This window comes from Variovorax paradoxus (assembly GCF_009498455.1).
GTDB classification, from domain to species: domain Bacteria; phylum Pseudomonadota; class Gammaproteobacteria; order Burkholderiales; family Burkholderiaceae_C; genus Variovorax; species Variovorax paradoxus_H.
Genome location: NZ_CP045644.1, coordinates 172,435 through 285,920 on the forward strand (window position 1 = coordinate 172,435; position 113,486 = coordinate 285,920).

At 65.3% G+C, this 113,486-nt stretch carries 107 protein-coding genes (2 of these 107 only partly in view); 18 read left to right on the top strand and 89 right to left on the bottom strand.

Translation table 11 applies throughout. The features are described 5' to 3' along the window. Window positions 1-371 carry the end of a polysaccharide biosynthesis tyrosine autokinase gene (locus GFK26_RS00740; RefSeq protein ID WP_153280421.1) on the top strand. The gene continues 1,891 nt to the left of window position 1, outside the view, so only the last 371 of its 2,262 coding nucleotides appear in the window; its start codon lies beyond the left edge, outside the window; the stop codon is at window positions 369-371. A 69-nt stretch (window positions 372-440) separates the two neighbouring features. On the opposite strand, the gene GFK26_RS00745 is transcribed toward GFK26_RS00740, so the two are convergent. From GFK26_RS00745 to GFK26_RS00815, 15 genes are all read right to left on the bottom strand, one after another. Further along, window positions 441-707, bottom strand: coding sequence for a VanZ family protein (locus GFK26_RS00745; protein ID WP_153285806.1), 267 nt, complete (start codon window positions 705-707; stop codon window positions 441-443). A 134-nt stretch (window positions 708-841) separates the two neighbouring features. Further along, window positions 842-1,420 (bottom strand): acetyltransferase, encoded by a 579-nt coding sequence (locus GFK26_RS00750; RefSeq protein ID WP_228121861.1) that lies wholly within the window; start codon window positions 1,418-1,420, stop codon window positions 842-844. Window positions 1,421-1,434: 14 nt separating this feature from the next. After that, window positions 1,435-1,995 (bottom strand): sugar transferase, encoded by a 561-nt coding sequence (locus tag GFK26_RS00755; RefSeq protein WP_153280423.1) that lies wholly within the window; start codon window positions 1,993-1,995, stop codon window positions 1,435-1,437. Further along, window positions 1,979-2,938: a UDP-glucose 4-epimerase family protein gene (locus GFK26_RS00760; protein ID WP_153285807.1), complete on the bottom strand. Its 960-nt coding sequence runs from the start codon at window positions 2,936-2,938 to the stop codon at window positions 1,979-1,981. The genes GFK26_RS00755 and GFK26_RS00760 overlap by 17 nt, the downstream gene beginning before the upstream one ends. Further along, complete coding sequence (locus GFK26_RS00765) at window positions 2,935-4,188, bottom strand: glycosyltransferase family 4 protein (RefSeq protein WP_153280424.1); 1,254 nt, start codon at window positions 4,186-4,188, stop codon at window positions 2,935-2,937. The genes GFK26_RS00760 and GFK26_RS00765 overlap by 4 nt, the downstream gene beginning before the upstream one ends. 7 nt (window positions 4,189-4,195) lie before the next feature. Then, window positions 4,196-5,332 (bottom strand): non-hydrolyzing UDP-N-acetylglucosamine 2-epimerase, encoded by a 1,137-nt coding sequence (wecB, locus tag GFK26_RS00770; RefSeq protein WP_153280425.1) that lies wholly within the window; start codon window positions 5,330-5,332, stop codon window positions 4,196-4,198. Window positions 5,333-5,357: 25 nt separating this feature from the next. Then, window positions 5,358-6,485, bottom strand: a complete 1,128-nt coding sequence (wbjC, locus tag GFK26_RS00775; protein ID WP_153280426.1) for a UDP-2-acetamido-2,6-beta-L-arabino-hexul-4-ose reductase — start codon at window positions 6,483-6,485, stop codon at window positions 5,358-5,360. 4 nt (window positions 6,486-6,489) lie between these two features. Next, window positions 6,490-7,533, bottom strand: coding sequence for a polysaccharide biosynthesis protein (locus GFK26_RS00780; protein ID WP_153280427.1), 1,044 nt, complete (start codon window positions 7,531-7,533; stop codon window positions 6,490-6,492). Window positions 7,534-7,589: 56 nt separating this feature from the next. Then, window positions 7,590-8,726: a glycosyltransferase family 4 protein gene (locus GFK26_RS00785; RefSeq protein WP_228121862.1), complete on the bottom strand. Its 1,137-nt coding sequence runs from the start codon at window positions 8,724-8,726 to the stop codon at window positions 7,590-7,592. Between the two features lie 19 nt (window positions 8,727-8,745). Beyond that, a complete protein-coding gene (locus tag GFK26_RS00790) occupies window positions 8,746-9,948 on the bottom strand; it encodes a glycosyltransferase (RefSeq protein WP_153280429.1) in 1,203 nt (400 codons plus the stop codon). A 7-nt stretch (window positions 9,949-9,955) separates the two neighbouring features. Then, window positions 9,956-11,221 (bottom strand): hypothetical protein, encoded by a 1,266-nt coding sequence (locus tag GFK26_RS00795; protein WP_153280430.1) that lies wholly within the window; start codon window positions 11,219-11,221, stop codon window positions 9,956-9,958. A 35-nt stretch (window positions 11,222-11,256) separates the two neighbouring features. Next, entirely contained in the window at window positions 11,257-12,447 is a 1,191-nt protein-coding gene (locus tag GFK26_RS00800; protein ID WP_153280431.1) for a lipopolysaccharide biosynthesis protein, read from the bottom strand. A gap of 50 nt (window positions 12,448-12,497) precedes the next feature. After that, the gene (locus GFK26_RS00805; RefSeq protein WP_153285808.1) at window positions 12,498-13,637 is read right to left on the bottom strand and encodes an NAD-dependent epimerase/dehydratase family protein; all 1,140 of its coding nucleotides are present in this window, start codon (window positions 13,635-13,637) and stop codon (window positions 12,498-12,500) included. A 14-nt stretch (window positions 13,638-13,651) separates the two neighbouring features. After that, a complete protein-coding gene (gene tviB, locus GFK26_RS00810) occupies window positions 13,652-14,935 on the bottom strand; it encodes a Vi polysaccharide biosynthesis UDP-N-acetylglucosamine C-6 dehydrogenase TviB (RefSeq protein ID WP_153280432.1) in 1,284 nt (427 codons plus the stop codon). Window positions 14,936-15,075: 140 nt separating this feature from the next. Continuing rightward, on the bottom strand, window positions 15,076-16,182 hold the full coding sequence (locus tag GFK26_RS00815; RefSeq protein ID WP_416222582.1) for a polysaccharide biosynthesis/export family protein: 1,107 nt from the start codon (window positions 16,180-16,182) through the stop codon (window positions 15,076-15,078). A gap of 718 nt (window positions 16,183-16,900) precedes the next feature. On the opposite strand from GFK26_RS00815, the gene mscL reads away from it, so the two are divergent. After that, window positions 16,901-17,335 carry a large conductance mechanosensitive channel protein MscL gene (gene mscL / locus GFK26_RS00820; protein ID WP_099795322.1) on the top strand — a complete coding sequence of 145 codons (435 nt, stop codon included), beginning with the start codon at window positions 16,901-16,903 and terminating at the stop codon, window positions 17,333-17,335. 18 nt (window positions 17,336-17,353) lie between these two features. On the opposite strand, the gene pdxA is transcribed toward mscL, so the two are convergent. The 3 genes from pdxA to GFK26_RS00835 are packed head-to-tail and all read right to left on the bottom strand — an operon-like array spanning window position 17,354 to window position 20,522. After that, window positions 17,354-18,394, bottom strand: coding sequence for a 4-hydroxythreonine-4-phosphate dehydrogenase PdxA (gene pdxA / locus GFK26_RS00825; RefSeq protein WP_153280433.1), 1,041 nt, complete (start codon window positions 18,392-18,394; stop codon window positions 17,354-17,356). Continuing rightward, on the bottom strand, window positions 18,391-19,164 hold the full coding sequence (locus GFK26_RS00830; RefSeq protein ID WP_153280434.1) for a Nif3-like dinuclear metal center hexameric protein: 774 nt from the start codon (window positions 19,162-19,164) through the stop codon (window positions 18,391-18,393). Before GFK26_RS00830 ends, pdxA begins: the two co-directional genes overlap by 4 nt. Next, window positions 19,161-20,522, bottom strand: coding sequence for an MFS transporter (locus GFK26_RS00835; RefSeq protein ID WP_153280435.1), 1,362 nt, complete (start codon window positions 20,520-20,522; stop codon window positions 19,161-19,163). Before GFK26_RS00835 ends, GFK26_RS00830 begins: the two co-directional genes overlap by 4 nt. Before the next feature lie 291 nt (window positions 20,523-20,813). Between GFK26_RS00835 and GFK26_RS00840 the strand changes: the two genes are divergently transcribed. Continuing rightward, on the top strand, window positions 20,814-21,974 hold the full coding sequence (locus GFK26_RS00840; RefSeq protein WP_153280436.1) for a S1C family serine protease: 1,161 nt from the start codon (window positions 20,814-20,816) through the stop codon (window positions 21,972-21,974). A 125-nt stretch (window positions 21,975-22,099) separates the two neighbouring features. Here the strand turns inward: GFK26_RS00840 and tatC are convergent, their stop codons facing one another. From tatC to GFK26_RS00885, 9 genes are all read right to left on the bottom strand, one after another. Next, window positions 22,100-22,918 carry a twin-arginine translocase subunit TatC gene (tatC, locus tag GFK26_RS00845; protein WP_153280437.1) on the bottom strand — a complete coding sequence of 273 codons (819 nt, stop codon included), beginning with the start codon at window positions 22,916-22,918 and terminating at the stop codon, window positions 22,100-22,102. 73 nt (window positions 22,919-22,991) lie between these two features. Beyond that, window positions 22,992-23,453: a Sec-independent protein translocase protein TatB gene (gene tatB / locus GFK26_RS00850; protein ID WP_101490989.1), complete on the bottom strand. Its 462-nt coding sequence runs from the start codon at window positions 23,451-23,453 to the stop codon at window positions 22,992-22,994. A gap of 19 nt (window positions 23,454-23,472) precedes the next feature. Then, window positions 23,473-23,721, bottom strand: coding sequence for a Sec-independent protein translocase subunit TatA (gene tatA, locus GFK26_RS00855; protein WP_101490990.1), 249 nt, complete (start codon window positions 23,719-23,721; stop codon window positions 23,473-23,475). 65 nt (window positions 23,722-23,786) lie between these two features. Next, on the bottom strand, window positions 23,787-24,146 hold the full coding sequence (locus GFK26_RS00860; protein ID WP_153280438.1) for a histidine triad nucleotide-binding protein: 360 nt from the start codon (window positions 24,144-24,146) through the stop codon (window positions 23,787-23,789). Continuing rightward, window positions 24,136-24,525, bottom strand: coding sequence for a DUF4870 family protein (locus tag GFK26_RS00865; RefSeq protein WP_099795316.1), 390 nt, complete (start codon window positions 24,523-24,525; stop codon window positions 24,136-24,138). Before GFK26_RS00865 ends, GFK26_RS00860 begins: the two co-directional genes overlap by 11 nt. Window positions 24,526-24,550: 25 nt before the next feature. Continuing rightward, window positions 24,551-24,940 carry a phosphoribosyl-ATP diphosphatase gene (locus GFK26_RS00870; protein WP_095743772.1) on the bottom strand — a complete coding sequence of 130 codons (390 nt, stop codon included), beginning with the start codon at window positions 24,938-24,940 and terminating at the stop codon, window positions 24,551-24,553. Beyond that, complete coding sequence (gene hisI, locus GFK26_RS00875) at window positions 24,937-25,326, bottom strand: phosphoribosyl-AMP cyclohydrolase (RefSeq protein ID WP_153280439.1); 390 nt, start codon at window positions 25,324-25,326, stop codon at window positions 24,937-24,939. The genes GFK26_RS00870 and hisI overlap by 4 nt, the downstream gene beginning before the upstream one ends. A gap of 42 nt (window positions 25,327-25,368) precedes the next feature. Next, the gene (gene hisF, locus GFK26_RS00880) at window positions 25,369-26,154 is read right to left on the bottom strand and encodes an imidazole glycerol phosphate synthase subunit HisF (protein ID WP_095743770.1); all 786 of its coding nucleotides are present in this window, start codon (window positions 26,152-26,154) and stop codon (window positions 25,369-25,371) included. 22 nt (window positions 26,155-26,176) lie between these two features. Continuing rightward, window positions 26,177-27,010 (bottom strand): D-hexose-6-phosphate mutarotase, encoded by an 834-nt coding sequence (locus GFK26_RS00885; protein ID WP_153280440.1) that lies wholly within the window; start codon window positions 27,008-27,010, stop codon window positions 26,177-26,179. 133 nt (window positions 27,011-27,143) lie between these two features. Here GFK26_RS00885 and GFK26_RS00890 point away from each other — a divergent pair, with 133 nt between their 5' ends. Then, window positions 27,144-28,451, top strand: coding sequence for a dicarboxylate/amino acid:cation symporter (locus tag GFK26_RS00890; protein WP_153280441.1), 1,308 nt, complete (start codon window positions 27,144-27,146; stop codon window positions 28,449-28,451). A gap of 11 nt (window positions 28,452-28,462) precedes the next feature. Beyond that, complete coding sequence (locus GFK26_RS00895; RefSeq protein ID WP_153280442.1) at window positions 28,463-29,365, top strand: amino acid ABC transporter substrate-binding protein; 903 nt, start codon at window positions 28,463-28,465, stop codon at window positions 29,363-29,365. Between the two features lie 38 nt (window positions 29,366-29,403). Here GFK26_RS00895 and GFK26_RS00900 read toward each other — a convergent pair whose 3' ends face one another. Then, window positions 29,404-30,342, bottom strand: coding sequence for a LysR family transcriptional regulator (locus GFK26_RS00900; RefSeq protein ID WP_153280443.1), 939 nt, complete (start codon window positions 30,340-30,342; stop codon window positions 29,404-29,406). A 112-nt stretch (window positions 30,343-30,454) separates the two neighbouring features. Here GFK26_RS00900 and GFK26_RS00905 point away from each other — a divergent pair, with 112 nt between their 5' ends. Next, a complete protein-coding gene (locus GFK26_RS00905) occupies window positions 30,455-31,672 on the top strand; it encodes an MFS transporter (protein ID WP_153280444.1) in 1,218 nt (405 codons plus the stop codon). A 71-nt stretch (window positions 31,673-31,743) separates the two neighbouring features. On the opposite strand, the gene hisA is transcribed toward GFK26_RS00905, so the two are convergent. The 32 genes from hisA to GFK26_RS01065 all read right to left on the bottom strand — a co-directional run bounded on the left by hisA (window position 31,744) and on the right by GFK26_RS01065 (window position 63,519). After that, a complete protein-coding gene (hisA, locus tag GFK26_RS00910) occupies window positions 31,744-32,487 on the bottom strand; it encodes a 1-(5-phosphoribosyl)-5-[(5-phosphoribosylamino)methylideneamino]imidazole-4-carboxamide isomerase (protein WP_153280445.1) in 744 nt (247 codons plus the stop codon). A 63-nt stretch (window positions 32,488-32,550) separates the two neighbouring features. After that, window positions 32,551-33,210 carry an imidazole glycerol phosphate synthase subunit HisH gene (gene hisH, locus GFK26_RS00915; RefSeq protein WP_101490999.1) on the bottom strand — a complete coding sequence of 220 codons (660 nt, stop codon included), beginning with the start codon at window positions 33,208-33,210 and terminating at the stop codon, window positions 32,551-32,553. Between the two features lie 19 nt (window positions 33,211-33,229). Then, the gene (gene hisB, locus GFK26_RS00920; protein ID WP_153280446.1) at window positions 33,230-33,847 is read right to left on the bottom strand and encodes an imidazoleglycerol-phosphate dehydratase HisB; all 618 of its coding nucleotides are present in this window, start codon (window positions 33,845-33,847) and stop codon (window positions 33,230-33,232) included. After that, window positions 33,844-34,947: a histidinol-phosphate transaminase gene (gene hisC / locus GFK26_RS00925; protein ID WP_153280447.1), complete on the bottom strand. Its 1,104-nt coding sequence runs from the start codon at window positions 34,945-34,947 to the stop codon at window positions 33,844-33,846. The genes hisB and hisC overlap by 4 nt, the downstream gene beginning before the upstream one ends. Beyond that, a complete protein-coding gene (locus tag GFK26_RS00930) occupies window positions 34,944-35,324 on the bottom strand; it encodes a hypothetical protein (RefSeq protein WP_153280448.1) in 381 nt (126 codons plus the stop codon). Before GFK26_RS00930 ends, hisC begins: the two co-directional genes overlap by 4 nt. 11 nt (window positions 35,325-35,335) lie before the next feature. Continuing rightward, window positions 35,336-36,154 carry a hypothetical protein gene (locus GFK26_RS00935; protein WP_153280449.1) on the bottom strand — a complete coding sequence of 273 codons (819 nt, stop codon included), beginning with the start codon at window positions 36,152-36,154 and terminating at the stop codon, window positions 35,336-35,338. Window positions 36,155-36,191: 37 nt separating this feature from the next. Beyond that, window positions 36,192-37,514 (bottom strand): histidinol dehydrogenase, encoded by a 1,323-nt coding sequence (hisD, locus tag GFK26_RS00940; protein WP_153280450.1) that lies wholly within the window; start codon window positions 37,512-37,514, stop codon window positions 36,192-36,194. Between the two features lie 11 nt (window positions 37,515-37,525). After that, the gene (gene hisG, locus GFK26_RS00945; protein WP_116912190.1) at window positions 37,526-38,167 is read right to left on the bottom strand and encodes an ATP phosphoribosyltransferase; all 642 of its coding nucleotides are present in this window, start codon (window positions 38,165-38,167) and stop codon (window positions 37,526-37,528) included. Continuing rightward, window positions 38,164-39,453, bottom strand: a complete 1,290-nt coding sequence (gene murA, locus GFK26_RS00950; RefSeq protein ID WP_153280451.1) for a UDP-N-acetylglucosamine 1-carboxyvinyltransferase — start codon at window positions 39,451-39,453, stop codon at window positions 38,164-38,166. Before murA ends, hisG begins: the two co-directional genes overlap by 4 nt. Window positions 39,454-39,495: 42 nt before the next feature. After that, window positions 39,496-39,738 (bottom strand): BolA family protein, encoded by a 243-nt coding sequence (locus tag GFK26_RS00955; RefSeq protein WP_153280452.1) that lies wholly within the window; start codon window positions 39,736-39,738, stop codon window positions 39,496-39,498. A 19-nt stretch (window positions 39,739-39,757) separates the two neighbouring features. Continuing rightward, entirely contained in the window at window positions 39,758-40,522 is a 765-nt protein-coding gene (locus GFK26_RS00960) for an ABC transporter permease (protein WP_153280453.1), read from the bottom strand. Between the two features lie 82 nt (window positions 40,523-40,604). Next, window positions 40,605-41,552, bottom strand: a complete 948-nt coding sequence (locus tag GFK26_RS00965) for an ABC transporter ATP-binding protein (protein ID WP_056572761.1) — start codon at window positions 41,550-41,552, stop codon at window positions 40,605-40,607. A 33-nt stretch (window positions 41,553-41,585) separates the two neighbouring features. After that, window positions 41,586-41,861, bottom strand: coding sequence for an STAS domain-containing protein (locus tag GFK26_RS00970; protein WP_099795298.1), 276 nt, complete (start codon window positions 41,859-41,861; stop codon window positions 41,586-41,588). Window positions 41,862-41,873: 12 nt separating this feature from the next. Continuing rightward, entirely contained in the window at window positions 41,874-42,536 is a 663-nt protein-coding gene (locus GFK26_RS00975; RefSeq protein WP_153280454.1) for an MlaC/ttg2D family ABC transporter substrate-binding protein, read from the bottom strand. Window positions 42,537-42,697: 161 nt separating this feature from the next. Further along, window positions 42,698-43,447 carry a VacJ family lipoprotein gene (locus GFK26_RS00980; protein ID WP_153280455.1) on the bottom strand — a complete coding sequence of 250 codons (750 nt, stop codon included), beginning with the start codon at window positions 43,445-43,447 and terminating at the stop codon, window positions 42,698-42,700. Next, window positions 43,444-43,932 (bottom strand): outer membrane lipid asymmetry maintenance protein MlaD, encoded by a 489-nt coding sequence (gene mlaD / locus GFK26_RS00985; protein WP_153280456.1) that lies wholly within the window; start codon window positions 43,930-43,932, stop codon window positions 43,444-43,446. Before mlaD ends, GFK26_RS00980 begins: the two co-directional genes overlap by 4 nt. A gap of 41 nt (window positions 43,933-43,973) precedes the next feature. Continuing rightward, window positions 43,974-44,756, bottom strand: a complete 783-nt coding sequence (gene mlaE, locus GFK26_RS00990) for a lipid asymmetry maintenance ABC transporter permease subunit MlaE (RefSeq protein WP_153280457.1) — start codon at window positions 44,754-44,756, stop codon at window positions 43,974-43,976. Then, window positions 44,753-45,616: an ABC transporter ATP-binding protein gene (locus tag GFK26_RS00995; RefSeq protein WP_153280458.1), complete on the bottom strand. Its 864-nt coding sequence runs from the start codon at window positions 45,614-45,616 to the stop codon at window positions 44,753-44,755. The genes mlaE and GFK26_RS00995 overlap by 4 nt, the downstream gene beginning before the upstream one ends. Window positions 45,617-45,681: 65 nt before the next feature. Continuing rightward, window positions 45,682-47,160 (bottom strand): glutamate synthase subunit beta, encoded by a 1,479-nt coding sequence (locus GFK26_RS01000; protein WP_153280459.1) that lies wholly within the window; start codon window positions 47,158-47,160, stop codon window positions 45,682-45,684. A gap of 35 nt (window positions 47,161-47,195) precedes the next feature. Beyond that, a complete protein-coding gene (locus GFK26_RS01005; RefSeq protein ID WP_153280460.1) occupies window positions 47,196-51,941 on the bottom strand; it encodes a glutamate synthase-related protein in 4,746 nt (1,581 codons plus the stop codon). Window positions 51,942-52,119: 178 nt separating this feature from the next. Then, a complete protein-coding gene (locus tag GFK26_RS01010) occupies window positions 52,120-52,821 on the bottom strand; it encodes a transposase (RefSeq protein ID WP_153280461.1) in 702 nt (233 codons plus the stop codon). 29 nt (window positions 52,822-52,850) lie between these two features. Then, entirely contained in the window at window positions 52,851-53,750 is a 900-nt protein-coding gene (locus GFK26_RS01015; RefSeq protein WP_194274001.1) for a class I SAM-dependent methyltransferase, read from the bottom strand. Beyond that, on the bottom strand, window positions 53,747-54,322 hold the full coding sequence (locus tag GFK26_RS01020; protein ID WP_153280462.1) for a DUF1415 domain-containing protein: 576 nt from the start codon (window positions 54,320-54,322) through the stop codon (window positions 53,747-53,749). Before GFK26_RS01020 ends, GFK26_RS01015 begins: the two co-directional genes overlap by 4 nt. Next, complete coding sequence (locus tag GFK26_RS01025; protein ID WP_153280463.1) at window positions 54,319-55,599, bottom strand: CynX/NimT family MFS transporter; 1,281 nt, start codon at window positions 55,597-55,599, stop codon at window positions 54,319-54,321. The genes GFK26_RS01020 and GFK26_RS01025 overlap by 4 nt, the downstream gene beginning before the upstream one ends. Further along, complete coding sequence (locus GFK26_RS01030) at window positions 55,596-56,732, bottom strand: deoxyguanosinetriphosphate triphosphohydrolase (protein ID WP_153280464.1); 1,137 nt, start codon at window positions 56,730-56,732, stop codon at window positions 55,596-55,598. The genes GFK26_RS01025 and GFK26_RS01030 overlap by 4 nt, the downstream gene beginning before the upstream one ends. After that, window positions 56,729-57,853: a 3-dehydroquinate synthase gene (gene aroB, locus GFK26_RS01035; RefSeq protein ID WP_153280465.1), complete on the bottom strand. Its 1,125-nt coding sequence runs from the start codon at window positions 57,851-57,853 to the stop codon at window positions 56,729-56,731. The genes GFK26_RS01030 and aroB overlap by 4 nt, the downstream gene beginning before the upstream one ends. 33 nt (window positions 57,854-57,886) lie before the next feature. Beyond that, a complete protein-coding gene (locus GFK26_RS01040; protein ID WP_153280466.1) occupies window positions 57,887-58,435 on the bottom strand; it encodes a shikimate kinase in 549 nt (182 codons plus the stop codon). Between the two features lie 23 nt (window positions 58,436-58,458). Continuing rightward, a complete protein-coding gene (pilQ, locus tag GFK26_RS01045) occupies window positions 58,459-60,600 on the bottom strand; it encodes a type IV pilus secretin PilQ (protein WP_153280467.1) in 2,142 nt (713 codons plus the stop codon). Further along, a complete protein-coding gene (locus GFK26_RS01050) occupies window positions 60,597-61,139 on the bottom strand; it encodes a pilus assembly protein PilP (protein ID WP_153280468.1) in 543 nt (180 codons plus the stop codon). The genes pilQ and GFK26_RS01050 overlap by 4 nt, the downstream gene beginning before the upstream one ends. After that, complete coding sequence (locus GFK26_RS01055; protein WP_153280469.1) at window positions 61,136-61,816, bottom strand: type 4a pilus biogenesis protein PilO; 681 nt, start codon at window positions 61,814-61,816, stop codon at window positions 61,136-61,138. Before GFK26_RS01055 ends, GFK26_RS01050 begins: the two co-directional genes overlap by 4 nt. Before the next feature lie 6 nt (window positions 61,817-61,822). Then, complete coding sequence (locus tag GFK26_RS01060) at window positions 61,823-62,443, bottom strand: PilN domain-containing protein (RefSeq protein WP_153280470.1); 621 nt, start codon at window positions 62,441-62,443, stop codon at window positions 61,823-61,825. Further along, window positions 62,440-63,519, bottom strand: a complete 1,080-nt coding sequence (locus tag GFK26_RS01065) for a pilus assembly protein PilM (protein WP_153280471.1) — start codon at window positions 63,517-63,519, stop codon at window positions 62,440-62,442. Before GFK26_RS01065 ends, GFK26_RS01060 begins: the two co-directional genes overlap by 4 nt. A gap of 251 nt (window positions 63,520-63,770) precedes the next feature. Here GFK26_RS01065 and GFK26_RS01070 point away from each other — a divergent pair, with 251 nt between their 5' ends. After that, window positions 63,771-66,182, top strand: coding sequence for a penicillin-binding protein 1A (locus GFK26_RS01070; protein ID WP_194274002.1), 2,412 nt, complete (start codon window positions 63,771-63,773; stop codon window positions 66,180-66,182). 24 nt (window positions 66,183-66,206) lie between these two features. Here the strand turns inward: GFK26_RS01070 and cyaY are convergent, their stop codons facing one another. Further along, window positions 66,207-66,539, bottom strand: coding sequence for an iron donor protein CyaY (gene cyaY, locus GFK26_RS01075; RefSeq protein WP_153280472.1), 333 nt, complete (start codon window positions 66,537-66,539; stop codon window positions 66,207-66,209). Between the two features lie 36 nt (window positions 66,540-66,575). On the opposite strand from cyaY, the gene lysA reads away from it, so the two are divergent. Then, entirely contained in the window at window positions 66,576-68,078 is a 1,503-nt protein-coding gene (gene lysA, locus GFK26_RS01080; protein ID WP_228121863.1) for a diaminopimelate decarboxylase, read from the top strand. Between the two features lie 7 nt (window positions 68,079-68,085). Here the strand turns inward: lysA and GFK26_RS01085 are convergent, their stop codons facing one another. The 5 genes from GFK26_RS01085 to GFK26_RS01105 form a co-directional block, all read right to left on the bottom strand. After that, window positions 68,086-68,739, bottom strand: coding sequence for a sulfite oxidase heme-binding subunit YedZ (locus GFK26_RS01085; protein ID WP_153285813.1), 654 nt, complete (start codon window positions 68,737-68,739; stop codon window positions 68,086-68,088). A 31-nt stretch (window positions 68,740-68,770) separates the two neighbouring features. Continuing rightward, window positions 68,771-69,784: a protein-methionine-sulfoxide reductase catalytic subunit MsrP gene (gene msrP / locus GFK26_RS01090; protein ID WP_153280473.1), complete on the bottom strand. Its 1,014-nt coding sequence runs from the start codon at window positions 69,782-69,784 to the stop codon at window positions 68,771-68,773. A gap of 116 nt (window positions 69,785-69,900) precedes the next feature. Beyond that, window positions 69,901-71,217, bottom strand: a complete 1,317-nt coding sequence (gene ccsB / locus GFK26_RS01095; RefSeq protein ID WP_153280474.1) for a c-type cytochrome biogenesis protein CcsB — start codon at window positions 71,215-71,217, stop codon at window positions 69,901-69,903. Continuing rightward, window positions 71,214-73,403, bottom strand: coding sequence for a cytochrome c biogenesis protein ResB (locus GFK26_RS01100; protein WP_153280475.1), 2,190 nt, complete (start codon window positions 73,401-73,403; stop codon window positions 71,214-71,216). The genes ccsB and GFK26_RS01100 overlap by 4 nt, the downstream gene beginning before the upstream one ends. A 120-nt stretch (window positions 73,404-73,523) precedes the next feature. Beyond that, on the bottom strand, window positions 73,524-74,195 hold the full coding sequence (locus GFK26_RS01105; protein WP_153280476.1) for a c-type cytochrome: 672 nt from the start codon (window positions 74,193-74,195) through the stop codon (window positions 73,524-73,526). Between the two features lie 70 nt (window positions 74,196-74,265). Between GFK26_RS01105 and yihA the strand changes: the two genes are divergently transcribed. Continuing rightward, window positions 74,266-75,024: a ribosome biogenesis GTP-binding protein YihA/YsxC gene (gene yihA / locus GFK26_RS01110; protein WP_153280477.1), complete on the top strand. Its 759-nt coding sequence runs from the start codon at window positions 74,266-74,268 to the stop codon at window positions 75,022-75,024. Window positions 75,025-75,114: 90 nt separating this feature from the next. Beyond that, window positions 75,115-76,029, top strand: coding sequence for an alpha/beta fold hydrolase (locus GFK26_RS01115; RefSeq protein WP_153280478.1), 915 nt, complete (start codon window positions 75,115-75,117; stop codon window positions 76,027-76,029). Here GFK26_RS01115 and GFK26_RS01120 read toward each other — a convergent pair. Both GFK26_RS01120 and GFK26_RS01125 read right to left on the bottom strand, forming a co-directional pair. Further along, window positions 76,023-76,907, bottom strand: a complete 885-nt coding sequence (locus GFK26_RS01120; RefSeq protein ID WP_153280479.1) for a lipid A biosynthesis acyltransferase — start codon at window positions 76,905-76,907, stop codon at window positions 76,023-76,025. The two genes, GFK26_RS01115 and GFK26_RS01120, sit on opposite strands and share 7 nt — an antisense overlap. After that, window positions 76,904-77,803, bottom strand: coding sequence for a lysophospholipid acyltransferase family protein (locus GFK26_RS01125; protein ID WP_153280480.1), 900 nt, complete (start codon window positions 77,801-77,803; stop codon window positions 76,904-76,906). Before GFK26_RS01125 ends, GFK26_RS01120 begins: the two co-directional genes overlap by 4 nt. Before the next feature lie 233 nt (window positions 77,804-78,036). On the opposite strand from GFK26_RS01125, the gene metK reads away from it, so the two are divergent. Next, on the top strand, window positions 78,037-79,221 hold the full coding sequence (metK, locus tag GFK26_RS01130; protein WP_153280481.1) for a methionine adenosyltransferase: 1,185 nt from the start codon (window positions 78,037-78,039) through the stop codon (window positions 79,219-79,221). Window positions 79,222-79,292: 71 nt separating this feature from the next. On the opposite strand, the gene GFK26_RS01135 is transcribed toward metK, so the two are convergent. Genes GFK26_RS01135 through GFK26_RS01150 form a run of 4 tightly spaced genes read right to left on the bottom strand, consistent with a single transcriptional unit; the run spans window position 79,293 to window position 85,003 of the window. Continuing rightward, window positions 79,293-81,419: a TonB-dependent receptor gene (locus tag GFK26_RS01135; RefSeq protein WP_153280482.1), complete on the bottom strand. Its 2,127-nt coding sequence runs from the start codon at window positions 81,417-81,419 to the stop codon at window positions 79,293-79,295. Window positions 81,420-81,456: 37 nt separating this feature from the next. Then, window positions 81,457-81,669 (bottom strand): hypothetical protein, encoded by a 213-nt coding sequence (locus GFK26_RS01140; RefSeq protein ID WP_153280483.1) that lies wholly within the window; start codon window positions 81,667-81,669, stop codon window positions 81,457-81,459. Then, the gene (locus GFK26_RS01145) at window positions 81,666-82,868 is read right to left on the bottom strand and encodes a PepSY-associated TM helix domain-containing protein (RefSeq protein ID WP_153280484.1); all 1,203 of its coding nucleotides are present in this window, start codon (window positions 82,866-82,868) and stop codon (window positions 81,666-81,668) included. Before GFK26_RS01145 ends, GFK26_RS01140 begins: the two co-directional genes overlap by 4 nt. 32 nt (window positions 82,869-82,900) lie before the next feature. Then, window positions 82,901-85,003 (bottom strand): TonB-dependent siderophore receptor, encoded by a 2,103-nt coding sequence (locus tag GFK26_RS01150; RefSeq protein ID WP_153280485.1) that lies wholly within the window; start codon window positions 85,001-85,003, stop codon window positions 82,901-82,903. 172 nt (window positions 85,004-85,175) lie between these two features. Here GFK26_RS01150 and GFK26_RS01155 point away from each other — a divergent pair, with 172 nt between their 5' ends. The 4 genes from GFK26_RS01155 (at window position 85,176) to groL (ending at window position 91,476) form a co-directional block, all read left to right on the top strand. After that, the gene (locus tag GFK26_RS01155; protein WP_153280486.1) at window positions 85,176-86,777 is read left to right on the top strand and encodes a phospholipase D family protein; all 1,602 of its coding nucleotides are present in this window, start codon (window positions 85,176-85,178) and stop codon (window positions 86,775-86,777) included. A 249-nt stretch (window positions 86,778-87,026) separates the two neighbouring features. After that, window positions 87,027-89,195: a TonB-dependent receptor gene (locus GFK26_RS01160; RefSeq protein WP_228121864.1), complete on the top strand. Its 2,169-nt coding sequence runs from the start codon at window positions 87,027-87,029 to the stop codon at window positions 89,193-89,195. A 305-nt stretch (window positions 89,196-89,500) separates the two neighbouring features. After that, a complete protein-coding gene (locus GFK26_RS01165; RefSeq protein ID WP_056572926.1) occupies window positions 89,501-89,791 on the top strand; it encodes a co-chaperone GroES in 291 nt (96 codons plus the stop codon). Between the two features lie 29 nt (window positions 89,792-89,820). After that, window positions 89,821-91,476, top strand: coding sequence for a chaperonin GroEL (groL, locus tag GFK26_RS01170; RefSeq protein WP_153280487.1), 1,656 nt, complete (start codon window positions 89,821-89,823; stop codon window positions 91,474-91,476). Between the two features lie 185 nt (window positions 91,477-91,661). Here the strand turns inward: groL and xylB are convergent, their stop codons facing one another. The 11 genes from xylB to GFK26_RS01225 form a co-directional block, all read right to left on the bottom strand. Beyond that, complete coding sequence (gene xylB, locus GFK26_RS01175; RefSeq protein ID WP_153280488.1) at window positions 91,662-93,128, bottom strand: xylulokinase; 1,467 nt, start codon at window positions 93,126-93,128, stop codon at window positions 91,662-91,664. 52 nt (window positions 93,129-93,180) lie between these two features. Next, window positions 93,181-94,122, bottom strand: coding sequence for an AraC family transcriptional regulator (locus tag GFK26_RS01180; RefSeq protein ID WP_153280489.1), 942 nt, complete (start codon window positions 94,120-94,122; stop codon window positions 93,181-93,183). Window positions 94,123-94,137: 15 nt separating this feature from the next. Further along, window positions 94,138-95,106 carry a carbohydrate kinase family protein gene (locus GFK26_RS01185; protein ID WP_153280490.1) on the bottom strand — a complete coding sequence of 323 codons (969 nt, stop codon included), beginning with the start codon at window positions 95,104-95,106 and terminating at the stop codon, window positions 94,138-94,140. Between the two features lie 23 nt (window positions 95,107-95,129). Beyond that, entirely contained in the window at window positions 95,130-95,801 is a 672-nt protein-coding gene (locus tag GFK26_RS01190) for a transaldolase family protein (RefSeq protein WP_153285815.1), read from the bottom strand. Window positions 95,802-95,914: 113 nt separating this feature from the next. Then, entirely contained in the window at window positions 95,915-96,703 is a 789-nt protein-coding gene (locus GFK26_RS01195) for an L-iditol 2-dehydrogenase (RefSeq protein ID WP_153280491.1), read from the bottom strand. Next, complete coding sequence (gene dalD, locus GFK26_RS01200) at window positions 96,700-98,079, bottom strand: D-arabinitol 4-dehydrogenase (RefSeq protein ID WP_153285816.1); 1,380 nt, start codon at window positions 98,077-98,079, stop codon at window positions 96,700-96,702. The genes GFK26_RS01195 and dalD overlap by 4 nt, the downstream gene beginning before the upstream one ends. Window positions 98,080-98,171: 92 nt before the next feature. Next, on the bottom strand, window positions 98,172-99,209 hold the full coding sequence (locus GFK26_RS01205) for an ABC transporter ATP-binding protein (protein ID WP_153280492.1): 1,038 nt from the start codon (window positions 99,207-99,209) through the stop codon (window positions 98,172-98,174). 18 nt (window positions 99,210-99,227) lie between these two features. Next, on the bottom strand, window positions 99,228-100,052 hold the full coding sequence (locus tag GFK26_RS01210) for a carbohydrate ABC transporter permease (protein WP_013539656.1): 825 nt from the start codon (window positions 100,050-100,052) through the stop codon (window positions 99,228-99,230). A 13-nt stretch (window positions 100,053-100,065) separates the two neighbouring features. Next, window positions 100,066-100,923, bottom strand: a complete 858-nt coding sequence (locus tag GFK26_RS01215; protein WP_099795241.1) for a carbohydrate ABC transporter permease — start codon at window positions 100,921-100,923, stop codon at window positions 100,066-100,068. Window positions 100,924-101,068: 145 nt separating this feature from the next. After that, the gene (locus GFK26_RS01220; protein ID WP_153280493.1) at window positions 101,069-102,379 is read right to left on the bottom strand and encodes an ABC transporter substrate-binding protein; all 1,311 of its coding nucleotides are present in this window, start codon (window positions 102,377-102,379) and stop codon (window positions 101,069-101,071) included. Window positions 102,380-102,561: 182 nt separating this feature from the next. After that, on the bottom strand, window positions 102,562-103,503 hold the full coding sequence (locus GFK26_RS01225; RefSeq protein ID WP_194274003.1) for a LysR family transcriptional regulator: 942 nt from the start codon (window positions 103,501-103,503) through the stop codon (window positions 102,562-102,564). 93 nt (window positions 103,504-103,596) lie between these two features. Here GFK26_RS01225 and GFK26_RS01230 point away from each other — a divergent pair, with 93 nt between their 5' ends. Both GFK26_RS01230 and GFK26_RS01235 read left to right on the top strand, forming a co-directional pair. After that, a complete protein-coding gene (locus GFK26_RS01230; protein ID WP_153280494.1) occupies window positions 103,597-104,577 on the top strand; it encodes a Bug family tripartite tricarboxylate transporter substrate binding protein in 981 nt (326 codons plus the stop codon). 40 nt (window positions 104,578-104,617) lie between these two features. Beyond that, entirely contained in the window at window positions 104,618-105,679 is a 1,062-nt protein-coding gene (locus tag GFK26_RS01235) for a 4-hydroxythreonine-4-phosphate dehydrogenase PdxA (protein ID WP_153280495.1), read from the top strand. Between the two features lie 53 nt (window positions 105,680-105,732). Here GFK26_RS01235 and GFK26_RS01240 read toward each other — a convergent pair whose 3' ends face one another. The 3 genes from GFK26_RS01240 to tal all read right to left on the bottom strand — a co-directional run bounded on the left by GFK26_RS01240 (window position 105,733) and on the right by tal (window position 108,751). Continuing rightward, window positions 105,733-106,065 carry a DUF805 domain-containing protein gene (locus GFK26_RS01240; protein ID WP_062472662.1) on the bottom strand — a complete coding sequence of 111 codons (333 nt, stop codon included), beginning with the start codon at window positions 106,063-106,065 and terminating at the stop codon, window positions 105,733-105,735. Window positions 106,066-106,238: 173 nt separating this feature from the next. Next, window positions 106,239-107,792, bottom strand: a complete 1,554-nt coding sequence (pgi, locus tag GFK26_RS01245; RefSeq protein ID WP_153280496.1) for a glucose-6-phosphate isomerase — start codon at window positions 107,790-107,792, stop codon at window positions 106,239-106,241. Between the two features lie 2 nt (window positions 107,793-107,794). Next, window positions 107,795-108,751, bottom strand: a complete 957-nt coding sequence (tal, locus tag GFK26_RS01250) for a transaldolase (protein ID WP_153280497.1) — start codon at window positions 108,749-108,751, stop codon at window positions 107,795-107,797. 243 nt (window positions 108,752-108,994) lie between these two features. Here tal and GFK26_RS01255 point away from each other — a divergent pair, with 243 nt between their 5' ends. Continuing rightward, window positions 108,995-109,663 (top strand): lipocalin family protein, encoded by a 669-nt coding sequence (locus tag GFK26_RS01255; protein WP_153280498.1) that lies wholly within the window; start codon window positions 108,995-108,997, stop codon window positions 109,661-109,663. Here the strand turns inward: GFK26_RS01255 and GFK26_RS01260 are convergent. The 3 genes in view from GFK26_RS01260 to GFK26_RS01270 are tightly spaced (at most 12 nt apart) and all read right to left on the bottom strand, a layout consistent with a single transcriptional unit that may run on beyond the window. Next, window positions 109,609-110,271, bottom strand: coding sequence for an HAD family hydrolase (locus tag GFK26_RS01260; protein ID WP_153280499.1), 663 nt, complete (start codon window positions 110,269-110,271; stop codon window positions 109,609-109,611). The genes GFK26_RS01255 and GFK26_RS01260 overlap by 55 nt on opposite strands. A 12-nt stretch (window positions 110,272-110,283) precedes the next feature. Continuing rightward, window positions 110,284-111,324, bottom strand: coding sequence for an ABC transporter ATP-binding protein (locus GFK26_RS01265; protein ID WP_153280500.1), 1,041 nt, complete (start codon window positions 111,322-111,324; stop codon window positions 110,284-110,286). Next, window positions 111,321-113,486, bottom strand: partial view of an ABC transporter permease gene (locus GFK26_RS01270; RefSeq protein WP_153280501.1) — the 3' portion only. The gene runs 108 nt beyond the window's last position; only the last 2,166 of its 2,274 coding nucleotides appear in the window; its start codon lies off the right edge, out of view; it ends in the stop codon at window positions 111,321-111,323. Before GFK26_RS01270 ends, GFK26_RS01265 begins: the two co-directional genes overlap by 4 nt.

Sequence of the window (113,486 nt, forward strand, 5' to 3'; positions counted from 1 at the left end):
CAACGGGCGCCTACCCGTTCAACCCAGCCAACATGATGCTGTCGTCAACACTGCGAGAGTTGCTGGATGCATTTTCGGAACGCTACGACTTGGTCGTGATCGACAGCCCGCCGGTGCTGGTGGCCGCCGATGCTGCAGCGGTCGCTGCACATGCAGGTGTCGTGCTGCTGGTTGCCCGCGACAATCTGACTCAATTGGGTGAGCTGAAGGAGAGCGTCAAGCGCCTTGCGCATGCTGGCCAGCAAGTCAACGGCGTGGTCTTCAATGGCATGGACCTCTCGCGCAGGCACTATGGCAGCTATGGCTACAAGTACGGTGGCTATCGCTACACCGAATACAAGTACAAAGAAGCTGGAGTAGCCTCGGAATAATTAGCGGGACGCGGCAAGGGAGCCGCTCTCCATCGGGGCTCTTCAGCGAGCTTCCGCAAGGCAGGAGAATCAGCGACCGATTTGTCGCTGAGCCAGCCACCACGTCAGCCGCGCGAAAATTTCCCCAACAAGCAGCCCTAGGCCATCTGCCCAAAGGTCGCTCCATTCAGCGTATCGATCAGGCGTGAAAGACTGCAATATCTCGATGAGTGCACCGTAGGCCAGCAAGCTAGGCAGCAACAGCCATAAGCGCCCCGGCCACGCCTTGTGTGCCAGGAAGGCCAATGTTGCAAAGGCCAGGACATGATTGCTCTTGTCCCAGCCGGTGCTGGGCATGGGGGTCGAAGGAGGCGCGAGCGATAGCACAAGAATCGCATAAATACAGGCCCAGAAAGCCCAAGCGGATAGCAACGCGAGCTTCGACTTCACCTGCCTACGCTCTTTCGGACTCGGGTCGCACGGAGACCACCTCAGGCATCGACCACTTCGCCCGCTCGCAGCACGCGCCCTGCAGGAACCCTCACCCCATAAGCGAGCGCTGAGCCCACGGGCATCCACGCTGAGCGTCCGAGCACGCTGCCCCCCGCCATGCCCGCATGGACACCGAGATGGCCAAATGACTCCACCACGCAGTCATGATCGACAACGGCGCCACAGTTGACGATCACGCCCTCTCCCAGCTGAGCCCCGGTTCCGACGATAGCGCCGGCCATGATTGCACTGCCCTCCCCGATGGTGGCTGTGGGCGACACCATGGCTGCCGGATGAACCACCATCGCCAGCGTCAATCCCTGCGCCTTTACTTGCTGATGCAGGGCTTCGCGCAATGCGTTATTGCCGATCGCCACAATCACCGTATCGATTCGGCCACGGCAGTCGGCCAGCATTGCCGTTGTGCCCCAGACCGGGCAGCCCCACAAATGATGCTGCTCTGGCTTGGTCGCATCATCCAGAAATGCCGTCAATGCATAGTCCTGCCCGAGCAATGCGGCCTCAGCAACGGAACGTCCATGACCGCCCGCCCCAATGATCAGCAAGCGCTTTTTCAACTGCTCTCCCATATTCAGTGCGTTACACCTTCGCGCCTCAGCACCTTGACGAAGGTAAGCCATAGGATGCGGATATCAAACCAGAACGAGCGACGCTGAAGATATTCGATATCGAGCTGGACCTTGGCAGGGATAGGTAATTCATCGCGTCCATTCACCTGCGCCCAGCCCGTCAGGCCCGGCACCAATACATCCACACCATGCTGCGTCCGCAGATCGATCAGATCCTGCTGATTGAAGAGCGCTGGTCGGGGCCCCACAAAACTCATGTCCCCGAGCAAGATGCTCCAGAGTTGCGGCAGTTCGTCGAGACTGCTTTTGCGCAGAAAAGAGCCGATAGGCGTCAGATACACCCTGGGGTCGGACAATAAATGCGTAGCTACTGCCGGCGTACCGACACGCATGCTACGGAACTTGGGCATCTTGAAAATGCGGTTATCGCGGCCGATCCGATCAGACCAGTAGAGAGCAGGCCCGCGAGAGGTAAGGCGTACTGCTATCGCCACGATCATGACGGGCAACAGCAACACTGCCCCCGCGCACAATGTCAAAAACAAATCAAACAGACGCTTCACGCCAATATCCTTCTGCAGTCCTTTTCAAGCCCTCGTCAATGGTCATGGGAGGCGTCCACCCCAACAATTCGGTCGTCTTGGAAATGTCGACTTGCAACGAGCCACAGAGTCGTTGTGCGACATGGGCTCGACCCAACATCGAAGCGCCTCGCTCCAGCCAGTTCGCCGGAACAGGGAGCAGTCGCGCAGGCTTTCCCATGGCTTGCCCCAAACGTTCCAACAACTGTGCGGTTGAAAGATCTTCACCGTCCGAAACCAGAAAAGTCTGATTGCCCGCTGCGGGGTGGTGCACGCAAGCGGTCAACAGATCCGCCAAGTTGTCGAGCGACACCATGCTTCTGCGATTGCCGGTAACGCCTCCGAGCGGCAATGGAATTCGACGCGCGACGATGTTCATCATCGTGCGGAAGTTCGCCTTGACGCCTGGGCCGTACACGAGTGGCGGACGAACGATCACCACTTCCATTCCGGTTTGCGTTGCGAGCTCTCGCAAGGCCTGCTCCGCTTCCAGTTTGGAAATGCCGTATGGATCCACCGGAGCTGTCGGCCCATCCGCCGAAAAAGCACTGCCAATCCGCGTTGCTTCTCCGTTGGCTTTGATGGAGCTTACGAAGACAAAGCGTCGCACCCCTGCCTCTGCGGCTTGCCGCGCCAGTCGCAACGTTCCGTGAAGATTCGTGCGCCGATATTCCATCAGTGGATCGCTCGCACCATCCGACATCACATGGACACGGGCGGCGGTATGGATCACTGCGTCGACATTGGCGATGGCTTCTCGCCAGTCGGTTTCCGCACTGAGGTCGCCAACCATCGCGGTTTCGACCTTGAACTTCTCGAGCGCGGGTTCACGGCGAATCGCCGCGCGTACAGGTAGGCCATCAGAGAGCAGCCGCGCAACCAGCGCAGTGCCTACAAAACCCGTCGCTCCTGTTACCAAGATCATCTTGCCTCGCTTTGTTTTTTTGTGGCCGAGGCGGGGAAGGACAGCGACTGAAGCCATCCTTCCAATCGGTTGATCAGCGAGCCGCGCTCGAATTCGCTGGCGCTCAACGCAAGGCCATTCGCGCCCATTGCCTTGCGTTCTTCAGCCGATTTTCTCGAGAGATCCAGAACCGACTTGGCAAGCTCCTTGTGATCCCCCGCGTTGCAAGTCAAACCGGCCGCAGCTTTTTTTACCACGTCGGCACCTTCGCCATTCAGCATCGCCAATACGGGCACGCCCGCGGCCAGATACGACTGGAGCTTGCCAGGAATGGTCATCGAGAAGATCGGCTCGTTCTTCAGGCTGACGAGCAATGCGTCAGCATGTTTGAAGAACGAGGACATTCGCTCCACCGGATGTCGTCCCAGCATATGGACGCACTTTTGCAAGCCGCGCCGCTGGATCTCATCGGTCACCCATTGCGCCATTCGGCCGTCACCGACGATCAACCAACGGATGGTCCGGTGTTCCTTGAGAATTTCCGCCGCTGCGAGGATCGCCGGAAAATCTTGGGCATCGCCGATGTTTCCAGCGAACATCACATCGAAGCTCTCCGCTTGGACCTGCACCTCAGGCGCCGCAACCGCTTGCTCTACATCGAACAGCATCTCGGCCCAACTGGGGAAGTATTCGACTCGGGCGCTTTCGCCCGCGTACTTCCTGATTTGGGGCACAAAGCTCTTCGACTGCGCCAGGATCAGGTCACAGCGCTTGTAGATAAACGACACGAGCCGGCCCACTGAACGCAGGATGAAAGGCGAACGAACCACGCCAATGGCTTCCAGCGTCTCGGGCCAGAGGTCAAGAACCCAGAAAGCCAGCGGTGCCCGCTTTACCGCTCGCAATGCAACTGCAGGTACGCCGACCGTGATGGGCGATGGCTCATAGGCGAGGACCGCGTCAAAGTCGCGCCCTCGCAGCTTCCACAACCCAAGCACGGAGGCACTGATTGCGAAGGTCGCAAAGTTCAGCATCAAACGGATGCCTCCCTTTCCACGCGCAGACATGGGCACCCGGACGACCTCCGCTCCTTCATAGCGCGCGAACATCTCGGGGGCATTGCGGTACGCGGGGAACACTTTGCCGTCGGGGTAGTTGGGCACACCAGTCAGCACAGTGACTTGATGACCACGCCGCACGAATTCGGCGACAAGATCATTGATCCTGAAGTTTTCCGGCCAGAAGTACTGGGAGACGACGAGCAACCGCATAGTGACTTCAGTACTTCTTCCAGACCACGCGGTTCACATAGTCGGTGTAGCTGTGAACGATGCGCAGCACCTTGTCTGACACGTTGGGCATGCTGTAGTCAGCCACCTGGCGCAGGCCGCGCGCCTCGCCTCTCGGCTGGCTCTCCAGAATGGCCAGCCCCTGGCGCACACGGTCTACCTCAAGGCCCACCATCATCACGGCCGCTTCTTCCATGCCTTCGGGCCGCTCGTGGGCCTCGCGCAGGTTGAGCGCCGGGAAATTCAGGATCGACGACTCTTCGTTGATCGTGCCGCTGTCGGACAAAGTGGCGCGTGCCGAAAGCTGCAGCTTCACATAGTCGTGAAAGCCCAGCGGCTTCAACAGGCGCACCTGCGGATGAAAGCGTGCGCCGGTCGCGTCGATGCGTTTCTGCGTGCGCGGGTGTGTTGACACAATGACCGGCAGACCATGGTCTTCGGCCACGGCATTCAGTACCGCCACGAGCTTGCCAAAGGACTGCGGCGACTCGATGTTCTCCTCGCGATGCGCACTGACCACGAAGTACTGCGCGGCCTGCAAGCCCAGGCGCTCCAGTACGTCGGACGCCTCAATGCGCGCGCGATAGTGCGTCAACACCTCGAACATCGGGCTGCCTGTCTTGATGACCAGATCAGGCGGCAGCCCCTCGCGCAACAGGTAGTCGCGCGCGATGGTGCTGTAGGTCAGGTTGACGTCCGCTGTGTGGTCCACGATGCGGCGGTTAGTTTCTTCGGGTACGCGCTGGTCGAAGCAACGGTTGCCAGCTTCCATGTGAAAGATCGGAATCTTGCGGCGCTTGGCGGGAATGACCGAGAGGCAGCTGTTGGTGTCGCCCAGGACCAGCATGGCCTCGGGCTGCACCTCGCCCAACACCTGATCCACTGCGATGATGAGGTTGCCGATGGTGTGCGCCGCGCTCGTGGCGTTGGCTGCGCTGTTCAGGAAGTGATCGGGCCTGCGCACGCCCAGGTCGTCGAAGAAGACCTGGTTGAGTTCGTAGTCGTAGTTCTGGCCGGTATGCACCAGCACGTGGTCGCAGTGCTCGTCGAGCCGGGCCAGCACACGCGACAGGCGGATGATTTCGGGTCGGGTGCCGACCACGGTCATGACTTTGAGTTTTTTCATGGGAGATGGATCCAAAGCCGAGCAACTACAGCGGGCAAGCGAAGGTGTCTGGCCGCGCACGATCGAACACCTCGTTGGCCCAGAGCATCACAACCATTTCTTCGGTGCCGATGTTGGTGATGTCGTGCGTCCAGCCGGGGACGGTTTCGACGATTTCAGACTTGTCGCCCGAGGTCAGCAGCTCATGGGTTTCACCAGTGTGCATGTGCCGGAACTTGAAGCGCGCCTGCCCCTTGATGACGAGGAACTTCTCGGTCTTGCTATGGTGGTAGTGGCCACCCCGCGTGATGCCCGCATGCGCGGTAAAAAACGAGAACTGGCCGGCGTCCGGTGTCTTGAGCATTTCGACGAACACGCCGCGCGCGTCCCCGTGCTGCGGCACGGTGTAGGCAAACGACTCGGGCGGCAGGTAGCTGACGTAGGTCGAATAGAGCGCGCGCACCAAGCCCGTTCCTACGCGATCGGTCATGAGCGTGTTGCGGCTGTCCTTGAACGACTGGATCTGCCGGGCCAGCTCGCCCACCGTGGTGGTGTATTGCGGCGTGACCGTCGCGAAACCGTCTGCGTCCACGGTGGCGTCGGCGCCATCCATGAGCTGGACGAAACGCTCGATGACATCGTCGACATACACCAGCGTGACTGGCGCTGCCGGGTCATTGACCTGGATCGGGAGGTCGCGCGCAATGTTGTGGCAGAAGGTGGCCACGGCCGAGTTGTAGTTGGGCCGGCACCACTTGCCGAACACGTTGGGCAAACGGAAGACGTGGACCGGAATGCCGTGGCTGGCGGCTGCGGCCTGCAGCGCTTCTTCCGCGCCGCGCTTGCTGTTGCCGTACGGGTTGTCGCGGCCCGCTTGCGTGGACGACGTGTAGACGATCGGCACCTTCTTGCCAGTTGCCTTCGCGATGTCGCCGACGGCGTGGCAGAGGCTCTGCGTGAGCTCCGCGTTGCCGGTGGCGAATTCCTGCGGGTCTTGCGGGCGGTTGACGCCTGCGAGGTGGAACACGAAGTCCATGCCCTCCAACAGCGCCGGCAGTTGCTCCACGCTGTGGTCGCGGGTGAAGCAGACCACCTGCACGTCCTTGCGCTCGGCCAGATGCAGCTGCAGATTCTTGCCCACGAAACCGCCGGCGCCGGTAATCAACACCTTCACCGCTTTATCCCTCTGCCACGGCGGATTCACCCCGTGCGATGCGCTTCATGAAGTCGAGCTTGAGCAGTAGCTTCTTCATGCCTTCGACATCGAGGCGGGTGGTGTTGTGCGAGTTGTAGTCTTCGCCGTGCGAACTTTGAGTAATGCGCTTCTCGCCCTGCTCCACATACTTCGCGTAGTTCAGGTCGCGGCCGTCAGGCGGCACGCGGTAGTAATCGCCCTGGTCTTCGGCGCAGGCCATTTCTTCGCGGCTCAGCAGAGCTTCATAGAGCTTCTCGCCATGGCGTGTGCCGATTTCGCGCACTTCGTGATCGAGCTTGCCCATCAATTCCAAGATGGCTTGCGTGAGAACCTGCACCGTGGCGGCGGGCGCCTTCTGCACAAAGATGTCGCCGTTGTTGCCGTGCTCGAAGGCATGCAGCACCAGCTCAACAGCATCTTCCAGCGTCATCATGAAACGGGTCATGGACGGGTCAGTCACGGTGATGGGCTTACCTGCCAAGACTTGCTCAACAAACAGCGGAATGACCGAGCCACGCGACGCCATGACGTTGCCGTAGCGGGTGCCGGAAATAATCGTGTTCGTGCTTTCGAGATTCCGGCTGGCAGCAACCATCACCTTTTCCATCATGGCCTTGCTAATGCCCATGGCGTTGATGGGGTACACAGCCTTATCGGTGCTAAGACATACGACGCGTTTTACGCCTGCCGCAATCGCGGCTTCTAGAACATTCTCGGTGCCGAGTACGTTGGTGCGTACTGCTTGCATTGGGTGAAATTCGCAAGAAGGCACTTGTTTGAGAGCTGCCGCATGAAAGACATAGTCCACCCCACGCATGGCTGCATCGACACTTCGTGAATCCCGAACATCACCAATATAAAACTTGAGTTCGCGATGATTGTGACGCTTGCGCATATCATCTTGTTTTTTTTCATCGCGACTAAAAATCCGAATTTCTCGCAAGCCTGAATTCAAAAACCGGCGTAAAACCGCATTCCCAAAAGAACCAGTTCCACCGGTGATCAGGAGAATTTTATCCTTAAACATAAAATACAACCTTTACTATCTTAAAACCAAAATCTACGCGCGCAGGAATTATTTTCTTATGGAACGGTTTTTTTCACAGCACGCCCAACTTCAAAAATAAACCCCCACGTTTCAGCCGCACATCTAGTCCACGAATATTGCTTCGAGAGGTATTCAGCCTTTTTCGCCAGTGAGTTTCTCAGAGAATCACTAGAGATCATTTTTTCAATCGCAACTCGAATACTCTCTTCATTTTCAGGATCAAAATACAGCCCAGCGTCTTGCAATATTTCCGGCATAGGCCCGCGGTCGGAACAGGCGATAGGTAAGCCTGCCGCCATTGCCTCAACGAGCGTATTAGGCATATTTTCGCAACTGGAGGCGAATATAAATATATTTGCCTTTTTCAAATAATACGGAATCTTCGCGTGTGGCGCCGAATCAAACAATTTGACAAACTCCCCCTCCGGGTCTTCTGCGGAAATTGCTTTATCGAGCAGTACCCTCCCCCTGCCCAAACCGCCTCCGACCAAATCCAAAAAGATCGGATAACCCGCTTTCCGTAACCGCGAAACCGCGCCGACTACGTGCCACTGGTGTTTGTACAAATCGGTATTCGAAACATAGAGACACCGAATACCTTCCTGTGATTCACCAATCAAAAGGCTAGGGCGCGCTCTAAATTCTTCACCAATTCCATGCGGTATGACAACAAATTTCTTTAAATTTCCCGTGAACTTTTGAATTGTAGTCGATGCATATTTCGTTAAAAAAATCACCGCTGCCGCGCGCCGCATCGAGCTTATCTGCAAGTGCTTTAACAATTGAAGTCGCCAGCGGGCAAACGAAAACAAAGAATACCGTTGCATCTCTTTGCCTTCAAATGAAAGCATGTCTCGACTCATAACTATCGAAGGAGAGAATTGGCAAAACGTTCCCGCGCCTGTGCTCAATAGAATGTCACAGCCAGCATCTCGGATTTCGCGCGAAAACTTCTTGTACTGCCACCAAATTTGTCGAAAAAGGGATTTATCCAATTCCGGAGGTGAGTGTTTTATCAGCCAAGGGGCATCAGGGATAGCATCCAGCAACTGCTTATATGACCAAACATGTATAGCAGCAATGCCGCGAATCCGGGGATCGCCCGCTTTGAGAATACCTAGCAAATGCGCTCTCGCGCCGCCCGAGCGGTTCCGCGAGGCATCGATGGCCACGACCACTCCCTTTTCATCTTTATTGCCTGTCATTTTTATCAAAATGAAAAACTTTATTTAAAAATTCATCAAACCTTGGCTGGTGTGCGCTTATAGAAAATTTTTCTTCCGCCAACAACCTGCTATTTATTGACATCTGCTCATAGGCAGCATCATCAGCAATCAATTCAATCTTCCTTAGCAACAAGGGAAAAATACTTCCTTCGGCCACAAAAATTGCATCTTTCATGTCGGTCGCGATATCCGCCACATCACCAACAGGATTCATAACAATGGGACATCCGAAGCTCCAACTCTCAACAGCTTTTGTGGGAAATCCAGCTACGGCGTAGCGCTCGTTTTCTCGAAAAAGTATTGAAAAATTACTCGCCCCATACAGCCTTTCAACCTCCACGGCGCTCAGACGACCATAGCACTCCACAAAAGGCTTATAGATTTCTGGATCAACTCCATTTGATTTAATATCGGCAGCCAGGGCATCCCACGTTAAACCGGCCACATGCAAAACGACAGGCTTATTTAGTCCTTGCGCCAACTTTGGCAGCGCCAGAATAAACGAGTGCAGCTTATCTTTTTTCCCCGCATTTCCGGCATACACGAAGCCAATACAACTCTTTATTGTTGGCCTGCTAACGATTTTTCTTCGATCGAGCAAAAGAGGAGGAATATTTACAATATTTCTTTTTTTATAGTGCTGCGCCAAAAATTCGCTTATACAAATAGCATGATCAAAAAACTTGTACACAACATGCATTCTCAACCAATTTTCAAAGGCTGCGGGCCCGTATCGACCGCCGGGAAGGTGATTTGCCGCAAACCACTCAGTGCTGTCCAAGACGGCTTTGATCCCAAAAAACCGGCATAGCAACAACACTCCCAAGGAAAAAAATGCGGGCGGATTATATAGCACAATTACGCTATATTTCCGATGATGCCAAAGCCATTTTATGGTTTTGATCCCACGAAAAAAAAATCCAAATAATCGCGAAGCCCCATTCAATTCTCTTGTTCTGAATTCAGACTGAGAATAACAATCGTGCCCGTTATACGTGTAATAACCATTTTTTGTGCTTGATTGCTCCCAGCCTGCGAAATCAACTTTGAAGCCGGCATTCTTAAATAGCAGCCCAACGCCATAAACCCGAGAAGCAGCCGCATCGCCGTTCGGAAATCTAAATGCGCCTGTATAAAGCACTCTATCTTCCTTTTTGGGAGAATTCATTTGAAACTCACTTGAACTTCAATGAAGCCCCATAGAAAAATCGAAATAAATACCAAGGGAAAATCACAGTTATCACGAAAGAAAATATAACGTACGAAAACTCAGAGTAAGAATATCTCGCCGCCAAAAGAATAAAATAAACATAGGGAATTAAAAACATAAACGTTTTCTCATTCACTCCCTTAAGAATAAACTTTCGATACGCGAGTATGCCTAAAATGTAAAAGGCAAAAATCCCAACCAACCCAAATATCAGCCCAAATCCAAAGCCAAAATTGATAATTCCCTCGGTGACTGCACCCGTCGCCAAATTCGAGTCCCCGCCCCAAGCGTTGTCGGCATAAACCCGTGTGAAAAAAACTCCTCCCGACTCCAACTTATCCGAATTAATTGCTCTTGGCACAAAATTCGTCAAAAGAGATAAATAGGTTTTTCCCCACTGCAACTCTGACAGATTTGACGAAGTAATAATATCCAAAGGGATCAGTCCATATTTAAAGTGCGAACCCTCTAAGTCGCCAGAAGACCCATAATTTTCAAAAGAAACGACGTCATCCGCAACACTAACCGTATTTCTCAATTCACCCAAAACTGCAATTAACGACGCAAAAACAAAGAAAACCAAAAGCAAATTTGATTTGCTAACCCTTTTAAAAATATAGCTATAAATTACCACCGCGACAAGCAACGTCATTATGATAAAAGAGCGAGATCCTGAGAGCAATCCAATAAGGATAAGAATCGAGAAGTGAAATGCATATAAAACTAAGGCCCGCCTGCTCCTAGATATTAGAGCTGCGCAAAAATGCATCAAATTCAAAACAATGAAAGAAGAGTTAATTATTAATATATAACCTCGCCCTTCGAAGTATTTGACTCGAAGTGCAATATTCGAAATCGCGGAAGCAACCCCTCCCAGCTCCCCTATCACCATCAATTGAGTTGCTATTGGAAAAACACTCAGCGCCCACACTATGAGCAACATTTTTTTTGTGTTTACCGTCTTCTTTCCAAGCCCCCTCCACGCAAACTCTCTTCCTTGAGGCTCGAAAAATCCGCAAATAAAAATGATCAAGCATTGCGCGAGATATATCGTTCGAACAAGAAAATTGTGCTCGCCAAAAAAAATGTCCGCGTAAAAAAAAGTATTAAATACGATATAGATTTTTATCGGAGAAAAAGGATCTTGATTCTTTCGCATTGAATGCCACATCCCTACTCCCAAAATTAGGGCGCTAAGAATGCTCAACATTAATTCAGCGGCTTCAATCATGTCTTTCCGAAATCACGGTGTAGAAATTTTACTAATCAGAGCGCGTTAGGCGTTGAATTTCGCCACCCCATTCGCCAAACGATCAGGCAGAGAGATGCATTTTGAATTAATGCCAGCCCGACCAAGGAAATCATTAAATTCAAAGGACTGAACGAAGAAAAATTAAACAAGAGGAAAATAGAGATCAACATAAAAAAATCGACCGCGAGCTGATACTTCTGCAAATGAAGCGCACGGCAAGCAACACGAAAAGGGGTCGCGGATAGAAAGAAACAACACCAAGTCAATTGCAATGGAATTAATTTACTAGCCAATTCCCATTGAGCACCCAGCATGAATAAAAAGATACTTGGCAAATAAAAAGCACCGCAACAGCATAATGCCAAAAAAAAATAAATCCAATTACTCGGAAGTGCCGTCAAAAAATCAGCTCGACTGGCTAACGGATTTTTTCCAAACTGATGGTACAAGACTTGAGCAAGACTCCTGGAGAGCAAAGCAGTTGGAGCCCATATCAGTCGATTTGCCATTGCATACTGCCCCCCAATATTTTCCCCGTATTTTTGCGAAAAAAATATCAACGGCGCATAGAACGCCGCCACTGAAATCAGCTCTTGCAGGGTTCCGTATATTGAAAATGATCTATTTTCAAGAGCCATTCTCCAAGCCCCAGCCAAATCAAAATTCCATCGTCCTAGCCGTTTAAAGAAAAAAATCTTTAAGCATAGGGCAACTACCCCTTCGGAAATCACAGCGCCTAGTACAAGGCCATCTTGGACTCCGATTATCGAGAAGCCAATCTGCAAACCGACGATCAGAATAGCGCGGGCGATGTAGAAAATCGATAACCCCCCAAAATTTCCGCTGAAGATAAAAAAAGAACTATAAGTGTTAGTCAATCCGAGAAAGAATGCAAGAAAGGCCGAAAATACAGCCAACTTCCCAATATAAATTGCAGGAATTATGCAAAGCCCAAAAATTGCACAGCCTATCAACTGAACTTGCTCAACCCGGTGGCGCGCTTCCGACTCGTTTTTATTTAAGGGGATAGTTAGATGTAGCTGCAATGTAATTACAATAGCGCTTACAGTTGCGACAGCTTGCACCTGCGCCAGAAATCCAAAATCGCTAGGACTATATATTCTCGACAGGAGAATAATTGAAATGAACTGCAACGCCTGCGCCGCGCCGTTTCCGATGATCAGTTTTTTTAACTGCGCGAACATTCAAATCCAATCAAACGAAACTGGTCGAGGCATGAAATGAAGAACACACTTCACTCTTGAGTTGCTATTGTTTTTCTATTTCTCTCAAATTCAGACACATACCATAACACTGCAACTTCCAAACCATTACTTAGTTTATAATTTGGAGCATATGAGAGAAGGCGCTTAGCTTTTTCTATGTCAGCCTGACTATGCCGTACATCTCCCGCCCGAAACTCTCGATAAGTCAACTGACTTTTTGACTGAATTCCAAGTCTTCCTAGGTTTTCTTTCAGCTGAAAAAACAGTTCCTTCAATGTTGCCCTGTCTCCTACTGCCACGTTATAGACTTCATTGCGGCTCTCCTGTCCCTCTGAGGTAGCAGCCAACAAATTGGCTTGGACGGCATTCAATACAAAACAGAAGTCGCGACTAGTTTCTCCGTCCCCATTTATAAATATTTCGTCTCCATTCAGGAGCGCCGCGGTCCATTTGGGGATTACTGCAGCGTATGCGCCATTTGGGTCTTGGCGAGGGCCGAAAACATTGAAGTAGCGCAAGCCGATCGCATTAAATCCAAAATTTCGAGCGAAGACATCCGCATACAACTCATTCACATACTTGGTGACCGCGTAAGGGCTCAGCGGCTTGCCAATCGTATGCTCGACTTTAGGGAGCGCCGGATGATCCCCATACGTGCTACTGCTGGCGGCATAAGTAAAGCTCTTGACATTGGCTTCGCGTGCAGCCACCAGCATGTTTAAGAAACCAGAGATGTTGACTTCGTTTGTCGTGATGGGGTCAGCCAAACTTCGGGGAACGCTGCCGAGCGCGGCCTGATGAAGAACGTATTCAACAGGGAGGCCGATTCCAGCACGGCCATTCGTCCTCGGAGCAATTTGAGAAATTTCGGTCGGTAAGAAAACCATCGCACGACGACAATCGTCGAGATTCCGAATATCGCCCTCGATGAAGTAAAAATTGGCCCATTGCTCCGCTGTCACCAAGGCTTGAACCTCCGTCAGATTACGTCGGTGACCTGTAGCGAAGTTGTCGATCCCCACTACGCACTGGTTTAGCCTGAGCAAGTTCTCAAGTAAGTTACTACCGATAAAACCAGCCACGCCAGTGACGAGCCATACATGTCGCTCCCTAGCTAAGCGAGTGCGAAGCTGGTCATAGACCGATTGATTGGTATTAGGTTGGCCCATAGGATCTACCCCGCTCACAGCCGACCGTCTGCAGCACCCAAAGGCAGCAGACTCTTCACATCGAACAGCACGGCGTTAGGTAGGCCCAACGCTTTAATACCGGCTTCTCCCAAGCTTACGAACTGATGATGACCCACGGCCAGAACGATTGCCGCGTACTGTCCAGCCGCAGGCAGCTCGGCTAAGCATCGCAAACCGTACTCATGCTCGGCCTCGGCAACATCGATCCACGGGTCGAACACGTCGACATGCGTGTTGTAGCTCTTCAAAGTGCGGACGATATCCACGACCTTGGTGTTGCGCACGTCGGGACAGTTTTCCTTGAAGGTCAGGCCGAGCACCAGCACCTTGCTGCCCAATACCGGCACGTTCTTGCGCAGCATCAGCTTGATGACTTCGTCTGCGACATGATGGGCCATGTTGTCATTGATGCGGCGGCCAGCCAAAATCACCTCGGGGTGATAACCAACCTCCACCGCTTTATGGGTCAGATAGTACGGATCGACGCCGATGCAGTGCCCACCTACCAACCCCGGACGGAACGGCAGGAAATTCCATTTCGTCCCGGCTGCTTGCAGCACTTCAAGCGTGTCGATGCCAAGTCGATGAAAAATTAGGCTGAGTTCGTTCATTAGGGCAATGTTCACATCGCGCTGCGTGTTCTCAATCACCTTTGCGGCTTCAGCCACTTTGATGCTGCTGGCTTTATGAGTACCCGCGACAATGATCTCGCGATACATCTGGTCCACAATCTCAGCAACTTCCGGCGTGCTACCGCTGGTCACCTTCTTGATATTGGGGAGGCGATGCTCCTTATCGCCGGGGTTGATCCGCTCCGGGCTGTAGCCGCAGAAGAAATCGACATTGAATTTCTTGCCGCTGAATTTCTCCAGCACGGGCACGCACACTTCTTCTGTCGCACCGGGATAGACCGTCGATTCGAAGATGACTATCGCCCCCTTCGACATAACCTTGCCGACGGTTTCGCTGGCCTTGACCAGCGGTGTCAGGTCGGGCCGATTCGCGTTGTCGATCGGCGTAGGCACGGTCACGACAAAGACAGCGCAGTCACGCAAATCGTCCGCATGTGAGGTGAACGCCAGTTGCGTTGCCGCCTTCAACTCTTCGCTGGTGGTCTCGAGCGTTTGATCGTGTCCCTCTTGCAGCTCTGCAATGCGTTTGACATTGATGTCGAATCCGACGACTCGACGTTTTTTGCCAAATTCCACGGCAAGAGGAAGGCCCACGTAGCCGAGACCGATGATCGCGATAGGTTGAGTTGATTGAATGACTTGCATGTTGAAAACACTGGGACGAAAAATTGGCGACAGACTCAATCAAGAGCCATGCCGCCACACCGCATTCGCGGCCTGTTGACTTCAAAAGCAGTCAGACCCGTGCCGCGAACCTCAAGAACTCGGCCCGGGTCCAGACTCGATTAGCGGTGCCTGACGTAAACCTCGCTGGCGTTATTCACCACCTGTGCTGATGGCAGGATCAGGCTAACCACGCGGTTCCACTTCACCAACGGCACCGGGTCGACGTACACGACGTCATGCGACTGCAACCGGAACTGGCTTGCCAGCGCCAACGTCGCCGGATTCTTGGCATTCAGATGGAAAATGGCCGGTGCGCCGGTCGCGCCTTGGCGAATCACGTAGATCTGGCCGGCGTTGGAGGTGGTCGTCATCGGACCACCCGCCTCGCCCAAAGCCTCGCTCAAGCTCAAGCGGCCGTTGCTGCGCATGGACAGAGCGACAGGCGCCATGATTTCGCCCATGACGAAGACCTTGGAGTCCTCTCGATGCGCCACGCGAACCGTGTCACCGTTCTTCAGAGGGATGTTGTTCCCGTCATATCCAGCCTCGCGCAAACGGGTCATGTCGATCGGGATCGAGCGTCCGTCGCGAACGAGCGTGACCGCTGAACGGTTGGCACTGGCCGTCATGCCACCAGCGCGGTTGATCGCTTCGTTCAGCGTCATGGGCACGTCGGTGAAGATTTGCGACCCTGGAACGCGCACCTCGCCCTCTAGGTAAGCGCGGCGGCTTCGGAAGGACTGAATACGGACCGTCACCTGCGGGTCACGAACGTGCGGCCGCAGCAGCTTGCCGATCAAGTCAGAGGCGTCGCCTTCGCTCAGACCCGCCACGCGCACACGGCCGATATATGGAAAGGCGATCTCGCCGTCGGCGTCAACGATAAAGCCTGGTGCTACCTGCACGCCGGTGGGGTCAGCCGCCTGCGAAATGACAGCCCCCACGTTCGGCAGCAGTTCAGGGTGGTCATACACGATCACTCCCACGACATCGCCCGGCCCAATCGTGTAGCGCGCCCCCTTGCCAAACAGCGCCTGCACATCAGGCGGCACGCCCTTCGGCGACACCTCCGCCAACGTACGCACCAGCGCCAGCGAGATGGGGGTGATTTCGCCTTCAGGCGCTTCGTCGGGAAGGTAGCGGAACTGGGACGGCAACTCGCCGCCTGCTTCGTAAGGCTCCACCGACCCCATGCCGGGCACCACGGCACAGCCCTGGAGCAACATCGCGCTGGCAAGCGCTACCCACGCGAGGGCTTTCGCATCTCTTCTCAATTCAGGTCCCTTGAAAGTCAGTCAGTCGTATCAATAACAACGAAGCGGCGAAAGAACAATTCCCGGAGGCATGCGAGGCTCGCACATCCGTTCTGTTGTATCGCGCTTCTTTTTCAAACACATGTGATCGCCACCACTACGCGGCATCATTTATGTAAAAACTTGAACAGCTAAAGTCGCGCTGAAACTGGCAAATTCAGGCAACGAAGGTGCAGAATTCATCGCGGGGTCACGCAAGAACCTGATACACCCGGGACGAATGCGCGCTGACAAACAGAAGTCTTAAAGGTCGATTGCGCGCGGCCGCTCCCCACTGCTCCCCTCTCATCGTACCAGTGCAGTGCACTGTCAATGGGGTTGCGCCTGCGTTCCAGGATGCTTCCGAACGGGCTGTCCGGCGCCCTCTGGCCTTCTTTCCGAGCGTAAAACGCGATGACGCGTCTGGCTCTACCCATCCCTCAAATTTGGAAACAAGACGTTCCAAAGCGTAGTCGGCAAATAGTCAGCTACGGGAACTGGGTACCCTTCAACCGTTCCAGGCAGAGGCACGGGCGGCTGTTCCTCAGTTGCGGTCCAGCGTCAACCCAGCGCGCCCCCATCTTGGCGGCCTGCTTCCGCAGGCATACTGGCACCCCTTTCAACAGCCGGTCTTCAGCACCCTTTCTGAATCATGAGCATCCTCAGCGAATTCAAGGAGTTTGCCGTCAAGGGCAACGTCGTCGACCTCGCCGTCGGCGTGATCATCGGGGCGGCGTTCGGCAAGATCGTCGACTCGCTCGTGGCCGACATCATCATGCCGCTCGTGGGCCTGGTGTTCGGGAAGCTCGACTTCTCGAACCTCTACGTGACCTTGGGCACGGTGCCGCCGGGCGTGACGAACACGCTGGCGGAGCTGAAGAAGGCCGGCGTGCCGGTGCTGGCGTATGGCAACTTCATCACGATCGCTGTCAACTTCGTGATCCTTGCCTTCATCATCTTCATCATGGTCAAGCAGATCAACAAGCTGCGCAAAACCGAAGAAGCCGCGCCCGCAGCGCCGGCCGCCACGCCTGAAGACATCACGCTGCTGCGCGAAATCCGCGACAGCCTGAAGCAGCGCCCCTGAGCCTTTCTGGCCGCGCGCTCAGGCGCCGGCCAGCGTTCGCGCCATGCGCAGCGCCTCGACGAGGCTCGACGCGTCGGCCACGCCCTGGCCCGCAATGTCGAACGCGGTGCCGTGATCGGGGCTGGTCCGCACCAGCGGCAGCCCGAGCGTCACGTTCACGCCCTTCTCCACCCCGAGGTACTTGACCGGGATCAGGCCCTGGTCGTGGTACATCGCGATCACCACGTCGAACTCGCCGCTGGACGGCACGCCGGCCTTGGCGCGCGCGCGCATGAAGACGGTGTCGGGCGCATGGGGCCCGTGGGCGTCGATGCCCTCGGCGCGCGCGGCCTCGATGGCCGGCGCGATGACGGTACGCTCTTCCGAACCGAACAGGCCGCCCTCGCCCGCATGCGGGTTGAGCCCGGCCACGCCGATACGCGGCGGCCGGCCGAGCGCGTGGGTCAGCGCGCGATGGGTGATGCGCAGCGTATCGAGCACGCCGTCGAAGCGCACGGCCTCGATGGCATCGCGCAGCGACATGTGGATGCTCACGAGCACGGTGCGCAGTTCGTCGTTGGCCAACATCATTCGCACGGGCACGTCGGCCACGGTGCGGCCCAGGTGGGCGGCGGCCTCGGCCTGCAGCAGTTCGGTGTGGCCGGGGTACGGAAAGCCGGCCGCGGCCAGCGCTTCCTTGTGCAGCGGCGCGGTGACGAGGGCCGAGATCTCGCCGCGCAATGCGGCGCGCGCGGCCCACACGACGCAGTCGCCGGCCGCGCGACCGGCTTCGGCGCTGATGCGCCCTTGTTCGATGCCCTGTGGCGGCGCAATCACCTGCAGCACAGGGATACAACCCGGCGGCACGGTGGCCGCTTCGGCGACGCTGGAAATCTCCACGACAGGCCACGCCAGCCGCCCCGGCGCCGCGAGCGCCTGCGAGGCTTTTCGCAACGTGCCGACGTCACCGGCCACGAACGCACCGCGCACGGCATTGGGCGCGTCGCGGAAGGCCTTGGCAATGATCTCGGGGCCGATGCCGGCCGGGTCGCCGAGCGTGATCGCGATCGGCGCCTTCATGCCGGGTTGTCGATGTCGATGAATTCGTGCTTCAGCCCGAGCTGGGCCGCCACATGGGCCGCCACGGCCTGCGCGCCGTAACGCTCGGTGGCGTGGTGGCCGCAGGCCAGGAAGGCCACGCCCAGTTCGCGGGCGTAATGCGCCTGCGGCTCGGAAATCTCGCCGGTGATGAAGGCGTCGGCGCCGGCCGCAATGGCGGCCTCGAAGTAGCCCTGGGCGCCGCCCGTGCACCATGCGATGTTCTTGATCGGGCGATGGGCCGTGTCGACCAGCGTGACGGGCCGTTTCAGCACCTTCTCGGCATGGGTCGCCAGGGCCTTCGCGCTGGCAAAGTTCTCGCCGTTCTCGCGCGCGCCCAGGAAGCCCAATTCCTGCTCGCCGAAGCGGCCGGCCGATCCCGGATGCGCCACGAGCCCCAGCTGCAGGCCGAGCTGCGCGTTGTTGCCCAGTTCGGGGTGCGCGTCGAGCGGCAGGTGGTATGCAAAGAGGTTGACGTCGTCGCCCAGCAGCAGGCCCAGGCGCTGCTTCATCCAGCCGGTGATGCAGCCGTCCTGACCGCGCCAGAACAGGCCATGGTGGACGAAGATGGCATCGGCCTCGGCGTGGATCGCGGCCTCGATCAGCGCGCGGCTGGCGGTCACGCCCGAGACGATCTTGCGGACCACGGCGCGCCCCTCGACCTGCAGGCCGTTGGGTCCATAGTCCTTGAAGCGCCCGGGGGCCAGCAGCAGGTCGAATGCGAGAAGCAGTTCGTGGCGTGTGGTGCTCATCGCGACATTGTCGCGCTCCCTGCGGTCGGCGCGCCATCACGCATCGGGTGGCCGCGCGCGGCCAGGGGCCACAGCGCCAGCAGGAAGCCCAGCGCCGCCAGCGCGGCAACGTAGTGCGCCGGCGCCATGGGGTCGTGCTGCAGCCAGAGCGTGAGGATCACCGGCGTCAGCCCGCCAAAAATCGCATAGGACATGTTGTAGGCGAAGGAAAGTCCCGTGAAGCGCACCGGCGCCGGAAACGCGCGCACGCCGGCGATCGGCACCGTGGCGATGGTGCCCACGAACAGGCCGACCAGCCCGTAGTGCCAGAACAGCGTGGTCGGCGTACCGGGCAGGCCGGTGTAGAACAGGTAGGCCGTGGCAAAGAGGCCGCCCCAGCCGACCAACATCACGGCGCGCGTGCCGATGCGGTCGCTGGCCCAGCCGACGATCACGCAGCCGATGGTCAGGGTCAGCGTGGCGAGCGCGTTGGCTTCGAGCGCCAACGCGGCCGGAATGTGGTGCACCTTCTGCAGGTACGTGGGCGTGTACAGCACCACCACCACGATGGCCGCAGAGAGCACCCAGGTCTGCAGTCCCACGTACACGCTGGCGAGGCGGTGCTCGCGCAGCACGGTGCGCAGCGGCAGCTCGCGGGCGACGGTCTTGCGGCCGGCCAGTTCCTTGAAGACCGGCGTCTCGTGCAGAAAGCGCCGCAGGTAGACCGAGAACAGCCCGAACACGCCGCCCAGGATAAAGGGAATGCGCCAGGCGAAGTCGTTCACCTGCTCGGGCCCGTAGTAGCGGTTGATGGCCACGGCCACCAGCGATCCCAGCAGGATGCCGCCGGTGATGCCCGAGGTCAGCGTGCCGATGCCGAAGCCGTAGCGCTTGGCCGGCACGTGCTCGCCGACGAACACCCAGGCGCCGGGCATTTCGCCGCCGATGGCCGCGCCCTGCAGCACGCGCATCGCCAGCAGCAGAAGGGGCGCCGCGACGCCGATGCTCGCGTAGGTGGGCAGGAGGCCGATCACCAAGGTGGGCGCCGCCATCAGGAAGATCGACAGCGTGAACATGCGCTTGCGCCCCAGCAGGTCGCCGAAGTGCGCAATGACGATGCCGCCCACGGGCCGCGCGAGGTAGCCTGCGGCGAAGATGCCGAAGGTCTGCAGTTGGCGCAACCAGTCGGGCATGTCGGCGGGGAAGAACAGTGCGCCCAGCACGGTCGCGAAGAAGACGTAGATGACGAAGTCGTAGAACTCGAGCGTGCCGCCGAGGGCGGACAGGGCCAGGGTCTTGTAGTCGCGCGCATCGAGCGTGCGCGCCGGAGCAGGCGTGGCGGCGTTCGCGCCGTCCGTGTAGGTAGCTTCTGGGGTCATGGCAGGAAGGACATCGTGGCCGCTCGCCTGCCTTGGAACCGGATAGGGGCAGAGCGTGGCGCGCCGACGAAAGAATCGCCTGGCCGCATCCGCCGGGTGGGCAGCGCGGGAGGCCTGAGGAGGTGATCCGGGTCGGATCAGCCGTCGATACTAAGGGTTACCCCTTATTCACGTCCCCGGTGTTGCCCAATCTCGACCCTGCCGCGCGGTCTATGGCGCCGGCGGGTTGAGGGACAATTGCAACCGGCGCCGTCTTTCGGCGCTTTTCCAACGCTCTTCCTTCAAGCTTTCATGAAACGCACCTGGCTGCTCTTTGCCCAAGCCGTGACCGTCCTGCTGGCGGCCTATTTCGTCGTCGCGACGCTCAAGCCTGAATGGATCAACAAGCGCTCGACCTCGCTGGGTGGCGTGGTGTCGATCGTCGAGGCGCCCAGCGGCGCGCCGGCCACGCCCGCGCCGGGCAGCCTGAGCGCGGCGGCCAAGAAGGCCTCGCCGGCGGTCGTGAGCATCAACACCAGCAAGGCCGCGCAGCGCCATCCGCGCAGCAACGACCCATGGTTCCGCTTCTTCTTCGGCGACCAGGCCGACCAGCCCCAGGTGGGCCTGGGCAGCGGCGTCATCGTGAGCACCGACGGCTACATCCTCACCAACAACCACGTGGTCGAGGGCGCCGACGAAATCGAAGTGACGCTGAACGACAGCCGCCATGCGCGCGGCAAGGTGATCGGCACCGACCCCGACACCGACCTCGCCGTACTGAAGATCGAGCTCGACAAGCTGCCCGTGATCGTGCTGGGCAACTCCGACGAACTGCTGGTGGGCGACCAGGTGCTGGCCATCGGCAACCCCTTCGGCGTCGGCCAGACCGTGACGAGCGGCATCGTCTCCGCGCTGGGCCGCAACCAGCTGGGCATCAACCAGTTCGAGAACTTCATCCAGACCGACGCGGCCATCAACCCCGGCAACTCGGGCGGCGCGCTGATCGACGTCGACGGCAACCTGCAGGGCATCAACACCGCGATCTACTCGCGCTCGGGCGGCAGCATGGGCATCGGCTTCGCCATTCCGGTGTCGATGGCCAAGATCGTGCTCGAGGGTATCGTGAAGGAAGGCCAGGTGCGCCGCGGCTGGATCGGCGTCGAGCCGAGCGACCTCTCGCCCGAACTGGCCGAGACCTTCGGCGTGAAGGCCGACACGGGCGTGATCATCACCGGCGTGCTGCAGAACGGCCCCGCCGCCAAGGCCGGCATCCGCCCGGGCGACGTGATCACCTCGGTGGGCGAAAAGAAGACCGACAACGTGCAGGCCCTGCTGACCGCCGTGGCGGGACTCAAGCCGGGCGACACCTCCCGCTTCGCGCTGCAGCGCGGCACCGACAAGATGGAACTGGACGTGACGCCGGGGCTGCGACCGAAGAGCCCGATCCGGCAGCAGTTGCCCAACAACGAATAACGAAAAACGCGGAAAGCGGCTCCGGCCGCAGACCCCACACCAAAACAAAAGCGGCCCTCAGGCCGCTTTTGTTTCGGTGGCACGCCGCTGCGAAAGCGAGGCCGACCGATTCGGAGGTCCGGAGATCAGGAGCTGCCGGAAGACTCCGATCCCGCGCCCTCTTCTTCACCCGCGGGCGCCTTGCCCTTCCCCGCGAAATAGCGCGCCCCGATGATGCCCACCTCGTACAGCAGGCACATCGGCACCGCGAGCGCGAGCTGCGAGACCACGTCGGGCGGCGTGAGCACCGCGGCCACCACGAAGGCGATCACGATGAAGTAGCCGCGGAACGAGCGCAGCTTCTCGATGGTGACCATCTCGAAGCGCACCAGCAGCATCACCACGATCGGCACCTGGAAGGCCACGCCGAAGGCGATGTACAGCGACAGGATGGCCTCGACGTAGGACGAGATGTCGGGCGTGGCAGCCACCGCGTCGGGCGTGAACTTCTGGATGAAGCCGAACATCTTGTCCAGCACGAACAGCTGCACGAAGGCGATGCCGCCGTAGGCCAGCATGCTGCCGAAGAAGATCAGCGGCAATGCGAAGCGCTTCTCGTGGCTGTACAGGCCCGGCGCGACGAACATCCAGGCTTGGTACATGAGCCAGGGCAATGCCAGCAGCACGGCCGCCATCATCAGCACCTTGAGCGGCACGAAGAACGGCGAGAACACGCCGATGGCGATCAGCTTGGCGTCCGGCGGCATGTGCGCGCGGATCGGCATGGCGATGATGTCCATGAGCCCGCTGGGGCCGGGCCAGATCGCCAGCAGAATGCCCGCGACCGCGAGGCCGTAGACGCAGTACAGCAGCCGGTCGCGTAGCTCGACCAGGTGCTGCACGAACGGCTGCTCGGTACCCGCCAGCTCGTCTTCTTCTTTGTTCTTGTTGTCGGAATCGGCCATGGGGAAAGGAGAAAGCGTGGGAGACACAGGCGCACGGGGCGCCCGGGAACGCCGCGGGGCGTGCGTGTGGGCGTCAGTTGATCTTGTGGGGGCGGAAGCGGGCGACCCGCGCCGCGCCCGACAGCGCCTTGGTACGCACGCCGTTGCGCGCCTTGTACCAATTCGGCGTGGCGCCCTGTTTCAGGCGCCAGTTCTTGCGGGGGTGCCTGTATTCGGGCACCGCCTGTTCGGGCTCGGCCAGCGCCGACAAGGTGTCGCCGGACGCGCCGGCAAACTGCTTCTCGAACTCGCTGGCGCCGGTGTGGATGCTGTGCTCCACGTCGCGCGCCGCGTCCTCGACCGTGGTCTTCATCTTGCGGAGCTCGTCGAGCTCCATCGAACGGTTGACTTCGGCCTTGACGTCGTTCACGTAGCGCTGTGCCTTGCCGAGCAGGGCGCCCACCGTGCGTGCAACGCGCGGCAGCTTCTCCGGCCCGATCACGATCAGCGCCACGACGCCGATGAGCGCCAGCTTCTCAATGCCGAGGTCGATCACGGATGTGTGCCTGCGGTGCTCAGGACTTCTGGCGCGCTTCGACGTCGATCGTCGACTTGTCGCTGTTGGCCGGCTGGCCGGTCACTTGCTGCGTGGGGGCCGGTGCAGCGGAGGCGTCGGTGGAGGCCGAGCCGTCCTTCATGCCGTCCTTGAAGCCCTTGACGGCGCCACCGAGATCCGAACCCATGTTCCGCAGCTTCTTGGTGCCGAAGATCATGACCACGACGAGCAGCACGATCAGCCAGTGCCAGATGGAAAAAGAACCCATGGAGAACTCCTAAGAATGTGTCCGATTTTAGTCGGGGGGAATGTGACAGTTTGGCTTAACCCTGATCAGCCGCGAAGCCAGGGCCGGGGGCCGCCCATGACGTGCACATGGAGATGGTGAACCTCCTGCCCGCCTTCGGCGCCGGTGTTCACGACGACACGGTAGCCGCCGTCCGGATAGGGCCTGCAGCCCTGCTCCAGCGCCAGCTGGGGAGCCAGCGTCATGATCTTGCCCATGAGCGCCGCATCCTCGGGCGTGAGCTGCGCCATCGAGGCGATGTGTTTCTTGGGCACCAGCATGAAATGCACCGGCGCCCAGGGCGAGATGTCGTGAAAGCCGAACAGGTCGTCGTCTTCGTAGACCTTGCGCGAGGGGATCTTGCCTTCGATGATTTTGCAGAAGACGCAGTTCGGATCAGATGACATCTTTGGGTTCCATGGGGCGGCTGTCGTTCATGCGGATCATGCCTTTCACGATCCGGTAGAGGAACCACAGCGAAATCAGGCTCCAGGCGATCCAGCCCGGCACGAACAGCAGCAGCCAGAGCCACGAGGTGACGATGTACAGCAGGCCGGCCCACAGCACCGAGCGGATGCGCCAGCTGAAGTGCGAGGCCTGCCAGGTGCCGGCCGCATCGTCGCGCTTCACGAAGTCGATCAGCAAGGCGATGAGCAGCAGCAGCACGGAGGCCTGCGCGCCCGGCACGACCGCGCCGATGGCCACGATCAGGTGCAGCACGTAGCTGACCCAGCCCCAGGTCTTGAGGGAATCGTCGGGTTCCACGTTCACGATGTCATTGGCCATGGTCGGTGCCCTTTCAAACGATCATTCAGTCGTTGGAAGCTTCGCGGGCCTGCACCTTGCGCAGGGCTTTTTCCTCGATGCCGCTGGTGCCTTCGCGGCGCTCGAGCTCCGCGACGACGTCGGCTGGCGAGAAACCGTAGTGGGCCAGCGCCACCATGGTGTGGAACCACAGGTCGGCCACTTCGTTCACTATTTTCGAGCGGTCGCCGCCGTGGTCGGCATCCTTGGCGGCCATCACGACCTCGGTGGCTTCCTCGCCGATCTTCTTGAGGAAGGCGTCAGGGCCCTTGTGCAGCAGCCGGGCGACGTAGCTCTTCTCGGGGTCGCCGCCGTTCGCGGGCAGGCGGCTCTCGAGCACCGCGGCCAGGCGGGCGAGTGCGTCGGAGGTGTTCGAATCGTTCACTGTGGCGGTCATTTGTAGATCGACTCCGGGTCTTTCAAGACCGGTTCGACCACGGTCCACTGGCCCTTCTCGTACTTGCTGAAGAAGCAGCTGTGGCGGCCGGTGTGGCAGGCAATGCCGGGCTCGTGGCCGAGCTGGGTCACGTTGAGCAGCACCACGTCGTTGTCGCAGTCAAGGCGGATCTCGTGCACGGTCTGCACGTGGCCCGATTCCTCGCCCTTGAACCACAGTTTGTTGCGCGAGCGGCTGAAATACACCGCGCGGCCCAGCTCGGCGGTCTTTTCGAGCGCCTCGCGGTTCATCCACGCGAACATGAGCACGTCGTTCGTGCCTTGTTCCTGGGCGATCACGGGCACCAACCCGTTCGCATCCCACTTCACTTCATCGAGCCAATTCATGGGGATATTGTCGAGGATAGGAAAAGACCCTTTCGGTCCCACTCAGGCGTCGATGCGCACGGGAATCCCGCGCTCGGCCATGCGGGCCTTGGCCTCGCCCACGGTGTGCTCGCCGTAGTGGAAGATGCTCGCGGCCAGCACCGCGTCGGCGCCGCCCTTCTGGATGCCGTCGGCGAGGTCGTCGAGGCTGCCGACGCCGCCCGAGGCGATCACCGGCACGTTGACGGCGTCGCTCACGGCGCGCGTCAGTGCAAGGTCGAAGCCGCTCTTGGTGCCGTCTCGGTCCATGCTCGTGAGCAGGATCTCGCCCGCGCCGCGGCGCGCCATCTCGGTCGCCCACTGCACGACGTCCAGGCCGGTGTTCTTTCGCCCGCCGTGGCTGTAGACGTCCCAGCCCGCGCCGCGCGTGGCGGCGTCTTCGGGGCTGCGGCGCTTGGCGTCGATGGCGACCACGATGCACTGCGAGCCGTACTTCTGGGCCGCGTCGCTGATCACCTGCGGATCGGCGATGGCGGCCGAGTTGAAGCTGGTCTTGTCAGCGCCCGCATTGAGCAGCCGGCGCACGTCGGCCACGGTGCGCACGCCGCCGCCCACGGTCAGCGGAATGAACACCTGCGAGGCCACCGCTTCGATGATCGGCAGGATGAGGTCGCGGCCGTCGCTGGTGGCCGTGATGTCCAAAAAGGTCAGTTCGTCGGCGCCCTGCGCGTTGTAGCGCGCCGCGATCTCGACCGGGTCGCCGGCATCGCGCAGCTCGAGGAAGTTGACGCCCTTGACGACACGGCCGCCGGTGACGTCGAGGCAGGGAATGATGCGTTTGGCAAGCATGGGAAATTGAACCGGAAGGAAATCAGAGAACGCGGAGCTGTTGCCAGCCCTGCCATTGGGCGCCGGGGGCCAGCACGACGGGTTCGTCGATGCGGGCCGCTTCGACGCAGAGCATGTGGCGGAAGCCCTCTGCGGGCATGTCCGCGAGTGTCGCACCGAGCGCGGCGCCAGGGTTCCAGACCACGGTTTCGGTGCAGGTGTCGCTCTGGGTAATTTCGAGCGTTCCGCCGGGCTGCACCAGCCGCAGCGGCTGCGCCGGGGCGGTGTAGACGCTGTCGAACTCGGCGTCGAACTGCAGCGCGGCGGCCGTTTCGGTCTGGCGCACATCGCGCACGGCGTCCCAGCGCGGCGCGCCCTGCAGGCCTTCGAGGCGCACGGCGGCGATGTCGTCCACGCGCAGGTAGGTGTGCAGCGCGGCCGAGAACGGCCAGGGCGCGTCGCCGGTGTTGGTCAGGGTGAGCGCGGTGCGCAGCTGGCCGGCCGCGAGCGTGGCGTCCAGCCGCGCCTCGAAGGCATGCGGCCAGAGCCGGCGGGTGGCTTCGTTGTCGCGCAGCACGAGCCGCAGCGTGTCGGACGCGCCCGATTCCTCGCGAATCCAAGGCAGATTGCGCATGAAGCCATGCTTGGGGAGCATGCCGCGCTGGTTGAACTGGGGGCAGCACAGGGGAATGCCGCCGCGGATGGCTGTTTGGCCGTCAAAAACGGCTTTCGGACTCAGATACAGTCGCTCCCCACCGCGGGCCGGGGCCCAGGAAAGCACCTGGGCGCCATGCAACGCGACCGTCAGGGTGCTGCCATCGGCCGCCTCGGCGTGCAACGCCGGCTGGCCTCGAAACTCGATCGAGCGGATGTCCATGTGAGGAATTGTAGGCAGCCGCCGCATCCTGACAGCGGGCCATTGCGTGCCTGCGCCTTTCTTGGATACCCTGTGCCGGGTCGGTCCCGTGCACTCGAAAAGAACCACTCTCACACGACTCAAGGGGATACGCATGAAGAAAAAGCTGCCGATGGCCGCCTGGATCCTGATGGCCATGGTGCTCGGCATCATCGTTGGCTACATGATCTTCACGAGCTTTCCGGACAAGAAGGCCGCCAAGGAGGTCGCCGACTACGTCTCCATCATCTCCGACGTCTTCCTGCGCCTCATCAAGATGCTGATCGGCCCGCTGGTGTTCTCCACGCTGGTGGTAGGCATCGCACACATGGGCGACGCCAAGTCGGTCGGCCGCGTGTTCGGCAAGGCGATCGGCTGGTTCCTCACCGCGTCGCTGATCTCGCTGGTGATCGGCCTGGTCATGGCCAACGTGCTCAAGCCCGGCGAGAACCTGGGCCTGCCGCTGCCCGACATCGGCGCCTCGGCCAACCTGGCGACCAACAAGTTCACCTTCAAGGACTTCGTGAGTCACACGGTGCCCAAGTCGTTCGCGGAGGCGATGGCCAACAACGAGATCCTGCAGATCGTGGTGTTCTCGATGTTCTTCGGCGTGGCGTTGGCCTCGCTCGGCGACAAGGCCAAGACGCTGGTGGCCGCCATCGAGGAGCTGTCGCACGCGATGCTCAAGATCACGGGCTACGTCATGAAGCTCGCGCCGCTGGCGGTGCTGGCCGCCATGGCCGCCACCGTGGCCGTGAATGGCCTGGGCATTCTCATCAAGTTCGCCGTGTTCATGCGCGACTTCTACCTGGGCCTGTTCGTGCTGTGGGGCGTGCTCATCATGGCCGGCCTGCTGTTCCTGGGGCCGCGCGTGTTCAAGCTGCTGGTGCTCATCAAGGAAGCGTTTTTGCTCTCGTTCGCCACCGCAAGCTCCGAGGCCGCGTACCCGAAGATCCTGCAGGCGCTCGACCGTTTCGGCGTGAAGCGCAAGATCTCCAGCTTCGTGATGCCGATGGGCTACTCGTTCAACCTCGACGGCTCGATGATGTACTGCACCTTCGCCGTGCTGTTCATCGCGCAGGCCTACGACATCCACATGCCGATCAGCACGCAGATCACGATGCTGCTGATCCTGATGCTCACCTCCAAGGGCATGGCCGGCGTGCCGCGCGCCTCGCTGGTGGTGATTGCCGCCACGCTGAACCACTTCGACATTCCCGAGGCCGGCCTGCTGCTGATTTTGGGCGTCGACACCTTCCTGGACATGGGCCGCTCGGCCACCAACGCGGTGGGCAATTCCATCGCCACGGCCGTGGTCGCGAAGTGGGAGGGCGAGCTGCTGTCCGAGAGCGACGCCGAGGTCAACGCCAAGGCGCTCGACGAGGAGGCTGCGGCCACCCTCGCCCACCCGGCGCACGCGTGAGGCACGCGGCCATGCAACGCCCTGCCCGCCTGCTCGCCGCCTGGGCCCTGTCGCTGCTGGCCACGGCAGCGCTGGCCCAGGAGCAGGCGCCCACCGTGCTCAGCGGCACGCTGGCCAAGGTGCGCGAGAGCGGCATGATCGCCATCGGTTACCGCGAGGCTTCGGTGCCTTTCTCGTACCTGAATGCGCGCAAGGAGCCAATCGGCTATTCCATCGAGCTGTGCCGCGCGCTGGTCACCGCCATCGAAGACACGGTCAACAAGAGCCTCGCGATCCAGTGGGTGCCCGTCACCTCCGACTCGCGTATCGACGCGGTCGTGAACGGCCAGGTCGACCTCGAGTGCGGCTCCACCACGAGCAACCTCGAGCGCCAGAAGCGCGTGGCTTTCTCGCCGACGATGTTCGTCTCGGGCACCAAGGTGCTGGTGAAGAAGGGCGCGCCGATCCGGTCGTTCCGCGATTTGGCCGGCAAGAAGGTGGCCGTGACGGCCGGCACCACCAACGAGAAGACGCTGCGCGACCTGTCGCAGAAGTTCAAGCTCAACATCGACCTGAAGGTGGCGCGCGACCATGCTGAGTCGTTCGCGCTCGTGAAGGACGGCCAGGCCGACGCCTTCGCCACCGACGACGTGCTGCTCTACGGCCTGATCGCCCGCGACGCCGCCAAGGCGCAGTACGAGGTGGTGGGCGACTTTCTCTCCTACGACCCCTACGCCGTCATGTACCGCAAGGGCGATGCGCAGCTGAACAAGGTGGTGATCGACACCTTCCAGGTGCTGGCGGAAGACGGCGAGATCCACCGGCAGTACAAGCGCTGGTTCATGCGCAAGCTGCCCTCGGGCGAAAGCATGAACCTGCCGATGAGCGCGCAGCTGGAAACGATCATCCAGACGATGGCGGTGAAGGCCGAGTAGGTCGACCGCTACCGCAGGGCCGCCAGCGCTCAACTCGTTCAGGCCGCTCCCGCCTCCCAGGCCCGGCCCATCGGGTCGGCCAATGCAAGCCGCATCGTCTCGATGAAACGGCGCAGGCGCGCGGGCTGGAAGCGCGCATGCGGATAGACCAGGTACACGGGCAGCGGCGCCACCTGCCATTGCGGCACGAGCTGCACCAGCCGTCCCGAATCGATGTCGGCCTTCAGCAGCCAGGTCGAACCGAGGCAGGCGCCCAGGCCCAGGCGGGCCGCGCTTTGCAGCGCATAGAGGCTGTCGGTGCTCATGCGCGGGCGGATCGGCACGTGCGCGGTTTCGCCGGTCGGCCGATGCGTGAGCAGCACCTCGTTGCGATAGAAGGTGCGCAGCGCAAGCCACGGCAGCGCGGCGAGTTCGGCCGCGTGCGTGGGCGGCGTGCGGCCTTCGAGCACCGACGGCGCGGCCACCACGAGGCGCGGCACCTCCGAGAGCTTGACCGCCACGGCCATGGGGTCGGTCACCTCGCCCACCTGGATCGCGCAGTCGACGCCTTCGGCGATGAAATCGGGCCGCCGGTCGTGCAGCAGCCATTCGACCGACACGCGCGGGTAGGCGCGCAGGTAGCCGGCCAGCGGACCGACCAGCAGCGCCTGGCCCAGCGCATGCGGCGCCACCACGCGCAGCGTGCCCTCGGGCTCGTCGCCCACGCCGCGCAGGTCGGCCTCGAAGGCGTGCCAGTCGGCAATCAGCTCCTTGGCGCGCTCGTAGCAGCGCTCGCCGTCCTCCGTGAGCTTCATGGCGTGCGTGGAGCGGCGCAGCAGCCGCACGCCCAGCGAGCGCTCCAGCGCCTGCAAGCGGCGGCTCACGGTGGGCTGGGTCGCGCCCATCTGGAGCGCGGCCGCCGACAGGCTGCCGGCCTCGACGATGTGGACAAAGGTCTGCATCAGTTCGATGCGATCGACGGCGGGTGAAACGGGCATGGCTTTGCTTTATGCATTCAGCGTATAGACATTGTGCGGTCGCCGGGACTACCAAGCAAAGCTCTCAAAGGGCACATTTCATCCCTTGCTTCGATATTCAAGGGTTAACGCCATGTCTTCCATTCAAAGTGCGCATGCATCGGTCGCAGCGCAGGGCCGCGACCTGCCGGCCTCGCTGGTGCTGCTGCTGGCCACCGGCGCGGGGCTGTCGGTGGCGTCGCTCTACTACGTGCAGCCGATGCTCGGCGTGCTGGGCGCCGACATCGGCGCGTCCACCCGCGCCGTGGGCTTCATTCCCACGCTCACGCTGCTGGGCTATGCGCTGGGCATCCTGCTGCTGGCGCCGCTGGGCGACCGCTTCGACCGGCGCCGCATCGTGCTGATCAAGGCGGCCGCGCTGTGCGCCGCGCTGCTGGTGGCCGGCGCCGCGCCGTCGATCGGCGTGCTGCTCGCGGCCAGCCTGGCGATCGGGCTGGCGGCCACCATGGCGCAGGACATCGTGCCCGCCGCCGCCACGCTGGCGCCCGACGCCACGCGCGGCAAGACGGTCGGCACGGTGATGACCGGGCTGCTGCTGGGCATCCTGCTGTCGCGCGTGGTGAGCGGCTTCGTGGCCGAGCACTTCGGCTGGCGCGCGATGTTCATCGCGGCGGCGGCCAGCATCGCACTCATCGGCGCCGCCGCTTGGCGCGGGCTGCCGCGCTTCCGGCCGACCACGCATCTGGCCTACGCCGCGCTGCTCGGTTCGCTGGGCACCCTGTGGTCGCGCCACGGCACGCTGCGCCGCGCGGCGCTGGCCCAGGGGCTGCTGGCGGTGGGGTTCAGCGCGTTCTGGTCGACGCTCGCGGTGATGCTGCACGGCGCGCCCTTCCACCTGGGCAGCGCGGCGGCCGGCGCCTTTGGCTTGGCCGGCGCAGCGGGCGCGCTGGCAGCACCGCTGGCCGGGAGGCTCGCCGACCGGCGCGGACCGGAGCTGGTGACGCGCCTGGGCGCCGGACTTGCAGTGGTGTCATTCGCAGCCATGGGACTGGCGCCGCTGATGGCACCGCATGCACAGCTCTGGCTGCTGGCGCTGGCCGCAATCGGCTTCGATCTGGGCATGCAGGCGACGCTGATCGCGCACCAAACCATCGTCTACGGCATTGAGCCCGGTGCGCGCAGCCGACTGAATGCGGTGCTGTTCACCAGCATGTTCATCGGCATGGCGGCGGGGTCAGCGCTGGGTGCGCTGGCGCTTTCCGAATGGGGCTGGGCTGGCGTGACTGCGCTGGCGACCGCTACGGCTGCCGCCGCGCTGGCGGTTCGCCTCTGGCCGCGCAAGGCGGCGTAGTCTCAAGAATCGAAGGCAATTCACCCCTCGCCAGTCCGGTGCATCCGGGCTGGCGCAGAGGCAGAAAGGCGTCAGGCGCCGGCCAACACGTCCGCGCGCGCCTGGGCGGCGGCGAAGTCGAGGTCGCCCGAGTAGATGGCGCGACCGCAGATCACGCCCTCGACGCCCTCGGATTCGACCGCGCAGAGCTGGTCGATGTCGGCCATGTTCGACAGGCCGCCCGAGGCGATGACCGGGATGGTCAGCGCCTGCGCGAGCTTGACGGTGGCGTCGATGTTGATGCCCGAGAGCATGCCGTCGCGGCCGATGTCGGTGTAGATGATCGATTCGACGCCGTAGTCCTCGAACTTCTTGCCCAGGTCCGCGACTTCGTGGCCCGTGAGCTTGCTCCAGCCGTCGGTGGCGACCTTGCCGTCCTTGGCATCCAGGCCCACGATGATGTGGCCGCCGAAGGCCACGCAGGCGTCCTTCAGAAAGCCGGGGTTCTTGACCGCGGCGGTGCCGATGATCACGTAGCGCAGGCCGTCGTCGATGTAGCGCTCGATGGTGTCCAGGTCGCGGATGCCGCCGCCGAGCTGCACGGGGATGTCGTCGCCGACTTCCTTCAGGATCGCCTTGATGGCCGCGTGGTTCTGCGGCTTGCCGGCGAAAGCGCCATTCAGGTCGACCAGGTGCAGCCGGCGCGCGCCGGCCTGGACCCATTTGCGGGCCATGGCGGCGGGGTCTTCGCTGAAGACCGTGGATTGGTCCATGTCGCCCTGCTTGAGGCGAACACAGTGGCCGTCTTTGAGATCAATGGCGGGAATGAGGAGCATGGAAGTGGCGCGAGTGTGCGAAAGCCGGGCTGTGGAGGGTTCGGCCCGGTCGGGAAAAAAGGTTCAGGGATTCCAGTGGAGGAAGTTGCGATACAGCTGCAGCCCATGGTCCGCACTCTTCTCCGGGTGGAACTGGGTGGCAAAAATGTTATCGCGTGCGATGGCTGCGGTAAAGCATGCCCCGTAATCCGCCTCGCCCACGCTGTGCCGGGCATCGGCCGGGCGCGCGTAGAAGCTGTGCACGAAATAGAAGTAGCTCTGGTCCGGAATGCCCGCCCACACCGCGTGCGGCTGGGCCTGGCGCACCTGGTTCCAGCCCATCTGCGGCACCTTGAAACGGCTGCCGTCGGGCTGCAGGCGACCGGCCAGGTCGAACTTGATGACCTCGCCGGGAATGAGCCCCAGGCCGTCGGTCGGGCCTTCGTCGCTGCGCGACAGCAGCATCTGCATGCCCACGCACACACCGAAAAGCGGCTTGTTGGCGGCGGCTTCGAGCACCGACTCCTGCAAGCCCGAGTCGCGCAGCTCGCGCATGCAGTCGGGCATGGCGCCCTGCCCCGGCAGCACCACGCGCGTGGCCTTGCGGACCACGTCGGGGTCGGAGGTGACGAACACCTCCACGCCCACCTGGTCGGCCGCATGGCGCACGGCCTGCGACACGGAGTGCAGGTTGCCCATGCCGTAGTCGACGACGGCGACGGAATTGGCTGCTACTGATTTCATAGCTGTTCGCGACCGGAGGTCAGAGCGAGCCCTTGGTCGAGGGGATGACGCCGACGGAGCGAGGATCGAGCTCCAGCGCGCCGCGCATGGCACGGGCGAAGGCCTTGAACACGGTTTCGCACTGGTGGTGCGCGTTCACGCCCTTCAGGTTGTCGATGTGCAACGTGACGAAGGCGTGGTTCACGAAGCCCTGGAAGAACTCGTAGGTGAGCTGGCTGTCGAAGGTGCCGATCATGCCGCTGGTGAAGGGCACGTGCATCACGAGGCCCGGGCGGCCCGAGAAGTCGATGACGACGCGGCTCAGCGCTTCGTCCAGCGGCACATACGCATGGCCGTAGCGGCGGATGCCCTTCTTGTCGCCGATGGCCTGGGCCACGGCCTGGCCGAGCGTGATGCCCACGTCTTCCACCGTGTGGTGGCCGTCGATGTGCAGGTCGCCCTCGCAGTGGATGTCCAGGTCGATCAGCCCGTGGCGGGCGATCTGGTCGAGCATGTGATCGAAAAAGCCGATGCCCGTGGAGAGCTTGGCCTTGCCGGTGCCGTCGAGGTTGACGCTGACCGTGATCTTCGTCTCGGCGGTGTTGCGGGAGACCGTCGCAATGCGATCGGTGCTGCCCGGGGTCGTGGGGGTGGTCATAGTGAGGCTTCGAGCGCCGCCAGCATCTGCGCGTTCTCGTCGGCCGTTCCGACGGTGAGGCGCAGGCAGTTGGCGAGCAGTTCATGCATTTTAGAAACGTTCTTCACCAGCACCCCGCTGGCCTTCATGCCCTCGAAGGTACGGGTGGCATCGGGCACGCGCAGCAGGATCATGTTGGCGTCGCTGGGCCAGGTCTTCACGCCCGGCAGACGGGCCAGCGCGGCCATCAGCTGGTCGCGCCCTTCGCGGATCTGGCGCGCCTGTGCCTCGAACACCGCGGCGTGCTCCAGCGCGAACAGCGCGGCCTCGCAGTTGAGCACGCTGATGTTGTACGGCGGGCGCACCTTGTCGATCTCGGCGACCAGCGCGGCGGGGCCCATGAGGTAGCCCAGGCGGATGCCGGCCAGGCCGAACTTGCTCAGCGTGCGCATCAGCAGCACGTGGCGGTGCTTCGCGAGCCGGTCGATGTAGCTGCGGGCGGCGAAGGGCTGGTAGGCCTCGTCGATCACCACCAGGCCGCCCTGCGCGCCCTGGGCCTGCACGATCTTCTCGATGACGGCGTCGTCCCAGAGGTTGGCGGTCGGGTTGTTCGGGTAGGCGAGGTAGACGATGGCCGGCTTCTCGCGCGCGATGGCGGCCAGCATGGCGGCCTCGTCGAGTTCGAAATCGGCCGTGAGCGGCACGCCGACGAAGCGCAGGCCCTGCAGCTGGGCGCTCAGGGCGTACATGACGAAGCCGGGCACGGGCGCAAGCACGGCGGCGCCGGGCTGGTCGCAGGCGATGCCGAGCAGCGAGATGAGTTCGTCCGAGCCGTTGCCTAGCATCAGCCCGAAGCCTTCGGGCAGGCCCGCGTGCGCGGCCAGCGCGCGCTGCAGGTCGGCGCCGCGGTCGCCGGGGTAGCGGTTGAGCGCCAGCGCGCCCAGGCGCGCGCCCAGTTCGGCCTGCAGCGCGGGCGGCAGGCCGTAGGGGTTCTCCATCGCATCGAGCTTGAGGAAGCCGCGCGCGTCCTGCACCGCGTAGGCGTGCATGGCGCGCACGTCGGCGCGGATGCGGTCGAGCGGCAGACGGTTGTCGGAAGCGGAAGAGTCGGAAACGGTCATCGGGTGCAGCGGTAGCTGTTGCGGAGGGCGCCGGCCATGACCAGTTGCACGGGCATGTCGGCTTCGTAGCTGTCGGCGTGGCGGCTCAGCTCGGTCTGGTAGAGCGAGCGGGCCATCGCGGGTTCGAGGCGGCGGCCCTCGACGCAGAACGTCGGCAGCTGGCCGTTGCGCTGTGACGATTCGACGCCTTCGCGCAGGCCTTCGAGCACGCCGACGAGGTAGTAGCTGGCGTAGGCCTTGCCGTCTTTTTCACCGGCTTCGAGCGTGCGCAGCTCGCGGATGCTCATGGCCTGCGCACCGACGCCGATCACGCCGGCCGCCAGTGCGAGCAGCAGCGCCGGCAGGCGCGGCAACAGCAGGACGGCGGCGCGTTGCATGGCCTCGCTGCTTACTTGCGGTAGCGCGGCGCCGGGGCGTACGCGCCGTCGGCCGGGAAGGCGCTGGGCTGCGACGGCGAGGCATCACGGCGCGTGCGGCGCGGCACATTCGGCTCCTCGAGCTCGAACAGCGCGGCGCCGATGACGCCGATGTTGCGCACGTCACCGGCCTCGGTGTTGGCGGCGTAGGCACGGCCCGGCGTGGCGAAACGGAAGGCGGCCACTTCGCTCTGGCTCTTGCGGAAGCCCTCGATGTTCAGGGTCTGCTGCGGGCGCAGCACGTAGCCGCCGTTGCGCAGGCTACCGGGCTTGCCGTTGAGCACGTCCAGGCCGTCGACGGTGGCGATCACTTCGTAGCTGCGGTCGCTGAGGTTGCGAAAGCGCAGCGTGTAGCGCGCGCCTTCGACGCCGGCGAGGCGGAACATGTCATTGCCGCTGCGGCGTGCGCGCTGCAACGGCAGCGGGCGGTCGTTCTCGTCGAGCACCGACCATTCGATGTCGCCCTGGGCCAGCTGCAGGTTGAGCCGGCGCTCGGGGTTGCTGCCCACGTCGCGGCGCACGGCGGACGCTTCGTTGTAGCCCACCGAAGCCACGTCGTCGGGCTGGTCGGACAGGCGCTTGGCAGCCACCGTGCGGGTCTTCGATTCGATGCCTTCGCCCCATTGCGTGCCCAGTTGTGCGGGCGCGGGGGCGGCGCTGGGGGTTGCCGACATCGCGGCCGTCTGGGTGCGCGTCTGCGGCATCTGGGTGCAGGCGGCCAGCAAGGCGGCACCTGCAACGAGGCCGGTGGCGAACCGGAAAAATCGCGAACGATAGAGGCGTTGAATCATCTGGCGTGCTCCTCCCTGAAGCGGGGTTGTTGGAGCCTCAGATCTTACGCAGGCGCATGCGCGCGGCTTCGGCGTGCGCCTGCAGGCCTTCGCCTTCGGCCAGCGTGACGGCGATCGGGCCCAGCACCTGGGCGCCGGCCTCGCTCACCTCGATGAGGCTGGAGCGCTTCTGGAAGTCGTACACGCCCAGCGGGCTCGAGAAGCGCGCAGTGCCGCTGGTCGGCAGCACGTGGTTCGGGCCGGCGCAGTAGTCGCCCAGGCTCTCGCTGGTGAAGGCGCCCAGGAAGATCGCACCGGCGTGGCGCAGCAGCGGCTCCCAACGGCCCGGTTCGCTGCTGCTCACTTCGAGGTGTTCGGGCGCGATGCGGTTGCTGATCTCGCAGGCCTCTTCCATGCTCTTCGTGTGGATCAGCGCGCCGCGGCCGTTGAGCGAGGCAGCGATGATCTCGGCGCGCGGCATGGTCGGCAGCAGGCGGTCGATCTCGGCCTGCACGCGGTCGATGTAGGCGGCGTCGGGGCACAGCAGGATGCTCTGGGCCAGTTCGTCGTGCTCGGCCTGGCTGAACAGGTCCATGGCCACCCAGTCGGGCGGCGTGGAACCGTCGGCCAGCACCAAAATTTCGCTCGGGCCCGCGATCATGTCGATGCCCACGGTGCCGAACACGCGGCGCTTGGCAGCGGCCACGTAGGCGTTGCCGGGGCCGGTGATCTTGTCGACGGCCGGGATGGTGGCCGTGCCGTAGGCCAGCGCGGCCACGGCCTGCGCGCCGCCGATGGTGAAAGCGCGGGTGACGCCTGCCACGTAGGCGGCGGCCAGCACCAACTGGTTCTTCTCGCCGTTCGGCGTGGGCACGACCATGATGATCTCGCCCACACCCGCGACGTGCGCGGGAATGGCGTTCATCAGCACGCTCGACGGGTACGCGGCCTTGCCGCCCGGCACGTAGATGCCCACACGGTCGAGCGGCGTGACCTTCTGGCCGAGCAGCGTTCCGTCGGCGTCGCGGTAGCTCCAGCTTTCGCCAGAGGCCTTCTTCTGCGCCTCGTGGTAGCTGCGCACGCGGCGCGCAGCGGCTTCGAGCGCGTCGCGCTGCACGGCGGGCAGCGCTTCGAAGGCGGCCTTCAGCTCGGCCTGCGTCAGCTCCAGCGCGGGCAGCGTCTTCGCGTCGAGCTTGTCGAAGCGGTTCGTGTACTCGAGCACCGCGTCGTCGCCACGCTTGCGCACATCGGCGAGGATGTCGGCCACCACCTTCTCGATCGCAGCGTCCGCGTCTGCGGACCAATGCAGCCGCGCCTTGAATTCAGCGTCAAAGCTGGCTGAGTTCGTGGACAGTCGGGCGGGGGCTGCTTGCAGAGTCATGGGCGTGAGGTTCAGGCGGAAGGAATGGCTGACGCGAAGGCGTCGATGATGCGGCGGATGGGTTCGCGCTTGAGCTTGAGCGCGGCCTGGTTGACGACCAGCCGGGCGCTGATGTCCATGATGCGCTCCACCTCGACGAGGTGGTTGGCCTTGAGCGTGTTGCCGGTCGAAACCAGGTCGACGATGGCGTCGGCCAGGCCCGTGAGCGGCGCCAGCTCCATGCTGCCGTAGAGCTTGATCAGGTCGACGTGCACGCCCTTGCTGGCGAAGAAGTCGCGCGACAGGCCCACGTACTTGGTGGCCACACGCAGGCGCGAGCCCTGCTTCACGGCCGAGGCGTAGTCGTAGTCGTTGCGCACGGCCACGCTGAGGCGGCAGGCCGCGATGCGCAGGTCCAGCGGCTGGTACATGCCCTGGTTGCCGTTCTCGAGCAGCACGTCGAGGCCGGTCACGCCCAGGTCGGCGCCGCCGTACTGCACGTAGGTGGGCACGTCGGAGGCGCGCACCAGCACCACGCGCACGTCGGGGCGGGTGGTTTCGAGGATGAGCTTGCGCGACTTCTCGGGGTCTTCGGTGACCTCGATGCCGGCAGCGGCCAGCAGGGGCATCGTCTCTTCGAAGATGCGGCCTTTGGAAAGAGCCAAAGTGATCATGCGGCGGCTCCCGTCAAGCGTTCAATGTCGGCACCGAGGCCGCGCAGTTTCGATTCCATGCGGTCATAGCCCCGATCGAGGTGATAGATGCGGTCGACCAGCGTCTCGCCGTCGGCCACGAGGCCGGCGATGACGAGGCTGGCGGAGGCGCGCAGGTCGGTCGCCATCACGGTGGCGCCCGAGAGTTGTTGCACGCCCTCGACCATCGCGACCTTGCCTTCGACGTGGATGCGCGCGCCCAGGCGCACCATCTCGTTCACGTGCATGAAGCGGTTCTCGAAGATGGTCTCGGTGACCATCGAAGCGCCGCGCGCAATGACGTTCAGGGCCATGAACTGGGCCTGCATGTCGGTCGGGAAGCCGGGGTATTCGGTGGTGCTGAAGCTCTGCGCCTTCAGGTGGTCGTACGCGGGGCCCAGCGAGCCGATGCGGATGCCGTCGGGTTCGGTCACGACGGTGCAGCCGGCGTCGCGCAGCTTGTCGATCACGGCGTCGAGGTGGTCGCCGCGCGCATGGCGCAGGAAGGCCTCGCCGCCCGTGGCCGCCACGGCGCACAGGAAGGTGCCGGCTTCGATGCGGTCGGCCACCACGGCGTGCTCGCAGCCGTGCAGCTTCTCGACGCCCTGGATGCGGATGTGGCTGGTGCCGTGGCCTTCGATCTTCGCGCCCATGCGGATCAGCATTTCGGCCAGATCGATGATCTCGGGCTCTTGCGCGGCGTTCTCGAGCAGCGTCTCGCCCTCGGCCAGCGCGGCGGCCATGAGGAAGTTCTCGGTGCCGGTGACGGTGACCATGTCGGTCAGGATGCGCGCACCCTTCAGCCGCGTGCGACCCTCGGGCAGGCGCGCGACCACGTAGCCGTGCTCGACCAGGATCTCGGCGCCCATGGCCTGCAGGCCCTTGATGTGCTGGTCGACCGGCCGCGAGCCGATGGCGCAGCCGCCGGGCAGCGACACCTTGGCGTGGCCGAAGCGCGCCAGCAGCGGGCCCAGTGCCAGCACCGAGGCGCGCATGGTCTTCACGAGTTCGTAGGGAGCCTCGGGATTGCCGAGTGCGCCGGCGTTCAGGCGCACGGTGCCGTTGTCGTCGGCCTCGGCCGTCACGCCCATGTTGCGCACCAGCTTGAGCATGGTCGACACGTCCTGCAGGCGCGGCACGTTGTGCAGCACCACCGGCTGGTCGGTCAGCAGCGCCGCGCACAGCTCGGGCAGCGCGGCGTTCTTGGCGCCGGAAATGAGCACTTCGCCGCGAAGCTCACGCCCGCCGCGAATCAGAAGTTTGTCCATGAAGGATCCAGCGAAATCAGGAGGCCCGCAGGGGCAGGAAAGTCATTTGCCCACTGCCGCCCATTCGGCCGGCGTGTAGGTCTTCATCGAGAGCGCGTGCACCTCGTCGGTGTGCATTTTCGCACCGAGGGTGGCGTAGACCCGCTGGTGGCGCTGGATGGCGCGCTTGCCCTCGAACTCGGCCGAGACGATGGTCGCGTACCAATGTCGGCCGTCGCCCTCGAGCGTGATGTGCTCGCACGGCAGATGGGCAGCGATGATGGTCTGGAGTTCGTCAGCGGTCATGGGGTCTTGGACGTCGCGGTCAACCGCGGATTTTGTAGCCGATGCGCAGGAGGTGAACGGCAATCGCGCTCACCACCAGCCAGGCGGAACCGACGATGCCGAAGCTCAGCCAGGGCGAGGCATCGCTCACCCCGAAGAAGCCGTAGCGGAAGCCGTCGATCATGTAGAAGAAGGGGTTCAAATGGCTCACGCTCTGCCAGAACGGCGGCAGCGAACCGATCGAATAGAACACGCCCGACAGGAAGGTCATGGGCATGATCAGGAAGTTCTGGAACACGGCCATCTGGTCGAACTTCTCGGCCCAGAGCCCGGCGATGAGGCCGAGCGTGCCCAGCATGGCCGAGCCCAGCAGCGCGAAGACCAGGATCCAGACCGGCGCCACGAAGCTCGGCACGGCGAAGAAGATGGTCACGGCGAACACGCCCACGCCCACCGCCAGGCCGCGGATCACCGAGGAGCCCACGTAGGCGAAGAACCAGCCCCAGTGCGACAGCGGCGTGAGCAGCACGAACACGAGGTTACCCATGATCTTGCTCTGGATGATCGAGGACGAGCTGTTCGCGAACGCGTTCTGCAACACGCTCATCATCACGAGGCCGGGGATCAGGAACGCCGTGTAGCCCACGGTGCCGTAGACCGTCACGCGGCCTTCGAGCACATGGCCGAACACCATGAGGTACAGCAGCGCGGTGAGCACCGGCGCACCGACAGTCTGGAAGCCGACCTTCCAGAAGCGCAGCGTTTCCTTGTAGAGCAGCGCGCGCCACCCGGTGACGGCCATCATGAGACCCCCTTGCACGGCACTGCGTGTCCGTGCTTCCCCCCGAGGGGGAGCTTCGCTTGCTTGGGGCGGCCCGGCGCGGCGCTCATCGCGACACCTCCAGCGGCGTCTGCTCGCCCGCCATCAGGTCGATGAACACGTCTTCCAGGTCGGCCTTGCGCATTTCCACGTCTTCCACCGCGACGCCGGCTTCGCGGATCGCGGCCAGCAGTTGTTCGACTTCATGCGCGTTCTGCGCCGGCAGCTGCACGATCCGCCCGGTGATGCGCGCGTGCTGGGCGATGGCCCAGGGCAGCATCGCGTCGGTCTTGAAGCGCAGCACGTTGCTCGCGGCCGACTTCAGCAGCTCGCTGGTGCGGTCCAGCGCGATCACCTTGCCGAGCTTGAGCATCGCGATGCGGCTGCACAGCGCCTCGGCTTCTTCGAGGTAATGGGTGGTCAGCAGCACCGTGCTGCCCTGCTTGTTGAGCCGGGCGACGAACTGCCAGAGCGTCTGGCGCAGCTCGACGTCGACACCGGCCGTGGGCTCGTCGAGCACGATGACGGGCGGCTTGTGCACCAGCGCCTGCGCCACCAGCACGCGGCGCTTCATGCCGCCCGAGAGCTGGCGCATGTTGGCGGTGGCCTTGTCGGCCAGGCCCAGGCTTTGCAGCAGCTCGTCGATCCAGGCTTCGTTGTTCTTGATGCCGAAGTAGCCCGACTGGATGCGCAGCGACTCGCGCACGTTGAAGAAGGGGTCGAACACCAGCTCCTGCGGCACGATGCCGAGCTGGCGCCGGGCTTCGGCGTAGTCGCGCTGCACGTCGAAACCGTGCACGCTGATCGCGCCCGCCGTGGGCCGCGACAGGCCCGCGAGCATGCTGATGAGGGTGGTCTTGCCCGCGCCGTTGGGGCCGAGCAGGCCGAAGAACTCGCCCGGCTCGATCTGGAAGGAAACCTCGTCGACCGCACGCAGCCCTTGCTTGCCTTGGGCGCGTTGCTGACGGGAGGGAGGGTAGGTCTTGGAGACCGACTGGAATGAGATCGCGGGCATGGGAGCCCGCGATTTTACGGGGCCGTTACTTTTTCAGGGCGCAGCGGGCAAAAGGCCCGCGATGCCGTACAGGGCAGCCAACTCGCGCAGGCGGGGAGAAAGGCCCTTGACGGAAAAGCTGCGACCCAGCGCGCTCGATTCGCGCCGGCACTCGAGCAGCACTGCCAGTGCGGAGGAATCGAACTGGGCCAATGGCGTGGCATCGACCACGGTGGACGTCGAGTCGGTCTGGCCCTTGAGCCCCTGCTGCAGCATGCGCATGCAGGCAGGAGCCTCGTCGTGGGTGAGTCGGGAGGGAAGGACCAGCATGGCGTGCGCCCGTCAGCCCTTGCCGTTGCCCTTGTTGCGCGCGGCCAGCGCGGCAATCAGGCCATCGATGCCGTTCTTGTTGATTTCTTGCGCGAACTGGGTGCGGTAGGTATCGACCAGCCAGACGCCCAGCACATTCAGGTTGTAGACCTTCCAGCCGGCGCCCTGCCCCGGCGTCTTTTCGAGGCGGTAGTCGAGCTGCACCGGATCGCCGCGGCCCTTGACCTCGGTGCGCACGAGCACGTCGGTGTCGGTGGCCGCGCCGCGGAACGGGCGGATGGTGACGGTCTGGTCGCTCACCTGGTCGAGCGCGCCGGCGTAGGTGCGCACCAGCAGGGTCTTGAACTCGTCCTGCAGGCGCTTTTGCTGCTCGGGCGTGGCCTGGCGCCAGGCCGGGCCGACGGCCGAGGCGGTCATGCGCTGGAAGTTGACGTTGGGCATGATCTTGCTGTCGACCAACAGCATGATCTTGTTGATGTCGCCGGCCTTGATCGACGAATCGGCCTTGATGGTCTCGAGCACGTCGGTCGACAGGCGCTTGACGAGCGCGTCGGGAGCCTCGTCGGCCGCGAATGCGGGCTGGTGCACGAAGGCGGCGGCGGCGCCGAACAGCAGCGCGCCGGCCAATGCCAGGCGGCCCATGTCGCGTCGTTGCAGCAAGATCTTGTTGTTCATGGTGAGTCCCTCAGGTTGATTGTCTTCCCTGCACGGTGCAGCCAATGGCCCCGTGCTGAGACAGGAACGGTTTCGACAGGCCTCAGGCCGACCGGGTTCCTGAAGCGGAGGTGAAGCCTTGCAACCGGATGCAAGCAGGCTTCCCATCCGCCACGCCGCCATCACTTGCCGGCGTTGTCGTCGTCCGGCGGATTGCCGTCGTAGACCTGGTTGCGGCGGCGCTGCAGGAACGCATCGCGCGTGAACGAATACTTGTCGAGCGCGGCTTCGCCGAGCAGGCGGGTCGCGCCCAGGTAACGCGAACGGGTGTCCACGACACGCAGGCCCGACAGCGAATTGCGCCAGGCGATGTCGTGGATGTGGCCCTGCGCGTCACCGTACATGTCGACCGGCCGGGCGATCGTGTCCCGCAGCGTGGAGGGGCCGAACAGCGGCAGCACCACGTACGGACCGGCGCCCACGCCCCAGTAGCCCAGCGTCTGGCCGAAGTCTTCCTCGTGGCGCGGCAGGCGCGCCTCGGAGGCGACGTCGAGCAGGCCGCCCAGGCCGAAGAAGGTGTTGACGTTCAGCCGCATGAAGGTTTCGGCGCTGTTCTGCAGCTTGAGCTGGGCCACGTTGTTGGCCAGGCTCCAGACGTCGCCGAGGTTGCTGAAGAAGTTGGTCACGCCCTGGCGCACCAGCGAAGGCACCACGTTCTGATACGCAGTGGCCACGGGCTCCAGCACGGCTTCGTCGACGGTGTCGTTGAAGCGCGTCATGCCGCGGTTGTACGGCTCGAAGGGGTCGGTCGGGCTCGCGCCAGATCCGGTGGCGCATCCGGCGACGAATGCGAAGCCCAGGGTTGCAGCGGCCCAACGGGCGGAATTAGCTACACTTTTGATAGCAGTCGACGAAAAAAGTCGTGTGGTCATTTCTTATTGGCTGTTCCTGGCCCCGTACTCCCGTCGGCGGCCTTGCTGTACAGGAACTGGCTGATCAGGTTCTCCAGCACCACGGCCGATTGGGTCGCAGTGATGGTGTCGCCGGCTTGCAGGTTCTTTTCCTCGGCGCCCGCCTCGATGCCGATGTACTGCTCGCCGAGCAGGCCACTGGTCAGGATCTTGAGCGAGCTGTCCTTGGGAAAACTGTAACGGTTTTGCAGCGCCAGCGTCACATCGGCCTGAAAGGCCTTGTCGTTGAACGCGATGGATTCCACACGACCGACCACCACACCAGCGCTCTTGACCGCCGTCTGGGGCTTGAGCCCGCCGATGTTGTCGAAGCGCGCGGTGACCGTGTAGGTCTTCTGGAAGTTCAGGCTCAGCAGGTTGGCCGACTGCAGCGCCAGGAACAGCAAGGCGGCGCCGCCGATCAGCACGAACAGGCCGACCCAGATGTCGTTGGTGGAACGTTGCATGGTTTGCACTCTCTGTCTAGAACGATGGGGCCGGGGCCCCTTTAGATACTGAACATCATGGCGGTGAGCAAGAAATCGAGCCCCAAGACCGCCAGCGACGCCATGACCACGGTCCGCGTGGTCGCGCGCGACACGCCTTCGGGCGTCGGTTGGGCCTCGAAGCCCTGCAGCAGCGCGACGAAGGTCACGGTGAAGCCGAACACGATGCTCTTGATGACGCCGTTGCCGACGTCACGCCAGACATCGACACCGCCTTGCATCTGGCCCCAGAACGCGCCCGGGTCGACGCCCAGCATGATCACGCCCACGACGTAGCCGCCCATGATGCCGACCGCGCTGAACACGGCCGCCAGCAGCGGCATGGTGATGACGCCGGCCCAGAAGCGCGGCGCGAGGATGCGCTGCACCGGGTCGACCGCCATCATCTCCATGGCGCTCAACTGCTCGTTGGCTTTCATCAGACCGATTTCGGCCGTCAACGAAGTCCCGGCCCGGCCGGTGAACAGCAACGCTGCCACCACGGGCCCGAGTTCGCGCACGAGACTCAGCGCGACCAGCAGGCCGAGCGCTTCAGAGGAGCCGTAGCGCTGCAGCGCGTAATACATCTGCAGCCCGAGCACGAAGCCCACGAACAGCCCCGACACGCCGATGATCGCGAGCGAGTAGTTGCCGAGGAAATGGATCTGGTCACGCACCAGCCCGAAGCGGCGCATGATCTGCGCGCCCGGACCGAGCAGGCGCAGGAAGAGCTTGGCGCCGTGGCCCATGCCAGCCAATTGACTGCGCACGGCAAAGCCGACATCGGCGGGCTTCCACCAGCTCATGACCGCCCTCCTTCGCCGTTGCCGAAATCGTCTTCAATGCTGACGCCCGGGTAGTGGAAGCGCACCGGCCCATCGGGCAGTGCGTTGACGAACTGGTGCACCAGCGGATCGGCGCTTTCGCGCACCTCCTCGGGCCGCCCCTGCGCGGCGATGCCGCCGTTGGCCAGCACGATCACGTGGTCGGCGATTCGGAAGGTTTCTTCGAGGTCGTGCGACACGATGATGCTGGTGAGGCCGAGCGCATCGTTGAGCTGGCGGATCAACCGCGCGGCCGTACCAAGCGAGATCGGGTCGAGCCCCGCAAAGGGCTCGTCGTACATGACGAGGTCGGGGTCGAGCGCGATCGCACGGGCCAGCGCCACGCGCCGCGCCATGCCGCCTGAGATCTCGCTGGGCATCAGGTCGCGCGCGCCGCGCAGGCCGACGGCATCGAGCTTCATGAGCACGATGTCGCGCACCAGTGCTTCCGACAATTGCGTGTGCTCGCGCAGCGGAAAGGCCACGTTGTCGAACACGCTGATGTCGGTAAACAGCGCGCCGAACTGGAACAGCATGCCCATGCGGCGCCGCGCCGCATACAGCGTCGCGACATCGAAGCGGCCGACGTCTTTGCCATCGAACAGCACTTCACCGCGCTGTGCGCGTTGCTGGCCGCCGATCAGGCGCAGCACGGTGGTCTTGCCGCCCCCCGACGCCCCCATCAGTGCCGTCACCTTGCCTCGCGGCACGGAGAACGACACGCCGTCGAGGATCGCGCGCGCGCCGTAGCCGAACGAGACATCGCGGAATTCGACGAAGGAGGAAGACGGTGGTGTGGCTGGGTCCATCACAATAAAAAAGCCGGGCGCCCTGAGAGGCATCCCGGCATGCGGTTTCCGCGGATGATAACGGGGCCGCGAACGGCGCCGCTTCACTGAAACAAAAATCAGCGTGGTAAGTCGCTGAATCCCATCAAAAATTCGTCGACCGAGCGCGCAGCCTGCCGGCCTTCGCGAATTGCCCACACCACCAGTGACTGTCCGCGACGAATGTCACCAGCTGCGAATACCTTGGGCACATTTGTAGCGTAGCCGCCAATGAAGTCGACCGTGGCGCGCGCGTTGCCACGGGCGTCCTTCTCGACACCGAAGGCGTCGAGCACGGTGGCCACGGGGCTGATGAAGCCCATGGCGAGCAGCACGAGGTCAGCCTTGAGGATCTGCTCGCTGCCGGGCACTTCCTGCATCTTGCCGTCCTTCCATTCGACGCGCACGGTCTTCAGGCCGGTGACCTTGCCCTTTTCGCCGATGAACTCCTTGGTCGAGATGGCGAACTCGCGCTCGCAACCTTCTTCATGGCTGGAGCTGGTGCGCAGCTTGATCGGCCAGTAGGGCCAGGTCAGCGGACGGTTCTCTTCTTCGGGCGGCTGCGGCATCAGTTCGAACTGCGTGACGCTCACGGCGCCATGGCGGTTGCTGGTGCCCACGCAGTCGGAGCCGGTGTCGCCACCGCCGATCACGATCACATGCTTGCCTTCGGCGCGCAGCTGGCCCTTGACCTTGTCGCCCGCGTTGACGCGGTTCTGCTGCGGCAGGAACTCCATCGCGAAATGGATGCCGTCGAGGTCGCGGCCCGGCACGGGCAGGTCGCGCGATTGCTCGGCGCCACCGGTGAGCACCACGGCGTCGAAGTCTTTCTGCAGCTGCTCGGGCGTGATGGTTTCCTTGGCGAGGTTGGTCACCTTGGAGCCCTTGCCCAGCGGGTCTTTCGCGGCACCGACCATGACGCCGGTGCGGAAGGTCACGCCTTCGGCCTTCATCTGCTCGACGCGGCGATCGATGTGCGACTTCTCCATCTTGAAGTCAGGGATGCCGTAGCGCAGCAGGCCGCCGACACGGTCGTTCTTCTCGAACAACGTGACGTCGTGGCCTGCGCGCGCGAGCTGCTGCGCGGCGGCCATGCCGGCCGGGCCGGAGCCCACCACGGCGACCTTCTTGCCGGTCTTGTGCTTGGCAACGCGCGGTGCAACCCAGCCCTCGTCCCAGGCGCGGTCGATGATCGCGTGTTCCAGCGACTTGATGCCGACCGCGTCGTCGTTCACGTTGAGCACGCAGGCGGCCTCGCAAGGTGCGGGGCAGATGCGGCCGGTGAACTCGGGGAAGTTGTTGGTCGAGTCGAGCACCGCGAAGGCGTTCTGCCAGTCGTCGCGGTACACGAGGTCGTTGAAGTCCGGAATGATGTTGTTGACCGGGCAGCCGCTGTTGCAGAACGGCGTGCCGCAGTCCATGCAGCGTGCGCCCTGCACCTTGGCCTGGTCGGTGTTCAGGCCGACGACGAATTCCTTGTAGTGCTTGACGCGTTCTTCGACGGGCTTGTAGCCCTCTTCGACACGCTCATGCTCCATGAAGCCGGTGATTTTTCCCATCGTGCTGTCCTCTGTTCTTCGTATCTATGGCGCGCTCAGACGGCGGCCGTGGCGGGCGCAGCCAGTGCGTGCGGCTCGAGGCCCACGTGGGCGTTGTTGCCACTGCTGGCCAGTTCGACCTGGCGGTCGTGCAGTTCGGCCAGGGCGCGCTTGTACTCGTTCGGGAACACCTTGACGAACTTGGTGCGCGACTCGGCCCAGGTGTCGAGCAGTTCGCGCGCGCGCTTGCTGCCGGTCCAGCGGTGGTGCTCTTCGAGCAGCTTCTTCAGCTGTGCTTCGTCGGTCTCGCCGCCGTGCCAGATCTTGCGATGCACGCTGGCGGTTTGCTCGGCCGAGGTCAGCACCTTGTCGAGCGACACCATCGAGAGGTTGCAGCGCGTGGCGAACTGGCCGTCCTCGTCGTAGACGAAGGCGACGCCGCCGCTCATGCCGGCCGCGAAGTTGCGGCCCGTCTTGCCGAGCACGGCCACCGTGCCGCCGGTCATGTACTCGCAGCCGTGGTCGCCGGTGCCTTCGATGACCGCCGTGGCGCCCGACAGGCGCACCGCGAAGCGTTCGCCGGCCACGCCACACAGGTAGGCCTCGCCGGTGGTCGCTCCGTACAGCGCGGTGTTGCCGACGATGGTGTTGCGTGCGGCTTCACCGCGGAAGTCCAGGCTGGGGCGCACCACCACGCGGCCGCCCGAGAGGCCCTTGCCGGTGTAGTCGTTGGCGTCGCCGATCAGATACAGCGTGATGCCGCGTGCCAGGAAGGCGCCGAACGACTGGCCGCCGGTGCCTTCGAGCTGGATGCGGATCGAGTCGTCGGGCAGGCCTTGCGGATGCACCTTGGTCAGCGCGCCCGAGAGCATCGCGCCCACCGAACGGTTGACGTTGCGCGCCACCTCGATGAACTGCACCTTCTCGCCCTTGTCGATGGCGGGACGCGACTTCTCGATGAGCTTCACGTCGAGTGCGCGCTCGAGGCCGTGGTCCTGGTTCTCGACGTGGTAGCGCGGCACGTCGGCCGGCACGATCGGCAGCGCGAACAGGCGGCTGAAATCGAGGCCCGAGGCCTTCCAGTGCTCGATGCCCTTGCGCATGTCGAGCAGGTCGGCGCGACCGATCAGGTCGTCGAACTTGCGGATGCCCAGCTGGGCCATGATCTGACGCACTTCCTCGGCAACGAAGAAAAAGTAGTTGACGACGTGCTCGGGCTTGCCCGAGAACTTCTTGCGCAGCAGCGGGTCTTGCGTGGCCACGCCCACCGGGCAGGTGTTCAGGTGGCACTTGCGCATCATGATGCAGCCCTCGACCACCAGCGGTGCGGTCGCAAAGCCGAACTCGTCGGCGCCCAGCAGCGCGCCGATGGCGACGTCGCGGCCGGTCTTCATCTGGCCGTCGGCCTGCACGCGGATGCGGCTGCGCAGGCGGTTGAGCACCAGCGTCTGCTGCGTCTCGGCCAGGCCGATTTCCCACGGGCTACCCGCGTGCTTGATCGACGACCAGGGCGAAGCGCCCGTGCCGCCGTCATGGCCGGCGATCACGACGTGGTCGCTCTTGCACTTGGCCACGCCCGCGGCGATGGTGCCGACGCCGATTTCGCTCACCAGCTTCACGCTGATGCTGGCGTGCGGCGCGGTGTTCTTCAGGTCGTGGATCAGCTGGGCCAAGTCCTCGATCGAGTAGATGTCGTGGTGCGGCGGCGGCGAGATGAGGCCCACGCCCGGCACGGCATAACGTTGCTTGCCGATGTACTCGGTGACCTTGCCGCCCGGGAGCTGACCGCCCTCGCCCGGCTTGGCACCTTGCGCCATCTTGATCTGGATCTGGTCGGCCGAATGCAGGTACTCGGCGGTGACGCCGAAGCGGCCCGACGCGACCTGCTTGATGCGCGAGCGCAGCGAGTCGCCGTCGTTCAGCGGCAGGTCGACCTCGACGTTGGCCGCGCCGATCACGCTCTTGAGCGTGTCGCCCTGCTTGATCGGGATGCCCTTGAGTTCGTTGCGGTAGCGCGCCGGGTCTTCACCGCCTTCGCCCGTGTTGCTCTTGCCGCCGATGCGGTTCATGGCAATGGCGAGCGTGGCGTGCGCCTCGGTGCTGATCGAGCCCAGCGACATCGCGCCGGTGGCGAAGCGCTTGACGATCTCGGCAGCCGCTTCGACCTCGTCGACAGGAATGGCCTTGGCCGGATCGATCTTGAACTCGAACAGACCGCGCAGCGTGAGGTGACGGCGGTTCTGGTCGTTGATGAGCTGCGCGTATTCCTTGTACGTGTTCCAGTTGTTGGAGCGCGTGCTGTGCTGCAGCTTGGCGATGGCGTCGGGCGTCCACATGTGCTCTTCGCCGCGCGTGCGCCATGCGTATTCACCGCCGGCGTCGAGCATGTTGGCGAGCACCGGGTCGTCGCCGAAGGCGGCCTTGTGCATGCGGATGGCTTCTTCGGCAATCTCGAAGACGCCGATGCCTTCCACGCGGCTGGCGGTGCCGGTGAAGTACTTGTTGACGGTCTCGGTGTTCAGGCCGATGGCTTCGAACAGCTGAGCGCCGCAGTAGCTCATGTAGGTGCTGACACCCATCTTCGACATGATCTTCGACAGGCCCTTGCCGATGGCCTTGACGTAGTTGTAGACCGCCTTCTCGGCGCTCAGGTCGCCCGGCAGGTCGGCGTGCATGGCCGCCAGCGTTTCCATCGCGAGGTACGGGTGCACGGCTTCCGCGCCGTAGCCGGCGAGCACGCCGAAGTGATGCACTTCGCGCGCCGAGCCGGTCTCGACCACGAGGCCCGCGGTGGTGCGCAGGCCCTCGCGCACGAGGTACTGGTGCACGGCCGAGAGGGCCAGCACGGCGGGAATCGCCACTTGCGTCGGGCCCACGCCGCGGTCGCTCACGATCAGGATGTTGTGGCCGCCCTTGATGGCGTCGACCGCTTCAGCGCACAGCGAGGCCAGCTTGGCTTCGACGCCTTCATCGCCCCAGCCCAGCGGGTAGGTGATGTCGAGCACGTAGCTCTTGAACTTGCCTTGCGTGTAGGTGCCGATGTCGCGCAGCTTCGCCATGTCGGCGAAGTCGAGAATGGGCTGGCTCACTTCGAGCCGCATCGGCGGATTGACCTGGTTGATGTCCAGCAGGTTCGGCTTGGGGCCGATGAAGGACACGAGCGACATCACGATCGCTTCGCGGATCGGGTCGATCGGCGGGTTCGTGACCTGCGCGAACAGCTGCTTGAAGTAGTTGTACAGCGGCTTGTTCTTGCTGGAGAGCACGGCCAGCGGGCTGTCGTTGCCCATGGAGCCGATGCCTTCTTCGCCGGCTTGCGCCATCGGGCTCATCAGGAACTTGATGTCTTCCTGGGTGTAGCCGAAGGCCTGCTGGCGGTCGAGCAGCGCCACCTGGCTCACAGGAATCGCGGCTGGTTCGGCCTTGACGCTGTCGAGCTTGATGCGCAGGTTTTCGATCCACTGCTTGTAGGGCTTGCTGTTCGCGAGGGTGGACTTGACCTCCTCGTCGTCGATCATGCGGCCCTGCTCCAGGTCGATGAGGAACATCTTGCCGGGCTGCAGGCGCCACTTGCGCACGATCTTCTGCTCGGGCACGGGCAGCACGCCCGACTCCGAGGCCATGATGACCAGGTCGTCGTCGGTCACGCAGTAGCGCGAGGGGCGCAGGCCGTTGCGGTCGAGCGTGGCGCCGATCTGGCGGCCGTCGGTGAACACGATGGAGGCCGGGCCGTCCCACGGCTCGAGCATGGCAGCGTGGTACTCATAGAACGCGCGGCGGCGCGTGTCCATGGTGGCGTGCTGTTCCCAGGGCTCGGGAATCATCATCATCACGGCCTGGCTGATGGGGTAGCCTGCCATCGTCAGCAGCTCGAGGCAGTTGTCGAAGGTGGCGGTGTCGGACTGACCGGCGAAGCTGATCGGGTACAGCTTCTGCAGGTCGGCGCCGAGCACGGGCGACGACATCACGCCTTCGCGTGCCTTCATCCAGTTGTAGTTGCCCTTGACCGTGTTGATTTCGCCGTTGTGGGCAACGTAACGGTACGGGTGGGCCAGCGGCCACTCGGGGAAGGTGTTGGTCGAGAAGCGCTGGTGCACCAGGCCCAGGGCCGAGACGCAACGCTTGTCTTGCAGGTCGAGGTAGTACGTGCCCACCTGGTCAGCCAGCAGCAGGCCCTTGTAGACCACGGTGCGGCTGGACATGCTCGGAACGTAGTATTCCTTGCTGTGCTTGAGCTTCAGGCGCTGGATGTTGGCGCTCGCGGTCTTGCGGATCACGTACAGCTTGCGCTCCAGCGCGTCCTGCACGATCACGTCGTTGCCGCGGCCGATGAAGATCTGGCGCAGCAGCGGTTCTTTTTCGCGCACGGTGGGCGACATGGGCATGTCGCGGTTGACCGGCACATCGCGCCAGCCCAGCAGCACCTGGCCTTCGGCCTTGATGGCGCGTTCCATCTCTTGTTCGCAGGCTTCGCGCGAGGCGTGCTCCTTGGGCAGGAAGATCATGCCGACGCCGTATTCGCCGGGCGGGGGCAGCGTGACGCCCTGCTTGGCCATTTCTTCGCGGTACAGCAGGTCGGGCAGCTGGATCAGGATGCCGGCGCCGTCGCCCATCAGCTTGTCGGCGCCGACGGCGCCGCGGTGGTCGAGGTTCTCGAGGATCTTCAGACCCTGCAACACGATGGCGTGGCTTTTCTCACCCTTGATATGGGCGACGAAGCCGACGCCGCAGGCGTCGTGCTCATCGGCACCGGAATACAGACCGTGTTCTTGGAGGTGTTGAATCTCGGCAGCCGTCGTCATGGCGCGCTCCTTCAGTTTTCGCAGGGAAAGGGAGCATATTGCGATGCACAAAGAATGCCAAACACTTTAATGGGGGTCAGATTCCTATTAAATGTTGAGTTTTCTGGTCAGAATTTAATTGGGGACATATCAAAAATAGAAGCACGAATCCCAACACGTATGCGGCATCTCGCCGTTTTCAGACTTGATCTTTGGGGGATGCAGGCGGCCGCCCGGCCTTGGCCTTGATGACGCGGCGCTCGGTGGACTTCTGCAACGTGTCCAAAAAGCCACCATCGCCGGCCGCCCAGCCGCGCAGGGTGGCGTCGGTCAGGGCCTGCTGATCGGCTGCGCGGACGCCGCCACGCACCAGTTCGGCATACGCCGCCTCCCGCGCGAAGGGCGTGTTGCCGAGTTCCCAGTACAGCGGATGCGGGGTCAGCAGCCGGTCCTGCCGCAGCCCGGCGTAGTGGCCGTGGCTGGACCAGGGGAAGTCGCGCGCCTCGGCGACCATGCCGGCGCGCACCGGGTTCAGGTCGATGTAGGCCATGCAGGTCAGCAGGTAGCGCTCGGTCTGGATCAGGGTCGATCTGTAGCGCCCTTCCCACAAAGTGCCGCTGCGGCCGTGGCGGTCGTTGAAGTAGCGCACGTAGCTGCGCCCGACCGCCTGCATGAACTGCGGCAGGCCCGTGGTGCTGTCGGGCGTGGCCAGCAGGTGGAAGTGGTTGTCCATCAGCACGTAGGCGTGCAGCGCAATGCCGAAGCGCGCGGCGTTCTCGGCCAGCAGGCCGAGCAGCTTCTCGTGGTCGGCACGGTCGACAAAGATCGGCTGGCGGTTGTTGCCGCGCTGGATCACGTGGTGCGGCATGCCGGCCAGCGTGAGACGGGGGAGACGGGCCATGGTGACGGTGGACGACGCCGTCGGAATACTCAGTCGGCGAGGCGGAAGCGCGTGTCGCCCAGCGTGTCGAGCCCGAACTGCGCCAGCAGCTCGCGCAGCCGCGTCGCCGCGCTCGCCTTGCGCTGGCCGGTGTAGCGCACCAGGATCAGCTCGTTCTTCATGCTGTGCTCCCAGCCGACGAGCTCGGTGACGGTGACGCTGTAGCCGTTGGCTTCCAGGTACAGGCAGCGCAGCACGTTGGTGAGCTGGCTGCCGATCTCGCGCGTGTGCAGCGGATGGCGCCAGAGTTCGGCCAGCGGCGTGCGCGACAGCGCCAGCGCCTTGGTCTCGCGCAGACAGGCCGCCACTTCGGCCTGGCAGCAGGGCACGAGCACCATGCAGCGCGCTTTCTTGGCGAGGCCGAAGGCGATGGCGTCGTCGGTGGCGGTGTCGCAGGCGTGCAGCGCGGTGACCACGTCGATCTGCGCCGGCAGCTCGCTCGCCTGCGCCGACTCGGCCACGGTGAGGTTCAGGAACGACATGCGCCCGAAGCCCAGCTGCTGCGCCAGTGCGCGGGAGCGCTCGACCAGTTCGCTGCGCGTCTCGATGCCGTAGACATGACCGCCCTGCCGCGCGCGAAAAAACAGGTCGTAGATGATGAAACCGAGGTACGACTTGCCGGCCCCGTGATCGGCCAGCGTGGCCTCGGCGCCCTCGCCCGGCAACTCACGCAGCAGTTGCTCGATGAACTGGAACAGGTGGTAGACCTGCTTGAGCTTGCGCCGCGAATCCTGGTTGAGCCGGCCTTCGCGCGTGAGGATGTGCAGCTCCTTGAGGAGCTCGACGGACTGGCCCGGCCGCAGGACTTCGGCCAGCTCGGCCTCGGCCTTGGCAGCCTTGTGTGTGGGGTGCGCTTTCGCGGGACGGGGCATGGTGTTCTTGGTGTTCATGGCGTGGCGCTTCCCGGGCCGACATCGAGCGCAGCCCAGCCGACTGGGCCCAAGGCTTCGAGCGTCTCGATGTTGCGCTCGAAGATGGCGTCGGCCTCCGGAAAGGCTTCGACCGCGCGGTCCATGCTGTCCTCGCGCAGCAGGTGCAGCGTGGGGTATGGCGCGCGGTTGGTGGCGTTGCTGATGTCGTCGGGCTCAGTGCCGCCGAACTGGAAGTGCGGATGGAAACTGGCGAGTTGCAGCACGCCATCGAAGCCCGCGCGAGCAAGCTTGCGCTCGGCGCGCTCCGTGAAATCGTTGAAGTCGAGAAAGTCCGCCAGCGCATGGGGGACGATCAGCAAGGTGGTGTCGCGCACCTCGGCGTCGAGCGCCACGAGTGCGCGGGCTTCGGCCAGCAGCGCATCGATCAAGCGGCCTTCGTGGGTGTCGAGGTAGGTGACGTAATGGATCTGGCCCTTCACGTGCACCGCCTTGGCGAAGGGGCACAGGTTGAGCCCGATCACTGCGCGTTCGAGCCAGCGACGGGTGTCGGCTTCGGCTTGTGCGGCTTCCACGGGGGTTGGGTCGCTCATGGCGTGGCCTCCGCTGCGTGCCGAATGCGCCCGAGGCGCGTTGCGACCGCCATGCCGGCAAGCGAGCAAGCCAGCGTCGCGGTCCAGGTCCAATGCCAGCCTCCGACGCGGTGCGCCAGCCAGGCCACCGCGGGCGGCGCCAGGAACTGGCCAAGCGACGACGCCTGCTGCATCAGGCCGACGGTGGTCGACACGGTGCTCGGCCCCGGTGCCAGCCGCACGCCCAGCAGGAACAGCGTCGCCGGGATCATGCCGCCGCCGAGCGAAAAGGCGCAGATCGCGGCATAGCGCAGCGCGGGTGGCAGGCCCAGCGCCTCGGCGCCCTGCCCCACCTGCGCGAAGGCGGCGACACCGCCCAGCGCCATCGTCAGGAAGCCCCATTGCAGCAGCCGCTCGGGCGCCACGCCGCGCTGCAGCCAACGGCCGCCCATGAGGTTGCCGACGATGTTCATCGCCGCGGCCAACGCGGTCAACACCGCGCTCCAGGCGGCCGGCACCTTCGCATCGGCGTAGATGGCGGGAAGAAAACCGATCACGGCCATCCACTGGGACGAGTAGACGGCGAAGGTCAGCGCGATCAGCCACGGCGCGCGCGCCCCGACCGTCTCGCGCAGCCGCGAGGCCCAGCCGGACGATGCGGGCTGCAGGCTCGCACCGACGACGCGGGGCCGGTCACGCGGCACCGCCAGCCACACCCAGAGTGCCGCACCGGCCGACACCAGTGACAGCGTCCACCACCAGTCGGCCCATCCGCCCCAGGCGATGAGAGCCGGCCCGATCAGCAGAGCCAGTGCCACGCCGAGCGGCATGTAGGCGCCCCACAGGCCCAGCGCGGCCTTGTCGGCGCCCGCAGGCGTCAGCGCGCGGATGAGCCCCGGGCCGGGCATCACCGCCATCAGGAAGCCGATGCCTTCGGCTGCGCGCAGCACGAACAGCCACAGCACGGCATGCGACTCGCCCAGCAGGCCGGCGCCGACGGCACCACCCAGCAGGCTGGCCGTCGTCAGCACCGCCAGCCCGACGAGCATGCTGCGACGCAGGCCGATCGAATCGGCCGCAAGCCCGGCCAGCAGGCCCAGCGTCATGCTCGCGACCTGGACCAGCGAGAGCAGGAAGCCCGCCTCGACCAGGTCAATGCCGAGCGACGCCTGCAGCGCCGGCACGGCGGGCGGCAGCTTGCCCAGGTGCAGCGCGGCGCTGACGCCACCCAGCACGACGGCGAAGGCCGCGGCGGGCACGCGGGCCGACGCGCTGTTCGAGCGCACGGCCGCCGTCATGCGATGCCCCGGCGGCCGGTCAGCCGCTCGTGTTCGCGCATGGCGAAGCGGTCGGTCATGCCGGCGATGTAGTCGGCCACGGCGCGGTGCCGGTCGCGGCGCTCGGCATACGACGCGGGCATCTCGGTGCCGCGCGCGAGGTAGGCATCGAACAGCTCGCGCACGACCTCGCTCGCCTGGTCGGTGGTCTGCGTGACCTGCGGGTGGCGATAAAGATTGCGAAACAGGAACTGCTTGAGCGCCTCCGACTGCGCCTGCATGGCGCCGCTGAAGGCCACCAGCGGCGGCGCCTGGCGCACGGCGTCGGCATCGACCGGCCCCAGCGCTTCAATGGCCGCGCGCGTCGTGTCGATCACGTCGTAGACCTGCGCGCTGAGCATGCGGCGGATGGTTTCATAGAGCACGCGCCGGCCCTGGCCCGGCAGCTGCGGATGCTCGGCCAGCGCCTCTCGGCGGTAGCGTTCGAACAGTTCCACGTCGGCCAGTTGCTCGACGCTGATGAGACCCGAGCGCACGCCGTCGTCGATGTCGTGTGCGTTGTAGGCGATGGCGTCGGCCAGGTTGCACAGCTGTGCCTCCAGCCCCGGCTGCGTGCGGTCGAGAAAGCGGCGCGCCACGCCCTGCGGCTCGGCAGTCTCGATGCGTTCGGCGTTGGCGCGCGAGCAGTGCTTGAGGATGCCTTCGCGCGTTTCGAAGCTGAGGTTCAGGCCGTCGTACTGCGGATAGCGGTGCTCCAGCGCGTCGACCACGCGCAGGCTTTGCAGGTTGTGCTCAAAGCCGCCGTGTTCGGCCATGCAGGCATTGAGCGCGTCCTGCCCGGCGTGGCCGAAGGGCGTGTGGCCAAGGTCGTGAGCCAGCGCGATGGCCTCGACCAGGTCTTCGTTGAGTCGCAGCGCGCGTGCGATGGAACGGCCCAGCTGCGCGACTTCCAGCGAATGCGTGAGCCGCGTGCGGAACAGGTCGCCCTCGTGGTTCAGGAAGACCTGGGTCTTGTAGACCAGCCGGCGGAAGGCCGTGGAATGAACGATGCGGTCGCGATCGCGCTGGAAGGCATCGCGCGTGGGCGCGGGCGGTTCCGCGTGGCGCCGTCCGCGCGAGCGCGCGGGATGGCAGGCGTACGCCGCAAGGCTCATGCCGCGCAGCACTGCGCGAGCACGTCGCGCACCATCGCGTCGGGTGCGCTGCGCACGACGGCGGAGCCGGGTCGGTCGATCACCACGAAGCGGATCTCGCCGGCTTCCGATTTCTTGTCGACGCGCATCAGTTCGAGGTAGCGCTCGGCGCCCAGCGCCGGACCCACGGTGGGCAGGCCGGCACGTTCGATCAGGCGCGTGAGTCGCGCGACGAAAGCCGCGTCGACACCACCCAGCCGCTGCGACAGCTGCGCCGCCATGACCATGCCGCAACCGACGGCCTCTCCGTGCAGCCACTCGCCGTAGCCCAGGCCCGACTCGATGGCATGGCCGAAGGTGTGACCGAAATTGAGGATGGCGCGCAGGCCGGTCTCGCGCTCGTCCTGACCGACCACCAGCGCCTTGATCTCGCAGCTGCGCTTGACGGCATGGGCCAGCGCGGCCGGATCGCGCGCCACCAGCGCTTCGATGTTCGACTCGATCCAGTCGAAGAAGGCCATGTCGTAGATCGGGCCGTACTTGATGACTTCGGCCAGGCCGGCGCTCAGTTCGCGCGGGGGCAGCGTCTGCAGCGTGTCCAGGTCGCACAGCACGAGCTGCGGCTGGTAGAACGCGCCGATCATGTTCTTGCCCAACGGGTGGTTGATGGCCGTCTTGCCGCCCACCGACGAATCGACCTGCGCCAGCAGCGTGGTCGGCACCTGGACGAAGGGCACGCCGCGCATGTAGCTGGCAGCGGCGAAGCCGGTCATGTCGCCCACCACCCCGCCGCCGAGCGCGAACAGCACCGTCTTGCGGTCGCTGCCGTGGCCCAGGAGGGCGTCGAAGATCAGGTTGAGCGTTTCGAGGTTCTTGTGCACCTCGCCGTCGGGCAGTTCGAGCAGGTGAACCGTGCGGAAACGGCCGGCCAGCACGGTGCGCAGCCCCTGGGCGTAGAGCGGCGCCACCGTGGTGTTGCTGACGATCAATGCACTCGCGGCCGCCGGAACGACGTCGAAGTTGGTGGCGTCTTGCAGCAGCCCTGCACCGATGAGGATCGGGTAGCTGCGCTCGCCGAGTTGGATCTCGACGCGTTCGGGCTGTGGTGATGCGGAAAGTGCGGGCGAAACGGACAGGGACATGGCCGCGAGTTTAGGCGCTCGGGCCTGCCGGGGTCAGTCGGAGGGCTCTTCCGGATGGGCACCGGGCTCGACCACGCCGGCCAGCTCGAGCTGCATCACGATGAGGTTGACGAGCACCGCGATCGACGGGCGGCCGGTGTCGACCACGTCATGGGCCGTTTCCCGGTAGAACGGGTCGCGCGCATCGTGCAGCTCGCGCAGCCGGCCCAGTGGGTCGGCCACCTGCAACAACGGGCGCTTGACGTCATGGCGCAGGCGCCGGAACAGGTCTTCGGGCGAAGAGCGCAGGTAAATGACGTGGAAATGATCGCGCAGCTGCTGGCGATTGGCCTCGCGCAGCACGGCGCCACCGCCGGTCGCCAGCACACCGTGCGGGCTCGCGGCCAAATCGGCAATGACCGCCTGCTCGATGTCGCGGAAGGCGATTTCGCCCTCGCGATCGAAAAAATCACGGATCGTGCAGCCGATGCGCTGCTCGATCACGTGATCTGTGTCGATGAACGGAGTGTTCAGCCGAGCGCCCAGGCGCCGGCCCACTGCGGACTTTCCGGCGCCGGGCAACCCGACAAGTGCGACCGCCACGCGGTGGCTGCTACGCCCGCGCGTCAGCGCGCGGCGTTGCGGTCGGTAATCATCTTCGGGGTGATAAAGACGAGCATTTCAGTCTTGTTGGCAACGCGTTCGCGCTTGCGGAACAATGCCCCCATGTAGGGGATTTCACCCAGCACCGGCACGCGCGATTCGTCATTGGTTTCGGTGAGTTCGAAGATACCACCGATGACGACCGTGCCGCCGTTCTCGACGAGCACCTCGGTCTGCACGTGCTTGGTGTTGATGGCCGGGCCCGCCGAGGTGTTTGCGCCGCGGGCGTCCTTGCTCACGTCCAGCGTCAGGATGATGTTGCCCTCGGGCGTGATCTGCGGCGTGACTTCGAGCTTGAGCACCGCCTTGCGGAACGAGATCGAGGTGGCACCGCTGGACGTGGCCTGCTGGTAGGGAATTTCTTCGCCCTGCTCGATCAGCGCCTTGGTCTGGTCGGCCGTGATGACGCGGGGGCTGGACACCAGCTTGCCCTTGCCGTCGGCCTCGAGCGCCGAGATTTCGAGGTTCAGCATGCGCGACAAGCTCGAATTGAACAGCGAGATCGCGAAGGTACCGGCCGCATTGCCGGTGCCGCCGGCATCGCCTGCGGGCAGGTTGATGAAGTTGGAGTTGGTCCAAGTGGCTGCTGCGGCGCCGACGCCACCGGTGGTGGTGGCAGGCATGACGCCGAAGGTGCCGTATGCCGGATTGCCGTTGGCCGACGCGACGCGTTCGCGGGAGATACCGCCGCCCATCCGCACGCCGAGCGACTTGCCGAAGGTGTCGGAGGCTTCCACGATGCGCGCTTCGATCAGCACCTGCCGAACCGGGATGTCGAGCTTCTGGATCAGGTCGGCCACTTGCGCCAGGCGCGAGGGAATGTCCGACACGAACAGCTGGTTGGTGCGCGACTCCGCGATCACGCTGCCACGAGGGCTCAGGATGCGCGAAGTCGTCCCACCGCCGCCGCCGCCACCCGCCGATGCACCGGTACCCGTCAGGCCCTGCGCAATGGCAATCGCCTTCGTGTAGTTCAGCTGGAACGATTGCGTGCGCAGCGGCTCCAGGTTCTCGATCGCCGCCTTGGCTTCGAATTCGAGCTTTTCCTTGGCGTTGATCTCATCCTTGGGCGCGATCCACAGCACGCTGCCATTCTTGCGCATGCCCAGGTTCTTCGCCTGCATGATGATGTCCAGCGCCTGGTCCCAGGGCACGTCCTTCAGTCGCAGCGTCAGTGCGCCGCTGACCGAGTCGGAGGTCACGATGTTGAAGTTCGTGAAGTCGGCAATCACCTGCAGCAGCGAACGGATCTCGATGTTCTGGAAGTTCAGCGACAGCTTCTCGCCGTTGTAGCCCACACCCTGCGTGAGCTTGCTCGGGTCGACCTTGCGGGCGCGGACTTCCACCACGAACTGGTTCTCGCTCTGGTAGGCGCTGTGCTCCCAGTCGCCCTTGGCATCGATCGTCATGCGCACGCGGTCACCCGATTGCTGCGACGTGATGAGTTGCACGGGCGTACCGAAGTCGGCCACGTCCAGGCGGCGGCGCAGGCCTTCGGGCAGCGTCGACTTGGTGAATTCCACGACGAGGCTCTTGCCTTGCTGCTTCACGTCGACGCCGACTTGGTTGTTCGGCAAGTCGACGAGCACACGACCGGTGCTGTCGGCACCCAGACGGAAATCGACGTCGCGCAGCGGCAGGGTGTCACGGTTGCGGTTCTCGGCGAAAGTGGTCGCAGCGGAAGCCACCAGCGCTGTTCCAGCCACCGGCTCAAGCACCACCAGCAGCGACTTGCCCTGGATTTCGGCTTTGTAAGCAGTCGCCTGCTTCAGGTTCAGCACGACCCGGCTGCGATCACCGGCCTGCACCACGTTGACCGAGCGCAGGTTGCCCTGGTTCACCTCGATGGCCGAACGCCCGATGGCGTTGGTCACGCCCGGGAAGTCCAGCGCGATGCGCGCCGGCGTCTGCACGGAGAACCCGGCAGGCACCGCGGTGAGCGGCTGGGCCAGGTCGATGCGGATCACTTCCGCGCCCGACTGGGTCGAGCTCGTCACCGATTCGATCGCGTTTTGCGCATGGGCGACGGCCAGGGCACCGAAAGCCAGCAGACCCAGCCCGGCGGCGCGCAGCCACTGTGCCATCGTTGATTTTTTTTGGTTCATTTCGCACTCTCTTGCAACTGCAGCGTGGCTACGCGTTCGATCCATTCGCCCGCAGCGTCCTGCACGATCTCGCGCAGGGCGACTTCGGTTTCGTTGATACGGGTGATGCGCCCGTAGTTGAGCCCCAGGTACTCGCCGACGCGCACCTTGTAGAGCAGCTTGTCCACCCGCACGAGCGCCACCGGCTGGCCGTTACGGTTCATGCTGCCGACCATTGCCATCGTGTCGAGCGGGAACGCCTCGAGCGCTTCCTTGCGGCGCGCCAGTTCCGGCGCGATCAGCTCGGAGGTACTCGGCTGGTTCGACTCCCGGCGCAGCGCCTGGGTCAGCTTCAGCATGTTGAAAGGCTCGAACGACGACGCCTCGGTGTAGGCCTGCGGCGTGAACTTCTTGGGTTCGGAAATCGGCGGCACCGACGGCTTGACCTGGGCGCGCTCTTCGACCATCCAGCGCTGCAGGTCTTCCTGGTCGGAATCTCCGCAGGCGCTCAGGCCCAGCGTGGCCAATGCCAGCCACAGAACTTTCGCGACCGGCTTCATTTCTTCGCCTTCGGCGCCGTGGCGCGTTTCTGGGCGGCCCGCTCGTCTTCGTCGAGGTAGCGGTAAGTGCGCGCGGTGGCGTCCATCGTCAGCACGTCCTTGTCCTTCTGCGGTGTGACGGTCACGTTGTTGAGCGTCACGATGCGCGACAGGCTGGCCACGTCGGCCGCGAACGCGCCCATGTCGTGGTACCGGCCCGTGACGCGCACGGCGATCGGCAGCTCGGCGTAGTAGTCCTTGACCGAGACCTGGCCCGGGCGGAACAGCTCGAACTGCAGGCTGCGGCCGAGGCCGGCCTGGTTGATGTCCGAGAGCAGTGCGTCCATTTCCGCCTTGCTGGGCAGTTGCTTCTCGAGAAGGATCACGTACTGCTGCACCTGCTCCCGCTGTTTCTTCAACAGATCGAGGTTGGCGGCCTGCGCCACCTTCTTCTTGTAGTCGGCCCGGAGCGTGACTTCCTTGGCGCGCTCTGCCTCGAGCTCGTCGTTGGAGTTCGTGAGCCAGACAAACCACAGGCCCGCCAGCGCCAGCGCGGACACAGCCAGGCACAGCGCGTAGCGCGGCACGGCCGGCCACATCGAAGGGTCGTTCGGATTCAGTCCGCGGAACTGGTCGCCGAAGTTCCGCAGTGCGGTGGCGACGTCGACTTTGGGGAGGGATCGGTTGCTGATGGCCATGATCGGTTACCCCTTCGCCTGTGCCTTGGCGGCCAGGGCCTTTTCGGCCTCGGCCTTCTGGGCATCCGTGGGCCGCTTGAGGCCGATGCGCATCGTGAAGTTGGCCACACGGCGCTGGTCGCGCTGGCTCAGGTTCACGTTGGCCGAGGTGATTTCGACCAGCTCTGGCTTCACCAGCCAGGGGCTGTTGTTGCCGAGGTTGCGCAGCAGCTCCGACACACGTTCGTTCGATTGCGCCATGCCTTGCAGCGTGACGGTCTGGTTCTCCTGCTTCATGCTGGTCAGATAGACGCCGTCGGGCAGTTGCCGGACAAGTTCGTTGAGCAGGTGCACCGGCAGGTTGCGGTCGCCTTGCAGGTCTTCCACGGCCAGTTGGCGCGCGCGCAAGGCAGCGATTTCGTCCTGCAGCGTCGAGATTTCCTTGATCTCGACTTCGAGCTTCTTGATTTCGGCCTGAAGGAAGCCGTTCTTCGATTGCTGAGCCGCAATCTGGGCTTCGAACCAGAGATAGCCAAGGCCGGCGATCAGAACGCCGAGCAACGCGGCGCCGCCCAGAGTGCCGTAGAAAGCCTCGCGACGGCGCTTGCGCGCGGCTTCGCGGTGCGGGAGCAGATTGATCAGGATCACTGCAGAAACCTCCGCATGGCCAGGCCGCAGGAGGTCAGATAGGAAGGCGCTTCGCGGCGGACCTTCTTCTCGCGGATGCTGGGGCCGAAGTCCATGCCGTCGAACGGATTCACGAGCGAGCAGGCGAACGAGGTCTGGCGGGTGACGGCATTGGTCAGCCCCGGCAGCGACGACGAGCCGCCGGCCAGCAGCACGTAGTCCACGCGGTTGTGCGGCGTGCTCGTGAAGAAGAACTGCAGTGCGCGCGCGATTTCCTGCGCGATGCTTTCGACGAAGGGCTTGAGCACGCCCGAGCCGTAGTCGTCGGGCAGGTCGCCGCTGCGCTTCTTTGCTTCGGCTTCCTCGGCGGAAAAACCGTACTGGCGCACGATGAGCTGGGTGAGCTGCGCGCCGCCGAAAGCCTGGTCGCGGTCGTACAGCACTTCCTGGTTGCGCAGCACCTGCATGCTGGTCGTGAAGGCGCCCACTTCGAACAACGCCACGATGGCATCCACGCCCTTGCCGGGGAGCTGCTCGATCAGGCGCGCCGTGGCCAGTCGGGAGGCATACGACTCGACATCGAGAATCACCGCCTTGAGGCCCGCGGCTTCCGCCAGGCCTTCGCGGTCCTGCACCTTCTCTTTGCGGGAAGCGGCAATCAGCACTTCCACGTCGCCGACGGACGTCGTGCTCGGCCCCGTCACGCAGAAGTCGAGGCTCACTTCGTCGAGCGAAAACGGGATGTACTGGTTGGCTTCGGACTCGACCTGGATCTCGAGCTCCTGCTCGCTCATGCCGCCCGGAAGAATGATCTTCTTGGTGATGACCGCCGAGGGCGGCAGCGCCAGCGCCACGTTGCGGGTCTTGGTGCCGCTCTTGCGCACGACACGGCGCACGGCTTCGGCGACTTCGTCGAATTTTTCGACGTTGCCGTCGGTGATCCAGCCGCGTTCGAGCGGCTCGATGGCGCAGCGCTCCAGAACCAGCTTGCCGCTGGCCTCACGGCCGAGCTCCACCAGCTTCACGCTGGACGAACTGACGTCCAGTCCCAGCAGGGGGGCGTTCTGACGACGAAACAATGATCCAAGAGCAGCCAAGTTAGGTCCCTCTCCCCCTGTTATTTGTAACCAATGGAAAAATATGCGTTCGGTTGCATGCTAGCAGCAGGCACACCGCCCACCAAGCGTGCAGAAAGCCCGGAATCGACAACCGTTGTCAAAACGTGACGTCAAAGCCGCATTCTGTAACTTTCTGCTTAGCCCCGGGCGAGGGAATGCGCGAGGTAACAAAGATCCCGGGGCGCCGAGGGGGCGGCTTTTTATAATGTCCGGTGACTCTCCGGGCCCCCATGCAAGAAACTTCCAGCCCCAAGGGGCGCGCCAAGACCCCTCCACCCGAACGCCCCTTCTGGCTGAAATGGCTGTTGCGTTTCGTGTTGTGGGGCGCAGGCATCGCTGCGGCGGGCCTGCTTTCCATCCTGTGCGTGGTGGCCGTGGCCCTGGCAGTGGCCTATCCCAACCTGCCGGACATCTCGGAACTCTCCGATTACCGCCCCAAGCTGCCGCTGCGCGTGTTTTCCGCCGAGGGCACGCAGATCGGCGAATTCGGGGAAGAGCGACGCAACCTCACCCCCATCGCCGCGATTCCCAAGGTCGTGAAGGACGCGGTCCTGGCCGCCGAAGACGCCCGCTTCTATGACCACGGAGGGGTCGACTACAAGGGCCTGGTCCGCGCCGGCATCGCCAACCTCAACCGCGTGAAGAGCCAGGGCGCGTCAACCATCACCATGCAGGTGGCGCGCAACGTCTACCTGAGCTCCGAGAAGACGCTGACCCGCAAGATCTACGAAGTGCTGCTGACCTTCAAGCTGGAGCACATGCTCAGCAAGGACCAGATCTTCGAGATCTACCTGAACCAGATCTACCTGGGCAACCGCGCCTACGGTTTCGCCGCCGCCTCCGAGGCCTATTTCGGCAAGCCGCTGTCCGAGATGTCGATCGCCCAGGCCGCCATGCTCGCCGGCCTGCCGAAGGCGCCCGGCGCGAACAACCCGGTCAACAACCCGCAGCGCGCACGCGGGCGCCAGTTCTACGTGATCGACCGCATGCAGGAAGCCGGCTTCATCACCGCCGAGCAGGCGGCCGAGGCCAAGAAGGAGCAGCTGCACCTGCGCGATGCCGCCGACCCGAGCCGCCTGCACGCCGAGTACGTCGCCGAAACCGTGCGTCAGCTGATGTACGCCCAGTACGGCGACAGCACCTACACGCGCGGCCTCAAGGTCTACACCTCGCTGGTCGCGGCCGACCAGGCGGCTGCCTACAAGGCCCTGCGCAAGGGCATCATGGATTACGAGCGCCGTCAGGTGTACCGCGGCCCCGAGAAGTTCATCGACCTGCCGAACGACCCCAAGGAGCTCGACGAAGCCGTGGACGACGTGCTCAACGACCACCCCGACAACGGCGACGTGATGGCGGCCGTGGTGCTCAAGGCGACGCCCAAGGAAATCCAGGCCATCCGCGCCAACGGCGACGCTGTGCAGATCACCGGCGACGGCCTCAAGCCGGCACAGTCTGGCCTGTCGGACAAGGCACCGCCCAACATCAAGATCCGCCGCGGCGCCGTGATCCGCGTCGCCAAGACGCCCAAGAACACCTGGGAAATCACCCAACTGCCCGAGGTCGAGGGCGCGTTCGTCGCCATGGACCCGCGCGACGGCGCCATCAAGGCGCTGGTCGGCGGCTTCGACTTCGGCAAGAACAAGTTCAACCACGTCACGCAGGCCTGGCGCCAGCCGGGCTCGAGCTTCAAGCCGTTCATCTATTCGGCGGCGCTCGAAAAGGGCTTCACCCCCGCCACCGTCATCAACGACGGCCCGCTGTTCTTCGACGCCGGCACCACCGGCGGCCAGCCCTGGGAGCCCAAGAACTACGGCGGCGGCTTCGACGGTCCGATGTCGATGCGCACCGCGCTGATGAAGTCGCGCAACCTCGTGTCGATCCGCATCCTGCAGTCCATCGGCACGCGCTACGCGCAAGACTGGATCACCAACTTCGGCTTCGACAAGGACAAGCATCCCGCCTACCTCCCGATGGCGCTCGGCGCCGGCGCCGTCACGCCGATGCAGATGGCGGTGGGCTACTCGGTGTTTGCCAATGGCGGCTACCGCGTGAATCCGTACCTCGTGACCCGCGTCACCGACCACAAGGACCGCGTGCTGGTCGACGTCCAGCCGCCGCTGCTCAATGAAGCCTCGCGCGCCATCCCGCAGCGCAACGCCTTCATCATGGACACGCTGCTGCAGTCCATCACCCGCGCCGGCACGGCCGCGAAGGCACAGGCGATGCTCAAGCGCCCCGACCTGTACGGCAAGACCGGCACCACCAACGACTCGCTCGACGCCTGGTTCGCGGGCTTCCAGCCCACCATGACGGCGATCTCGTGGATCGGCTACGACACGCCGCGCAACCTGGGCGACCGCGAAACCGGCGGCGGCCTGAGCCTGCCGATCTGGATCAACTACATGGAAACCGCCCTCAAGGGCGTGCCGGTGACCGACCTGTCGACCACGCCGCCCTCGGGCATCGTGAGCGTCGGCGGCGAGTGGTATTACGACGACTACGCACCGGGCCGCGGCGTGTCGAGCCTGGGCGTGGAATCTTCTGCGCCGGTGGCACCGGCGGAGGCCCTGAGCGGTCCGGCGATCAGCGCACCGGCGCCGCCCGAAGAGCGAAACCGCATCCTCGACCTGTTCAGGAACTGATCAAGAAAGACAGGGAGCGGCGGCTCAGGCCGCCGCGAACACCAGCGGCAGCCCCGCCTGCAGCGTCGCCTCGCGCGAGAGATTGCTGAAAAACTCTTCGCCGGTCTTGGTGTCCACCCACACCCGGCCGTCGTGCCGGTAGTGGTAGCCGCCGGAGCGTGCCGCCAGCCAGATTTCGTGCAGCGGCTTCTGCAGGTTCACGATCAGCTGGCTGCCGTTCTGGAACGACATCGTGATCATCCCGCCGACCCGCTGGTTGTCGATGTCGGCGTCGGTCGCGTCGTTGATGCGGTCGCAGGCCTGCTCGATGGCGGCAAGCGCCGCCTCGGCGCGGTCCATGTACTCGGTGTCGGTCATTACAATTTCAGCATGTTGAATGTTCGCCAAATTCTAGTGAGCGCTCGCGCCCGCACCGCGCTCATGGTCTGCCTTGCCGCCGGCGCGGCCGGTCTTGCGGCGTGCGGACAGCGCGGCGCGCTCTACCTGCCGACCGATCCGGCGGCCGACCAGCGCGCCACCTTGCCCCAATTGCTCACGCCCGGCGGCTCCTCCAAAGCCTCCGACAACGAAGCGGCCCCCAAGCCCGCCGCAGCGAGCAGCGCCCCACCTCTCCCCAGAAATGACGACGAACACCCCCTGCCCGGCCATCCCCACATCGCCCAACGCGACGGTGCCCTGCACGTCGAGGGCGTCGCGCTCGACGCGCTGGCGCGCGCGCACGGCACGCCGCTGTTCGTCTATTCGAAGCAGTGGATGCTCGACGCCCTGGCCGCCTACCAGCGCGGCTTCGAGGGCCGCGAGGCGCTGATCTGCTACGCGATGAAGGCCAATTCGTCGCTCGGCGTGCTGCGCGTGTTCGCCGAGGCCGGCTGCGGTTTCGACATCGTCTCGGGCGGCGAGCTGTCGCGCGTGCTCGCCGTCGGCGCCGATCCCCGGAAAATCATCTTCTCGGGCGTCGGCAAGACCCGCGCCGAGATGCGCCAGGCGCTGGCGGCCGGCATCGCCTGCTTCAACGTCGAGAGCGAGGCCGAGCTCGACGTGCTCAACGAGGTCGCGCTGGCCGAGAACACGCGCGCGCCGATCAGCATCCGCATCAATCCGAACGTCGATCCGAAGACGCACCCGTACATTTCCACCGGCCTCAAGGGCAACAAGTTCGGCATCGCGCACGACCGCGCGGTGCAGGCCTACCAGCACGCCGCCCGCCTGCCGGGCCTCGAGGTGGTCGGCATCGACTGCCACATCGGCTCGCAGATCACCGAAGCCTCGCCCTACCTGGACGCCTGCGACCGCGTGCTCGACCTGGTGGAAGCCATCGAGGCGGCCGGCGTGCCGATCCATCACCTGGACTTCGGCGGCGGCCTGGGCATCGACTACAACGGCGAGGTGCCGCCCAAGGCCGATGCGCTGTGGCAGCAGCTGCTCGCCAAGCTCGACGCGCGCGGCTTCGGCCAGCGCAAACTGGTCATCGAACCCGGCCGTTCGCTGGTCGGCAATGCCGGCGTGTGCGTGACCGAGGTGCTCTACACCAAGCCCGGCGAAGACAAGAACTTCTGCATCGTCGACGCGGCCATGAACGACCTGCCGCGCCCCGCGATGTACCAGGCCTTCCAGAAGATCGTGTCGCTGCGCGAACGCGCCGGCGACGCGCCGACCTACGACGTGGTGGGCCCGGTCTGCGAAAGCGGCGACTGGATCGGCCGCGACCGCGCGCTCAACGTGGTGGCCGGCGATCTGCTGGCCGTGCTGTCGGCGGGTGCGTACTGCATGAGCATGGCCAGCAACTACAACACGCGCGGCCGTGCGGCCGAGGTTCTGGTGAGCGGCGCCACAGCGAAGCTGATCCGCCGTCGCGAGACGATGGAAGACCAGCTGCGCGCCGAAATCGACGGTTGATCCGGCCTCAGCCGGTGCGCACCGGCTTCTCGCTGCTGCGCGCGGCCACTGCGGGTTGGGCCTGGCGCTTGCGCGCGAAATTCCAGACACGCCACGCCAGCAGCACCCCGATGATCGCGGCGTAGACGAACACTTCGGCGAAGTTGTTCTTGCCCGCGCGCATCCAGAAGAAGTGCAGCAGCCCAAGCCCCGCGATCACATAGACCAGCCTGTGCAGCAGCTGCCAGCGCTTGGCGCCCATCGCCTTGATCGCACGGTTGAATGACGTGGCCGCCAGCGGCGTCAGCAGCACGAAGGCCGAGAACCCCACGAGGATGAACGGCCGCTTGGCGATGTCCTTGGCGATCTCGCCCCACTCGAAGCCCTGGTCGAACCAGCTGTAGCACAGCAGGTGCAGCACCACGTAGAAGTACGCGAACAGGCCCAGCATGCGGCGAAAGCGCGCCAGCGCGTTGAGCTTGGTGATCACGCGCAGCGGCGTCACGGCCAGCACGATGCAGAGGAAGCGCAAGGTCCAGTCGCCGGTCGCGCGGATCAGGAACTCGGCCGGGTTCGCACCCAGCCCGTCGGTGAACGCGCCGTAGGCCAGCCGCGCGAACGGCAACAGGCACAGCAGGAAGACGACCGGCTTGGTCGCCGGGTGCATGAGCAGCTTGTTCAGCATGGCGCGAGGACCGGGCGAGCGCGCCCGCTCAGAAGTTCTTCTTCAGGTCCATGCCGGCGTAGAGCTGGCCGACCTGCGCCTCGTAGCCGTTGAACATCTCGGTCTTGCGCCGCTTCGCGAACAGGCCACCGCCATCGCCGATGCGGCGCTCGGTCGCCTGGCTCCAGCGCGGGTGGTCGACGGCCGGGTTCACGTTCGAATAGAAGCCGTACTCCTGCGCCGCCGCCTTGTTCCAGGCGGTGCTCGGCTCCTTCTCGACGAAGCGGATCTTGACGATCGACTTGGCCGATTTGAAGCCGTACTTCCACGGCACCACGAGCCGCACCGGCGCGCCGTTCTGGTTGGGCAGCACCTCGCCGTACATGCCGAAGGCCAGCAGCGTGAGCGGGTGCATCGCCTCGTCCATGCGCAGGCCTTCGGTGTAGGGCCAGTCGAGCACGCGCGAGCCGACGAAGGGCATGGTCTTCGGGTCGGCCAGCGTCACGAACTCGACGAACTTGGCGTTGCCCTGCGGCTCGACCTTCTTGATGAGCTCGGCCAGCGAATAGCCGACCCACGGGATCACCATCGACCAGCCTTCGACGCAGCGCAGGCGGTAGATGCGTTCTTCCTGCGCACTGAGCTTGAGCAGGTCTTCGATGCCGTACTTGCCCGGCTTCTTGACCAGCCCCTCGACCTCCACGGTCCAGGGCCGCGTCTTCAGGGTGCCGGCGTTCTTCACCGGATCGCCCTTGTCGACGCCGAACTCGTAGTAGTTGTTGTAGCTGCTCGCGTCCTTGTAGTCGGTGAGCTTTTCCATGGTCTGCGCGCCCGGCACGGCCGACTTGGCGCCCGGCAGCAGAGCCAGCTTGTGCGGGCCGGTGGCCTGGGCGAAGGCCTCGCGCCCGGCGAAGGTGGCGAGCGCCGCGCCCGCGGCGCCGCCGGCCATCAGCTTGAGCAGGTCGCGTCGGCCTTCGTAGGCCGCACGCGGCGTGATCTCGCTCGACAGCGGGTGGACAAAACCGGCGCCGTTGCTGCGGCGTGGGCGGGAAGGAAGCGACATGACAGGCCTTTCGCATGAATCGGTTGGCTCAGGGTAGTTCGTGACATGCCCTGCTTCGGTTACGCGCCATGGCGGCGCGCGGTTTCAATTCTTCGCGAAAGGCGCAAAACCTGCGCTCAGAGCGTGCCGTAGCTGTGCAGGCCGCTCAGGAACATGTTCACGCCGAGGAACGCGAAGGTGGTCACGGCCAGGCCGGCCAGCGCCCACCAGGCCGCCACGGTGCCGCGCAGGCCCTTCACGAGGCGCATATGCAGCCAGGCCGCGTAGTTGAGCCAGACGATCAGTGCCCAGGTTTCCTTCGGGTCCCAGCTCCAGTAGCCGCCCCAGGCGTCGGCCGCCCACAGGGCGCCGAGCACGGTCGCGATGGTGAAGAAGGCAAAGCCGACGGTGATCGACTTGTACATGACGTCGTCGAGCACCTCGTTGGCCGGCAGGCGTGCCGCGATGCGCTTGCGCCCCAGCAGGATGCCCGCGGCGATCAACGCCGAGATGCCCGCGTAGATCACCCAGTAGCTGCCGCCGGCTTCCTGCACGCGCTGGCGGAACGCCACGGGCACGAAGCACAGCGCCACGCCCAGCAGCCAGATCGGCGTGAGCTTGTACCAGCGGGTCTCGGTCGCCTGTTCCTTGATGAGGTAGGCGAATGCGACCATGGCCGCGAGCGCGAAGGTGCCGTAGCCGATGAAGTTGGCGGGCACGTGCAGCTTCATCCACCAGCTCTGCAGCGCGGGCACCAGCGGCTGGATCTCATGCGCCTCGCGCACGATCGTGTACCAGAGCAGAAAGCCGACCGCGGCGCTGACCACCAGCATCACGAAGGCGCCGAGCGCGCGCGTGTTGTAGCGCTCTTCAAAGTACAGATAGAACGCGGCCGTCAGCCAGCAGAACAGCACGAACACCTCGTACAGGTTGCTCACCGGGATGTGGCCGATGTCCGGGCCGAGCTGGTGGCTTTCGTACCAGCGCACCATGGTGCCGATCAGCGCCATGGTCACGGCCGCCCAGGCCAGGCGGGAGCCGATCAGGTCGAACGTGTCGGCCTGCTTGCCGGCGACAAAACCGATCCAGTAGAACAGCGTGCTCATGAAGAACAGCACGCTCATCCAGAGGATGGCCGACTGGCTCGACAGGAAGTACTTGAGCCAGAACACCGAGTCGGCGCGCGCCAGGTCGCCCTGGTAGGAACTGATGGCCAGCAGCGACGCCGCGGCCACCACCAGCGCCAGCACCCGCAGTGGGCGCCAGAACCAGCAGATGCCGATGACCGAGACCAGCGCGGCCACGAGGATCGGCTTTTCGTAGCTGTCCATCGAGCCGGCGTGGCGCATGAAGGCGAACGCGCCGCCGGCCAGCACCAGCGCCGCGAACACCCAGTCGAACAGGTTGCGGCGCGAGAGCCAGCTTTCGTGGAGCGTGAGGGTCGTGGTGTTCATGGTGACGCCGGTTCTTCTTTCTTCAGGGCGAGCAGCCTGTGCTTCAGATGCTCGAATTCGCGATCGCTGTCCAGGGTCTTGCGGTTGACCGAGAACGCCATCGTGGCGACGGTTTCGCTGGTGTCGCGGCCGCCGTTGTCTCCAGAGGCGCCGCCGCCGGGTGTCAGCCACACCCACAAACGGCGCTCGCGCACGTACAGCATGGCAAAAATACCGACGATCAGCAACAGACACCCCAGATAGACGATGTTCTTGCCAGGGGCGCGCGCCACCTGGAACACGCTGGCCTGCACCTGGGTGAAGTCGGTCATCATCATCGCGACCGGCGCCGGATAGAAGTGCGCGTCGCTCAGGGCCAGCACGGCCTGCGTCAGGTAGCCCTGGGTTTTCTCGTCGTTCGGCAGCGCGGCCAGGCCGGCGCCTTCGCGGCTCAGGTTGAGCACCTCGAACAGCACGTCGTTGAGGATGCGCACCAGCACCGTGCCGGCGCGCTCGCGCTCGGCCTCGGGCACGTTGGCTTCCATGAACTCGGCAATCGCCTGCCAGCCGCCCTGCGACGCGGCGTCGGGCTTGGCGCGCTCGGCCCCCGAGAACAGCGCCAGCGCACGGGCAGCCGACACGCGCAGCTGCTCGGCCATTTCAGGGCGCTTGGGGTCGGTCGCCTTGGCGATGTAGCGCTCGATGGCGCGCTCGCGCGTGGCGGGGTCGCCCAGCGCGGTGCGCATGCGCACGAAACCGTCCATCGAGCCCTGCTCGTCGGAGGGCACGCGCAGGTAGCGGAACGGCTCCTCGGGCTTCTCGCGCATGCCCAGCAGGAACACCGGCTGGCCGTCGCCGGCATCGACCGGCACCATGTAGTTCTGGTATTCCCGCGCCTGGCCCGACGCGTCGCGCAGCTTGTAGCCGATGCTCGGGCCGATGTTGCGCAGCACCTTGGGCTTGTTGGTCTTGTTGGCGGCGCCCAGACGCGACTCGAGGCCGTGGCGCAGGTCGACCTTGCGCACGTCGGCGCCGCTGCCCATGGCGCCGCCGTCGGCGAAGTTCTCGACGTTGATCACGCGCAGCGCGGCGTACTCGAGCGTGAGCTTGTCGGTGCCGTTGGTGATCTCGGTGCTCGGGCCGCCGATGATGCCTTCGACCTCGAAGGGCTTGGCCGCGGCCGCCATCGGCACCGCCTTGAGCTTCACCGTGGAGCCGCCGTCGTCGAAGCTCGACTGGTAGATCTCCACGCCCTTGTAGCTGGCCGGGTGGTTCACCTCGATGCGGGCCGGCACCTGCTCGCCGCTCTCGCGGTCGTGCAGCACCACCTCGCTGGCGAACAGCTTGGGCATGCCGGTCGAGTAGTAGTCGACGATGAACTTCTTCAGCTCGATGGTGAACGGCAGCTCCTGCAGCAGCACGCCGTCGGCCTGGTTCAGGATGGCCACGTTGCCCCGCCCGCCCTCGGGCACGAGGATGTTCCCGCGGAAGGTCGGGTTGGCGGCCGACAGGCGGTGCTCGGGCGCCACGTCGGCGATCATGCCGCCGCCCGTGAACACGCTCTTGCCGTTGAACCAGGTCTGGGCGCGCACGACGAGGTCGCCGTCGAGCAGGCCGCCGATGCACACCAGCACGATGGCGCTGTGGGCCGCGATGTAGCCCAGCTTGTGGGCGCCGCCGGCACGCGCCGCGACCATCCAGCCCGCCGCGGCCTTGCCGTCCGCGCTGGCGTTGCGCTGTTGCAGTTTGACCTTCCAGCCGCCGCTGACCAGCAGCTGGCCGATGCGGTTGGCCGCCATGTCGGGCGTTTCCGCCAGGCGGTTCTCGGCGCGCTGGCCGAAGGCCTTGAGGCTCTGCGCGCGGATGTCTTCCTTGAACGTGCGCAGGTCGATCAGGATGCGCGGCGTGTTGCGCGCCACGCACAGCGACGTGCTGACCACCAGGAACAGCAGGATCAGCATGAACCACCAGGCGCTGTAGACCGAATCGAGCCGGGCCGCGCGGAACAGCTCGGCCCAGAAGGGGCCGAACTGGTTGATGTAGTTGTTGATCGGTTCGTGCTGCTTGAGCACGGTGCCGATGATCGAGGCGATGCAGATGACCGTCAGCAGCGCGATCGCGAAGCGCATCGACGACAGCAGTTCCACCGCGGCGCGAAGCAGCTGCGGGCCGCGATGCACGCGAAGGCCATGGGTGGAAACGGTCATCGGGAGGGAACCAGGAAAGGGGAAAAAACAAAAGGGCGGGCCATCCTGCTGGATCGGCCCGCCCTTTGTTTGGGATTTTTATCGGCGGTTAGTTCACGCTGGACAGCGCGACAGCGGAAATCAGCGCAGGCCGGCGATGTAGTCGGCGACGGCCTTGATTTCGCGGTCGTTGAGCTTGGCGGCCACGCCGTTCATCGGCGAGCTGTTCAGGCGGACGTTGTCGCGGAAGGCCACGAGCTGGGTCACGGTGTAGTCGGCGTGCTGGCCGCCCAGGCGCGGGTACTGGGCCGGGAGGCCGGCACCGTTCGGGCTGTGGCAGCCGGCGCAGGCGGGGATCTGGCGATCGCCGATGCCGCCGCGGTAGATTTTTTCGCCGAGGGCGACCGTGTCCTTCTCTTTCGAGAAGCCCGGCTTGATCTTCTTGGAGCCGACGAACCAGGCGATGTTGCGCATGTCTTCTTCGGACAGCGCCGACGCCAGCGGCTTCATGATCGCGCTCTTGCGCTTGCCGGACTTGAAGTCCTGCAGCTGCTTGAGGATGTATTCGGGGTGTTGTTGCGCCAGCTTCGGGTTGGCTGCGATGGCCGAGTTGCCGTCGGCGTTGTGGCACGAAGCACAGCTTTGGCTGTTGGCCGGCGTCGCGTTGAAGAGCGTGTCGCCCTTGGCGGGATCGGGCTTGGCCGGCTTGGCGGCTGCCGCTGCGGGGGCAGCGGCAGGCTCATCGGCTGCAAAACTCGCGCTGGCTGTGACGCCCATGAGGGCTGCAAGCAGAATATTGGCAAACAACTTCATATCGGGGGCTTAGATTTATGGCGCAAAACCCCGCGATTCTACAATGGCGCCCCGTTCCGAAAGCCCATTGATGACCTCCCCGCGCGCCAAGTCCGCCGCTTATCCTCCCCGCGCGGCCCCTGCCGTGGACCCGCAGGTCGCTGAACGCGAGCGCGTGGCCCTGGGTTGGCTGCACACCGCCCACTTCCTGACCAGCGCTCCGCAGCTGGAACACCTGCCTCCGGTCGACCTGCCCGAGATCGCTTTTGTCGGCCGTTCCAACGCCGGCAAATCGACCGCCATCAACACGCTGACGCAGCAGACCCGCCTGGCTTTTGCCTCGAAGACGCCCGGCCGCACGCAGCACATCAACCTGTTCGGCATCGGCAAGCAGAAGGTCGACGACGCCGTGCTGGCCGACCTGCCCGGCTACGGCTACGCGGCCGTGCCGAAGGAAGCCAAGCTGCGCTGGCAGCGCGTGATGGGCAACTACCTCATGACGCGCGAAAGCCTGCGCGGGGTTGTCCTGATGTGCGATCCGCGCCACGGTCTGACCGAGCTCGACGAGATCCTGCTCGACGTGATCCGTCCGCGCGTGCAGCAAGGCCTCAAGTTCCTGATCCTGCTGACCAAGTCCGACAAGCTCACGCGCAGCGAAGCCGCCAAGGTGCTGTCGATTACGCGACTGAACGCCGGCGGCGGCGAGGTCAAACTGTTCTCGGCCCTGAAGAAGCAAGGAGTCGGCGAGGCGGCCGAGCTGCTGTGGCGCTGGGTGCATCCCGACGACGCTGCCGCGGCACCGGCGACACCGGTGGCACCCGAGCCGCCACCGGCAGAAGACGACGCCTGATGCACTAGAGGAACCGGCTGCATCGAGCGCCTCGCCTGCGAAGTTCACTATCAAAACAATAGCGACAGTCAACCCAAGGAGACACGAAGCATGATCGAGACCTTCCAACGCAGCCTGCCCAACGGCACCACCCTGAGCTGCCGCGCCGCCGGCAAGCCGGGCCAGCCGCTGATGGTGTTCCTGCACGGCTTTCCCGAGGCCGCGTTCATCTGGGACGAGCTGCTCGCCTACTTCTCGGACCCGGCCCACGGCGGCTACCGCTGCGTGGCGCCCAACCTGCGCGGCTTCGAGAAGTCCAGCGCGCCCACGGAAGTGGCCGACTACAAGGCCCACCTGCTGATCCAGGACATCCAGCAGCTCGTCGCCACCGAGAGCGCCGACGGCACGATGGCCGTGCTGGTCGCCCACGACTGGGGCGGCGCCTTCGCCTGGGGCTACGCCAACGCCTTCCCCCAGCAGGTCGGCAAGCTCGTCATCATCAATTCGCCGCACCCGGGCACGTTCACGCGCGAGCTGCGCAACAACCCGGCGCAGCAGCAGGCCAGCGCGTACATGCACTTCCTGGCGCGCCCCGATGCCGAAGCCCTGCTCGCGGCCGACGATTTCAAGCGCATGTGGCCCTTCTTCCTGCTGATGAAGGCCGGCCCCGATGGTTTCGGCTGGCTCACCGAAGAAGTGAGGCAGCAGTACCGTGAGGTCTGGAGCGCGGGCCTCACGGGCGCTTGCAACCTGTACCGCGTGACGCCGATGAAGCCGCCGCTGCCAGGCCAGACCGTCGACAGCATTCCGGTGCTGCCGCGCGAACGCCTCACGGTGACCATGCCGACCTTCGTGTTCTGGGCGCTCGACGACGCGGCGCTGCTGCCGGGCCTGCTCGAAGGGCTGGAAGCGTACGTGCCGAAGCTCGAGGTCAAGAAGGTGCCGAACGCCACCCACTGGATCGTGCACGAGCAGCCGCAGCTGGTCGCGCGCGAGATCGAGGGCTTCCTGGCCCGCAATCAGTAAATGGGTGGCTCGCCCTCAGGGCGGGTCTTGAAGCGCCGATGCACCCAGTAGTACTGGGACGGCATCGTGTCGATGTAGCCCTGCAGGCGCTCGTTCATGAGCGCCGTGTCGGCCTCGACGTCGTCGGTGGGGAAGTTCTGCCACGCCGACAGCACCTGGATCTCGTAGCCGCCGGGCGTGAGCTTCGCCACCACCGGCACCACCTTGGCCTTGCCCAGCCGCGCGAAGCGCGAGAGTGACGGCACGGTGGCCGCCTGCACGCCGTAGAAGGGCACGAAGATGGTCTGGTCGCGCCCGAAGTCCATGTCGGGCAGCAGGTACAACAGGCCGCCCTTGCGCAGCCCCGAGAGGATGGGCTTGATGCCGTCGACCCGGTTGAGCGCCGCCACGTCGCCGAAGCGCGTGCGGCCTTCGCGAATCCACGCATCGACCATCGGATCGCGCTGGGTCGTGTAGATCGTGGCCGACGGGCGCGCCGTGTGCATGGTGAGCGCGGTGGCCGCGGCATCGAGTCCGTAGAAGTGCGGCGCGAACAGGATCATCGGCGCGTCGCCCTCGGCGATCTCGCGGATCTCCGAGGCAGAACCGACGATCTTCAGCCGGCTTTTCACCACCTGTTCAGGCGCATGCCAGAGCCAGCTGCGGTCCAGCCACGACTGCGCGACGAAGACGAAGGTCTCGCGCGCGATGGCCCGGCGCTCGGCCTCCGATTTTTCGGGGAAGCACAGGGCCAGGTTCCGGTCGACCACACGCCGCCGCGGCACGGCGATGGTGTGCAGCAATCGGCCGAGCACCTTGCTGAAGCCGCGCACCAGCGGCAGAGGCATCGGTGCCAGCACCCGCATGAAGCCGATACCGAGTCGGGAGCTGAGACTCATGGCGCAGCCCCTCCGGCAGCGTTGGCCACCACGGCCGGTTCGCCGCGCGGCTCCTTGTAGCGCGCGTAGTCCCAGACGTACTGGCCGGGCAGGCTGTGGATCAGGCGGCCGATGCCGTCGTTCATGGCGGCAGCGGCGTCTTCGATCGAGGCCTTGGGGTCGGTGAGCGCGGTGCCGACGATCGGCTCGAAGCGGATCACATAGCCCGCGCCGCGCGGCAACCGCTCGCACACGCTGAGGAAGCAGGCGGCGCCGGTCTGTTGGGCCAAACGGGGAAGCAGGGTCATGGTGTACGCGGGACGGCCGAGAAAAGGCGCCCACACGCCCTGCCCCAGCGGCGGCACCTGGTCGGGCAGGATGCCGGTGTAGCCACCGCTGCGCAGCGTGCGGATCAGGCCGCGCACGCCGGTGTTGTTGGTCGGCAGGGTCTGCAGGCCGGGCCGGTCGCGCGAACCCGCGGCGATCAGGTCGGCCATCCATTTTTTGCGCGCCGGACGGAACAGCGCGGTGATCGGGCCGAAGTCTGCGAGGAAGCGCTCGCCGATGGCCTGGCCGCACATCTCCCAGCTGCCCAGGTGCGGCGCCACGAGGATCACACCCTTCTTGGCGCGCATCGCGGCCTCGAAGGCCTCGACGCCTTCCCAGCGCACCACGCGCGTCAGCACGCTCTCGCCGTGCGGGCGCAGCCACAGCCAGGGCAGTTCGGAGGCCATGTGGCCGGCGGCGGCGATGGCGGGACGGTACTGCGCGGGCGAGAAGCCGGCGCTCTCGGCGTTGGCCTTGAAGCGGCGGCGGTAGTCCGGCGCGCACCACCAGACCAGCCATCCCAGCAAGGCGCCGAACCGATGCATCAACGGCATCGGCACGCGGGCAAGCAGGCGGAACAGGGTGATCATTGAACGGGGAGGGGGAGAGAGTCAGGAAGCGTCAAAAGGCGGACGCGCGCGCATGGTATTGCGCGGCTCGAATAGAATGCAAATTGTCGCCGAGTTACGGAACAACTTGCAGGGCGACACCCACAAGCGCGCATGCGATTGTGTCCCGTCGATTCTTCGACATCTGCTAAAGCGTTCGCCAGGGCTCCGCAGAGTTGGCAACGCGCCAATTGCAACTTCAAGGAGTGACCACAGTGGCGAACGACTTTCTCTTTACCTCCGAATCGGTCTCCGAAGGCCACCCCGACAAGGTCGCGGACCAGATCTCGGACGCGATCCTCGATGCGATCTTCGAGCAAGACCCCCGCAGCCGCGTCGCCGCCGAAACGCTGACCAACACCGGCCTCGTGGTGCTCGCCGGCGAGATCACGACCAACGCGCACGTCGACTACATCCAGGTCGCGCGCGACACCATCAAGCGCATCGGCTACGACAACACCGAGTACGGCATCGACTACAAGGGTTGCGCCGTGATGGTCTGCTACGACAAGCAGTCCAACGACATCGCCCAGGGCGTGGACCATGCGTCCGACGACCACCTGAACACCGGCGCCGGCGACCAGGGCCTGATGTTCGGCTACGCCTGCGACGAGACGCCCGAGCTGATGCCCGCGCCGATCTACTACGCGCACCGCCTCGTGGAGCGCCAGGCCCAGCTGCGCAAGGACGGCCGCCTGCCCTTCCTGCGTCCTGATGCCAAGAGCCAGGTCACGATGCGCTACGTGGACGGCAAGCCGCACAGCATCGACACCGTGGTGCTCTCCACGCAGCACAGCCCCGACCAGAGCGAAACGCCGACCAAGATGAAGGCCTCGTTCAACGAAGCCATCATCGAAGAGATCATCAAGCCCGTGCTGCCCAAGGAATGGCTGCAGAACACGCGCTACCTGATCAACCCGACCGGCCGCTTCGTCATCGGCGGTCCGCAGGGCGATTGCGGCCTCACGGGCCGCAAGATCATCGTCGACACCTACGGCGGCGCCTGCCCGCACGGCGGCGGCGCGTTCTCCGGCAAGGACCCGTCGAAGGTCGACCGCTCGGCCGCCTACGCCGCGCGCTACGTGGCCAAGAACATCGTGGCCGCCGGCCTGGCCCGCCAGTGCCAGATCCAGGTGGCCTACGCGATCGGCGTGGCCCAGCCGATGAACATCACGGTCTACACCGAAGGCACCGGCGTGATCTCGGACGAGAAGATCGCCGAACTCGTGCGCGAGCACTTCGACCTGCGCCCGAAGGGCATCATCCAGATGCTCGATCTGCTGCGCCCGATCTACCAGAAGACCGCCGCCTACGGCCACTTCGGCCGCGAAGAGCCCGAGTTCACCTGGGAAGCCACGACGCAAGCCGCTGCACTGCGCGCTGCGGCCGGCCTCAAGTAAGCACGCTGCAAACTCGGCCTCAAGGCCCGCCGTCCCCTCGGGGCGGCGGGCCTTTTCTTTTCAGGGCGCGTTCAGAAGCGGTACGCGCCGCTCAGGCCCACTGTCCAGTTGCGGCCCAGCGCGGGCTCGTAGAAGCGCGCATTGCCTTCGTTGACGATGACCGAGCCCAGGTAGCGGCGGTCGAACAGGTTATCGACGCGCGCGAAGGCGTTGAAATCCCAGCGTTCCCACTTCTTCAGGTAACCGGCATACAGCGCCGCCACGGCGTAGCCATGCGCGCTTGCGGTGTTCAGGTCGTTGGCCTGGATGCGGCTCAGCGCGCGCATCTCGACACCCGCGCGCCAGCCCTCCGGCGGCACCCAGCCGAGCGAGGCGAACAGCGACTGCCGCGCGATGCCCGGGATGCGGTTGCCTGCGTTCACCGCGTTGCTGCCCGCGCAGGGCGACGGCGAACAGAACGCATCACGGTACGTCGCGTCGAGCCACGTGTAGGCCACCTGCGTGCGCCAATGGTTGGCCGTCTCGTGCTGCCACCCCAGCTCGAAGCCATTGCGCCGCGTGCGCCCCGCGTTCTGGAAGGTGGCGCGGCCGCCGCTGTTGGTGGCGGTGACGATCTCGTCGCGCGTGCGCGTGTGGAACAGCGCCGCTGTCAGCAGGCCGCCCGCCAGCCGCGCCTTCGCGCCCACCTCGAGGCTGTCGTTCACCGAAGGCCGCAGCCCGAAGTTGAGCCCGCTCGCGCCACCCGGGCGGTACGACAGCTCGTTGAGCGTCGGCGTCTCGAAGCCCCGGCCGACCGAGCTGTACAGCGCGAGATCGGGCGTAGCCTGGTAGCGCAGCGAGGCCACGGGCAAGGTCTTGCTGTAGCTCGCACTGCCGCTGTCGTCGCGGTTGGCTCCGCCGATGTACAGGTCGTGCGAATCGAAGTGCACGCGGCTGCGGCGCACGCCGGCCTCGAGCGTCCAGCGCTCGGCAAAACGCCAGGCCGCCTGCGCATAGGGATCGAGATTCCAGACCTCGTTGCGCTCGTTGCGACGCAGCCGCCCTTGCACGCCCAGCACGGGCATCGCGGCGGAGCCCTGGTAGTTCTGATGGCCGAGGCGGCGCTCGCGCAGGCTGTCGTAGCCCAGGCCCGCCACGAGGTCGAAGGGCCGGTCGGCCAGTTGCAGCGCGGCGGTCCAACGCAGGTCGACGCCGCCGTACTGGCGCGTGAGGTCGATCACGCCGCCCGCATGCAGCGGGCTTTGCTGTGCCGACGGCGGAATCGACTGGAACTGCACGGTCTTGCGCTCGCCGCCATAGACCATGAACTGCAGCGCCTGCTCGGCATTGAGCCGCCGCTCGTAGCGCAGGCCGACCTGCGTCTGCTCGACCGTCTTGCGCGTGTCGTACTGCAGCGCGAGCGGTGCCTTGCGCGGCGCCTGCGCAGCCTGCTCGGCCGTCAGGCCCAGCGGGTCTTGCGCCTCGATGCGCACGCTGTTGAACACGAGCGTGAGCTTGTCGCCGTTGTCGAGCGCGACGCCCAGCTTGCCGTTCGCGATGTTGCGCCGCGCGGCGCTCTGCTCGCGCCAGCCGTCGGTGCGAAAGTGGCTCGCACCGAGCAGGTAGTCGACCGCGCCCTGCGAACCGCTGAGCTGCAGCGACTGGCGCCAGCTGCCGAAGCTGCCGCCCGCCAGCGAAAAGGACAAGCGCGGCGCGCCCTCCCCCGAGGCCGTGAAGGCCTGCACCACGCCGCCCGACGAATTGCCGTAAAGCGCCGAGAACGGCCCACGCAGCACCTCGACGCGGTCGACCGAGCCGATGTCGATGTTCGAGGTCTGCCCCTGCCCGTCGGGCAAGGTGGCCGGAATGCCGTCGACGTACAGGCGCACGCCGCGAACGCCGAAGGTCGAGCGCGCGCCGAAGCCGCGCACCGACAGCTGCAGGTCCTGCGCGTAGTTCATGCGGTTCTGCACCTGCAGGCCGGGCACGGCGCCGAGGCTTTCGGACAGGTTGACCTGCATGCGGCTGTCGCGCATCTCGTCGCCGTCGACGCGATCGACCGAGCCGGGCACGAGAAACGGAGACAGCGTGCCGCGCGGCGTGGAGACGGTGACATCGCGCAGCGTGCCGGCCGGCACCGCTGCGGGTTGCTGGCCGTGCACGGCCAGCGGAGCGCCCAGGATCAGCAGGCGAAGCGGGTAAGAGAGTGCGGCATTCATCGGCACCGATTCTGCGTCGGTGCCCTGCCCCTTTGGCCTAGCGCGAACCCGTGCGCGGCGACCGGCGCCAGCCGTACCAGGCGCACACGAGCACCGGAATACCCAGGCCGACCCAGGCCACCATGTCGCCCACGCCGCCGTCGCTGAACAGCGCGGTGATGAGGCCGATGGTGGTCAGCACGCCCAGCACGATCGGCCAGCCCCACATGCGCCAGAAGGACTGGTGCGGTGCCTTGTGGTGCGTCGTCATGCCTGCACCTTCATGGCCGGTGCCGGGTCGGGCTGCGGGCCCGAGGCCGAAGGCGGTGCGCGCTCCGTGGCCGGCGCCGCCGTGGTGGCCGCGCGGGCCGGCACGGTGTTGCCGCGCTTGAGCCACAGGTACAGCCCGCTGCCCAGCACGATGATGGTCGCGATGTCGAGCAGCGCCCACAGGATCTGCATCGGCATGCCGCCGTAGTCACCGAAATGCAGCGGCTGCGACACCAGCAGCGCCGTGAGGTACCAGGGCAGCTTCGGCGCCGCCGTGATCTCGGTGGTCTTCGCATCGACCAGCACCGGCTGCAGCAGCTTCGAGGTGAAGGGCTCCTTGCCGCGCAGGAAGAAGGTCGTGTGGTGCGGGCTGGAGAACGCGGTGCCCGGGAAGGCGATGAACGACAGCCGGTTGCCCGGCGCGTGCTGCATCGCCGCGTCGTACGAGCGCTGCACCGAGCCGCGCTCGCCCACGGCGACCACGGGCTCGTTCTTGTAGGGAGCCAGCAGCGTGGTGAGCTGGTCGTACTGCCAGTACTTGATCACCAGGTCGGCCCAGGTGTTGATCATGCCGGTGGCGCCCACCACAAAGAGCCACACCAGGGTGACGACGCCCAGCAGGTTGTGCAGGTCGAGCCACTTCAGGCGGGGCCGCTTCTCGCGGCGCACCGTGCCGAAGTCGAGCTTGCGCATGAACGGCGAATACAGCACCACGCCCGAGACGATCGCGACCAATAGCAGGAAGCCCATGAAGCCCAGGAACAGCTTGCCCGGCAGGCCCGCGAACAGGTCGACGTGCAGCTTGAACATCACGTACATGAAGCCCTCGTCGAACTTCGGCTGCGCAAGGATGACGCCGGTGCGCGCATCGACCGCGACCGACTTGAAGTCGTCGGTGGGCGCGGGCGTCGGCGTGAGCGTGACGAACCACAGGCCGTCGTCGTCTTCGGGATGCGAGACGAACTGCACCACGCGATCGGGGTGCTGCGCGCGCGCCACTTCGAGCACGCGGTCCAGGCTCACGCGCGGCGTGTTCGCCGGCATCTTCGGCGCCTCGACCTCGGTGCCCAGCAGGTGGCCGATCTCGTGGTGGAAGATCAGCGGCAGGCCGGTGATGCACAGCAGCAGCATGAACACCGTGCAGACGAGGCTGCTCCACTTGTGGACCCAGGCCCAGGTCTTGATCTTTCGGCTGTCCATGTCGTCGTCGTGCGTCGTTGGGTGGAAAAAGGCTAGAAGCGGTAGGTGGCGCTTGCCACGATGTTGCGTCGCGCACCGTACCAGCAGTCACCGCGCGAGAGGCAGGTGCTGAAATACACCTTGTCCGTCACGTTGTTGATGTTGAGCGCATAGCGCCAGTTGGCCGTATCGTAAGCAAACACCAGGTCGGCCAGCGCCACGCCCGGAATGCGCGGGCCGGTGCCGAACTGGGTGTCTCGGAACGAGCTCATCACGCGCACGCCGGCGCCCGCCGAGAAGCCGCTCATGCCGGCCACCGAGAACTTGTACTTGGCCCAGAAGCTGGCCTGGTGCTTGGGCAGGCCTTCGATCTGCGCGTCGGCATCGGTGTAGTTGTAGTGCGCGACGAGGTCGAGGTTGGCGCCCACCGAGCCCTTGGCTTCCAGTTCGACGCCCTTGGTCTTGGTCAGGCCGCGCTGCGAGAACACCTTCGGCTGCTCTTCGACGATCTGGTTCTTCTCGCGCAGGTCGTACACGGCGGCGCTGAAGGCCAGGGCGCGGTCCTTGGGCTCGTACTTCACGCCCGCTTCCCACTGCTCGCCACGCAGCGGCGAGAAGATGCGGCCGTCGCGCGGCGATTGCGGCGTGAACGACTCGCTGTAGCTCAGGTACGGCGACCAGCCCGAGGGATGGGCGTACATCACGCCCAGGCGCTTGGTGGTGGCGCTGCTCTTTTGTTCGTCGCTGCCGACGGCACTGGACACGGCGCGGTCATGGCGCAGGCCGGCCACGAAGATCCAGTTGTCGAGCTTGATCTGGTCCTGCAGGTACAGGCCGGTCTGGCGCTGTCGCGTGCGCGGACGCGCCACGCGCTCGGGCTCGTCGAGGTGGCCGTACACCGGTGCATAGATGTCGATGGTGTCGGCCGTGGTGCCGCCCCAGACGTTCTCGCGCTGGCGCGCGTAGTCCGCACCGATCAACAACGTGTGCTTGAGCGCGCCGGTCTGGAAGTGGCCTTCGACGTGGTTGTCGAGCGTCTGCGTGCGGTTGCGCGTGAGCTGGCTGTCGTAGTAGCGGGCCAGCACGCGCTTGAAGATCGGGTCGGTCGACCAGCTGTCGAAGCCGCTGAATGCGCCGCCGTAGTGGTAGCGGTTGTCGTTTTCGTTCTTCGCGTAGCGGAAGTTCTGGCGCACGGTCCAGCTGTCGTTGAACTTGTGCTCGAACTGCCAGCCGAAGGTCTGGCGCTCGCTGTTGTAGTAGTCGCCGGGCTCGCCGATGAAGCGGCTGGCCGGCACGCGGCCGAACGGGGCCGGCAGCAAGGTGCCTTCCCATGGCAGGAACTGCGAGCTGCTGCCGCTCTTGTCTTTTTGCCACAGGCCTTGCAGCGTCAGCGAGGTCGCCGCGTTGGGTCGCCAGGTGAGCGACGGCGCGATCACGCTGCGGTCGTCGGGCACGTAGTCCACCTGCGAATCGGACTTGCGCTGCAGCGCGATCAACCGGTACGACAGCGAACCGTCGGCGTTCAGCGGACCGGTGAGGTCGGCCTGCACCTGCTTGCGGCCGAAGCTGCCGAACTGCACGCCCACCTCGCGCTGGGCCTCCTGCAGCGGTCGCTTGCTGACCATGTTGACCACGCCCGCCGCGGTGCCCGCGCCGAACAGCATGCCCGAGGGGCCGCGCAGCACTTCGAGGCGCTCCAGCGTGTAGGGCTCGGTGCGCGTGGTGCTCGTGTAGTAGCCGTAGGCCTGGCGCAGGCCGTCCAGGTAGATGTCGGGGTAGGCGCCGCGCACGCGGATCGAATCGGTCCGCGAATCGACACCGTAGGCGTCGGAGCGCACGCCCGCCGCGTAGTTGAGCGCTTCCTGCAGGTTGGTCGCGCCCTGGTCGACCATCTGGTCGCGCGTGATCACGGTGACGGACTGCGGCGTTTCCGACAGCGGCGTGTCGGTCTTGGTGGCAGTGACGGCGTTCTTCGCGCGGTAGCCGATCACGGGCGTGGTGGCGGTTTCGGCCTCGGCATTCGCATCGACGCGCACTTCAGGAAGCGACCCCGCGCCGCTCGTTTGCGTTTGCGCCAGCACGTGCTGCTGCGCGTAGATCGCCAGACAGCCCACCAGCACCGAAGCGGCCTTGCGCCGCGCCAAGATTCTTGCCATTTTTACCGCTCGCTGAACACTATTGATAACAATTCGCATTCTATTGTCAAGAAAGTCGCGGTCCACGGGTTTTCCAGCAGCCGGGCGCGAGGTGTTGCAAAAGTGCCGCGATCGGCCGCGCCAGCCGGGCTACGATGCCGCCCGCACGCCGGTGCGTGCGCTGACAGGCCCCATGCTCAAGCTCCTCGCCTCGTTGTTTCCCGCGCTGCGCGGCCCGGCGCTGGTGCTGGCCGTGCTGGTGCTCACCGGCTGCGCCGGCCTGCCGCCACGCCTGCCTGGCGCACGCGACGCGCCGCCGGAGGTGGCGATTCCCGCCTCGTCCGCCACCCTGCTCGGCCGCGCCGCCGCCAGCCTCGATTCGCCGCCCGACGGCCTCTCGAGCATGCGGCCGCTCATCGAAGCCTCGTTCGCGCTCGACGCACGGCTGGAGCTCATCCGCAGCGCCCAGTCGTCGCTCGACGTGCAGACCTACCAGCTCGGCAACGACAAGACCGGCCGGCTGCTGCTGCGCGAACTGCGCGACGCGGCCCGACGCGGCGTGCGCGTGCGCCTGCTGCTCGACGACTTCTACACGGCCGGCATGGACCGCCTGCTGCTCGGACTGGCCGCCGAGCCCAACGCGCAGGTGCGGCTGTTCAATCCCTTCGTGAACGCGCGCGACAGCGCGTCGATGCGCTGGCTGGAGTTCTTCGGCGATTTCCGGCGGCTCAACCACCGCATGCACAACAAGCTGTTCATCGCCGACGGCGCCATGGCCATCGCGGGCGGGCGCAACCTCGCGGACGAGTACTTCCTGCGCAGCGAGAGCGCCAACTTCATCGACTTCGAGCTGCTGCTGGCCGGCCCGGTGGTGCCGCAGTCGGCCGGGATCTTCGACACCTACTGGAACAGCGACGTGGTCTATCCGCTGCAGCGCATGGCCGGCACGACGCTCACGCCCGACGAACTGAAAGCCGCCTTCGACGCCGCGACCTCGCCCGCCTTCGCGCCGCTGCCCGATCCGCTGGCCGCCACCGACCTGCTGGGCGACCTGCCGCTGGGCGCGCAGCTCGCGAACATGAGCGAGACGCGCTGGATCCGCGCCGAAGCCGCCGCCACCGCCGACAGCCCGAACAAGGCCCTGGGCACGATGGCCCAGCCGCAGGAATCGCTGGCGCAGCGTTTCCACGAAATGCTGGGCGCGGCGAAGTCGAACGTGGTGGTGATCTCGCCCTACTTCATTCCCGGCGACGAGGGCATGGCGCGCATCCGCATGGGCCGCGACCAGGGCCTGAGCATCACCGTGGTCACCAACTCGTTGGCCGACAGCGACGAGCCGCTGGTGAACATCAACTACAACCGCTACCGCGTCGACATGCTCAAGCTGGGCGTGAACCTGTACGAGGTGAGCACGCAGCAACTCAAGCGCAGCGGCCAGTTCCGCAGCCTGCTCAAGAAGGCGCGCGGGCGCCTGCATGCCAAGCTGGCGCTGGTCGATCGCCAGTGGGTGCTGCTCGGCTCGATGAACCTCGACCCGCGCTCGGCCCTGCTGAACACCGAGTTCGGCGTGCGCGTGCGCAGCTTCGAGCTCACGCAGGCGCTGCTCTTCGCCTACCAGCTGGACGACATGGAAGGCGTGTACCGCGTCGTGCTCAAGCCCGACGGCGAGAACGTGCAATGGATCGGCACCGGCGACGTGGACAACGAGGTGCTCGACAGCGAGCCCGACTCCAGCATGCTCACGCGGTTCCAGCTGCTGCTGTTCTCGTGGTTCGTGCCGACCGACCAGCTCTGAGCCGCCCGCCATGCGTCGCATCGCCGCGACACATGGGAACTTGTCGCATCTGCTTCTCTAGAATCCAGCCCGCCGCGCACAGCGGCCGTCACCACGGTGCCGTCGGCGGAGCTTCCGCCTGAGCGGCCCCGCCTCACCCAGATTTTTTTCAAGGCAAGGCACGACACCGCCCTTCGTCCCCTGACGAGGGCCGTGCGTGCGCGTGCGCGGCCGCCGTGCGCACAACGCCCTTCAAAAAAACTGGACAACATGAAGCCGACTTTCCGTACCGCCCCCACGTCGCGCCCCCTGTGGCGCCTTTCCCTGCTGGCCGGCGCCGCCCTCGCGTCGCTGAGCGGCACCGCACTGGCGCAGACCACCGCCTCGACCCTGAAGGAAGTGACCGTCAGCGCCGAGGACGACAAGGGCTACGCCCCCGCTGCCGCGAGCACCGCCACCAAGGGCAGCGCGCCGCTGCGCGACGTGCCGCAGGCCGTCAACGTGCTGCCCGAACAGTTGCTGCGCGACCAGGGCGCCGTGTCGATGCAGGACGCCCTGCGCAACGTGCCGGGCGTGAGCTTCAACCACGGCGACGGCCAGCGAGACCAGGTCGTGATCCGCGGCTTCAGCGGCATCTCCGACTGGTTCGTCGATGGCGTGCGCGACGACGCGCTGTACTTCCGCGACCTCTCGGACACCGAGCGCATCGAGGTGCTCAAGGGCCCCGCCGCCGTGCTCTACGGCCGCGGTTCCTCGGGCGGCCTGATCAACCGCGTGACCAAGAAGCCCGTGTTCGAGCGCCGCTTCGGCGAGGTCTCGCTGGGCCTGGGCAGCCACCACTACACGCGCAGCACGATCGACCTGAACACGCCCATCGGCGAGAACATGGCGTTCCGTCTGAACGTGGCGGGCGAAAAGTCGGACAGCTACCGCGACCAGCAGTTCACCGACCGCTACAACATCGCGCCCTCGCTGGCGATCAAGTTCAGCCCGCAGACCGACCTGCTGCTGCAGTACACCAACCTGCGCGACCAGCGCCTCACCGACTTCGGCATTCCGGCGCTCAACGGCCGCCCGGTCGACGTGCCCATCGGCGCCTACTACGGCTCCGCGCACGGCAAGCGCGACGACACCGTGACCAGCAAGGTGCAGACCTTCACCGCCACGCTGAACCACCGCTTCAGCGACGCGCTGAGCCTGCGCAACACCACGCGTTATTCGAGCTACCACCTCGACCGCAACAACACGCTGCCCAGCGGCACCACCGACCCGGTGCGCCTCACGGTAGGCCGCACGCGCGGCATCGTCGACCGCGACGAGAGCGGCTGGTTCAACCAGACCGACCTGACCTGGCGCAACGACCTCGGCGGCTTCAAGCAGGAGTGGCTGGTCGGCGCCGAGTTCGGCGTGCAGCGCAAGCGCCTGTTCAGTGTGTCTTCCGCGACGGGCGCCCAGCGCGTGAGCCTGTTCAATCCGGTCGCCGACCCGCTGCCGATTCCGCTCGCCACGTACCTGGCCGACGGCGCGATCCCGAGCAACAGCGAGTTCAAGACCGCGGCCGTTTACTTCCAGGACCAGATCACGCTGGCGCCGCACTGGAAGGCGCTGATCGGCGGACGCTACGACGTGTTCAAGCAGGACACCGGCTTCGAGCGCAAGCTCGCGCCGCTGGAACGCACCGACCGCAAGTTCAGCCCGCGCGCCGGCGTGGTGTGGCAGCCTGATGCGGTGCAGTCGTACTACGTGTCGTACAGCCGCTCGTTCCAGCCTTCGGGCGAGAACTTCGCGCTGTCTACCGGCAACATCGACAACGCGCCCGAGATCACCGTCAACAAGGAAATCGGTGCCAAGTTCGACCTGCTCGACGGCGGCCTGAACCTCACGACCGCGCTGTTCAACCTGGAGCGCTCGGGCATCAAGAACACCGACCCGAACAACCCGCGCCGCCAGATCAACGTCGGCACGCAGCGCACCAACGGCCTGGAGCTCGCACTCAACGGCCGCCTGCCCGGCCGCTGGGACGTGAGCGCGGGCTATGCGTACCTCGACGCGAAGATGACCAAGTCGCTCGCTACCGTGAGCTCGCTGCAGCTGCCCGTGGGCGCCGCCATCCCGGTGCAGGGCAAGACCGCCGCGCTCACGCCACGCCACTCGGCCTTCGTGTGGGCCATGAAGGACCTCGGCCACGGCTTCAGCGCCGGCGGCGGCCTGAACTACGTCAGCGCGCGCTATGCGTCGCTGAGCAACCTCGTCACGCTGCCCTCGTACCTGACCGCCGACCTCGCGGCCAACTACAAGACCGAGCGCTACGAGATCGCGCTGAACCTGAAGAACATCGCGAACCGCAAGTACCACGTCTCGGCCCACGGCAGCGTGGACAACCTGATCCTGCCGGGACCGGGACGCGAGGTGCAGCTGACGCTGCGCGCGAAGTTCTGAGCGTGCGGGGCGGCTGCGTGTTCGGCACGCGGCCGCTGCATGGTCTGAGCGGCCTCATTTCACCCGGACAAAAGCACCCCGAACGTTTCGACCGATGGCACCCCGGCAGCCCCGTGTTTCCCCGGAAAAGCACAGCCGTGCGAGACGAGGGCAAGGGGCACGCTCTTGAAAGGTCATCGAATGCCCTTATGATTAGCACTCGCTGCTGACGAGTGCTAACAGCCCTCCCATCCAGTCGACAGGTCGCCGGTTTCTCCGGTGTCCGACCACAAACAAACCCGTTTCTTACCCTTCCAGGAGATGCAATGAAACTTCGTCCTTTGGCCGATCGCGTGATCGTCAAGCGTGTTGACAGCGAAACCAAGACCGCCTCCGGCATCGTCATCCCCGACGCAGCCGCCGAAAAGCCCGATCAGGGTGAAGTCCTGGCCGTGGGCCCGGGCAAGCGCAACGACAAGGGCGAGCTGGCCGCACTGACCGTCAAGGTCGGCGACCGCGTCCTGTTCGGCAAGTACAGCGGCCAGACCGTCAAGGTCGACGGCGACGAACTGCTCGTCATGAAGGAAGACGACCTGTTCGCAGTCGTCGAGAAGTAATTCAACAGATCCATTCGGAGTAAATAAACATGGCAGCAAAAGACGTAGTCTTCGGCGGCGAAGCCCGCGCACGCATGGTCGAGGGTGTCAACATCCTGGCCAACGCAGTCAAGGTGACCCTGGGCCCCAAGGGCCGCAACGTGGTGCTCGAGCGTTCGTTCGGCGCCCCCACCGTGACCAAGGACGGTGTGTCCGTGGCCAAGGAAATCGAACTCAAGGACAAGCTGCAGAACATGGGCGCCCAGCTCGTGAAGGAAGTGGCTTCCAAGACTTCGGACAACGCCGGTGACGGCACCACCACCGCGACCGTGCTGGCCCAAGCCATCGTTCGCGAAGGTTTCAAGCTGGTGGCTGCCGGCATGAACCCGATGGACCTGAAGCGCGGCATCGACAAGGCTGTCACGGCCCTGGTCGCCGAGCTGAAGAAGGCTTCCAAGCCCACCACCACGTCGAAGGAAATCGCGCAAGTCGGCTCCATCTCGGCCAACAGCGACGAAACCATCGGCAAGCTCATCGCTGACGCGATGGACAAGGTCGGCAAGGAAGGCGTGATCACCGTGGAAGACGGCAAGTCGCTGGACAGCGAACTCGACGTCGTCGAAGGCATGCAGTTCGACCGCGGCTACCTGTCGCCCTATTTCATCAACAACCCCGAGAAGCAATCGGCGCTGTTGGACAACCCCTTCGTGCTGCTGTTCGACAAGAAGATCAGCAACATCCGTGACCTGCTGCCGGTGCTGGAGCAAGTCGCCAAGGCTGGCCGTCCGCTACTGATCATTGCCGAAGAAGTCGAAGGCGAAGCCCTGGCTACCCTGGTCGTGAACACGATCCGCGGCATTCTGAAGGTTGTGGCCGTCAAGGCTCCTGGCTTCGGCGACCGCCGCAAGGCCATGCTGGAAGACATCGCCATCCTGACGGGCGGCAAGGTCATCGCTGAAGAAGTGGGCCTGACGCTCGAAAAGGTGACGCTGGCCGACCTGGGTCAAGCCAAGCGCATCGAAGTGGGCAAGGAAAACACGATCATCATCGACGGCGCCGGCGCTGCCGGTGACATCGAAGCCCGCGTGAAGCAAGTGCGCGTTCAGATCGAAGAAGCGACCAGCGACTACGACCGTGAAAAGCTGCAAGAGCGCGTGGCCAAGCTGGCCGGCGGCGTGGCAGTGATCAAGGTTGGCGCTGCCACCGAAGTCGAAATGAAGGAAAAGAAGGCTCGCGTCGAAGACGCCCTGCACGCCACCCGCGCTGCAGTGGAAGAAGGCGTTGTGGCTGGCGGCGGCGTGGCTCTGCTGCGTGCCAAGCAAGCTGTGGGCGACTCGGTCAAGGGCGACAACGCCGACCAGGAAGCCGGCATCAAGCTGGTGCTCAAGGCCATCGAAGCCCCCCTGCGCGAAATCGTGAACAACGCCGGCGGCGAAGCCTCGGTGGTGGTGAACGCTGTGTTGGCCGGCAAGGGCAACTACGGCTTCAACGCTGCGAACGACACGTACGGCGACATGCTCGAGCTGGGCATCCTGGACCCGACGAAGGTCACCCGCACCGCACTGCAGAATGCCGCTTCGGTGTCCTCGCTGCTGCTGACGACCGAAGCCATGGTTGCTGACGCACCCAAGGACGAGTCCGGCGCTGGCGGCGGCGGCATGCCCGACATGGGCGGCATGGGCGGCATGGGCGGCATGGGTATGTAATTTCGCTCGCCCCCAGGGGGATTTGGCTCGCCCCCAGGCTGCGCGGCACTTCGTGTCCGCTACGCCAACCCCCTACCGGGGGCAACACCTGCGGCCCGGCAAAGCCGGTTCCGCGGTGTTTCGCGAAATGAAAAAGCCCCGCTTCGGCGGGGCTTTTTCTATGGGCGATCGGTATTGAATCGGGTCTATCGGAACTGGTCGCGCAGCGCCATGTACAGCACCTGAAAACGCGCATGCCGCGTCTTATGCCCACTGCCCCCTTCGGACGAAGGCGTCAGCGTCTGCTTCACCGGCGGCAAGGTGCACACCTCGGCCACCGCACCCCCATCGGCCAGCCACGCCAACCGCGCCGCACCGAGCGCACCGCCGGTCTCGCTGCCCGCGTAGAGCGTGAGCTCCACCTGGAAGATGTCGGCCAGCAACTGCCCCCACCAGACACTGCGCGCACCGCCACCCACGAGCGCGACTTCGCGCAGCGGCATGTCGGCCGGCAGGCGCAGCGTGTCGAAGCCATCGCGCAGGCCGAAGCTCACGCCTTCGACCACTGCGTAGGCGATCTCTGCGGGGCCGTGTGCATGCGTGAGGCCGAAGAGCACGCCCTGCGCATTCGGGTTGTTGTGCGGCGAACGTTCACCCGACAGGTACGGCAGGAACAGCGGGCAGCGTGACCGGTCTTCCAGCGCAACCGACGCCGCCGCTTCGAGCAACGCCGCCTCGTCCGCGAACTTGAAGGTCTTGGTCGCCCAACTCACCGCGCTCGCGGCCGAGAGCATCACCGACATCTGGTGCCAGCGCTTGGGCAGCGCATGGCAGAAGGCGTGCATCGCCTGCGCGGGGTTCGGCAGGAAGCGGTCGGTCGAGACGAACACCACGCCCGAGGTGCCGAGCGAGACAAAGCCCTGCCCCGGCTCGACGAGCCCCATGCCGACCGCGCTGGCGGCGTTGTCGCCTGCGCCGCCGGCGATCTTCACGCCGTCGCGCAATCCCCAGCGCGCCGCCAGTTCAGGCTTGAGCAGCGCGGAGACTTCGCTGCCTTCGACCAGCCGCGGCATGTGATCGCGCGTGAGCCCCGTGGCGGCGAGCAGTTCGTCGGACCAGTCGCGCGCGCCCACGTCGAGCCACAGCGTGCCGGCTGCATCGGACATCTCGCTGACCGCCTCGCCGCTGAGCATGAAGCGCAGCCAGTCCTTGGGCAGCAGCACGCGCGCGACGCGGGCGAAGACCTCGGGCCCGTGCTCGCGCACCCACAGCAGCTTGGGCGCGGTGAAGCCGGGCATCGCGAGGTTGCCTGCGATTTCGCCCAGGCGCGGCACGGCGCGCGTGAGCGCCTCGCACTGCGCGCCGCTGCGGCCGTCGTTCCAGAGGATGGCCGGGCGCAGCACCTCGCCTGCGGCGTCGAGCAGCGTGGCGCCATGCATCTGGCCCGACAGGCCGATGGCCCGCACCTGCGCCAATGCGTCACCGTGCGCTTCGCGCAGTTCGGCCATGACCGCGTCGAGCGCCTGCCACCATTGGGCGGGCGCCTGTTCCGACCACAGCGGTTGCGGCCGGTCGACCGTGAGCGGCGCGCGTGCCACGCCGACGATGCGGTGATCGTTTGCGAGCAGCAACGCCTTGAGCTCGGACGTGCCGAGGTCGAGTCCCAGATACAAGATGGTCTCCCTGATGGCGCCTTCGGGGAAGGCGCGTTGGCCTTGAAAGAAGTCAGCCGAAGCGCGTGTCGGCCTGGCGCCTGAATTCGCTCGGCGTCATGCCCTTGATTTCGAGAAAGCGCCGGTTGAAGTTCGCCACGTTGTTGAAGCCCACCTGGTAGCAGATGTCGGTCACGTAGTAGTCGGTCTGCATCAGCAGGTGGCAGGCGCTGTTGATGCGCACGCGGTTCACGAAGTCGGTGAAGCTGTTGCCGGTCGAGCGGCGGAAGAAGCGGCTGAAGCGGCTCTCGCTCATGCCCAGCTCGGCGGCCACGTCCGACATCGAGATCGAGTCGGTCATGTTGTTGGTGATGCGGTTCACGATGTCGTTGATCTGGTCGACCTGCGCATCGCCGTCGCTGCCCTGCACGCCCTGCATCTGCACGCTCGACAGCAGCCGGTAGTCGGTGCACTGCGCCAGATCGGCCATGAATTCGCAGAACAGGCCCAGGCGCCGCACGCCGCGCGCCGCCTTGATGGCGTCCCAGTGCGCGAGCGCCTGCGCCGACATGCCGAAGAACTCGATGCCGTGGCGCGCGCGATCGAGCAGCGGCATCACGTCGCGCAGCTCGGGAATCTCGGCGGCCGCGCGCTCGATGGGCTCGTGGCGGAACTGGATCACGCGGTCGCGACCGGCGGCGCCTTCTTCGGGCACGTCGAGCGAGATCCAGTTGTGCGGCAGGCGTGGCCCGCACAGCACGAGGTGGCCAGGCTGGAACGGCCCGATCCAGTCGCCGATGAAGGCCTTGCCCGAGGTCTCGGTGATCAGGTGCAGCTCGTAGTCTTCATGGAAATGCCATCGCACCAGCGGGCTCGGGAAGCCGTGCGCGAGGCAGCGCACCAGGCCGGTTTCTTCCGGGGCCTCGTAGCCCAGCGACGGGGAGCGCGCGAAGTCGCGCTCCAGCTCGGGTTGGCGTTGGCGAGGGATCGCGCGTTTGCGGGTGGTCGTTGTCATGGCAGCACGGATCGATCAGGGCCGGGAAGCGACGGCCTCATTGTCTTCCTGAGAAAGCGCCGTGTGAACGGCTTCCAGCGTCGGTGGATCGGCGCCCTCGCGGGTGCAGTTCAGGGCTGCAGCGGTGGCGGCGAAACGCATCACGGCGCGCCAGGCGTCGTCGCCGAGTTCGGCGAGTTGCGCGGGATGCTCGACGCCATGGGCCAGCAGCGCCACCGACAGCCCGGCGGTGAAGGTGTCGCCCGCGCCGATGGTGTCGACCACCTCGACGCGCGGCGCGGCCACGGTGAGCGGGGCGCTGCCGGTGCGCCACAGCGTGGCACCGGCGCCGCCGCGCGTGACGACGACGGCGCGCGCGCCGGCCGTGAGGCACTCGGCCGCAAGCGCATCGATGGGCCGCCCGGGGGCGAGCAACTGCGCGTCTTCGTCGCTGAGCTTGACGAGGTCGGCCATGGCGAACCACTCGGTGACACGAGCGCGGTAGGACGCCATGTTCGGGATCAGGCTGGGCCGCACGTTGGGATCGAACACGATCACGCAGCGCCCGGCATGGGCCGCCACGAGGTCGGTGATGCGCGACGACGCCGGCTCCTGCAGCAGCGAGATCGAGCCGAAGTGCAGGAAGCGGCATTCCGCCGGCAACTGCGGCAGCGGCTCGGGCGCCCAGGTCGCGTCGGCACTGTCGCGTGTGTAGAAGGCGTAGCGGTTGGTCTGCGGCGTGCGCTCGACAAAGGCCAGCGTCGACGGCGCGTCGCTGCGCAGGATGAGGCGGGTATCGACGCCGTTGCGTTCGAGAAAGGCCATGAGCCGTTCGCCGAACAGGTCGGTCGAGAGCTGCGTGAGAAAGCCGGTCGGCTGCCCGAGCCGCGCGCAGGCCACGGCGGTGTTGAGCGGCGAGCCGCCCTCATGGCCCAGGAACGCGAGGGTGCCCGCTTCGCTGGCGGTGAAATCGATCAGGGCCTCGCCCGTGAGTGCTATGCGCATGGTGTGTGGATTTTGTGCTTCTGTCAGGGCAAGGCGCGGGCGTCGGCCAGGAAACCCGCTTCGGCCGCCAGGGTGGCGGGATGGTCGAGCAGCTCGGCAAAGAGGCGCGGCGGGATGGTGATGGCGCCCACGTCCAACGCCAGCAGCGACAGGTACGCCGCGCGCGACCGGATGCTCGCCACCAGCAGCCGCGTGCCCGACGCGGGACGCCGTGCGACCAGCGACTGCATCTGCGCGATGAGCCCGAGCCCGTCGATGCCGGCGTCTTCGAGCCGGCCGAGGTAGGGCGCCGCATAGGCCGCGCCCAGCTGCGCGGCAAAGTGCGCCTGCTCGGGCGCGTACACGGCGGTCCAGGTGACGGGCACGCCCTGCGCGATGAGCTGCGCGCCGGCATCCAGGCCCTGGCGCGTGGCGGGAATCTTGATGACGAGCTGGCCGCGGTCGAACTGCGGCAGCAGCGCCTGCGCGTCTTCGAGCATGCCGTCGACCTCGCTCGAATACACCTGCGCCTGCACCTGGCGCGCGCCCAGTTCGATGCAGCGCTTGAGCAGCCCCGGCACCGCCGCGCGGCCCACGCCGGCACGCTGCAGCAGCGTCGGGTTGGTCGTCACGCCGTGCACCACCGGGTGCGGCAGGCAGGCCTGCAGGTCGGCCAGGTCGGCGCTGTCGAGGTAGAGATGGAAATCGTCGTTCACGGGTCGCTCGCTGCTGAGGGTAGCCATCTTCTCATCGGGCCGGAGGCGCTTCACCGCACGAACAAGTGCGGTCTCGGTACTTTTGTGCTCTGACGGGCATGCCGGCTCCCTCTTCAGCTCATGACATTGCCGCCGTCGACATTGAGGGTCTGCGCCGTGATGTAGCGCGCCTCGTCGCTGGCGAGAAACACCGCCGCCCCTGCAATGTCGCCCGGCACGCCCATGCGCCCGAGCGGCACGTCGAGGCCGACACGCCGCTTCTTCTCGCCCGGCGCGAGCCCTTCGGCTTTGGCGAACAGGCTGTCGACATGGTCCCACATCGGCGTGTCGACCACACCGGGGGCGATGCCGTTGACGCGGATGCCGTGCGGCGCCATGGCCAGCGCGGCGCTCTGCGTGTAGCTGATGACGGCCGCCTTGGTCGCGCAGTAGTGCGACACCAGCGCCTCGCCGCGGCGTCCGGCCTGCGAGGCCATGTTGATGACCGACGCGCCCTGCGTGCCGGCCTCGACCATGTGGCGCAGCACGGCCTGCATCACGAAGAACATGCCCTTCACGTTGACGGCGAAGAGCCGGTCGAACGAGGCCTCGTCGCTGTCGAGCAGCGGCGCGAGGTCGAACACGGCGGCGTTGTTGAACAGCGTGTGGATCGGGCCGAAAGCGACCTGGGCTTCGGCCAGCATGTGCGTGATGGCCTGCGTGTCGGTGACGTCGGCCGCGATGTACGCGAGGCTGTCGAGGTGGCGTTGCTGCAGAGCCCGCACTGCCTCGGGCGCGGCGGTCGCGCGGTCGATCACGCTGCAGCGCGCGCCCTCGGCGATGCAGGCCTCGGCCACGGCCAGGCCGATGCCGCCGCCGGCACCGGTCAGCAGCACATGGCGGTCCTGCAGCCGGCCGCTCATGGCGCGGCCTTCTCCGCAACGAAGCGCGTGACGCGCTCGCCGGCGCGGCGCACCGCATCGACCAGCCGGGCGTCGCCCGCAAGGCTGCCCCACAGCCCGGCATCGGCACACAGTGCCGCCATCGGATCGGCCGCGTCGCAGATCGCGTGAGCCACGGCGACGTCCATGCTCTGGTCCTGGTAGGCGTAAGGCAGCTCGCCCCGGTGCCAGCGCTGCAGGAACGCGAGGAACAGCGCAGGAAGCATCGCCACGCTGTCGATGCCCTGCCCGGCCGCCAGCCGCTCACGCACGGTCGGCGCGATGAAGCCCGGGATCTTCGAGAAGCCATCGGCCGCCACGCGCTGGTTGGTGTCGCGGATCGCGGGGTTGCCGAAGCGGTCGAGCACCACGTCGCGGTAGGCCGCGAGGTCGATCGGGCTCGGGCTCAGGCACGGGATGACGTCATCGGTCACGTAGTCGAAAGCCATCCGGCGGATGGCGGCGTCGTGCGTGCCTTCGTGGATGAACCCCAGCCCTGCCAGCGTGCCCGCCCAGGCGATGCAGCTGTGCGTGGCGTTGAGGATGCGGATCTTGGCCTCTTCATACGGCTGCACCGAGTCGACGAGCTCGACACCCACGCGCCCCCAGTCGGGCCGGCCGGCGACGAAGTCGTCTTCGATCACCCACTGGATGAAGCTCTCGCCTGTGACCGCGGCGCCCTCGTCGCGGCCCGTGGCGGCTTGCACGCGCGCGCGCAGTTCCGGCGGAGGACGCGGCGTGATGCGGTCGACCATCGCGTTCGGGCAGCGGGTGTTGGCATCGACCCAGGCCTGCAGCGGCGCGTCGCCGACCCGCGCGATGAATTCGAGCAGGCCCGCGCGGAAACGGTCGCCGTTGTGGCGCAGGTTGTCGCAGTTCAGCAGCGTCACGGGGCCCGCCTGCGCGGCGCGCCGCGCCCGCAGGATCGCGCAGACCGCGCCGTAGATCGTCTCGCCGGCCTCGCCGCGCCGCGCGCGTTCGATGTCGGTTGCGAGGTCGGCGAACGACAGGTCGAGCTTGCCCTTGGTGTCGAGGTAGTAGCCGGCCTCGGTCACGGTGAAGGAGACGATGCGCGTGGACGGCGCCGCGCCGCGCGCGATCACTGCGGCCAGCGACGGCTCGTAGGAGAGCACTTCGCGGATCGCTTCGATCTGTTCGTAACGGTACTCGCCGGCTGGCGACACCGTCTCGAGCGTGTAGCGCCCGCCCTGGGCCTGCAGCGCTGCGACGACTTCAGCCATGTCGGGCCGGATGTTGGCGCCCGACAGCGACCAGCGGGTGTCGCCCGCATCGATCAGCCGCTGCAGGTAGACGGCCTGGTGCGCGCGATGGAACGAGCCGAGGCCGAGGTGAAGCACCGTGAATTCCGAAGGCGCCGGTGGGGTGGGCACGAGGGCCGCTGCTGCTGCGAGGGTCACGGGGAAGGTCCGGAAAAATGAAGAGGGTCGGGTCAGGCGGCCACTGCGCGGCCTTCGCGGCTGAACAGGTGCAGCACGGACGGATCGAGCTCGACCGCCACGTCGTCACCGGCCTGCAGCGGCGTGCGTTCGTTCTGGCGCGCGATGAGCGGCACGCCGCCCACATCCACGTGGATCAGCGTGTCGGCACCCAGCGCCTCGATGAGCTCGACGCGGCCCGGCACGCCGGCGGCTGCGCTCTGTTTCGGATGCACGCGCAGGCCTTCGGGGCGTACGCCCAGGAAACCGTCGCTCGGCAAACGCCCGCCGGTCGCGGCGGAAAAGCTCGGGATCGCGCTCGCCGCCACCATGTTCATCGACGGCATGCCGATGAACTGCGCGACGAACTGGTTGGCCGGGCGGTCGTAGAGTTCGAGCGGCGTGCCGACTTGTTCGATGAGCCCGTCTTTCAGCACCACCACGCGGTCGGCCAGCGTCATGGCTTCGACCTGGTCGTGCGTCACGTAGATCGTGGTCGCGCCGAGCGCGCGGTGCAGCTTGTGGATTTCGACGCGTGTGTTGCCGCGCAGCGCCGCGTCGAGGTTCGACAGCGGCTCGTCGAACAGGAACACCTTCGGCGCACGCACGATCGCACGGCCGATGGCCACGCGCTGGCGCTGACCGCCCGACAGGTCTTTCGGCGTGCGGTCGAGGTACTGCGTGAGGTTCAGCGTCTTCGCCGCATACTCGACCTTGGTCTTGATCTCGCTCTTGGGCACGCCCGCGAGCTTGAGCGCGAAGGACATGTTGTCGTACACGCTCATGTGCGGGTACAGCGCGTAGCTCTGGAACACCATCGCGAGGTCGCGCTTGCCCGAAGGCGCCCAGGTGATGTCCTTGCCGTCGAGCATCAGGTTGCCGCTGGTGATGGGCTCGAGCCCCGCAATCAGCCGCAGCAGCGTCGACTTGCCGCAGCCCGAAGGCCCGACGAAGACGATGAACTCGCCCTTCTGGATTTCGAGGTCGACGCCCTTGATGATGTGGACGTCACCAAAGCTCTTCTTGATGTTCTTGAGTTCGAGGTAGGCCATGAGATGTCTCCCTTTTCTTTACTTGACGGCGCCGAAGGTCAGGCCTTGCACCAGTTGCTTCTGGCTGAACCAGCCGAACACGACGATGGGCGCGATGGCCATCAGCGACGCGGCCGACAATTTGGCCCAGAACAGGCCCTCGGGGCTGGAATACGAGGCGATGAGCGTGGCCAGCGTGCCGGCCTTTGCCGACGTGAGGTTCAGCGCCCAGAAGGCCTCGTTCCAGCTCAGCACCAGGCACAGCAGGCCGGTCGATGCGAGCCCGCCGACCGACAGCGGCATCACGACGTGGCGGAACTCGGTCCACAGGCTCGCGCCGTCCATGCGCGCGGCTTCGAGGATCTCGTTCGGAATGTCCTTGTAGGCGCTGTAGAGCATCCACACCATGATCGGCAGGTTCGACAGCGTGAACACGATGGTGAGCGCGGTGAGCGAATCCAGCATGCCGGCGGTCTGCGCGAGCACGTAGATCGGCACCAGCGCACCGACGGCCGGCATCATCTTGGTGGAGAGCATCCACATGAGGATGTCGCGCGTCTTCTTCGTGCGGAAGAAGGCCATCGAGTACGCGGCGGGCGCTGCGATCAGCAAGCCGAGGATGGTCGAGCCCAGGCTGGTAATGAGCGAGTTGCGCGCGTACAGCAGGTAGTCGCTGCGGCGCTGCACCTCGCCGAAGTTGTCGAGCGTGGGCTCGAAGATGAACAGCGGCGGCACATGAATGGCCTGCAGCTCCGTCTTGAAGGCCGTGAGGAACAGCCAGCCGAGCGGGAAGAACAGAAGCAGCGCCACGGCCCACGCACCGACGGTGCGCAGCAGCTGGGGAAGGAAGTTGCTGGGTTGCATGGTCGTTCCTTCTTCAGTCGAGGTTCTTGCCGATGATGCGGATGAGGAACACGGCGACGATGTTGGCCAGCACCACCGCGAACAGCGCACCGGCGGAGGCCACGCCCACATCGAAATTCATGAGCGACTGCTTGAAGATCATGTAGGTCATGTTCGTGCTCTCGTTGCCCGGGCCGCCATTGGTGGTGATGGCGATCTCGGCGAACACGCTGAGCAGGAAGATCATCTCGATCATGATCACGACGGCCATCGGGCGGCCGAGGTGTGGAATGGTGAGATAGAAGAAGCGCTGGAACGAACTGGCGCCGTCCATGCGCGCGGCTTCCATCTGCTCGCGGTCGAGCGACTGCAGCGAGGTGATGAAGATCAGGCAGGCAAACGGCAGCCACTGCCACGCCACCATGATGATCACGGAGAACAGCGGCACATCGGTGAGCCAGTCGACCGGCTGCGCGCCGAAGAAGCGCCACAGGTCGGCGAGCACACCGTAGATGGGGTTCATCATCATGTGCTTCCACAGCAGCGCGTTCACTGCGGGCATGACGAAGAAGGGCGAGATCAGCAGCACGCGCACGATGCCGCGGCCCGGGAAGGGCTCGTTCACCAGCAGCGCGAGCAGCACGCCGAACACCACCGTGATGACGATCACGCTGCCGATGAGCAGCAGCGTGTTCCACGTGGCCGGCCAGAAGTCGGGGTCGGTGACGAAGTAGTGAAAGTTCTCGAGGCCCGCGAACGTGCGTTCGCCCGGCTGCATGAGGTTGTAGTTCACGAACGAGAAGTACAACGTCATCAGCAGCGGCACGATCATCCAGAGGAAGAGCGTGAGCACGGCGGGCGCCATGAGGGCGCGGGGCAGGAGGCGTTTCATCAGAAGGTCCTTCTTGTGTCTCTGGCTCCTTCCCCCTCTGGGGGAAGGCGGGGATGGGGGCTCCCTGATCGAGCGCTGCGGCGATTGAAGCGCCGCGTGCCCCCACCCCGACCCTCCCCCGGAAGGGGAGGGAGAAAGCCAAGCCTTACTTGTAGTAGCCGGCCTTCTTCATCTCGCGCTCTGCGCTCGTCTGCGAGGTCTTCAGTGCCTGGTCGACCGTGACCTTGCCCGACAGCGCCGCGCTCATCTGCTGGCCCACCGCCACGCCGATGGCCTGGAACTCGGGAATGGCCGCGTACTGCACGCCGACGTACGGCGACTTGGGCAAGGTGCTGTCGCTGAGGTTGGCGCTGTCGATGGCCTTCTTCTCGGCGGCGGCGAACTTGGCGACCTTCTGGAACTCGGGGTTTGCGTAGGTCGACTTGCGCGTGCCGGTGGGCACCGTGCCCCAGCCATGCTCCTTGGCAACGAGGTTGACGTACTCCTTGGAGGTTGCCCACTTCACGAAGGTCTGTGCCGCGGCGCCCTTGGTCGAGCTGGCGGGAATGGCGAGGTTCCAGGTCCACAGCCAGTTCGCGCCCTTGGGCGTGACGGCGACGGGCGCTTGTGCGAACGCGACCTTGTCGGCCACCTTCGACTGCTTCGGATCGCTGATGAACGACGCGGCGATGGTCGCGTCGACCCACATGCCGCACTTGCCTTCGTTGAAGAGCGCGAGGTTCTCGTTGAAGCTGTTGGCCGAGGCGCCCGGCGGGCCGTAGGCCTTCATGAGGTCGACGTAGAAGCCGATCGCGTCCTTCCAGGGCTTGGTGTCGATCTGCGGCTTCCACTGCATGTCGAACCACTGGCCGCCGTTGGTGTTGACCAGCGTGGTCAGGAAGGCCATGTTGTCGCCCCAGCCCGGCTTGCCGCGCAGGCACATCGCGTACAGGCCGCCCTTCGGGTCATGGATCTTGCCGGCGAGTTCCTTCACCTGCGCCCAGGTGGGCTGCTCGGGCATCTTGAAGCCGACCTTGTCGGCCAGGTCCTTGCGGTACATGAGCATCGAGCTCTCGCCGTAGAACGGTGCGGCGTAGAGCTTGCCTTCGTGCGACAGGCCGGCGCGGATGGCGGGCAGCAGGTCGTCGGCGTCGTAGGCGGCATCGGTGGCGATGGGCTGCAGCCAGCCCTTCTTCGACCAGATCGGCGCTTCGTACAGGCCGATGGTCATCACGTCGAACTGGCCGCCCTTGGTGGCGATGTCGGTGGTCACGCGCTGGCGCAGCGTGCCTTCTTCGAGCGTGACCCACTTGAGCTTGATGTCGGGGTTCGCCTTTTCGAAGAAGGGCGTGAGCTTCTGCATCTCGATCATGTGGCCGTTGTTGACGGTGGCGATCACGAGTTCGGTGGCGGCGTGGGACACGAGGCCCGTGCCGATGAGTGCGAGGGCGAGGCCCGCTTTCAGAAACCGCTTCATGTTGTCTCCTAGAGGTGAGCGACGCCCTCTTGTGCTTGTCGGGTCGCCGTGCCCGGATTCTGGAGAAACGCGCTTGCGGCTTTGGTATTTCGAATGTCGCCACCAGTACTTTCATGCACCAGTTGGCTAGTGAAATCCCTAGTTAACGCAATTCAGGATGGAAAACTGTCTGTCTGAAGTTCTCAGGCGTGCCCGCCCCCGCCCAGCAGCTGGCGCCGGAACTGCGCGGCGGCTGGCGACAGCGCGCGGTCCTCGCGGGTGATCAGGCAGATCGGCGGCACGCGCACCGGCAGCTCGACCGGCACCGTGCGCAGCACGCCCAGCCGGCCATAGTGGTTGGCCTGCGAGGCTGGCATGACGGCCGCCATGTCGGAGTTCTCGAGCAGGGCCGTGATGGCGATGGGCGATGCCGTTTCGATGATGTCCAGCCGGGCCTGAATGCCCGCCTCGCGCATCGCGGCCTCGAAGCGCCCGCGCTGCGGCGAGCCGGGAGGCTGCAGCACCCATGACCAGCTCGCCATCTCGGCCAGCGTGACGCTGGCCGCGCGCTCGAACACCGGGTGCGCCGCGCGCACCACGACCACCTGCGACTCGCCCAGCAGCGGCACGCTCGCGTACTTGGCCTCGTCGTGGCCGTCGGTGAGGCGGCCCAGCACGAGGTCGACATCGCCCTGCTCCAGCTGCGCGTGCATCACGTCGCTGGTCTCGACCACCACCGACACGGCCACCTGCGGATGGCGCAGGTGGTAGGCGACCAGCGCCGGTGCGAGCAGCTCGGGCACCGCGCCCGGCACGCTGCCCACGCGCAGCGCCCCGCTCAGGCCCGAGCGCAGCGCGAGCATTTCCTCGCGGGCGGTGCCGAAGTCGCTGAGCACGCGGCGGGCGTAGCGGATGAGGATCTCGCCGTAGGGCGTGGGCGCCATGCCGCGCGCCGAGCGCTCGAAGAGCTGTTCACCCAGCGACTCCTCCAGCTGCTGCAGCAGCTTGGTGGCCGCGGGCTGGCTGATGTTCATGGCCTCGGCCGCGCGGCCGAGGTGGCGATGCGCGTCGAGCCGGGCCAGCAACAGCAGTTGGCGCGGCCGGACGTGGAGCATCAAGGAGGCATCGGTGAGGCCTGTGTTCATGCACAAAAGTATATGGAGCTTCGGCCTTTTTCGATTGGATCGCGCGCCCGAAGCTCCTTAGGCTCGGGGCCACAACAAGCAGGAGACGACGCGATGACCCTCTTTCCCCTGGCGCGCCACGCCGGTGTGGCGGCGCTGCTGGCGCTGGCCACTTGCCTGAGCGCAGGCGCACAGCCGGCCTACCCCGACAAGCCGCTGCGCATCCTGGTCGGCGCCTCACCGGGTGGCGGCACCGATATCCTTGCGCGCGTGCTGGCCGACAAGTTCTCGCCCGCGCTCAAGCAGCCCGTGACGGTAGAGAACCGCCCCGGCGCATCGAACACCATCGCCGGCGAACTCACAGCCCGCGCGCCGGCCGACGGCGCCACGCTGCTGCTGGCCACCAACACGGCGCAGGCCGTGGCGCCGCACATCCTCAAGCTCAAGTACGACCCGCTGAAAGACCTGCAACCCGTCGGCCTCGTGGCCGTGATGCCCAACGTGCTGGTGGTGTCGGCCAACTCGCCCTACAAATCGGTGAAGGAGCTGCTCGCGGCCATGGCCGCCAAGCCGGGCGGCTTCAAGTACGCGTCGTCGGGCATCGGCAGCACGCAGCACGTGGGCGGCGAGGCCTTCAACCTGGCCACGGGCATGACCTCGATCCACGTGCCCTACAAGGGCAGCTCGCAGGCGCACATCGACATCATCTCGGGCGAGGTCGAGATGATGTTCGACAGCACCTCCTCCGCCATGGGCCAGATCCGCGCCGGCAAGTTCCGCGCACTGGCCGTGAGCGCGCCGCAGCGCTCGCCCGAGCTGCCCGACGTGCCCACGCTCGCCGAGCAAGGCATCAAGGGCGCCGACGTGTCGACCTGGTACGGCCTGTACGTGACGGCCGGCACGCCGCGCCCGGCGGTCGAGCGGCTGAGCGCCGAACTCACGCGCACGATGAGCCTGGCCGACGTGCAGTCGCGCATCAAGGCGCTCGGTGGCGAGCCCGGCACGCTGACCGGCGAGCCTTTCGCGGCCATGAACAGGCAGGAGTTCGACCACTACGGCCGGCTCGTGCGCGACGCGCGCATCAAGGCCGAGTGAGGCCGCCCTTTTCCCTTCCTTATTCCCCAGACATCCCACCATGCCCATCCCCTCTTCCACCCCGCGCGTGACCTCCGCCAAACCCCGCATCGCCGTGCTGCTCGGCGACCCCAGCGGCGTCGGCCCCGAGATGGCCGTGAAGCTGCTCGCGCGTCAGCGCAACCTCGACGCCGCACGCGTGCTGCTCATCGCCGATCCGGTTGTGCTGGCCGCGGGCGAACGCGTGGCGGGCGTGAAGCTGGCCCCGCTGCAAGTGAATGCCCTGGACGATCTGCGCTTCGAGGACGGCCGGCTCAGCCTCTTCACGCGCGACTGGATGGCGGGCGAGGAGCCCGTGCTCGGCGAGTCGAACGAGCGCTCGGGCCACGCCTCGTTCCAGGCACTCGAAGACGCGACCCTCGCCGTGCGGCGCGGCCAGGCCGACGCGATCCTCTTCGCGCCCCTCAACAAGCATTCGCTGCGGCTCGGAGGCCTGACGCACGAGGACGAGCTGCGCTACATGCAGGAGCGCTTCGCCGTGACCAGCTTCGTCTGCGAGTTCAACCTCACCGGCTCGCTGTGGACCTCGCGCGTGACCTCGCACATTCCGCTCAAGGACGTGGCGCGGCACATCACGGGGGAAGGCGTGAGCGACGCCGTGAAGATCATCGCATCGGCACTGCGCCGCGCGGGCGTGGCGCAGCCGCGCATCGCGGTGACCGGGCTCAACCCGCACGCGGGCGACGGCGGCTCGATCGGCATGGAAGAGATCGAGATCATCGCGCCCGCCATCGAACAGCTGCGCGCCGAAGGCTACGACGCGCGCGGCCCGTTCTCGCCCGACACCGTGTTCATCGGCGCGCGGCGCGGCGATGTCGATGCGGTGGTGTCGATGTACCACGACCAAGGGCAGATCGCGATGAAGCTCATGGGTTTTGAACAGGGCGTGACCCTGCACGGCGGGCTGCCGGTGCCGGTCGCCACATCGGCCAGCGGCAGCGCCTTCGACATTGCCGGCAAGGGCATGGCACAGATCGAAGGGCTGCAGCAGGCCTTCGACCTGTGCGTGCGCATGGCGAGCGGCGTGCCTGTTCCAGCACCCGCCGAAACAGCAGTCGTCTGAGCTGCTGGCGCCGCAAAAGAAAAGGGCCGCATATGCGGCCCTTGGCAGAACGTTCAGGCGCTCGGCGGTTCGCCGTAAGCGTTGGACTCCGGCTGCGACGGCTGAACGAAGAAGTAGATCAGCACGAGATTGATCAGCGGGATGATCGACAGCAGCAAGAACCAGCCGCTCTTGCCGATGTCGTGCAGGCGGCGCACGCCCACCGCGAGTGCGGGCAGAAGCAAAGCCAGCGCTGCGATGAAATACACGTATTCATGGATCAAGCCCGTCACGACGAGCACCCCGAACTGGGCCAGAAAAAACCACCAGAATTCCGAACGCGACGCACGACCGGTGAAATCGGTGTACTTCGCAATGCACGTCTTGACCGCTGTTTGAAAGTCCATTGACTCGCTCCTCTTGATGAATCCCAGGGAAATTTCCCCGGGGCCATCATATCGGCGCACTGTGCAACGACAAACTCGGCCAAACCGGCCAGCACACTGCAAACCAATGGCCTAACGGCCTATGAAATAGCGCGTTGGACAGAGGCTTGCAGGGCTTGCAATGAGGTGTGCCGTCAGGCGCTCAGCCGCTTCAGCAGGCCGGCCGTCGAGGCGTCGAGCCCCGTGACATCGCCCGAGGCCAGGCGGGGCTCGATGTCGCGCGCCAGCACCTTGCCGAGCTCCACGCCCCACTGGTCGAAGCTGTTGATGCCCCACAGCGCGCCGCTGGTGAACACGCGGTGTTCGTACATCGCGAGGAAGGCGCCGAGTGCTTCGGGCGTGAGCTTCTCGAACACGAAGAAGGTGCTCGGCCGGTTGCCCGGAAAGTTCTTGTGGCCGCCTTCGTCGAGCTTGCCGACCATCAGCGCCTGCGCCTGCGCGAGCGCGTTGGCGAGCAGCTTGGGATGGTGGCCATCCAAGTCGTGCGAGGCGTCGCGCACCGCCATGAACTCGAGCGGGATCACGTCGGTGCCCTGGTGCAGCATCTGGAAGTACGCGTGCTGCCCGTTGGTACCGGGCTCGCCCCAGAGCACGGGCGAGGTGCCGAAGTCCAGCGGCGCGCCGCTCGCATCGACCTGCTTGCCGTTGCTTTCCATCTCGAGCTGCTGCAGGTAGGCCGGCACGCGCTTCAAGGCGCTGTGGTACGGCGCGATGCTGCGGCTCGTGAAGCGGTGGAAGTTGCGGTACCAGACGTCGAGCAGGCCCAGGCGCACCGGCAGGTTCTGCTCGAGCGGCGCGGTGCGGAAGTGCTCGTCCATCGCATGCGCGCCCGCCAGCAGCCGGCGAAAACCGTCGGCGCCGATGGCAAGCGCAATCGGCAGGCCGATGGCCGACCACAGCGAATAGCGGCCGCCCACCCAGCCCCAGAAGCCGAAGGTGGTGGCGATGCCAAACTTGTTCGCGGCCTCGACATTCGTCGTGAGCGCGGCGAAGTGGCCGGCGATGTCGGTGCCGCCCGACTGCTCGTACCAGCGCTTGGCCGAGAGCGCGTTGGTCATCGTCTCGGCCGTGGTGAAGGTCTTCGAGGCCACCAGGAACAGCGTGTGCTCGGGCGCAAGGCCCTTCAGCACGCCCGCCAGTTCGTGGCCGTCGACGTTCGACACGAAGTGAAAGCGCTTGCCGGGCGCCACGAACTCCGCGAGCGCCAGCACGGCCATCTGGGGGCCGAGGTCGGAGCCGCCGATGCCGATGTTGACCACGTCGGTGATCGTGTGGTCGCCGCGCACCTTCTCGGCATAGGCCAGCATCGCATCGAGCGTGGCGTGCACCTCGCGCAGCTCGTGGGCCGTCTGACGGCCGGTGGCCGCATCGGCCGGCGCGCGCAGCAGCGTGTGCAGCACGGCGCGGTCTTCGGTGTTGTTGATGTGCGCGCCCGAGAACAGCGCGTCGCGGTGGGCCTCGAGGCCGCACTCGCGCGCCAGCGCGAACAGCAGCGCCTCGGTGCGCGCGTCGATCAGGTTCTTCGACAGGTCGGCAAAGACGTGGGGCGCCTCCTGGCTGAAGCGCTCGAAGCGCCCGGCGTCGTCCACGAAGGCATGGCGAAGATCGAACTGGCGACCGGCCGTGTCGAAGCTGGACTGCAGTTGCGCCCAGGCCGGCGCGCGGTCACAGCGCAGGGTCATGGTCATGTTTACTTGCCGCTTTCCTGCATGAGCTTTTCGAGCTTCACGGCGTCGGCCGCGAAGGCGCGGATGCCCTCGGCGAGCTTCTCTGTGGCCATGGCGTCTTCGTTGAGCGCGAAGCGGAAGCCGGCCTCGTCGTAGCTCAGCTTCTCGGCGGTGCCGCTCGCGGCAGCCTTGGCATCGAGCGCGTGCGCGAGCGGCTCGTTGCTCGCGGCCAGCTCGGCCAGCAGCTCGGGGCTGATGGTCAGCAGGTCGCAACCCGCCAGCGCCTGGATCTGGCCGACATTGCGGAAGCTCGCGCCCATGACCTCGGTCTTGATGCCCTGCTGCTTGTAGTAGTTGAAGATTTCGCGCACCGACTGCACGCCCGGGTCGTTCGCGCCGGCGTTGGCCGCTTCGTCCCACTTGGCACCGGCCGACTTCTTGTACCAGTCGTAGATGCGGCCCACGAAGGGCGAGATGAGCTGCACGCCGGCCGCGCCGCAGGCCACGGCCTGCGCGAACGAGAACAGCAGCGTGAGGTTGGTGCGAATGCCCTTCTGCTCGAGCAGGCGCGCGGCCTCGATGCCCTCCCAGGTGGAGGCAACCTTGATCAGCAGGCGCTTCTCGGTGTCGATGCCTTCGGCCTTGTACAGCGCCACGATGCGCTCGCCGCGGGCCACGGTGGCCACGGTGTCGAACGAGAGGCGGGCGTCGACTTCGGTCGAGACGCGGCCCGGGATGATGGAGAGGATTTCGGTGCCGAAGCGCACCAGCAGGCGGTCGATGACTTCGTCGAGCGGCTTGCCGGTGTGCGCTTTCACGGTCTCGTCGAGCAGCGGCCGGTATTCGGCCTTCTGCACGGCCTTGAGGATCAGCGACGGGTTGGTGGTCGCGTCCTGCGGCTTGGAAATGCTGAGCTGCTTGAAGTCGCCGGTGTCGGCAACGACGGTGGTCCACTGGCGGAGGGCATCGAGTTGGTTCATGAAATCAATTATCCGGGGAGGGGTGTGACAAGTCCTGCACGCAGTTGCGCATCGGGCGATGTTTTCATGCGAACCGTAGCACGGGTTTTCGCGAAGCTCCATCGGCCTGCGGCGCGAAGGGTTGTCAGCCGTGCTGCCCTACAGGGGCTGTGGTCCGTGGCTGACGGCGACGGCCCCCGTCCGGCGGCTACCCTGAAGCAGACGCGGCAACTCTGCCCGACGACTTTCCCCTCAGGAGCCCCCATGACCTCTCGCCATCCACGCCCCGCGCCCGCCGGCCGCCCCTTCGACGACCGCCGCACCAGCAAGGCCATCGGCGTCATGGCCACGGCCTTCGTCGTGGGAGGGGTGGCCACCTGGTACGCGCTGGGCGCCGCGCGCACGGCCCATGCCCAGCCGGCCGGCCCCGCCGACGGTGCCCCGCTGATGCGCGCGCCGCTGCAGGTCGTGGCGCCGGTGGACCTGCACCGCTATGCCGGCCTCTGGCACGAACAGGCACGCCTGCCCAACCGGTTCCAGAAACAGTGCGCCGGCCCGGTGAGCGCCGAATACACGCCGCAGCCCGACGGCACCGTGCAGGTGCGCAACCGCTGCGTGCGCGCCGACGGCAACTTCGACGAGGCCATCGGCAGTGCGCGCGTGGTGCCCGTGGCCGGCCAACCCGGCGCGGGACGGCTGCAGGTGCGCTTTGCCCCTGCGTGGCTGAGCTGGCTGCCGATGGTGTGGGGCGACTACTGGATATTGAAGCTCGACCGCGACTACCAGGTGGCGCTGGTCGGCACGCCCGACCGTGAGTACCTTTGGGTGCTCTCGCGTGCGCCGCGCCTCGAAGACGACGCCCTGCAGGCCGAGCTGGACTACGCCCGCAGCCTGGGCTTCGACACCGACAAGGTGGTGCTCACCGGCAGGTAGCGCTGCAGCTGCGACGGCAGCATGGCCGGCGCGGTGCAATGGATGGCGTGCCAGCCGAAGGCGCGGGCCATCTCGACATTGGCGGCCGAGTCGTCGATGAACACGGTCTGCTCGGGATCGAGGCCGTGGCGCATGGCCAGCACCTCGTAGATCTCGCGCTCGGGCTTGAGAAACTTCACGTCGCCCGAGAACACGCCGCCGTCGAAACGCCGCATGAATGCATGCCGGCGCTCCAGAGCGCGGGCGAACGGCGCGGGCATGTTCGACAGGTAGTACAGCCGCAGCGGCTGGCCGGCGTCGCGGTGGGCGATGAGCTGCTCGAGCATCTCCAGCGTGACGTCGATCGGCTCCAGCCGCTCGCCCAGCCCGTCGAGCATGGCGTGCAGCGACGCGGCCGGCAGCGCCAGGCGGGCCGACATGCGGGCGATCGCATCGTCCAGCGTGCGGGTGCCGCAGTCGAAACCGGTCCAGTCGTCGTGATGGAAAAGGGCCCGGCCCAAGGCCGCGGCAGCGGCTTCAGTGGGGGCGTGAGGGGCAAGATGGGCCTGGACCAGCCGTGTCGGCTCCCAGGCGAACAGCACGGCGCCAAGATCGAAAACCACGTTCATGGCGCCATTGTTTCATGCGCCGGGCACCACGCTCACGCCATGGGTTCCAAGCGACAAGGTGGTCTGCGTGCCGGCCGCCAGCGGGTGCGACAGGTCGGTCGAGACCACGAAGACCGGCCCCAGCGGCGTGTCGAAGCCGTATTCGTAGTAGCTGCCGAGGTAGGCCGCCTTGCGCAACGTGGCGGGCAGGCCGTCGAGCGCGCCGATGTCCCAGGCCTCGGGCCGCACCGCCACCTTCACCGTGCCGGGCGCCACCGCGTAGCGCGGCTGCAGCCGCAGCGGGCCGAGCGTGACGCTGCCGTCGGCCTGCGCCACGGCCGGAAACACCATCGCCTCGCCCATGAAGCCGGCGACGAATTCGCTCTCGGGGCGGCCGTAGAGCTGCTCGGGCGTGCCGCGCTGGGCGATCACGCCGTGGTCCATCACGATGATCTGGTCGCTCACGGCCAGCGCCTCGCTCTGGTCGTGCGTCACGTAGGCCACGGTGAGCTTCAGGCGCTGCTGCAGCGATCGGATTTCCTCGCGCATCTCGCGCCGCAGCCGGGCGTCGAGGTTGGACAGCGGCTCGTCGAACAGCAGCACCGCGGGCTCGAGCACCAGCGCGCGCGCCAGGGCCACGCGCTGCTGCTGGCCGCCCGACAGCTCGCTGGGCAGGCGCTCGTCGAAACCGACGAGGCCAACGCCCCTGAGCGCCTCGCGCGCCCGCACCGTGGCCTCGTCCTTCCTCACGCCGCTCATGCGCAGGCCGTAGCCCACGTTCTCGATCACGTTCATGTGCGGGAACAGCGCGTAGCTCTGGAACATCATGCTCACGTTGCGCTCGCCCGGGCCGAGCGTGGTGACGTCGCGCCCGCCCATGAAGATCGACCCCGAGGTCGGCGACTCGAGCCCCGCGATCATGCGCAGCGTGGTCGTCTTGCCGCAGCCCGAGGGACCGAGGATGGTGGTGAGCGTGCCCACGGGCACCTCGAAGCTGATGCCCTTGACGGCCATCGGCCCGTTCTTGTCCGCGCCGTAGCGCTTGGTGACGTTGCGGAATTCGATGCCGTTCATACGGAGAGGCTTTCCATTTTGTGATGTCCCTGATGCGGCGGCGCAGTGCCGCGCCGCCCCAGCTTGCGCTCCCCGACCACGAACTGCACCAGCGCGATCGCCAGCGACATCAGGATCATGAGCACCGTGCAGTACGCGAGCGCGATGCCGTAGTCGCCATTGCCGACGCGGCCGATGATGTAGGTGGTGGCCAGTTCGTTCTCGGCCGTGACCAGGAAGATCACCGCGCTCACCGTCGTCATGGCGCGCACGAAGCTGTAGACCAGCGCGGCCACCAGCGCGGGCTTGAGCAGCGGCAGCACCACCTTGAAGAGCGTCTGCGAGGTCGAGGCGCGCAGCATCAGCGAGGCTTCGTCGAGCGAGCGGTCGAGCTGCTTGAAGGCCGCCGTGCCGGCCCGCACGCCCACCGGCAGGTTCCGGAACATGAAGCACAGCACGATGATCAAGCCGGTGCCCGTGAGCTCCAGCGGCGGCACGTTGAAGGCCAGGATGTAACTCACGCCGAGCACCGTGCCCGGAATCGCAAAAGCCAGCAGCGCGCCGAACTCGAAGATGCCCTGACCCTTGAACTCGTTGCGTGCCAGCAGCCATGCAATCAGCAAACCCAGCGCGGCGGTGATCGGCGCCGAGATGCCCGCGAGCTTGAGCGTGGTGATCAGCGAGTTCCACGCGGTGCCGGCCCACACCAGCCCGAACTGGCCCCACTCCAGCGCGAAGGCGCTCTTGAAGTGGTTGAGCGTGAAGCTGTAGTCACGCCCCCAGGTCTGCACGAAGCCGCCCGCGAAGGCGAACAGGTAGACCACGGCGGTGAAGGCGATCCACGGCAGCGCGATGCACTGGATGGTGCGGCGCACGCCGTCGGGCAGCGGCATCGCAATGCCCGCGTCGCCCTTGCCGCTCACGGTCGTGTAGTTCTGCTTGCCGAGCACCCCGCGCTGCAGCGCGAACACGCCGAGCGCGAACAGCGTGAGCACCCAGGCCAGCGAGGCTGCGCGGCCCTGGTCGTACTGCGCGCCGACGATGGCAAAGAAGATGTCGGTCGACAGCACCGAGAACTGGCCACCCACCACCACCGGGTTGCCGAAGTCGGCAATGCTCTCGATGAAGCCGACCAGGAAGGCGTTGGCCAGTCCGGGCTTGAGCAACGGCAGCGTGACGGTGAAAAAGGCGCGGCGCCGGTCGGCGCGCAGCATCTGCGCGGCCTCTTCGAGGCTGGGCGCGATGCCCTGCACCACACCGCGCATGATCATGAAGGCGATGGGCGTGAAGGCGAACAGCTGCGCCACCAGCACGCCCGGCATGCCGTAGAACCAGCGCGTGGGTTCGATGCCGAACACGCTTTCGAGCACCTGGTTGACGATGCCCGCGCGGCCGAACAACAGGATCAGGCCGAGCCCGACGACGAACGGCGGCGTGATGATCGGCAACAGCGCCAGCACCCGCAGCGCACCCTGCCCGCGCTGGCTGCCGCGCTCGGCCATCAGCGCCATCAGCGTGCCGAGGAAGGTGGTGCCGGCCGCAGTGAGCAGCGCCAGCACCAGCGTGTTCCACGCGACGCCGCAGCGCACCCCGCCCGCAAGGCAGCCCAGGCCCCAGATGCGCTCGGTGAACACGCGTGCGATGAAGGCCGTGATCGACCACTGCCCGTCTTCGTTGAAGAACGCGCCCGACAGCGCCTTGCTCACCGGGTAGGCGATGAACAGCGCCATCAGCACGCCGCAGCCGACGACCGCGGCAGAGACGAAGAGGTCACCCTTGAACAGGCCGAGCCGCGCGATGCCGAAGGCAGCGAGCATCACAAGCGCCGTCAGCGCCACGAAGCCGCCCGCGCCGATGCCGAATTGGTTGACGGCCAGCTCGCCGAACTGCGTATTGAGTGCCGCAACGCTCCAGCCGCGCGCGCCGATGGTGAAGCCCGCCACCGCCAGCCCGATGGCGCCAATCGCGCCGCCCGCCAGCAGCCAGCGCCCCTGCGCCTTGCCGGCCGGCAAGGCCGCACCGACGGCGCACAGCAGCAAACCGGCCAGCCCGATGAAGAGCCAACTGCGGCCCTGCGTGGCCGCTTGCATCAGCCCATTGGCGCCCTCTGCACTGCCGAACACCTGCGGAACGGCTTCGTACCAGGTGGCATCCTGGATCGCATACCAGGGCAGCACGAGGTA

Coding starts and splice junctions, on each gene's coding strand:
- GFK26_RS00970 (WP_099795298.1), bottom strand. CDS start 41,861: ATGCTGGTCCTTCCCTCCCGACTCACCCACGACGAGGCTCCTGCCTGC.
- GFK26_RS01145 (WP_153280484.1), bottom strand. CDS start 82,868: ATGGACAGCCGAAAGATCAAGACCTGGGCCTGGGTCCACAAGTGGAGC.
- GFK26_RS00835 (WP_153280435.1), bottom strand. CDS start 20,522: ATGACCCCAGAAGCTACCTACACGGACGGCGCGAACGCCGCCACGCCT.
- murA (WP_153280451.1), bottom strand. CDS start 39,453: ATGGACAAACTTCTGATTCGCGGCGGGCGTGAGCTTCGCGGCGAAGTG.
- GFK26_RS01220 (WP_153280493.1), bottom strand. CDS start 102,379: ATGAAGCGGTTTCTGAAAGCGGGCCTCGCCCTCGCACTCATCGGCACG.
- GFK26_RS00935 (WP_153280449.1), bottom strand. CDS start 36,154: ATGATTCAACGCCTCTATCGTTCGCGATTTTTCCGGTTCGCCACCGGC.
- GFK26_RS01255 (WP_153280498.1), top strand. CDS start 108,995: ATGACCTCTCGCCATCCACGCCCCGCGCCCGCCGGCCGCCCCTTCGAC.
- GFK26_RS01195 (WP_153280491.1), bottom strand. CDS start 96,703: ATGAGCGGCCGGCTGCAGGACCGCCATGTGCTGCTGACCGGTGCCGGC.
- GFK26_RS00805 (WP_153285808.1), bottom strand. CDS start 13,637: ATGGGCCAACCTAATACCAATCAATCGGTCTATGACCAGCTTCGCACT.
- GFK26_RS01265 (WP_153280500.1), bottom strand. CDS start 111,324: ATGAACGGCATCGAATTCCGCAACGTCACCAAGCGCTACGGCGCGGAC.
- msrP (WP_153280473.1), bottom strand. CDS start 69,784: ATGTCGCTTCCTTCCCGCCCACGCCGCAGCAACGGCGCCGGTTTTGTC.
- hisH (WP_101490999.1), bottom strand. CDS start 33,210: ATGAAATCAGTAGCAGCCAATTCCGTCGCCGTCGTCGACTACGGCATG.
- GFK26_RS01225 (WP_194274003.1), bottom strand. CDS start 103,503: ATGAACACAGGCCTCACCGATGCCTCCTTGATGCTCCACGTCCGGCCG.
- GFK26_RS00930 (WP_153280448.1), bottom strand. CDS start 35,324: ATGCAACGCGCCGCCGTCCTGCTGTTGCCGCGCCTGCCGGCGCTGCTG.
- tal (WP_153280497.1), bottom strand. CDS start 108,751: ATGAACCAACTCGATGCCCTCCGCCAGTGGACCACCGTCGTTGCCGAC.
- GFK26_RS00745 (WP_153285806.1), bottom strand. CDS start 707: ATGCCCAGCACCGGCTGGGACAAGAGCAATCATGTCCTGGCCTTTGCA.
- GFK26_RS01025 (WP_153280463.1), bottom strand. CDS start 55,599: ATGACGGCGGCCGTGCGCTCGAACAGCGCGTCGGCCCGCGTGCCCGCC.
- GFK26_RS01140 (WP_153280483.1), bottom strand. CDS start 81,669: ATGACGACGCACCACAAGGCACCGCACCAGTCCTTCTGGCGCATGTGG.
- GFK26_RS01105 (WP_153280476.1), bottom strand. CDS start 74,195: ATGAAGTTGTTTGCCAATATTCTGCTTGCAGCCCTCATGGGCGTCACA.
- hisF (WP_095743770.1), bottom strand. CDS start 26,154: ATGCTTGCCAAACGCATCATTCCCTGCCTCGACGTCACCGGCGGCCGT.
- GFK26_RS00760 (WP_153285807.1), bottom strand. CDS start 2,938: ATGATCTTGGTAACAGGAGCGACGGGTTTTGTAGGCACTGCGCTGGTT.
- wecB (WP_153280425.1), bottom strand. CDS start 5,332: ATGAAAAAACTCAAAGTCATGACCGTGGTCGGCACCCGACCCGAAATC.
- GFK26_RS00965 (WP_056572761.1), bottom strand. CDS start 41,552: ATGCCCGCGATCTCATTCCAGTCGGTCTCCAAGACCTACCCTCCCTCC.
- hisD (WP_153280450.1), bottom strand. CDS start 37,514: ATGACTCTGCAAGCAGCCCCCGCCCGACTGTCCACGAACTCAGCCAGC.
- GFK26_RS01010 (WP_153280461.1), bottom strand. CDS start 52,821: ATGGCCCGTCTCCCCCGTCTCACGCTGGCCGGCATGCCGCACCACGTG.
- cyaY (WP_153280472.1), bottom strand. CDS start 66,539: ATGACCGACACCGAGTACATGGACCGCGCCGAGGCGGCGCTTGCCGCC.
- mlaD (WP_153280456.1), bottom strand. CDS start 43,932: ATGCAACGTTCCACCAACGACATCTGGGTCGGCCTGTTCGTGCTGATC.
- GFK26_RS00960 (WP_153280453.1), bottom strand. CDS start 40,522: ATGATGGCCGTCACCGGGTGGCGCGCGCTGCTCTACAAGGAAACGCTG.
- GFK26_RS01135 (WP_153280482.1), bottom strand. CDS start 81,419: ATGAATGCCGCACTCTCTTACCCGCTTCGCCTGCTGATCCTGGGCGCT.
- GFK26_RS01055 (WP_153280469.1), bottom strand. CDS start 61,816: ATGGCCATCAGCAACCGATCCCTCCCCAAAGTCGACGTCGCCACCGCA.
- GFK26_RS00780 (WP_153280427.1), bottom strand. CDS start 7,533: ATGTTTAAGGATAAAATTCTCCTGATCACCGGTGGAACTGGTTCTTTT.
- GFK26_RS01150 (WP_153280485.1), bottom strand. CDS start 85,003: ATGGCAAGAATCTTGGCGCGGCGCAAGGCCGCTTCGGTGCTGGTGGGC.
- GFK26_RS01260 (WP_153280499.1), bottom strand. CDS start 110,271: ATGAACGTGGTTTTCGATCTTGGCGCCGTGCTGTTCGCCTGGGAGCCG.
- GFK26_RS01020 (WP_153280462.1), bottom strand. CDS start 54,322: ATGAGCGACCCAACCCCCGTGGAAGCCGCACAAGCCGAAGCCGACACC.
- GFK26_RS01005 (WP_153280460.1), bottom strand. CDS start 51,941: ATGACGACGGCTGCCGAGATTCAACACCTCCAAGAACACGGTCTGTAT.
- GFK26_RS01100 (WP_153280475.1), bottom strand. CDS start 73,403: ATGACCGTTTCCACCCATGGCCTTCGCGTGCATCGCGGCCCGCAGCTG.
- GFK26_RS01185 (WP_153280490.1), bottom strand. CDS start 95,106: ATGCGCATAGCACTCACGGGCGAGGCCCTGATCGATTTCACCGCCAGC.
- hisG (WP_116912190.1), bottom strand. CDS start 38,167: ATGATCACTTTGGCTCTTTCCAAAGGCCGCATCTTCGAAGAGACGATG.
- GFK26_RS00765 (WP_153280424.1), bottom strand. CDS start 4,188: ATGCGGTTGCTCGTCGTCTCCCAGTACTTCTGGCCGGAAAACTTCAGG.
- GFK26_RS00955 (WP_153280452.1), bottom strand. CDS start 39,738: ATGACCGCTGACGAACTCCAGACCATCATCGCTGCCCATCTGCCGTGC.
- yihA (WP_153280477.1), top strand. CDS start 74,266: ATGACCTCCCCGCGCGCCAAGTCCGCCGCTTATCCTCCCCGCGCGGCC.
- GFK26_RS01230 (WP_153280494.1), top strand. CDS start 103,597: ATGACCCTCTTTCCCCTGGCGCGCCACGCCGGTGTGGCGGCGCTGCTG.
- GFK26_RS01215 (WP_099795241.1), bottom strand. CDS start 100,923: ATGAAACGCCTCCTGCCCCGCGCCCTCATGGCGCCCGCCGTGCTCACG.
- GFK26_RS00790 (WP_153280429.1), bottom strand. CDS start 9,948: ATGAATTCTCCCAAAAAGGAAGATAGAGTGCTTTATACAGGCGCATTT.
- GFK26_RS01125 (WP_153280480.1), bottom strand. CDS start 77,803: ATGATCACCCTGTTCCGCCTGCTTGCCCGCGTGCCGATGCCGTTGATG.
- GFK26_RS01000 (WP_153280459.1), bottom strand. CDS start 47,160: ATGGGAAAAATCACCGGCTTCATGGAGCATGAGCGTGTCGAAGAGGGC.
- hisC (WP_153280447.1), bottom strand. CDS start 34,947: ATGACCGTTTCCGACTCTTCCGCTTCCGACAACCGTCTGCCGCTCGAC.
- GFK26_RS01160 (WP_228121864.1), top strand. CDS start 87,027: ATGAAGCCGACTTTCCGTACCGCCCCCACGTCGCGCCCCCTGTGGCGC.
- pilQ (WP_153280467.1), bottom strand. CDS start 60,600: ATGAACCAAAAAAAATCAACGATGGCACAGTGGCTGCGCGCCGCCGGG.
- GFK26_RS00840 (WP_153280436.1), top strand. CDS start 20,814: ATGAAACGCACCTGGCTGCTCTTTGCCCAAGCCGTGACCGTCCTGCTG.
- pgi (WP_153280496.1), bottom strand. CDS start 107,792: ATGACCATGACCCTGCGCTGTGACCGCGCGCCGGCCTGGGCGCAACTG.
- GFK26_RS00830 (WP_153280434.1), bottom strand. CDS start 19,164: ATGAGCACCACACGCCACGAACTGCTTCTCGCATTCGACCTGCTGCTG.
- GFK26_RS00905 (WP_153280444.1), top strand. CDS start 30,455: ATGTCTTCCATTCAAAGTGCGCATGCATCGGTCGCAGCGCAGGGCCGC.
- GFK26_RS01115 (WP_153280478.1), top strand. CDS start 75,115: ATGATCGAGACCTTCCAACGCAGCCTGCCCAACGGCACCACCCTGAGC.
- hisB (WP_153280446.1), bottom strand. CDS start 33,847: ATGACCACCCCCACGACCCCGGGCAGCACCGATCGCATTGCGACGGTC.
- groL (WP_153280487.1), top strand. CDS start 89,821: ATGGCAGCAAAAGACGTAGTCTTCGGCGGCGAAGCCCGCGCACGCATG.
- hisA (WP_153280445.1), bottom strand. CDS start 32,487: ATGCTCCTCATTCCCGCCATTGATCTCAAAGACGGCCACTGTGTTCGC.
- tatC (WP_153280437.1), bottom strand. CDS start 22,918: ATGGCCGATTCCGACAACAAGAACAAAGAAGAAGACGAGCTGGCGGGT.
- GFK26_RS00800 (WP_153280431.1), bottom strand. CDS start 12,447: ATGTTCGCGCAGTTAAAAAAACTGATCATCGGAAACGGCGCGGCGCAG.
- GFK26_RS00890 (WP_153280441.1), top strand. CDS start 27,144: ATGAAGAAAAAGCTGCCGATGGCCGCCTGGATCCTGATGGCCATGGTG.
- GFK26_RS01155 (WP_153280486.1), top strand. CDS start 85,176: ATGCTCAAGCTCCTCGCCTCGTTGTTTCCCGCGCTGCGCGGCCCGGCG.
- GFK26_RS01030 (WP_153280464.1), bottom strand. CDS start 56,732: ATGAGCCTTGCGGCGTACGCCTGCCATCCCGCGCGCTCGCGCGGACGG.
- GFK26_RS01210 (WP_013539656.1), bottom strand. CDS start 100,052: ATGCAACCCAGCAACTTCCTTCCCCAGCTGCTGCGCACCGTCGGTGCG.
- GFK26_RS00865 (WP_099795316.1), bottom strand. CDS start 24,525: ATGGCCAATGACATCGTGAACGTGGAACCCGACGATTCCCTCAAGACC.
- ccsB (WP_153280474.1), bottom strand. CDS start 71,217: ATGAACACCACGACCCTCACGCTCCACGAAAGCTGGCTCTCGCGCCGC.
- GFK26_RS00995 (WP_153280458.1), bottom strand. CDS start 45,616: ATGCCTCTCAGGGCGCCCGGCTTTTTTATTGTGATGGACCCAGCCACA.
- aroB (WP_153280465.1), bottom strand. CDS start 57,853: ATGTCCCTGTCCGTTTCGCCCGCACTTTCCGCATCACCACAGCCCGAA.
- tatA (WP_101490990.1), bottom strand. CDS start 23,721: ATGGGTTCTTTTTCCATCTGGCACTGGCTGATCGTGCTGCTCGTCGTG.
- mlaE (WP_153280457.1), bottom strand. CDS start 44,756: ATGAGCTGGTGGAAGCCCGCCGATGTCGGCTTTGCCGTGCGCAGTCAA.
- GFK26_RS00975 (WP_153280454.1), bottom strand. CDS start 42,536: ATGAACAACAAGATCTTGCTGCAACGACGCGACATGGGCCGCCTGGCA.
- GFK26_RS01240 (WP_062472662.1), bottom strand. CDS start 106,065: ATGGACTTTCAAACAGCGGTCAAGACGTGCATTGCGAAGTACACCGAT.
- GFK26_RS01120 (WP_153280479.1), bottom strand. CDS start 76,907: ATGAGTCTCAGCTCCCGACTCGGTATCGGCTTCATGCGGGTGCTGGCA.
- GFK26_RS01205 (WP_153280492.1), bottom strand. CDS start 99,209: ATGGCCTACCTCGAACTCAAGAACATCAAGAAGAGCTTTGGTGACGTC.
- GFK26_RS01180 (WP_153280489.1), bottom strand. CDS start 94,122: ATGACAACGACCACCCGCAAACGCGCGATCCCTCGCCAACGCCAACCC.
- GFK26_RS01050 (WP_153280468.1), bottom strand. CDS start 61,139: ATGAAGCCGGTCGCGAAAGTTCTGTGGCTGGCATTGGCCACGCTGGGC.
- GFK26_RS00885 (WP_153280440.1), bottom strand. CDS start 27,010: ATGGACATCCGCTCGATCGAGTTTCGAGGCCAGCCGGCGTTGCACGCC.
- GFK26_RS00795 (WP_153280430.1), bottom strand. CDS start 11,221: ATGATTGAAGCCGCTGAATTAATGTTGAGCATTCTTAGCGCCCTAATT.
- tviB (WP_153280432.1), bottom strand. CDS start 14,935: ATGCAAGTCATTCAATCAACTCAACCTATCGCGATCATCGGTCTCGGC.
- GFK26_RS00815 (WP_416222582.1), bottom strand. CDS start 16,182: ATGTTGCTCCAGGGCTGTGCCGTGGTGCCCGGCATGGGGTCGGTGGAG.
- pdxA (WP_153280433.1), bottom strand. CDS start 18,394: ATGAAGGCGCCGATCGCGATCACGCTCGGCGACCCGGCCGGCATCGGC.
- GFK26_RS01015 (WP_194274001.1), bottom strand. CDS start 53,750: ATGAACACCAAGAACACCATGCCCCGTCCCGCGAAAGCGCACCCCACA.
- GFK26_RS00860 (WP_153280438.1), bottom strand. CDS start 24,146: ATGTCATCTGATCCGAACTGCGTCTTCTGCAAAATCATCGAAGGCAAG.
- GFK26_RS00895 (WP_153280442.1), top strand. CDS start 28,463: ATGCAACGCCCTGCCCGCCTGCTCGCCGCCTGGGCCCTGTCGCTGCTG.
- GFK26_RS01165 (WP_056572926.1), top strand. CDS start 89,501: ATGAAACTTCGTCCTTTGGCCGATCGCGTGATCGTCAAGCGTGTTGAC.
- mscL (WP_099795322.1), top strand. CDS start 16,901: ATGAGCATCCTCAGCGAATTCAAGGAGTTTGCCGTCAAGGGCAACGTC.
- GFK26_RS00980 (WP_153280455.1), bottom strand. CDS start 43,447: ATGACCACACGACTTTTTTCGTCGACTGCTATCAAAAGTGTAGCTAAT.
- GFK26_RS00900 (WP_153280443.1), bottom strand. CDS start 30,342: ATGCCCGTTTCACCCGCCGTCGATCGCATCGAACTGATGCAGACCTTT.
- hisI (WP_153280439.1), bottom strand. CDS start 25,326: ATGAATTGGCTCGATGAAGTGAAGTGGGATGCGAACGGGTTGGTGCCC.
- GFK26_RS01235 (WP_153280495.1), top strand. CDS start 104,618: ATGCCCATCCCCTCTTCCACCCCGCGCGTGACCTCCGCCAAACCCCGC.
- GFK26_RS01070 (WP_194274002.1), top strand. CDS start 63,771: ATGCAAGAAACTTCCAGCCCCAAGGGGCGCGCCAAGACCCCTCCACCC.
- GFK26_RS00870 (WP_095743772.1), bottom strand. CDS start 24,940: ATGACCGCCACAGTGAACGATTCGAACACCTCCGACGCACTCGCCCGC.